The organism is Brasilonema sennae CENA114, from assembly GCF_006968745.1.
In the GTDB taxonomy this organism is placed as follows: domain Bacteria; phylum Cyanobacteriota; class Cyanobacteriia; order Cyanobacteriales; family Nostocaceae; genus Brasilonema; species Brasilonema sennae.
Window position 1 is genome coordinate 1 of the sequence record NZ_CP030119.1, and the last position, 115,343, is coordinate 115,343.

Below are 115,343 nucleotides of genomic sequence, written 5' to 3' on the forward strand. Positions count from 1 at the left end.
AATTTTTATAGCCAAAAACTTTTAAACTGAGGAAAATAATATCATGATTCAAGTTTTAGTCCCTGAAATCCTGTCCGAATTTAAACCAGAATTTAAGCTCAGAGATTACCAAGAGCGTGCGATCGCCCAAATCCATGAGTTCTTCAAATCTAGGCTAATAAGTGTCCTGTTATACGCACCCACAGGTGCTGGGAAAACGGCGATGTCATCTCAAATCATCAGAAGCACTATCATTACCTCAAAAACCTGATTGTCGATATGTACAATAAGGAAGCACCACCACAAGACATAGACCTTTGCTTCCAGAAGAAATCGGGTTATGCCGCGCCAGACGATTGGTATGACTCTGTATTGTTTGACGAAAAACACGGTTGGGAAGTAGATGTGCAAGTTTATTACAGGTACTTGCTTTCATTCCTCCCTAGTAGCGCACCGCAGAATAGAGAATGGATAAATAAGTGTATACAACGTGAATTTAAGACAGCGATCGCCTGGGCAAGAGAAAACCTCACCGCGTCTTACTCCCGAACAAGTTTTACTCCTGACGAAATCAACCAGGTAGTTGACGCAAGAATCAAAGACTTAACCTCTTACCAAACCTGGTGGCGCATCTTAGGGTTTGAAAAAGAACCACTAAGAGCGTGTGTTGTTTAATCGCTATCTACGCGGTGAAGTCACTAAACCGCTTACCGTTGTTAAAGATAGCTACACTGATTACGGCAACAGGTTTTATCAAAAGCGCGACCAGCCGAAGCTTTAACGCTGTTTAGCGGGTTCTAGCATCTAGAAAGCATTTGACCACCCGAATTTCACAATAATTACCTAGAGTTTTTAGTTAAAGCTCATGGCTATGAATACCTTTTTGTGAGAAATTCGTCAAATCTTTATAGAGAGAATATTTCACCTATTTGAAGGGGCAGGTTACAAAGGATTAAGTAGAAAAATCAACTTATATGAAGCGCACCCACCGAGTAGAAATCGCTCTCAACTCAGATGAGAAACAAACTATAGAGACAAAGGCACAACTATGTAATGTCAGTACAGCCCAATACCTCAGAGATTGTGGGTTGAGACGAACCCTAATGGCTAAACCACCTGCTGATGTGATTACCATTCGGATAAGTGCAGGTACTGCTAAAAGCAAACTGATGATGCTTCGACATCTAGCGGGCGAAACAAACAATCAACAGATTCTAGATACCATAGACGATGCGATCGCACTCGTGGATAAGACAATTGCCGCCTCATTCAATATAAACATATCAGAAGAAACTACTACCAATGGATAAAGAACGCCTGTGACTTACACGTAACTTAACGAGACTATAAATGCAATAATAATAACATTTATAACACTGAGAAACAATTGTCATCTAGCAGTAGTCCCAGACATAGTTAAACCATCCCCAAGTCAACTTATACTATTCCCAGTACAAACAAACTAGCTAACTATGTGGAAACTACAACTAGGTCTGAGACTACTCCAGCTATACCTACAACTAGTCGCAGTTGCTCCCAACCACCTCACTCTCAGATACATTTAGTTGAACAAGGTATGTTTACACCCGGTAGTAACGATAGAGTATAGGAACGCTACACACAGAATTAACCAACGATCAGTTGAAATAAAACTAATTGTCGAGATTTCAGCAAATGTGATTACCCTTTGGGCGAGAAGAAGATCATCGCAGAACGACTCCTTCGGGGAAAGTATCGCACTCTTTGTGAGCATTGCACGGTAGCTTTTGTAGAGAATTACAGTTACAAGTGCTACATTATACTAGTTAGATAGAATCGAAGAATATCAATAAGTAATGGCAACGAGATAGTCAAATTGTGCATGAAAATTGCCCTGTCTCCACAACTACGGTTTCTATACGAGTAGACGGGAGACTTCTGACAGGCTAGCGAAATCTGCGCCACTACAAGATTTCAGTTCACAAGATAAAGCAGTAATTATCAGCATATGATACCTGTTATTTACAAGAAGGGTAGCTTCCTCGACACCCTAAAATATGTATTAGAGAAAGATGATGCTGCAATTATCGATACCAATATGATGGGAACTAGCCCTGGAGAGTTAAATTTGCAGTTCCTTGCAAATAGGTATCTCAATAAAGGAGTAACTAGAGCGTGCGCTCATCACATCATTGCAATTGCTCATAGGGAAGGACACCACGAACATCTCTGGGACAGCCAATATGGGTATGTAGTAGGAGAATACTTAAAGGAAATGGGGTACTGCAAGGAAGGAGAAGCACTAAGTCAGTACGTAGCGGTGAGACACTGCGATCGCAATCACGAACACGTCCACATAATAGCTTCACGCATTACCCTGGATGGTAAAACTGTTTCAGATTCACACGACTACTTCAAGGCACAAGAAACAACCAGGAAAATAGCGGCTGCCTTAGGGTTAGAAATAACTCCTACTAGCAATCAAGCCATAGCTAATAAACTAGATAAAGAGTATGGGATTACCGCTGCTGTCAGTTCAAACCGCTCAAAAAGCATCAGACAAGTTAACAGTAAGCACAAAACACCTTCAGCCAAAGAGATAATCAAGCAAGGGATAGCCGCAGCAGTTGAGAACAAACCTGATGTAGGGACTTTTATCCAACGCCTGGGGGAAAGCGGGGTACAAGTCTTACCAAAGCTAAAGGGGAAAGAGTTACTAGGGTTTAGTTATATTCACAATTCTGTGGTAGTTGCTGGGTATCAGATATACAAGCCTTACAGTTGGAAAAATCTCCAGACTGAATTTGGAATGTCATATAACCCAGAGACAGACTATGATACCCTAGTACGGGCACGTACTCAAGGACAAGAACTACTCCTCAAGGGAAAAAATACAAGCAGCACAACCGATAATAGTGACGATAGCAACTCTGACTCTCATAAAAACAAGAGTGCGATCGCGTTTGGCAATAAGGGTAACCAGCAGCCAGATGAAAACGTAGTCATACCAGTATTGCTAAAGGAAGGTAAACGCAAGAAGTGGCTATCAGTCGATAGCAGCAAATATGGCGAGAAAGAGGAAGTACCAGAAGCCGAGTTTACCGAAGTTGAAGAAGACACTAACGTGGTAAGTCAGTCTAATACAGAAGTAAAAGCAGCACCATTAGATACCACATCAACTGAGAAATTCACTCAATTAGAGCTTTTAGATGTAAAAGTACCAAATGTAAAACAAACAAATTCAACTAAACGAGATAGCCCAGAAATAGGTGGAAAAGACGCCACATCTTTCAACTTAGTACAAGCTAACTTACAGACTACTGATACAGCAGAAAATCAACCATCTGAAGAAGATAAACACTGGGCAGAAAGTATCTTACCTGCCGTCGGTAAAATCTGGCGACTAGCAAATCAGACAGGAAAAATAAAGTTAATACCTGGAGGAACCAAACAGGTAGAGGGAAGAAGTTACAGAATTACTATCAAAGATGAGAGATTAAGCATCTCATTTCTTCAAGACAATAGAAAGGTAGCATCATACGATCTAGAAAAAAACACAGTATTAGCTGCCAGCCCAACAGATGAAGATAAACAATACTGGAAGAAAATTACTCAGAAACAGTCAGTATCTATAAACAAAAAAGATGTAGAATTGTAGTTTACACTACCCCTCTTCACTACAAGAAGCTTGATATTCTGCCCAGGCGCAACCTATTTCATTGTACCATTCGTCTAGAATAAGCCATTCATGTAATATACCTGAATTTAGCATAAAAGCTAGTTCTATAAATGAGACATTTTCTAAATATTCCATCGAATACATAAATCAAATTTTTCAGTCATGAAATATCAGGATTATATCACGTTAAATAAAGCATTTGTAACAATTATCAAATTCTAGTTGGATGTAAATTTAATTGATTAAAAATAAAATCGAGTGGGAAAGGTTATCGTAAGTAGGCAGATGGTTATTGAGGCAAAGCATTTCGACACTCGTTTAAATCAGTGGATTCATAACGATAACAATCCAAGCAATGCAGACTCTTTACTAAAAGAGGAGTTAAAAAATAGCCTACTAGAACATTTTTTCCCAGAGGCAGAATTCTCGTTCGGACATATGGACGAGAAAGCTACCCCCGACCAGTTAAAAAACCACCCGGAAGGACACAAGCTACTACTATCTTCAAAAAGCCGACTGTTATATGGACCAGAAGAATATCTGGAAACCATAAGCAAGTTATGCCCTGACAACAAGGATAGAGGTGCATATGGGTCAATATTCCTTGGCTCGTGCAAAAATGCCATCAACGCAGAATTAAATATTCTCATCGTAGATGACAGCACAGGAAAAAATGGCGGAATCATCAACAATGACCAAGCTTATCGCCTCACCGGAGACTGCTACGGACAAATATCCACAGAGTTATACCAACAGTTAACCGGACACCAAAAAGGCGACCAATACCGTGTTATCCAACACCGCTTCGGATGGACAGATAAAGATGGGAATGATGATAAGTTCAGGTTTGGAAAGGGTATTCTACGTCCAGCTAATCTCGACCAAATCCTTAATTATCAAAACCCTAACCAACCAAAAATTGATTTAATCATCCCTCTATCTGCTTTTAAGGGAACAGATAAAGACAACCCGAATGGTCCGACCAAACCCCAAATTAAACCAGGGCTGTACCGCCAAAACATTTGGTTAGGGGAAAAATCTCAATCTGAGTTAGGTAAAACTGCTATATCTCAAATGATTGCTTCCTTTCCCAATGGGTTAAAGGATTTTGCCGAAACAGTAGAACTTGAAGCAGCAAAACTCAAAAAAGCGCTGGATGACCCCCGCAAGATAGCTCAACTTTATTGCGAGAAATACGAAAAACGCAAAACCTTCCTCGAACAGCAAGCCGCTGAACTAGAAGAAGAAGCAGCTGTTGATCAGGAAGTCGCTGAAGAATTTGAAAAACTACAAGAACGAATTGCCACCGATACAAATATTTACAAACTCATTAAAACTGATCTCGAAGGATGGGGACAACTCCTAGAAACTGAAAAAATTCAAAGAGAACTCGCCCGATTTGTCCAAGGCGAATGGCAAGATATTTCGGTTGGGAAAACTCTCACCTTTGAACGGGCAATGGTCATCCCATCCAAAGACCTCCGAGATGGTGAAGTCTGCATTCCTCATTATCAAGATAGCGAACAAGTACTTAACTTCCGCTCCCCCTTCCTCAACTCCAATGGTCTGTGTAGCTCAACCAACAAAATAGTTGATGATATCATTGGACCTGACGGCAAGCCTTTAGCAAGTGTTGTCGCCGTTTCGGATGAAACCTCCGAGCGCATTTACAACCGCCTCAACAGTCAAATCAAATCCATCCTTCCCGAACTCCAAGAAAAAAATATTCAACTAGAGAGTATTGAAAACTACCTTGACCAAAATATTGGGAAGCTGGAAACAACAGATAAAATTGAATTCACTAACAATTTTAATGAGTATATTAAGCAACTAAATAATGAAGGATACCAACTAGAAATCTTACCCCAAGAATCCGAGCAAGAAAGACAAGCCCGCGACTATGATGGCGACTGTATCGGATTCGACCATGCTAGCAAATACCCAAACCTCACAGCTGAAGCTATCTGGCGTAACGTACCTGAAAACGCCTACGAACCAACTGTCAAACTCAAAAAACAATCGTTTTATCGGGAAAATGGCACTCAACCCGAATTTGAGGAAATCGCCATCCACATGAGTGATGGTATCAGTGTTGGTGTAATCAACAATCACCTGACATCAATTGAGGCGCTGGAGTCAGAAATTACTATCCTCAAAACCTTTGGTAGCGAGAAAGACCAAATAGAGTACGTTATTCAGGTAGCCAAACACTACGAAAAGTTATTTGACCAAGAAAATAGCGCACAAGCGCACGGTGACACCAGCCCAGACATCTCCAACAAGTATCGCGGCTATATGGAAGAATTTGTCCAAACGTTACGGCAAGAACCTCTCACCCAAGAAAACGCACTCTTTGCAATGGACATCAATACCCGGATATATCGGGAAATGGTTGCTGAAGCCGCGTTCCAAAACCAAATTGCAGTTGACCTGTTCAAAAGTGCTAAAAAACCAGAAATGGATGTTATCCGCAACAACAGTCGGATTCTTCATCGGGAAGTTAACTACATTCGTGATAAGAAAAAGGATGTTTACTTTGACAGTACTATCGAACCGACAGGTTACTCACCTGTTGAAATTCTCATTAGTAAAACTAACCAATATTTTGAGAAAGCCCAATTAGAATCACGCGAACTAACTCAGTTTTCAAACCTTTTTAAGGGAGTAGAATTTACCTATGAACAACGCTTGCAAGCCACCCTCGCCAAGAGAGAATTTGATAAAGAGTTTAACAACGCCACACGCTATACCCAACGTAAAAAGACAGAAAAGGGATCATCAGCAAGTATTGATATTGGAAATGGTCAAAAACTCGATGTTACAAATCTCCTTAAATATGACCATCCCCTTATCTGGAATGCACATAAAATTACCCTAAAAGTCTCAGAAATTCCACCTGAAAAACGCTCGATAGATAAACCTCATCAGTATCGGGTTTACGCCCAAATTAATGATGAAACTGAAAACGCTAAACCCAAGTTTAAGACACTAGGAACTGTATCCAAGGAACAAGAAAACTCGTTCCAAGAGCTAGGAATTGTTCCCAACAGAGAAATTACATCAACTAAGATATCCTTCCAGCCAGAATTAAGTGAAGGGCAAATTAAGTTGATGTACCAAAAGGCTTACCAAATCGCCGAAGACTTTTATAATTCGATTTCTGATAGCGAAGCGGGACGCGATCGCCATCGCGTCCTAGAACAAAAGCTAGCAATGGCTGCTGCTACTTGGGCAGTATCAACTACTCGTGAAGGTTCTAACTCTAAAAGCCAACAAAACGAGGTTGAACAAGAAGTTGAAAGACAAAAGAAAGTATCAAATTTTGTATTTGCTAGCTTTACTCAAGAAATTATCCAGCAAGTAGATAAACTTCAATTTACTAATTTTACCCTGACGGGACATAAGCATAAAAGTGAAACAATCAAGCAGGTAAATCAAAATAATCCCCAGGAAATTAGATTTAATATTAGCGAGCAGAAAGATAGTAGAGGTAATACTGTAATCAAAGATGTCATTGAAGTAAAGAATCCTGAAACAGGAGAGTATGAAACCTTCGCCAACATCAACGCCACTGATGGTAAACTCCCCATCGGTACAACTGCAACTGGTACTATTGAAAAAGGAGAAGTGTATACAGCCACAGCTAAAATAAATATACCTGGAGGCATAAATTTAGAATTTCAGGTTAAAGAATTACAAAAGTTTCAATGTAAAGACCAAAATTTTAATGGTGAGGAAGTAAATTTAATCATCCTCAAAGATAAACTGGAACGAGAAGATTATGTTATTACCTTTAAAAATGGTTACAAGGAAGAGAAATTAGGTACTCTTTCTAAAGAATCAGTAATAGCAGGAATAGAACAGGGATGGCTGGCAGAAAAACCCGGTCAAGGTGGTCAAAAAGTACAATTAGAAATCACAAGTATTGCTACAGGTGAAAATGCCTTCGCTATTGGAAAGACAGCCAGTGGTAATTTAGTAAGAATAGATATTAACGACAAGCTTAAAAATATAAATTTTCATGGACAAGAAATAACAGCAACAGTTAAAGCTTACGACAAACAGGATGTATATACAGCCAAGATTGGTAATTTATCTCTTGGTATTATCGGTCAACATACGGAAAAAGCATTTGGAAACAGAAGTAGGTACAGTCAAAAGAAAAGTACAGTACAACAATTAGTAGATGCAGGCATAATTAATGAAAGTAAAGTACAAACAACCATTCCTGTTATTCTCACAAGCAACGAAACCACCTGCAAACTAACCATTGACCCTGAATCAGTACAATATCCTGAAACATGGGTTAAGCGCTACCAGTTAGTTGACCAACAAAAAAAGACCAATCCAGTAGAGCAAAAAAATAATCAGTTATTCGATAAAATTACCGAACGTCCTACTATACTATTCCAAAGTGAGGAGGATAAATTAGTAGGATTAGTTGGGTTAGCTGTCGATAGTAAAAAATCTGAGGTGACAAAAGAATTTTTAGAAAGAGTAGGAATAACATACGACCAGGTTGCTAAATCACAAAGCAGATTGGAAGCTAAAAAGGGCATGACAGTATTCATGCTTGATGAAAGTACAATTACTCCCAAAAGAAAAGAACAGTTTCTAGAAAGATTTGGTGGTATCAAAAGTAATGATACTCCGCCACTACCTGCCCCCATTATTCCTGAACAAACTGTATATTTTAGCCATCCTAACCAACAGTATACCTTAGAAGATAACTCGCAAGTCATTAAAGAAAGTATTGGATTAGTAGTACCAGCCCAAGATGCCATTCTTGTCAACAGTTGGTTAGAATATAAAGACACAAATAATAACTACATTATCGAGAAAACTAGCAATGTAGCTATATTCATAATCGAAAAAGACACAGTCAGTAGTGAATTAGAAAAAGGTCTGACTCGTCTATTAGGAGAAGCTATCAATCTTGGTGAAATAGATGGATTTTACCAATATGAACAATTAAGTAATGAGCTTAATCAAAAAGTAGAAAAAGAAGGAAGCCTGTTAGAAATCAACTCTACACCACAGCCAAGCCAATACAAGCAGGCACTTCAATCACTTCCGAATTGTTCTAAAGAAATTAGTAAAGAGGAAATACCTTTACCAATAGTACCAGCAAAACCAGTTCAAGAAGATAGTACAAACGATAAAGAGTTAAATATAATTCCAAAACCAGTTTCACCAATTAGTAAAACTGTTGTCGAAGTTAACCCACCTACAGAAAAGATTGTTCAAGCAGTTGAGTTATCTAAACTAGGCGATTTTGACTCCAGCATTACAACGTTCAATGACCAAGAAGTTGAGTGGGTAGCTTGTATTATCAACGTAGAAATCCCAGACCGAAATAACCAGGACGAATGGCTCAGTTTCACAGAAACCGTCGCCGAAGAAATCACGGTTTTAGAGGCAGCTACCAAGAATTATTTATCTCCAGTTAGCGAGAATATTTTTAATATTCTCGAACTCAAAACTAGAGCAGCCCAACAAAGCAATCAATCCCTCCTTGATGAAGCTAATACTCGTAAGGAAACCGAAATCGCAAAATATGGGCAGGAAATATATAACGAACTCGAAAGCAAAGCACAGCTCGCACTCTTGAGTGAACAAACCCCTGAAGCACTACCCGAAGTGGTAGTATCAATTGGTAGTGTTGCAGCACGGGCAACATCTGAAGGTATAGCCGCTGCGGTCATTACCAAAGATAAACAGCAGATACAACTTACCCAAGTTCTGCCTAAACTCGAAACCACCACCTCTCAAACTTCATACAGTGGGGATATTGAACATGCCGAATACCAAAGCCTAATAAACGGACTTACTGAAGCAGCCAGCGCTGGGTACAAATCTGTCCGCGTTGAAACCAGCAACGGGAAGTTTCTCGAAAACTTTGACCGTCCGCGTGAAAACCTCAAACCACTTCACAAACAAGCAAAAACACTTCTCCAACAGTTCGAGAAGTATGAATTAGGCTGGCAGCATCATCTCACTAACCCCGCGTATAGACTCGCATCTACCACTGCTCACGAGATAAGCACCGCACAATTTATTACTTCAGATACCACACAGCAGCCGCAATTACCCATAAATAATCCATCTAGCCAAAATCAAGGAAATGGAGATGCGCTTGTGAGTACAACTGCTGCGATCCTCCCTCCGAGAACCGAGCCCTTGCGAGGGATAAGCCGGAGGCTTGACGCTACGCATATCGCCTATAGTACTTCTAATGAGAATACTATTATTTCAAATCAACCCTCCATCCAAGAAATTATCACCATTGGAAATCAAACCGCAGCGCGCGCTCAAAATCCCCAAATTCCAGAAGATATCAAGATTGCTGGTAAAGTGCCAATGGTTTACTCGCTCTTACTACATGGTGAACCCCCCAAACTACCAGTCAACACAACCATTGATGCCATGCGCGGACACAGTAGAGTACACACCACCAGGGGTGTGGACTACCAAAAAGCTTATGGCATCAAGGAAGGAGATATTGCGGTAGCCCTTGGTAAAAATGGCAAGCAAGTAGCCTTCCGGGTAGGTAAGCAATACGAAATCACCCCCCAGATGATTCAAAACCCAGCTTATCAACAAGCCTGGGCGAACTGGGAAAAACACTCAGTCAAAGAACTTACCCAAACTCAGGCACAGAAGGGTAGGATATATGGCTTATTTATGGAACCTCTGGGGGATTACGTCAACGGCAAGATTGTTCCATTCGTACCCACCAAACAACCTACAACAACCACAGTTAACATTAGTCCCGACTCCAGCGACGGGTTAGGCGCTGCACTGTCAAACGCCACGATGCTTGCCAAAGAGCAAGGCAAATTACAGAATGATTATCCAGTATCGCTAGGTAACAACCCCACTGCACCAGCAGGACAATACGGCACTGAAACGCATACAGCCAAAGCAGAAGGAGTTCCCTACACGTCAGCCGAGCAAGCTTTCAACCACCAGAAACAAATAAACCCATCTTTCTGTGATGAGTACAAGTTAATGGTAACAGTCCTTCAAGCCAAACTTGAACAACACCCACGCCTTGCTGAAACAATTACCAAACGTGGAGGAACCAAATGGCTGGAGAACTGCACCAACATTACCAATAGTCAAGATAAACAATGGGAAGGTAAGGGTAAAGAATCAGCATCTATCCGAGCGTTATCAGAGGCATATACCAATGTAGTAGAAAAGAATATAGCACCTACCCCAGAAAACACAGCCACAACAAGTGAAGTACCAAGCGATACAGTCACACAACAGAAAACTTCTAAAAGCACCAAAAACCAAGCTTTCCCAATTAATACTAAGCCAGAACAAATTGATATAGGCAAAACCACTAGTACAGAAAATTTACCCACACAACTGCCTCAATTTGCCCCCGGCATCAACCTTAATTCCCGTAGTCCAGATCCACTAGGGGCTGTACTTACCAGTACAACCGTCAAATCCAAGCAGATTGGAACTATAGCCAATGATTACCCCGTTTCATTCCGCAATAATAAGGAAATGCCTGCCGGAACATACGGACTAGAAAGTTACACTGAATCTAAGCCAGCAGCACAACCCTTTCTATCAGCCGAACAAGCTTTCTACGCCTACAAGGAAACAGTGCCCCTAAAAGAACCAAGGGTACAGCTGATGGCTGAAATCCTCCAAGCCCGGTTTGAGCAACACCCCAAATTAGCCGAAGCCATAACCAAAAGGGGAGGAGATCAATGGCTAAAACAGTGCAGTTATCTTGTATCAAGTGGAGAGAAAAATTTTTGGGAAGGAAAGGGATTAGAATCACCTTACATCCGCGCACTCATCCAAGGATATACCAAAGCACTAGAAAATTCAAATTCTCAACAAGCAGAAAATTATACAGCAGAAGCAATACAGCTTACCTCCAACCAAAAATTAGAATCAGAACCACAAGGGAAAAACACAGAGACAAGCTTCACTCCAAAGTTGAACGCAAAGAATATCTCCCCGCCCACTTCTGTTAAAAATCAAACTGAAAGTTCACATTTAAATACAGACGTTCAACAGGCATTATTACAAACATCTACAAATACCCAAACAAAGTCGATAGATAAAACTCTCGATAACATTAAAGAGAGTACTATTCAAAATCTTCAAAATTGGTATCAAGTTGCTCACAAATTAGGTAGAAATGAAAAATATATCGCTCGAATTCAAGAAGTCACTAAAGAATATATAAATGAAAGCAGTTACAGTCTAGAAAATGCATTCCAAGCTATGTCGCGTGACATCAAAGAACTACAGCAAATTGATGAAATGACAACCCTTGTCCAAAGAGTTGTTCAAATCTTTGGTAAAGAAGATGTTAACGGTATAATGAGCGTTAGAACTGAAAATTATAAAAATTATCAAATAGCAACACAAGCACAAGAGAAAACCTATCTTATTAAAGATAAAGATAGTAATATATTACTATATATTCGAGATGGCAAAACCCAAGTCAATAACCTTAACGAACAAATTGTAAATGACTTTAGGTTTATGAATTCACGAATTGAGAATAGACTTGAAAGTGTAAAAATAGAAATTATATAAAGGTAAATCAAATGATAAATATGACAGAAGCAATGCATTATGCCAATATTCAAGAAAAAATGACCCAATTAGGCATAACTGATGAAAGTGTTGCTAAAAAAGCACAAGAAATTGGTTCAGTTACCCCAGAAGAACAAAAAAAAGCCGAAGAAGCACTTTGGCAAGAATCAAAAATTGCTCATGAAGAAAAAATAGCACAAGCACAAGTTAACATTGAAAGTGTAGAACAAAGTGTAGAAGCAATCAATTTTAGAAATTTTAGCTTTCACCAAAATCAAACTATAACCGCCGATTTAGAAAATCAAAGTTTCAATTCGGATCAAAAAGATGATGATAACAATAGTAAGAGTGAATTAGCAGTAGAAAATAGAGAAGTCATCATCGCCAAAAATTCTGATGTACAGCAAGTAATGATTCCTAAATTATTAGAAATCTTAAGTAATGAAGGAAAACAGGGAAATGGATCGGTAGTTTATCAGGGTGAAAAGTACACAGTCAATATCCAAATCGAAGAAAGTTCAAATACCCTCTCCCTTGATAGAAATTCAGATTCAGAAAATCAAGAAGCGCTCTTGGCTTCCAAAAATAATGATGAACCTATTTATAGTATCATAGTCAACAACGTTACCCAAGAAGAATTTGAACGGTTTAAGTTACTCGTTAATCATGAACAACTTTACCGCAATAAGCAGCAAGCTCAACAACAGACTAATACAAAATCTTCTGATAATGAGCTTGAGTAATTAATCAAAGTATTCCTATCAAGATACCGAAAAAGAATCCACAAGTAAGAAAAAGATACTTATTCGGTATCTTGTTTTTAGGAAAAGTAATTCCAGCCATGCCAATACAATAAGCAAGTCGAAAGTAGTCAGCCTCAGCGAACTGACCTACAAAAAGATTGCTAAGAAAAATCAATGATTGAAGACTAAAACCGCAAAAAAAGAGCCACGATATATCAAATAGATTGGAGAAATTCACAATGCTATCGATAATATAATCCAACCAGATTTTCTTTTTTTGAGGCTTTTCCATTTTAAGAAGCGGCATTATCTACAAGTAAGCGTTTCTCCTGAGAATAACATTGAAAATTTGCCTCTAAATTAAAGATTATGACAAATGTTGAACCTTCTCCTACCTGAGAAAACACGCTAACACTGGCTTGGTAACAATCCGCAACATACTTAACTGTACGCAAGCCTAAGCCAGTACGAGCTACATGAGAGCCAGTACCATTGAGAGTAAATGTTCCCTCAGCAGCTAAACTGCCCAATTCCCGTGCTTTACGAAAGCGCTTTGCACTTAGACTATCCGTTTGGGTACAGCTTTTGCTGTTAAGTGCAGAAGTTCCCGTTAAGTAACGTTCCTCAAGGGAATAGTTTGGCAAAGAAAATGAACTACCGCTAAGTCCTATGCACCCACTTATCCCCAAATCATTATTCAACTGCTTCAACTGCGTTGAGGTGATACCCACGCCAGTATCTTGAACCACCAACCGGAGGAAACCACTTACTTGAGTATCAAGCTTGATGGTGACAGAGCCACTAGCAGAAGTATGCTGAAAAGCGTTTACAATCAAGTTGCAAACCATCCGCCATAGGTGACTATAATTTGCGTACAAGCACACATTAGCAACTTCAGACTCAATTACAAGGGAGAAATTTATATTCTGTGCGATCGCACTATTAGAGAACTGAGCATGGATGGAATGCAGCAAGCTAGCAATATTGATATATTCGATGTTTCCTCCTGGCTCTTGATTCAACTCACTCTTCAAATCACTAAGCACACCTAAAGTGGAAGTGATTGTAGAGCACGAGGTCTCTAACACGGAACGCAGCTGCTCAAGGCTATCGCCATACTTACCTACTCTAGTCAAACCCAAAACAAAGTTAACCGCCCTCAAAGGATGATAGACGTCGTGAAATATCATCTCCAAATATTGAGGAAGCCTCCGAAGATAATCACTTCGCTTGTGCAAGCATAAATTCACACGCTTCATTAGCTCAGACGAAGAAAAAGGATACACCAAAAAATCGTCAAAATCCAGAACGCATGAATCATCTGCTGATTGCACCACCTTAATAACTGGTAAACCTTCCAAACGGATACTAATTGGCTTTAAAGTAACGTCCAGTATCAAGTCAATACCTTTGAGATTGTCAGGTATTGCAGACTTAGTAACCACCAAATAATTTGATTCATGCAAGCTATCAACAACACTCGCAACAACCTGATTACGCTTTCTGCCAATTACTAATATCTTACACAGCACAGCAGTTACATACAAATACTACTCCAACTATCAAAGCACCATATCACCAGCCTTTACCACAGAAATATTACCAAAAAAAACAAGCCATTCAACTTAATCAAAAATTTAATCTTAAGCTATTTATTTATATTTTTATAAATATAAATAAACTAATTTTATCGCTATTAATTATGTATAAATATTACCAAATTGAGGCATCAACGTGAAAGTAATGTTAGAAAGATTATCACGGTGTTATCCAAAAACTTTATAACATGAAACTTATCAAAACTGTCATAATAGAAGACCAGAATATATTTAGACTTGGTTTAAAAACTATACTAGAAGAAAGCAACAAAATTAAGGTATGTGGAGAAACAGGATACGGAAAAGAAGCTCTAAGTGTCATTCAAAATACAGAGCCAGACGTGGTCATTGTGGATATTGGACTACCTGACATCAGTGGAGTACAAGTAGTTGAAGAAATCAGAAAAGTCTACTCAAACAGAATTAAAACCATTGTGACAACAGGAAGTTGTGAGAAAAAGATAGTCAAAGAAATATTTAAAAAAGGAGCAACTTCTTTTTACAACAAAAACAATGTCGAAAGTAAAATTATTGAAGCTGTCATAACCACCTACAAAGGTGAATCTTGGATTGATAGCACAATACACACAATTGTAGCACAAGCAATGTGGGAGCCTAACACTAAAGATACTCCCGGAAATATGATAACAAAACGAGAGTGTGAAGTCCTAAAATTACTAGCCAAAGGACTAACCTATGAGGAAATGGCTAACAAACTCTGCCTGGAAATTAGTACTGTACGTTCGCACGCTCACCGAATAATCAGTAAGCTCGATAAACCAGAAAAAGACGAAAAACATAGGCCCACTAGAGGAAAAGCTGTATGTGAAGCTTTAAAACTAGGAATACTCTGCCCAGAAGACTTAACCGAAGAAGTCTACAAAGAAGCGAAAGAATTCGTTCCCGATTACAAGAAGCGCGAATTTTTTGCTGCGTAATCACCTATTTCTTAGTCTTAGCGTTAATTATACAGCCACCTGGGTTCTTACCCTGACGACAGGTTTGAATAATGCCAGCATTATCGGTATAAATCTGTCGGGCATCACGTCCTTCTTTTGATTTAGCCCATTCTAAAAGTTTAGCGTCTTCAGGCTTAAAATTTGTCACAGCAGAAGATTTAGCAGCAGATTGCGATGCTATAGCCATACTAAAAGTCAAAGCCCCTATAGCTGCACCTAACGCCAGGACGCAACCAAAAACAAAACTAATAGTCGCTAAATTAAAGTTATTGACATCAGACAAACCTAACCTAACAAGAATACCTTTCTCACTTTTGAGAGGAGTAGACTTTTGAGTATTCCTTACCAACTCTTCAGCGGCTTTAGCTATTGCAGCCTGCTGCTGAATAATCGCCACTTCAGCCGCATGACTTAATTTGTTATCAACCTTGAGCGTCCAGCCACCTATCACAGTATCAAGCTTGGCAGGTAGCTGCATAATCGCATATTGAGTGGTACCAATCTGTGCCCATAATTTAAACAAAGGGTCCGATGGCTTCATACCCGACTTGGCCATCAACTCTTCTATATACTCTTTCTCTTTCTCTAATTGCTCTTTATTAGAAATATCATCTATGGAAATATTTTTAGTATCGGTCATAAAATTGTCAATGAAAAGGAATCAGAATGTCAGCTAGGAACTCAGAATTACTCCACCCACAAGAACCCCTATCCCCAGAGGGGACCCCGAGTCCCCCAACACCTTGCCATGACTAGGTTTCGTCTTAACGAGCGTGCCAGTCGGGTCTTAAACCCACCTATTCATCCACCCTTCGGGTATGCCTGAGCCTTCGGCACAGCTTCGCTCTCACGGCACGTCTTCGACGTTAGCGTTCAGCGTCTGGTGGAGGAGATACGCAGTCGCGCCCGAGAGCGGGAGACAAGGACTGCGCCGTGCTGTCTCACCAGTCGCACAGGAATCATTCTGACTCCTGGCTCCTGACTTCTGAATTCTTTTTTGATAAACTGGCTTCTTGCTGAGTTAATTCAGTACAGTCTCTTTTCAAGCCTAAATATACTAGAGCAACCTTGTGATCCATAACAGTATCATGAAAATTCTCCATCCAATTAAATACCACCGAGCGATATAATACTTGCATATCTGACTCGGTGGTGATCGCCATCTTGTAAGGTAAATTTGTATCTTCTAAGTCTTGATAAATATAATCTTCAAGCTTAGGCAATATCAGTTCTACTCCCCCTAAGTTATTAATATCTTCCTGGATGTGAGTTCCGTCATAGTACTTAAAAAAATTACTAAAATGTTGATTTTTGACTACTAAATAATCTCCACGATTCCCAAAAATATGATAGAGCGATTGCAAGTATTCTACACAATCTCTGCGGTTGGAAATAGGATGAATAAAAGTAGCACGATAGCCTAAGGAATTCAAATTCTCTAAAAAATATATTTCCTTCTCAAATCGAAAAAAATCCAAGAGATTCTGACCTGGCATATCAGTCAATGCCAAATCAATTTCTGAAAACATCTCCAGTTCGTTTAATAAAAGGTCAGAATCACCTCTATTCAGTCCTAAATGCCTAATATTAAAGCCTAACTTGTCATAGACCGATAGCTTATTAGACAAGTCACCAGGACGGTAACCGTGGTAAAAAGCACGAATATTTAAATCATGCTTCTTATATAATTCCAATAACAATCTAGAAACTGTAGACTTACCAACACGTGAATCACCAATCGTAATGATAAATCGTCTTCTAAACATATAGCTTATGTAGCATCTTGAGCTTTCTCGTCTACGGCATCTTTCTCGCCTTCATCTTCTTTCACAGTATGTGAAAATCCTGACGGCAATTTTTCGCAATTAAAACCCAGCAAGTCATGAGCTGGCTTTAAATATTCTTCAAACTCATCCAACCACGACTTAACTCTTGCCCTGACAGCAATAAGAGAACCAAAATCTTTAGAAGAAGCCTGCCTGAAAGTTAAATCATTTTCATCAATAAAATCATAACAATAATCAATTAAATCAGGCATTAAGACTTCTACTAAACCTTGGTCAAGTAAGGTTTTACGAATAGGAGATGAAGTATAACGACCAAATTTTTCTTGTTCTCCAAAAAATAGGTTTTTAACAACTACATAATCAACTTTGTTGTCACAATAACTATGTAAAGCCTTTAAAATGTTTACAGAGTCACGAAGTCGATTAATAACCGATACCATAGTAACTCTGTAGCCAAGTTCATCTGCCAGCGTCTCAAAGAAAGATAACTCTTTCACAAATAATTCAAAAACTCCGCCCGATTGAGCTGGTAAATCAAGTAAAACTAATGGGAAAGTTTCTGCTTCTAAATCCATTAATAATTGGTCTGCTTTTCCTCTCTCAAAAACATTAATACAACGGACTAAGCCTAGGTTGAATTTTTCATGATGTCGGCGTAATTGATTATTACGCTGGTCAGCATCATAAGCAATACAAAAAAGATTTTTATCAATATAAAGTTGAAGCAAACCTCGTGCAAAAGTACTCTTACCAACACCACCTTTATCACCAGTAACAATTACAAGTCTCTTTGTTTTCTCTTTCTCCTGTTGTTGTTGATTATCTTGATGTTGTTGATTGTCCTGATGTTGTTGATGATTATCAGACATAGGTTTATTCCTTTTAATATTAATACGAGACATATTTAAGAAGCCTTTAAAGAAAATCTTCTCTGAAAGTTAACAATTAATTGAGACAGGCATATTTCAAGCTTTGGCATTGAAATATGCTATCACTTCACAAGACTTCCGTCCTTACACAAACTGTAAGAATTTAGGAGTCAGAATGCTTGTCAAATCAAGAATTGAAACGATAGATATTTTGTGGAAATCATCACCCCAATAGCTGGAAGCTTTGTTTATTCACCGATTCTAGATTCTGAATTCTTACAAAACACTTCCTTCCAACACTCGAATTAAGGAAATGGAAAAATTTCTCGTGTAGTAAAAACCAATTGCTAAATTCGGAATATAAATACTAATCGTCAGCCATAAGTCAAGATAGTTTGCTCAGAAACTACCCTCAGTATCTCAATCCAAACTAGAAAGGAAAACAGATTAATATTTAATTTACTTTCCAACTTTAGTATGAAATGTAAATTAAATAATACTTTATAGATATATAAAATTGTTTTTAAATATCAAATATTAAGTCATTTTTATAAAAAGTGTAATGATAAATAAACTATTAAACTAACTATATTCATTCTTAGCAATTTTCGGAAATGTCTAATAAGGTAACCGTTCAGGGGGGAGTGCCCTTGACGATACCCATTGCCTAATTAGTCGGTGAAACCCAGATATTATATGAATATGAACCCATGTAGATTGAGGCATATTGTTCAAGGCGATCGCTGACCAAGATGAACCCATGCAGATTGAAGAATATAGTCAACACCCCCAGGACTGCTTATCCTCCTTGCGGAAGTTACTTGACTCCCGCTAGATTTTTGCTGCTCGTCACTCATTGATTACCTTTGGAAGTAAAGAAGAAGAATCTTGACCAACGCGTGCGGAGGCAATAGCTTGTGTCATAAACTCCAAAACATTACGACGCTCGTACCTTAGGGTAGTAACCACAGTCATCATTCGCGCAAAAAAAGTACTACCAGCTTGTGTTTGCGTGCCAAAGCTGGTACGTCGCCATATGACAGCAGGACGAATAGCTGGACGAGACTCGACAATAAATAGGGCTTGCTGAAAAAGTCATGAAAAGGCAACAGAAGAATTGACCAAGTAGTCAGACAAGAGCAAATATAAGCTTTTGTTGTCTAAAATGACTCGAAGCATCATTTTCACTAATCAAATCAGTGAAAAAAGACGTGATTTTGAAAGTAGGCATAAAAAGACACAAAAAACCCGTGCAAGCAGGGTAGAAAGATTCATAACTAAAAAAGAAATAGCAATAGAAGTTAAAGAAGTATGAGGAAGTTTAGCCATGACTCTACCAAGGCTAAATCTTCGTTTACCTTGTCCAAACTTACCCTCAATACAATTACGAATCCTTTCGTCTTCTAAAGCTTGTTTCTTTGTTTGTGGACTGACATTTTTGGGTGGTCTTCCCAACGGGGGTCCACTAATTCTAATTCCTCTTTCTTTACACCAAGCTTGATTCTCTCTCGTGCGATAAATTTGATCAACATGAACGGATTCAGGATAATATCCGGTGTAGCTTTTGTAGGCTTCAACTTGTGATTTTAAATCTTTTGATTCGTTAAAATTATCCCAGCTAATATGCTCCAAAAATACATAGCCTTCATAGCAACTGGCTGAAAATTTTGCCCCAAACTCGACATTTTTTCCTGCTTTTCCACGGACAATCGGACGAATATGTGGTTGGCTTAAACTGACGATGCGGTCTTCTATACTCTGTTTTTTATTTTCATATAGCCATAATTGTTGACGATAAATTTCTGCTACTACTAGCAATATCTTATATTGGCTGTTGCTCAAATTTACAAGTGATGCACCCAAATCTATCAACTGCTGAATATGAGCGAAATTTCTTTTCATATATTGCAGTTGTCGTTTGATAGCTTTCCTTCTTTCTTTAATGGTTGGTTTTCTTTTTTTTGCGACTGCTAAATAATTCTTTCTTGCTATCTTCCTATAGGTTCTTGGTTTCTTTATTTTTTTGACTTTCAGGGAGGTATATAAAATATCTATAATTGTTTCTGTTTGCTTTCTGGCTTGATTTAATAATCCGAAATCGGTAGGATAACTTATATCTGCTGGTGCACAACTGGCATCTAATATTAACTTTCCCCGATTTGGAAGCTCCGGCTCACTTTTTGAATCTTCGGTTTCTGACTTTTTTTCTTTGACTACCTCCTCTTTTGTTTCCCTTGCCTGTTTGACTATTTCTTGATTGATTTTATTGACTACGTTTATATCTATTCTTTCTCTAAAGTGAACTAGCATTGAAGCGTCAAATGGTGCTTTCTTACTATAGACTGACATTCCTATAAAGTATTGCAGATAAGGATTCTCCCTTATTTGCTCTACTGTTTCTCGCTTCCCTTATTCCTAATTTTTCTTTGATTATTAATGCTCCCAATGCTATCCTAAATGTTTTAGCTGGTGCCCCTATTTCTTCTGAAAACATCGCTGCGTATTCCGCTTCAAATTCTGACCACGGTATCATTTTCGCCATGATTACCCAGCGGTTATCTGATGCTAGTTGACCCCCAAAGGGTAGTTCAAAGTTTTCTGGGGGTGTTTCTTGTTCTTGCGCTTTGCGATACATTTTCACGCATCCTGGTGCAAGGCTTTTTACCTATCTTACCCTTTTTTCTTGCACCTGCTTCACCTTTTTTCCCCTGACACTCTTTATTCATCTAGGTTTTACATTTATTCAGCAAGCCCTAAATAATTGCATTTACAGGAACACTTTCTTCTTTCAGGTTCTTTACTTGCGCTAAATGCAATTCCTTAGTAAATCCGCTGATTTCCCAGAGTTCTTTCTGGTATTACTCGATTCTCGCTTTCCCATCTCCGTAGTGTAGACGTAGAAACGCCAAGCAGTTTTGCAAACTCCCCTACCTTCCACATCAAAAACTTACTCATACTAAACAAGTATAAGTAAGTTTAACAAAGTTTTTAGCTATTTAATTTAGCTCTTGGCAGCCATCATCTCCATCGTCTCTAACGCTACCTTAGCCACTTGAACAGCAGCCTGAAACGGCAGCATCCGCACCTCTTCTAAAAGCTGCTGAACAGAGCGCGATTGCTGTTGAAGCTCACCATCATTCACACGGTTTACATCTTCATCTGCAACGCTTGATCTCTGTTGTTCTCCTTCTAGATAGACTTGTAGCTGCAACAGGGTCCATCCCTTCAGTTCAGCAATCCTTTCCAGATTATTATCATCAGGCCAAGTGCGCTCTTTCTCCCAATACTGTACAGCCTGATTACTGACACCAAGCAGCTTGGCAAAACTGCGTTGACTTCTTTCACCTCGCAGTTCTTTGAGTAACTCAGCCAACCTTTGTCTTGATGTCTCTCCTACTTGCATCTTCCATACCTCTATCTACTACAAAAATATCACAAATTTTTCCTGAAAACAAATTTTTTACTTGACAAATTGACACTTGACAATAAATAGTAAAATAAAACACGTTAAATAAAACACAGAGTATTAATGAAGTTAGAAGTCAATGTCCACTAGTGAGCAAATTGAAATTCAAGAAGTATCCCTCAATCTTTTAACCCCTCATCCATACTACTTCAGGATTTATGGTGCAAATGAAGATGTATCAGACTTGGTGGAACTTATAGCTGAAAGGAACTGGGTAGAGCCGCTTGTTGTAACTCCAGATTACGTGATTGTTTCAGATCACAGACCTTGGAAGGTGTGTCAAATACTGGGCAAAGATTGTATCCCTGTAGTTTTCAGACAGTTTCCAGACGAGATTGCCCTACTCAAAGCACTACTGCTAGAAAATGCCAGTCGTAAGAAGACCATAGAGCAGAGAATCAAAGAGGGTATGGCTTGGGAATCAATAGAAAAACATAAGGCAAAGCAAAGGCAAGGAAGGCGGACAGACTTGACCAACATTCCGGAAACTTTTCCGGAATGTTCAACAGGAGACTCGCGTGATGCAATCGGTTCACGGATTGGTCTTTCTGGAAGATCCTACTCAAAAGGACGTTCGGTCGTTAAGCGTATCGATTCTTTACTTCAAGAAGGCAACGAGAAGAGGGTCCAGTTTTTGCTGTCAGTTTTGAATAAGAGTATCGATGCTGCCCAGAAGCTACTTCAAATGAGCGTTGCAGAGCAAAATGCGATCGCACAGTTGATAGAGAAAGGCAAAGCTCGCAGCACTACCACAGCCATCCGTATGCTGTGTGAGCAGAGTCAACCAACAGTGCAGGTAAAAACACAGTCCTGTTGGAACTGCCAACATCGATTAGAGTCGATAGACAACCAAAGTATTTACTGCAATAAGTTCGGCATCCTCAACCTGATATACAAATCAGGGGATGAACGTGGTCGAGAGTGCCCAGAGTGGAGAGACAGAACCTCACCACCAGCACCATTGAAAAACCCCACCTGCACGTTCCAAGTCTTACTACCGCTTGAGTGGCAAAACCGACTAGAAGAAACGGCAGCATCAGTCGGCATGGATGCAACTACCTGGATTACTAACCTGATTGGGGCTAGTTTGTATGAAAGCTTGGACTGTCAACAACCCACCACTGATGCTCCGCATACAGTAGGGGCGCTATCAAAGCCCTAGTTGACCCGACGCCTTTTAGGAGCCTAACTTAGGCAAGGTTAAAGAACCTACCAAGAGAAAATACATTTCGGTTTTCAAACTGGTGACATCGTTAAAGCGGTTGTCAGAACTGGCAAGAAGGTAAAGGTACTTACGTTGGTAAAGTGGCAATTCGTTTAGAGCAGGACAAGGTTAATGTCAATAGGGGATAATAAAAAGGATACCAACCCTCAATCTGCATCCTACGAGGTGGAAATTACAGGGTTAAACTTACCGCAGGTGGCTTTTGCCTCCAAGCAGTTCAGGAAACCCAGAAACCTACCTCCAACAAAACCACCGCTATTCACTCACAAGCAGTATGAGATGACCGCAACTAGCGCACCGATTATCAGTGCAACGAGCGCATACCTCAAGCATCCTGACTGGAACGAGTACAGTAATGGTCGCTTTTACTTTCAGAAACCATTCGGAAAAGGGCGCTACATTGAGTTTTACATCCTCAACCAGCAATCGCATCACCCGGAATACATCTGCAACCAAGCTGAACATGAAATTCTCGCTCGATACGGTGTGATGGCAGCACGACTCCATGCGGTGTTTGCAACTTATGCAGCAATGCAGACGGAACCTTGGAAGGAGCCGTTTGTTCTCAAAGGTAGTGAGTTAATTAAGACACTACAAGTTTACAAAACTAAAAAACTGACCAAATCACAAAAACTGAAAGCAATCACTGATTTAGCCTTGGTTGTTGGGACTCTTGGTGCAGTCATCCATTGGTATGAAGGGGAATTAAACCTGTGCGTTAAAGAGCGTAGTCTACTTTGGGTGGTGAGTGTGCAGGAATACGGTCAGCTAAATCTACAGGGTGAGGTGGAATCTCCTTGTGAAGTTGTCATCCGGGTGCAACCAGGTCTTTGGACTTATAACTTCCTTAACCTTAAAGGTGAGCGGGAGAGGAGATCGTTGTATCAGTACGGACTTATACCGAAGCAGATATTCAATATAGATCCACATCGCCAGAAGTTAGCGGCTAGCTTATGCTTGTATATAATTCAGAATAGCCGCGCCCACAAGAGTGGTGTATACACAATCGAGAATTTATTGAGTAAAGTATTACCCGCAGAAGAAATAGAACGGGCAATTGCAGACCGTAGATATGGATGGAAATTGAAAGAATCCGTAGACAACGCTCTACTGGTTTTACGAGATACCCCTGGTTTCAAAATTGAGTTTGATGACAAAACTTATCCTCAATGGCTAAGACCTGTTTGGAATTTGCCAGACGATTTAGCTGAGATACCCACAAAGGAAAGGAACCAGCGCCTTTTAGGGTCAAAGTGGCTCCCTGACCACTACATTGTGAATCACTGGTTTCCAGCATTGGTAATTTTTAAACTGCCAGCCACTATACAAGAACACTTGGACGAATTAGCAACCCATAAAGCTGAGACAGGTCAAAGGATTACTAGGCGTAAAGCCAGAAAATCTGACAAGTTGCTTAATGCTAATCAAGGTGACTCCGACTCTGAGTTCTTACAGAATAAAACTGACCAATCAGTAGCTCTAACTGGGGCTATAGTACAGCAAACAAGGAAAGCCATTCGGATGAGCCAGACAGAACTCGCCCACGCTATGGGTAAAAGTCAAAGTTGGGTGCGTGATATTGAGAACAAGCTGAAAGACCAGGTGATTAAGCCAAAATACGCTCTTAAACTCAAAACTATACTCAGCATATCATAAATATAATGTTGTATTTAATACAAAGCCTGTAGATTGCACTGTGGGCTTTGTTTTTTTGTCGAAACACTAATCCTAGGGGATGGAAAAATTGTGCTTTAGTAGTTTTTGTTTACCAATCGATGCTGACAGTAAAAGCGATTGGGCTACCATAAGTCCACAAGACAGGCTACTTTGTATGCCTGCAGCACGCTGCTTTCAACACGTAGTGTGCGCTTGCGCTTACGAAAAATTATGGAAGGGGCAATAAAGCTAGGGAGTTGATTTTGTAGGAAATGCTCCCAAAACTTTTCAGGCAGTTTTTGTGTCGTCAGCTGAGGCAGAAAATAAGGTTTTTCTTTTGGAGAGCTTAGATTGACCTTCATACTTGCTCAGAGCAAGCCTCAACGTCCAAAAACTGGACTGTTTCCAACGCCTGTTTGATAACTCACTAGATAACAAAAGTTCAGCTGATTTTCTCGCCGTGACATTAACACCCCCTCACCATGACATTGAAGAAGAACTCAGTTGTCAGAACGCAGAACGGGCTAGCGCTCCGCTAACAGAATCACTTTCGTTGGGGATTGGAACCCCAACAGTTATGTCGCCAACGCCAGATCCGTAGGTCGGGAAAACGCGCTTGTGCTCTACTTGGGGAGCCACTGCGTTGGACGGGTTTCCCGGCTTGAAGCAAGTGGCGTGAGACCCCAAGACCGCACTGGCTCCCCTCATTAAGTACTGGCTGCCCTGTAGACGGTGGGGATTTAAACCCCAAGACGAGTCAATGCCAGATACCTACGGAGGGAGACCCTCCTGCAGTACTGGCTCCCCAGTCGTACAGAAGTTCATTCTGAGTTCTGACTCCTGAGTTCTGTTAGCGCAGTGAGGCGCAACCTGTTCTTTTTGTTAACACCCCCTCGCCGTGACATTAACACCCCCTCGCCGTGACATTAACACCCCCTCACCGTGACAAAAGATTTTTAAAATGCTTGATTTTATTAGGGTTACAGCTATTAGTACTTGCCTGATCATTTTTGATCATTTTTGATCGGTTAGTAGTTTTTTAGTAAAAAAAACCAGGGTGGTACTGTAAGGACGCATACAAATTTCGGGTGTGGCAGCATCGAACTCCACACAACAAAAGTCCATGAAACGCCTGTACACTTCCAAACGCCATCCCTGTCCCATCTGCGGTAACAATCACGGCTGCGCCATCCATGCCAATGGCTTAATTGAGTGCTTGCGGAGTTTTAACCAACAGGATGCACCAGCTGGCTATCGTTTCATCAAGCTGCTGCGTAACGATATGGGCGGTTTGTTTGTGAAGGACGATGGCAGTGACTACTCACTAGAATTGGGGCTAAAATTTCGACAGCAACGCTACTCAGTCAATGGTAAAGTCAAAAAGCGGTTAAGTGTAGAGGAACATGATCACCTGTTCCGATTACTGTTACAAAAAACCGTAACAACTCTGAGTACTCAACACTCCTCACATCTCCAACAAAGAAGACAATTAAGTACTGAAGAAATTAACTGGTTAAAAGTATTAGGTTGGCTAAGAACCTGGGAACCAGGTTTGTATGCCCCAATTGGAATAACCGCTGACCTCCCCGGTATATCTCCTGATAGTAAACTATTAGGAATAGAGGGGATAGCTCTAGCAGCCCTCGATCCCGACTTTCAGATCACTGGCTTTCAAATTGCCACTTTACGTACTAACCCCAAATACATCTGGCTAAGTGGTAACAACCAAGGGGGAACCGGACCACAATTACCAAATGGAGAACTACCGCTATTTTGCTGGAAACACCCCGATGCCAAAAAGGTGAAAATAGTAATTCTCTGCGAAGGAGCACTCAAGTCACTATTGACAGCTACTTTCCTATGGCGTTCTGGGCAAACTGATGTCGCTGTCATCGGTACAGCAAGTGCTGCTCACTACGGTGAGAAAACCCTGAAAGATTACCTGAAACGATTACGTCCTAAAGAAATTCGGCTTATGCCCGATGCAGGGACACTACTCAATCCCCATATTGCTAAAGCATCGGAGCAAACCCTACAACGCTGCTGTAAATGGAGATATCGGTTGACTGTGGGTAATTGGGGACAATTAGAAACCAAAGAACACCCGGATATCGACGAATTACTCGCAGCTGGTCGTCAAAATGAAATTAAACTGATTACCACTGCTGCTTACTTTAACCATTGCCATATCCATAACCAAATCAGGAAGCTACTCAAACAGAATTCATTCCATCAAGTAGAGGACAAGGTAATTGAGTTACAGCCCCTGGAACACTCCATAGACAACCTGGATTTCATTCGCCAGTATGCCACAGGTATTGAATACTGTCGCAAAGGTGGATATCAGGTAGTCGTAGTTTGGAACGATACAACCATCACACCAGAAGATTTCTTTGCTCTGTGTTCAGAAGAAGTCCAGAAAGCTCTTGCTGATGTAAACAAAGAGTGGGGAATGCTCTACAAACTTAAGCTTTGGTTCGGGCGGATGGTAGAGCGTTATCGACCGAAAAACGGTTTTGGCAACTCATATTCTGCACAACGAACAGTTAAGAAAAGTTTGGAGAAGGAAGAAAATGCCAGTACAATTGAGTACAAACCAGGAAAATTACCCAGATGGGGTGATTTTGAACATCCACCCAGAATTGTCTTTAAGAAAGGTCAACGGTTACAAGTTTACTCTGAAGCGATCGCTGCTGGATGGAAACATATCTTAGACAAAAGTCCCACTGGAACATTCAAAAGCCATGATGTAGGAATTGCTACTCCAGACGCTTTAGGAGTTGACAAGCTATGGTATTTTACTCTTCATGCTAGAAACGTTACCACAGATACTGTCGAGCACAATTATAAATATTTGGACGTTCGCAATGGCGGGATGGTGTGGGACTCTACACCCAATGGAAAACAATATCTCAGATGGCCCAAAAATAGAGAAATTCCTGACACAACTGGTAACTGCCATCGCAGTTCTGTCTTTACAGCCTTACAGAACAAGAATATCTCAATTTACTCAGGTGTAGATAATCCTGTTTGCACTACTTGCCATTTACTCGAAGCTTGTCGTTCGAGTACGGGTGCTGGGTTTGGATATCGGTTTTTACGACGAGAGACTTTGAAGTCCGACCGTATCCGCGCACATCCTGATAGTGCTCCCGATACTGATAACTTCGACTGGTCAAGTTGTGGTATCATTTGGGATGAAGCAATGCGGACAGTGCAACCTATTAGTGCGATCGCCTCCAGCGTTCAAGACTTAGACCAGGTCATAGCAAAATTAACTGTTTATCATCCAGAAATTAATATAAAGTTACAGTCAGTGTGGATGGTACTACGCCAATGCCTGACAGGGGAAGTTAAACAACCTCACTATGGCTGGAATGATGCTGCAGTTCGGGAGATGCTTGGTGAACCACCAGATAATTTGGATGAAATCATTGCTGTAGCAATGGAGGTTTTAGATCCCGACTTGGAATCACTTTTTAATACAACCAAGGAGTATTCGGTAAACCTCAGTGATTTGCCTGGGACATTACGAAAACGTTTTAACAATAAGAACTTTGAACTAATACAGAAAATTCAACAAGATTTTTCTATGTATTGGTTTATACCCTTTATGCAAGTATGGGATCAACGAATTCCTGGTGCTTTGCGCCTTTCTCAAGGTCAGTTACTGATTTCAACTCGTAATGAAAGATACTCATTAATAGCATCAGGTGCTGCATGGAACATTTATTTAGATGCGACAGCTGATGTTGAGTATTTATCTTGGTGGATGGGTATTTCAGCCGAAGAGATTTTAACAATTGAACAAGAAGTACCAATCAGCAAGAATCTAAAAATCGTTCAAATAACGGGACTAGGACAAGTTTCTAAAAATCGCAGTTCACATTGCCAAAACAGAGTCAATGCACTCCGCCAGGAGTTACTGGTACGTCATCCTAATATAAAATTCATTGATTTTGTGAAGTTCTGTGAAGAAGGTGATGGTGGATGGTTCAGAGATAGTCGAGGCTCAAATGATTTTCAACAGGTGACTGTCTTAGCGAGTTTCGGTATTCCCTACCAAAATATCGGCTCTTTAGAAGCGCTTTATCTTACTTTACGTAAAAACAATTTGACTTCCAAAGAAATTTCTGATTCGCAAGGGTTTCATTGCTTTGTAGATTGGGCAACACAAGCTGAGATTAAGCAGGGTATAGGACGTTTACGAGCGCACAATCGAACGCAAGAACAACTTTACTTCTACTTCTGTGCTGACTATGACCTTAGCTTTCTAGAGCAGGAAGTAGAGTGTGTTAATGCTGCTGATATTACCATTGAAGCTGGTTCATTAGATGAAAAATCTTGGTGGAAAATCAAGCAATCCGTTAAGGAACTTTGGGAGACGGGACAAAAAGTTACTCAATCAACAGTTGAGGCTGTTTCCGGTATTAGCCAGGGTTACATCTCTAAGTTAGCGAGCGAATTTGGTGGGAATTGGAAACAGTGGCTAAAAATATTCCTATCGCTATTAGAGACTGATAATAGCGATAGGAATAATTTGGAATCCCAGTCATGTGCTTTAAGGGAAGAAGCTAATTCAGTTGGATGTGATGTCACACCGTTGTTGACGAATGACAAATCTCATGTTGGTTTGTTGTCCCAGATATGTTCTTGGTATAAAAATTTAGATGAGCAGTACTCGAAATGGATTTTAGAAACGACTAGCTTGAAAGTACAGGTGAGAATTATTACTGCTTTACTTTCGATATTACCATTACCGTGGCATCAAGAGTTTTTCGGGCAGATCACTGGCGTGTGATACGTTGGGTGAGCATGGGACTGGCTGGAATCTGATAGCTTGCTGCCGCGTTGCCATAGCTGATTCGACATCCCTTGGTACGAACTTTAACGCTTAGAGATAACGGCTACTCTTGCTTAAGGAGTGGTCTGGGGTAGTCCGTATTACTACGGTTTGTTACGGTCTATACCGTTTTGGTAACTACCTTGTTCCAAATTTATTGCTCGCTGCGAGCCAATTGACTAATGCACTTCAGTATACGTAGGACATTATATAATTCGTTTCCTCTGTTGCGTACATCAAAAATATCTGAAGTGGCATAGCGAGGCGGATTGCCTTTGACGAGTTTAATGAATATAAAACTGCCACCAGATGTAATCATGCCAAAAACTTCTTCCTGTGATTGGGGAACGGCTAGCATATACGCTAAAATCTGGTCAAGTCCTGCCTCTACAGAATAAGCCACCTGTTTTGACTCAATAACTGTCACGGGGTCTTACACGTAAAAATTCTGCCAGCCTTGGTAAGATTTATCTGGAAGCCCCCACGTTTACGCGTGGTAATAAGGCTGGCAGAATTTTAGGGGACAATGCGTCACCCAGAATTTCTGATTGAGAAGTAAGAAGTCAATTCGTCCTTTAATAATGGAAAGTTTATCAATAGTTTCAATTTCGACAGATTTCTCTAATTTGATGTGAAAAGGAGGCAGATAGAACTTGCCAATGAATAGCAGTGGCGATAAAACAATGGTATTAACCGTGTTTTCTAATAATGGCAGATAATTCCGTAAATTGATGTAACCTGCTTTCACTTGGTCTAATAGCTGCTTTTCTTGCTCTGTCAGTTCTGGTAATTCGTCTTGCCACTCACGAAAAAATTCCTCAGAATCAACTAACTCTAATCCATAAAGTGATATGAGTTTCTCAAGAGTAATATTTTCTGCCTGAAGAGTTTGAACCATAAGTCAATCTAGTTGATCAAGGTTTTTTGCAGATGAATTGAGACAAGATTTCATAATTGGGGAATTATCAACCACCAATTGATTTCGGTAATTATCTATTGGTAAGTACAATTGATTTTAACAAAATTATGACTGATAAGATTGACACTACAAATGCCTAATGGTTTATTTCATATCTCAATCAAGAATTAACTGACAGAATTTTACCCACAATTATCGGGGTTACCAAACTCATGTGCTAATGGACGCAATCTACAAAAATTCAACAATTTGACTAGAATTAACAGACAAAGTTAGCAAGTAGTCAACTAGCCTTTCTTTCTCACCACTATTCACATAAACAGAATAGCCATGAATAGAGGCTTTAGAACAGAAAGTACGTAACTTCCTCAAGCTAAATTGCATTAACTTCTGCTTTTCCTGAATAGTATTTACTGTTGGTATCTCTTGAGAATCAAATAACTCCCTCTCTTGAGTAAATTCATCCATTTGCAGGTTTCTCTCGTCATCTAGTTGAGTATCTTTTTGAAAAGTTAACTGTAGATTTGAATAAAAATCTTCAGTCGGTTCTTGAATGAGTTCTTCCAAAAAAGATTTGGAAGTCCCTACTACTTCACTAGTAGGAGTATGAAAAAGCCAGCAAATAAATGAAAAAATGACTCCAAACAGGTAAAGATTAAACAGTAGAGCATAAGCAAAGTTAACTAGTTCAGTCATGTCAGTTTCTCCAAATAGTTAATTGGGTAGATTCTGTAGAGATTAGCTACCCAGTAGTGGGGCGAAACCGCCCCGTACTGAGTGCCACATCTACAAATTTCCAACTATCTATGAAGAAGGGAAATTATATTAAGTCAACAAGATTTTCAGACACTTGAGGTGGAGATATTGGATGGAAAAGATTAGGAGAAATTCTGGGTGGAGAAATCTCGCGTCTATTACCACGTAAATAGTTAACAAGAGAAACCAAGTCGTAATTATACCGAAGTTCGCGCGGGCAATCACAGTCGTATGGGTCAATTGGTTGACCGTTAAACTTAAAGAAATAGTTAACACCAGTAGAACACTTGTGGACAACTATTCTATTTCTATCCACGCGCACATCGGCACCATACAAATCTTGATTCAATTCCCTAATTTTGTCTAGGTGACTGTAATCCTCATGAACTATTTCTCGGTATTTAAAGTGATTGACATACCGGCGCAGATGAGCATCTGAACATAATTCAGATAATTGATCTGACCAAGAGAACCTAAATCCATCAAAATCAAACTGAAATCTACGACCAGAATAACTATCTTTGACAACAATATAGTCATCCATTTTAAAAACTTCGACATCAGCCAAACCTTCATTAAGGCTAGCAATAATATCTGGGTTTTCATACTCACGCAGCACTATCCCGTCTAAGAGTTTTTTATCAGGACAATCTGTTCCTTCCCACCCAAAAGGATGCATTCCACAGACTACTCTGTTAGCACCATGAAGGTAAGAACAACCCTTGCAGGAATCCAAACAAGCATTTCTAAATTGTCCGCTAGATTTTGCCCAGTAAAAACTATTATGAAGCCGAAAATATTCCTCCAACGCTTCTTTTGGTAAAAATTGACGTGAATGGAAATACTTTCCTACCAGGTTTTCTCTTTCTGGATAGCTAGCTTCAAAAAGGACAGTCAGTTTTTGAATTTGATAGTCATCAAGTTTAACAGAAACAATTTCTTCTTTGAAGTCAGACTTTGTACCGCAATGCGAACTCAAACGACAAAGATGTAATCCGTGTAAGGTAGGATGACCTTTGATTTGAGTTACATAATAGGTGTAAGTGACATTTCGCCGCCAAGTATATTCAACTCCTTCTGAATTAGTTTTCTCATCTTCTTCTTCACAATAGTCCAAACCAAATAATTCATTTTCTTCCTCCTCTTCTTCCTCTGAATCATCTTCATCAAGTGATTCATCAGAATTATAGAAATTAATTGCAATTATCCGGTTTGAAGACCTATTTTTTTTCTCCTCTTCCAACTCTTTATTGGTTGTACTCAATACCAAACTACCAACAGCAACAGCAGAAACAGTACCAACTAAACCAAATAAACCAGTTGCAGTTGCAAGAGCAGTTATATCCTTGTAAGCAGGCTTATTTTCTACCCCCACCCCGGCATCCGCCAAGAATGTCAACCCAACTGAAGCCGGTAAAACCAATCCTACTGAAGCAAGCATTGCTAGTAGAGAAGCCACTCCTAAACAAGAATTTATTTCTTGTAATCGATGTACAACCTGTGTCTTGAATTTGTCTTTCATAATTTCCCCTTTTGCGATTTTAACCGTTAGCTGCTAATGGCAACCCCGGCATTGGGGATTAGGGCATAGACTACTCTAAAAAGACTTACTACTCTACTGCTTTCAGCATTAATGGCACTCAGCATATTGAAACCACTCACCTGATGTTCGAGTTCAGCCGTCTTTATAAAGCCTTACCCAGGAACAGTAGCAGGCATCGAACCTGCTTAAAACCCGTATGTTTACTGTCCAAAAGTCCAAGTATTATTTTCGTTTAATTCCAATTCTTCAAAGCATTTAGTAAAACTTGGGAAATGGAAATATCTTAGCGGCATCCGAGAGATTAATAATAAAGAGAAATTGTCTAGTTCAGCTAACTGTTGTAATTTGAATAAGTCATAACTTAAAGTTTCACTAACAGAGTGCAGTCTATCAAAGTTATCTATCACTAGTAACTTCTGAAACCCATCAGATAGTTGACTTACAATATTTTGCCAATCCTGCTGATAGTACAAACCTAGACTAATAGGAATAACGTCAAATAAGTTATCCACGCTAAAAGGATATTCAAGGTTAAGATAAACGGACTCTAGGTTAATGTCTTTGAGCAAGCAGTTTCTAACAGTAAAAGTCTTACCAATACCCTGCTTACCCCACAGGTGAATATTCTTGCCTGCATTTATCTTCTCAATCAACAAACTGTAATCTTGAAAACGTAACATGACTGTTATCGGAAAATTAACTGTATATCTTAACTAAAGTGACATTAAATATGTAACTGATTGACTGTGTTTTTCTAAGCTATTTCTGGAAAATTGATTAGAAACAATAAAATTATCTAATAAAAAATCAGGTGATTGTGATAATCGCAGTAGCACACCGTCATCACCATTACTGCGATGATAGTAATGAACGACAGGTGATTTGATAACTGTCAAGTTATCGTTACGAATTGCTCGTCCTGCCACTAAACCATCCATAATAAATTTGGCAGCAGCAGCAACATTATCACTATCTCGTCCAAAGTTTTTCAGATACCAATGAAATTCAACCCATACAGCACTATCCAAACAAAATCCACAATTCTGAACGAATTTACCGATTAAGTTTGTCCAATACTTCTTAAGTTCAGCACTTGCTTGCCAACCAGAACGTGCTTGATTAATGATTTCGTTCATACTAGGTGGTAAAGGCATTGTTAATTCATATATCATCTCCCTCACCTCCTTGCAAACTATTTAAAAACCCCTCAACAACGTTTCTAAATTTTTTATACGATCTACCATCATGACGCGATAAATTAAAAACAGCTTTTACAATCTCATCAAGTTGATAACCCTTTTGATGCAAATTCAAAATAGAGTTTCTAGCTGAATCATCAAGCTGTACATTAAAACTAAAACTACCTTCAAAATCAGTCTTGAATTGCTTAGTTTTAGTAACAGCAGTGGCTTTAGATTTACCTCTGTCATGACTACTACCCTCACCAGACAAACTAGCGACAAATTCATCGAAATCTAGTCCAGACTCCCATGCAGTATAGGAGTCATCTTGGTTTTTGGCATCTATTAGCAACTGCTTGAAGTATTCAGGATCTTCATCATCAGCAACATACAACGCCTGGAGTCGCACCACCTCAGTCGTTTTGTACAAGAAATCCCCATATCCCAGCAAGTAAACTGCACGCTTGTCTTTATCGTCCCCAAGGATAATACAACTATCTTCAGGACGAGTTGTAACAAAGGCGGTCTTGGCAGGAAAGTTTGAGCGAATCAAAGGGTCAATGACGTTCTTGTCAGGACGCTGTGTGTACAATAGGACATGAATACCTGCACCACCAGCTTTTGCAAGCAACTTCATCAGCGCACCCTCAATGCGATCGCAGTAATTATCATCCGAAAGCAAATCAAAACACTCGTCAATCAAACACACAATTCGCGGCATGATAATACCAGATGCAAACCGCAAGTTGTACTGCGCGATTGTTTCAATACTGCTGTGGCGTTCAAACTCCTGGTAGCGCAATTCCATCTCCTCAACCAGGTAATCAAGCAAGTTAGCAGTAGATTCTGCATCACGCGCAACTGGGGCAACAAGATGAGGTAGCCCATCAAATTTACCAAACGTCACACGTTTAACATCCGAAAGCGCTAACTGAACAAGCGAAGGGGGATACCGTCGCACTAAATATAGGATTGCTGCTTTCTCAAACTGTGACTTTCCACCCCGAGTTCGCCCACCGCCCAGAATATGGGTGACGTTATCGCTATACAGGGGAATTTCAACATAGGTACCATCAACATCAACACCACCGGGGATGGATACCGAATGAATATCAGGTTCGCCGTCAAAGGTAATATAGTCACGGAAATAAGCAAACTGTCTGTCTAACCTGGGTATATCAAATACCACCCCTCCGGGCACAACACTCACCATTGGCGCAACTTTCAAGTCCAATTCTTCACCAAGCTGTTGTACTAAGTCATTGCCAATGTCTTCTACTTTCTTGTAAGAAACACCCCGTCCCAGTTTTACTTTAATGCGGTTGAATGTTGGACCAGTTTTGGCATCAACATACTTAGCATTGATACTAAAATCTTCCAGGGTATCAACTAATAATTTTCCTGCTTGTTCCATTGTGGAAATCTGTGAATGGATAATTTCATGAGTAGAAGTCTTACTCTCTAAAGATTTCGGTTCGTTAATTGTTGAGCCATCTCCTGTAAGTTGTAAATTTATTGATTGACCTGTAACACGTGCAACAAGCACTGCAGTTCGGTAACAATACTTCTTGATAAAATAATCTCTAGTTTTATTAGCTAAATCTGTAAAAATATGAATTGGTTTATGACTTAAAAAAAGCTTGTAGAGGTTCTCTTGAACCACTTCATAGCCAATCTGTTTTAGATAAATATTTTTGAGAGAGTCAATATATTGAAATAAATCTTCAACAGAAGAAGAATCTGCTATTTGAACAGCCTTTTGGTGTATGTTACTTTGCTCCCACTGTGATGGAACACGATTGACATGGATATATTCAAGTGCATACCGGACAAACTCATACTGGTTTAAAGTACAGTATTCTGCACATATTGATAAAATTTCTTCATCACTGGTACCTATCATCACTGATGAGTATATTACCTGAAATAAAAACTCTAAATCAAATTCAATAACCGAACGGGATAGTTTCGTTTTAAAATCCATCTGCTGTAGAACAGTTTCAGCATAATCAACCATTGATGAAGATAAAGCTTCGCGTACATGCACTATAATCTCTTCATTGCTCAAACCATCTTGTTTTGCTTGGACAATTGCAGTTAATACTTTTTGTTTTTGAGAATCAATATTACTATGATTGGGATTAGGTAGCACTAACATTTGAATTGACAATGATTACGAAAAATTATGTACCAAACTAAAAAATAAAGATAAATCAAAAGCTGAACGCTATCTTATAGTCAGTCATCTAATACCAATTCTCTGTAAACTTGCACTAAATATTTACCTCTTCTACTCTTGGCGTTCTTGGCACGCCAGGTGCTTCAAGTCGGCGGAGCCGCCCAACGCACTGGCTCGTCTTGTTGCTAATCGTTTAATAAATATTAAGTGCATCTATGGCTACGCCACGCAAGCTATCATGGAGAATTGGTATAAGAATAAAATTATCGATAATCTTTGACGAAATCCAACTACTTAATGTCAAACATAAGTCGGAGAAAGTTTTACCTATTTCCGAGTTTCAGAAATTACTAATATTTTTTGATAGTAGCTACGTAATTCTTCTAAATTTCGTGGATTCTGATTATATGAATTGCAAATAAAACTTGCCCATACCCTACCAACTTTACATGCAGCAGTATCAAACCTTCCTGCTTCAATATCACTTAAGGCATTATTACGGCGAATATATTCAATCGCCATTTTATCTTGAGAAGCTGGACTAAAATCCTTCAAGTTTAACTTTGGCTGCAAGTCATACCAACTTTTATCTAACATTTGATAAGCACCAGCTGCAGTAGAACAAACCTCCTTGTTATTAATAGGAGCGCATTGTTTCTTTAACGGATGTGTCGAAAAATCATCAAAAGTTCCCTTAAATACTAACTTACGATAACTCTCAGGTTCACTCGTTCCCGTTTCTGCCCAGCGAATTGTTGCTAAAAAAGCGCTCAAGCGTGGTGAATAAGAACTTGTATTAACTCTTGGCTCTAAATTATTTAACGATACTGAAGAAACACCAGCGCTTTGAGAACTAGAAAAATAAATACTCAAAGTAATTAAAGAAGCAGCTGACAAATGAACAGGCTGAAAACGCGATATCAATTGATGGCGAGGATTCCAAATTAACCCAACTAAACCACCAACAACAAACCCAAATTTCCAACTATCGAGTACCCTACCAAAACTAGACATCTGACAGATAGTATCTGCACTCCTTGATGCCAACCTACAGGGCAATGAAGCGACTCCATAAGAAACAGTCACACAGCCAACTACACCAATTGAACCTGAAATCAAAATGCGTCCGAGCATACAAAAATTACCGATTTATCAGATACTCGTGTAAATAAGGACGGGGGTTCTGCGCTACGCCATAAGAACGAACTTCAAAATGCAAATGCGGTCCTGTCGAAAAACCCGTACTACCTACCGTCGCAATCATCTGCCCACGTATAACTTGTTGTCCTTCTTGCACGTACAATTCGTTGGCATGACCGTAGAGAGTAGAAATATTTCCCTGATGTTGGATAATAACTGCATTTCCATAACCATTCCTTTTGTCACCTGCGCTTACCACCTGGCCTGAATCAGCTGCATAAATGGGCGTACCCATTGATGCACCAAAATCAATCCCGCTATGAAACTTGCGTTCGCCCGTAATGGGGTGTGTTCGCCAACCAAACTCACTAGTTACGGGAGTACCAGTCGCAGTTGGAAAAACAAACCGACCAGAAGAAAAAGTCTTGTTATCATCAGAAGATTGAGTTTGGTGTTGTAATGCACTCTGGAGAGATTTAACTAACTGCTGGGATTCAACCCACCCAGAAACCTGGGGAATCACCATAGCTGCAACTAAAACCGAAGTTGCGATCGCATAATTCCAAGTGTTATTTATCGAAAGCTTAGTTTTTGCCTTACTAGCTTGAAAGTCAACAACCAGACGCATTACAAATCATTTACATCCAAAATTGTTGTTGCAAAAATATAATTGGAGTTCTGGCGGTAGCGACGGTCAGATTTAACGATTGATAGAAATTGGCGATGACCGTCTTGCGACATTGACTTCTTCTGGATTTTGTGATGTTTGATAGCCTTTACGCTGCATCGCTTGATATACTCGTGATGCCAAATTACTAGTAGGTTGTGGATTAACCAAAGTTTGAATAGATTGCACAACAGACTGCGATTCAATAAACGTAGATATCGGCTGTACAACGACACAAACAACCAGCAAACTCGTTACAATGGCATATTTCCAAGCAGGTGATTTATCATCAACTGATGAGGTTTCAGATGCAGCGTCAACAGGTAATTTTACTGTTTGAGTATCATCCTCCCTCTGTGAGTCAAACTCAATAACAAACCGCATTTACCCACCCCAACGAGTTTCTTTCTTCCTAAAAGTATTCGTTTGATTGGAAAGTTTATCTTGCCAGCAACCAACATTCTTGGCGTTCAAAACTGCCTCAAAATCATTACCAGCTTTCGGACAAGCAGTTGGAGTTGAAGTTGGGATAGAAGTGGAATTAGCAGCAGGTAAAGTTATATAATTAACTGGTATTTTGACTTGATGAAATAAACCTGCTGCCCTGTGCAAATCGTAGAATTTCAAATACCCTGGTTGCAAAATATCTGCAATCCACACCAACAAAGTCATCCAAAAGATAATTCGCACCCACATACTATTCCAGTTGCTTAACAACCGGAAGTGCAAATTGTGGAACTTCCTTGGGCACGACTTCTATCTTCTTGCCTGAAGCATATCCTGGACCTGTGTAATTTCCATTTAAAAGAAAATTAATGACCATTACAAACAACCAAAACCCAACTGCACCCACCCCTATAGGTGATTTTATACAATCTCCAAGAAAGTAGGCTGGATACCAAACAAACCTCCAAGGATTCTGTGGGTGTAGTCGATGCGCCTTCCATGTCTCCACATAAGGAATCTCAATTTGAGGAATTTTCGGTTTATAAGTAGTAGGTGCAGTAATATACCTCACTTCTACTGGTTGAGTATCGTAAGTCATCATCGGAGAAACATTCCCTTGTTGCTGATTTATGACTCCTCCTTGTTGCTGTACCTGCTGCAGCATGTTTTGCAAGCGATTTACAGGTACAATTTCACCGCCTGAGGAAAAATCCGCATCAAAATTACGGCGTTGATTTCTACTCATAGAAAACCTCGAATTAACTAACTAGTCAAATGATTATTATTTGCTTGGGAGTTATTATCTGACCAAAAATCTTCATCTTGAAGTTGGGCGTAAAACTCTTGTGGAGAAAGCATCCCAGCCTGGTTGTTGACTTGATATCCACTCATTTGAACATCAGGCGAATGCTCTAACTTAGAAATAGTAGAACGCGGAGAAAATTGAACTACATTCTTACCCAAAAACTCGTTAGGGTATCCCAAGGAAGCAGCAGGAGGTGACAGCAAAGGAGAATAAGGTTGAACATCAGTAGCTTTAACATCAGCATCAGAGAGTTGATTGCTCGAATCGTTTAAGTTATCAGAAGCTTCTACGGTGTCTACAGCATTGTTATAGTCAGAAATTCCCCAGCCTAAGAAACAAGCAAACCCAGCTAAGAATATAACTGCACTCATCCAATGCACACCTGAGTTAGGGGATGGCATCATCTCAACAGTCGTGCGAGATGAACCCTCAAGGGTAGTACGAATAGGGGTACGTTTGACTGCCGCTATAACATTGAGCGAACATAAGGCTATACAAACTATTGCAGCAGCAAACTTGGCGTACATGACATCACTCCCCTGATTTGTTAACAGGCTGTTTATTAAGAACTGCCTTATGCTGGTTTTTCTTCGTCTGCTGAAGATATATCTGCCTTTGCTCCTCCCGCTGCTTTATCCTTGAGCGGATATCTGCCACTTGCGCCATCTGCTCTACTGGATCTAAATATCCCCGCGCCCGTAATAACTGCGCCTGTGCCAAGGAATAAGGCTCTTGAGCATTTCTAATTTGAATGAACATCTGATTTAAGTCAACTGATGGTTGCGATTCTAAATTCTGGGCATAATCAATCGCCTCAAGCTTGCCCAAAATCAAAACAGCAGCCGCACCAGTTGGTATTTTCTCTTCAACTTTCATACCATCAGTTCTGCGGTATCCCCAGTAAAAAGTATTATTTCCAGAAGCTGCTTCTAGTAAAAGATCCAAGGAGTTGAATTTAACTATCTCCAGCGCTGGCATATAATGCAAGCGATAAAATCCTGAGTTTTCGTCAGCCTGCATCCTGGATATCTCACCCCGCAGTTGCTGTCCCCACAACGCCGCCGCTAACTGTCGCCATCCTGTCAGCGTAGGAGTACCCTCGACTGAGGAATAGCTGGAAAGATGATCTATATTGTAGTCAGTACGCGAAAGCTTCTCCAAATAAACCTCCCGAATCTGAAAAACTTGCGCCTTTGCCTGTTGCACCTGAGATACAGAATTTCTGGGAATTTGCTGCTTCCACCCTACTATTAGAGCAACCGAACCAATTACAGATAGCGCCCCAACGGTTGAACAAACAGTCCATAAAGTGACATTTACCTTTGTCCGCTTTCTTGTTTGCTTGGTATCTCGCACAGGGGTAGGAGTAAACATAACTAGCCCTATGTATTATTAACAACTAGATGCAAAGGCGGACGTTTATTCAACTGACGGGCAAATGCTATCCCCGCACCACCAACAACTATTCCAGTAAGCAGTAACAATGGGTTCAACGCAAGAGTTGCTCCTACTCCCATCAACTGCCCTACCATACCAGATACCCCAAGGTTCATTAACAATCCACCTGTAGCGTTCATCAAAAAATCAAATGCCGCTTGCATAATTACTCCCTAGATATCCAAATTACTATTAGTGCTAAAACAAACCCAATTAATTCGCCTAAACCGACACCAACCAAAATTGGAACAATACTTGAAATCTCCTGTCTTTCTTGAGTTGGAGGGACTGCCACCCATGTTCCAACTACTGTACCAGTTACCAAACTCAAACAGTTTATACCAAGTGCTAAAGTGGATGTTTTACGAGCATTGAGCAAACTCTCATCACGCAGTTGGTAAGAAACTGCAAGCATCTGGGACACTACTTCTTCGGAGATGGCTCGGTTTTCGGCTGCGAGGACTTCAAGCGTCTGGGCTGTTGTGTCGATGTACCTACTAGTAGGGGATGAGTCTGTTCCCCCCAGTTGATTTTGCCGAAAAAATCGTTATCAATTCGAGTTTGAATTCGCTCCTGTGCTTGCTCATAACCAGTAATACCCTTGTTTGAGCTACTATAGCGGTTCAAGGTTGAGACCAACACACTCTGGTAAAATTTGACCAGAGTATATTAATCAGATTTTTATGAAGGCTTACGACCAAGATCTGCGTCAAAAAATTGTTGATGCCTTTCGGAATCGAGAAGGCTCGCAAGCGAAAGCTGGCAAAGCGCTTTCATGTAAGTCTCAGTTTTATACAAACCTTACTAGGTCGCTATTTAGACGTAGGAAGTATAGAACCATTACCACATAAAAGTGGTAACCCACCCAAAATAAAAGAAGAACATTATCCAATTTTACAAAAATTGATAGAAGAGAATAACGATGCAACCTTAGAAGAATTATGCGTAAAAATGGAATTACAAACTCAGATAAAAATTAGTCGCTCAGGAATGAGTAAAACGTTACAAAAGCTCAAATTGACCCGAAAAAAAAACTTTACACGCAGCGGAGCAAGACACGGACAGAGTTAAAAAATTGAGGCAAGAGTTTTGGGAAAATATCCGTACATTTGACCTGAACAATTTAGTTTTTGTTGATGAGTCTGGAGTAAAGCTCGCCGGGGGAAGCTTCCCCCGGCAGACTTTACGTAAATATAGCTATGACCAGACTTTATGCTAGGGCACTGAGAGGAAAAAGAGCCCACGCTTGGAGTCCAGACAAACGTGGTAAAAATGTAACTATCATTGGGGCAATCGCTTTACGTGGGATTGTTGGTGCAATGAGTTTTAAGGGTGGAAATGATAAAAATGCATTTGAAACTTATATTAATCAAGTTTTAGTTCCTAATCTTTGGCAAGGAGCGTGTGTAGTGATGGATAATTTTAGCTCTCACAAAGTTGCAGGAATTCAAGAAGCAATTGAGGCTGTTGGCGCACACTTAGTTTATTTATCGCCATATTCACCTGACTTTTCTCCAATCGAAAATTGTTGGTCTAAAATTAAAGAATTTTTACGTTCACAAGCTGCCCGTACTTATCCAGATTTAGATCAAGCGATTACAGCAGCATTTGAAGAAGTTAGTTCAAATGATATTGTTGGTTGGTTTAAACATTGCGGTTATTGTATTGCATCCAACTGAGAACCGCTATATCTACATCAGTACCGCCGTGAAAAATGAGTTCTTCAAGAGCGAGAGTGGAAGATTCTAGCACTACCTTGTGACGCAAGTTTCCTAGCTGAATACCCTTGTCAACATCAAGGGTAAGCATTCCGACAAAACTATCAGGAGCAGCTTGTTCGGGGTCAATACCAAACCTTTGTTTGATATACTCACGCTTATCAAAACGATGTTCTCCACTTTCAGGATTCTTTTGATCGCGCATCTCCAATAAATGACGAGCAGCCTCTTCAAGGGACATATTTTCAGAAGTCGCAGCAGTCTTTAACTGAAGCAATTGTTGTTCCACTTGCTCGCCAACTGTGTCGCCTTGAATTTCTAGATTCAAAATTTGACAAACAGTCCGCACCACATCATGCGACACCTGCAACTGTTGTGCTAGTTGGTTTATATGCTTCATTACGTTCAATCCTCTTAATGACTGCTTGAACAATTAAGTTGTTTTTTTCTTCATTAGATATATGCTTTGTCAAAAAGTCATAAAGGCTTACGTCATTGACTTTTTGCAAATAAGCATCTAAGCCACCAGCAGGAATCACCTGTTGTAAGTATTCTTTACACGTCAACCGTCGAATCTTGATAGCAACGTAGAAAATATCAGCAATTTCAACTGCTGCTGCATCAAAATATCCGCCTCGCTTACGAGGCTTAACTATCCCTGCGTAAGGATACCACCGTTGTAAAGCAGCAATCGAAATCCCGTATCTTTCGGCAAGTGTTTTTTGGGTGTAGAGAACGTTTTCACATAGCATCAAACTCAATTCCAACTGAAAGGTAACATCAATTTCAAGACAATTAAACTAAGTTCTTGCTAAAGAAAGTGTGAATCCAATAATGATTCACAAGTCCTATCACTTTAGTACAAGTTTCATTCAACTAAAACACAATGCAAATTCAGCCAATCTCCTACTCAACTTCACATTTGTTAGGTTACATACTGCCTATGGAGAATGCAAGCACATTTGTATATGTAACTTGAAGAAAAGAGAAGTATGATTGATAAGGTAAGAAAGTACTCAAACAGAAACATAGAGCGAAAAGTCAATTTTTTTGTGAATAATGAATGATTTTATGGTAGTTTTTGTGTCAGAATACAATCCTTGACTTTTCTTGATTTTTTCAGTCAAAATAACTATAATTATGACCAAATCAAATGAAGCTTGAGAAAACAGTAGCAGACTTTTTTGCAGGGATTGGCCTCGTTACAATGGGGCTAATTAAGCAAGGATGGCAAGTAAAATATGCTCTTGACTACAGCGACGAGAAACGCCAAATGTACCAGAATGCTTTTGGAGTCGGACACTATCACTGTAAAGATATCAGAGAAATAAGTGGAACTGAAGTGCCTAAAGTAACCTTAGCTCATGCCTCTTTTCCATGTACTAACATCTCTGTTGCAGGTTCTAGAAGTGGGTTGCACTCTGGAGAATCATCTACATTCTGGGACTTTGTCCGATTCCTACATGAAATGGGGGAACTGAGGGAAATAGGTAAACCTCCTTTAATTCTTATTGAAAATGTGGAAGGTTTCCTAACTTCTGGGCGTGGAGAAGATTTAATCGTTGCGTTAAAAGCTTTAAATAATCTTGGTTATGCAGTTGATATTTTCATCATCGACGCTGCCCATTTTGTTCCGCAAAGCAGGGTACGTTTATTTATTATAGGTAATCTGTTTAGTTTCTCACAAACTTATGATGAGATTGAACGGATTATGAGTCAGCAAAAAGGTGCAAGACCTCAAAAAGTTAAAGATTTTATTGCTTCTAATCCAACAATCAAATGGAGCCTTCGCAATCTACCAGACTTACCCCAAAGAACAACCAACCTAGCTGATATTGTTGATGAAAGTGAGGAATGGTGGGTAAAAGAACGAACAGAGTATTTGTTCAATCAGATGTTTGAACGTCATAAATCCCAAATTCGTTTAATGATGCAAAATGAATATTGGTCATACGGAACCGTCTTTCGACGCATGAGAATGCGTTCTGGGATTAAACAATCAACCGCAGAACTAAGAACCGATGGAATTGCTGGATGTTTACGAACTCCGAAGGGAGGAAGTGCTCGTCAGATTATTGTAAGGGCAGGTTTTGGACGTTTTGATGCTAGGTTAATTAATGCTTGTGAAAGTGCCCGTCTCATGGGGGCATCGGAGTATTTGATTCCTCAAAATATTTCACTCAATAATATACTTTTTGGCTTTGGTGATGCTGTTTGTGTTCCAGTCATCGAATGGATTGCTGCGAATTATCTTAATCCATTATTTAATGAATTAAATAGCATGATAAAAGCTTCGCAAAGAGCTGCTTAATTGGTCATAGGAAATGTAAGCATACCATCCTTAATACTCATAACGACTCGACCATGTACTTTCACTGTACTGTTGCTGATATTTTTGCGGTATCGACGTAAGAATTCTTGAGTGCCATAGCGTTCTTCCAAACCAGGTAACCAACTTCGGAAAATTTCTGATAGGAAATCTCCTCCAAGTTGGCGAACTGTAACGTTTCTGTAGTCTCGACTGTAGGACACAAATAAATGGTCTACAGTCATATCCTTCAAAAGCTTACCGCGACCTGTTCTCAGATGATACTGGTACTCAAAGGCGTTACCATCAATACTAGATTTTACCTCGTAATTACTAAGGTCGGCTCCATAGCTACCAGTACCTGTATCTCCAGTAAGTATTGCACCAAACAACTCCCAAAGTTGTGGCGAAATGCTTCCTGGTATTCGTATGTTGTATTCTCTGAGTAGGCTAATCAGTTCTTCGTTGTAAATGAATTTTCTGTAGAAATCATATGCTTGTTGTATCCTCAGTTGGGTCATAGCCAAAAGTCAAGTATGACAAAAGCAGTTGTGCATAAGTGGGCTGTACCCGCTTACTTGGCTGCTTCCTTTTCAATACCCTATGACGTTTGGTATCAAAACTGCAATTATTTCTGTTGGAAGTGATCGCTGTCAGACGCTAAATTGTGTTGGTGAAATTCGCGCAATTCTAACTTCATCTGTTTAAATCTATGACTTATGCTGAAATTTTTTCAACAGAAACTTGATGCATAATTTGCTCTTTTAACGAATCTGCTGCAACTGCTGCAATTGTTTCCCAATCTTCTTGTTTCAACAACACCCCAAGCAGCTCGCGCAGTATTTCTCGGCTAGAGATAAACTCTTGGCTATAAAGTTCATCTGTTCCCAAAACAACAAGTATGTGTTCTCTGACTTCTGGTGTAGGTAGCCTTAATCGTTGAAGTAGTCTCTCTCTTGCAGTTTTTACCGCAATTTTCGTAGCTGTTCCTAAATTCCAATTATTCAGCAATAGCCGCACTTCTCGATTAAGAGAAATACGTAACGTTGTTAAACGTCCCAAAAGTTCGAGGTTCAGCATTAGGTCGCCAAACCCAGAACCCCAATCCAATCCAGCACCAATGTTACCACCTACTTTATCCTCAGCAACGACCGCTTTTCGCAACCATTCTTCATCAAACAATAAATCCATCGGATTTACTGCGTTTTCTTGACTAAAGGTGCTTTGATTGTAATTAGGTTCTTGCTGACTCATTCACTTACCGTTACATAAATCTTGCTCAAGTTTAGTCAATGCTAATCAAAGCTATTCAACCATGTCCTGCACTAACTCTTGCTCAAAAGTAATTTCCTCCGAAGTCTTGTTAATGATGACCACCTCATTTATGGTGCAAGGGCGATCGCCTGACCAATACGTTTGAGAAAGCGTTTCAGTGCGGGTTAATTTGATACTTGAGTAACTCTATTTATTTATGCTGATTCTCCAATCTTACTCAGGTATACTACTCGATATATAGCTTTAGTTGTTTTGCCAGAATCACCAGACGAGTGGTCAGTACTAGTTTTTTCCATTGATTGCTCAATATCATCTACTGACGTTGGACAATCACCATTGCCATCAAAAGTATAGTCCAGTAAGTCGCCAGGAGTAATAATTCGGTTTTCTCCCCTAGCATGATAAGCCTTTGTTAGGCCATTACATAAGTTATTGAGGACTCTGCCGCTAATCTGTTCAATCTCATCAGCATTTTTGAGCTTTGAAATGGAGGTTGGATGAATACCTGAAAGCTCAGCAAGTTCCTTATTCGTAATTTTCTTCTCTGCCATCAGCATCCTTAACCGCCAACGAATCATGTTTTGAGAGTATGTCCTTGTTTTACTTACTCTCATAGTTTCCTCCACGAATGCATTTATAGCTAGCTTGCTTTTAAAGCTATATTTTACACTCCTTAATAGCTTCCTCGAGTATTTAATTGCTTACTATTATATTATATAGCGAGCTTGCTATATAATTGACAGTAAACAAAGGCGCTCATCACCCGTAAGGTCTTTATGAAAAACTGCGAAATCCTACAAAGTCTACCTAAAGAAGGTTTAAAACCCAGGCAATTTCTACGCCACTGCTTCGGTATAGCCTCACTCAGCCCCCCGGAACTTCTCGAAGAAGAAACAGATTCTCAATACCGCAGAAAATGTATCAGCGTATTATGTGCAGTTTTTGACGTACAAAGACCAACAGTTCGCAAGTGGGGAAGTGACCTCAATTTTGATGGGATACCCAACTACTGCAAATTTGCACTTGCTTACATTCACGCTGCCGAAATTGTGCCAAAAGAGCTAAAGAGTATCCTGCAAGGAGAATACAGCGCACCACTCGTAGATGCTCAAACGTTTCTAGAAAAAATACTCCTCTACGGATTAACCGAACAGCAAGTACTGCAAACTGTTTCCCATGCTAACTTTCGCGCTACTTGTGTCAAAACCCTCACGCAAGTATTACATATCGGCACTAAGTCAGTTCAAGACTGGGGTCAAGATATGTCGTTTCGTAAAATGCCCACAATTCACAAACACACCTTGGGTTATGCCCTGGCTGCTATCTCTAAATCATCAAAAGCTTGGGACAAACAAGCAGCTTGAATTATTCGCGTTGACTCAAATTGGTGAGGCGATCGCCATTCCGCCAAGAACTTGCGATCGCCTTCCTCAATAAAACCCAAAAATGGGAACTAAATAATATGATGCCACAACAAGCAATAATCGCAGATGATTATCAAGCTTTCGCCCAACAAGAATTGGAAAGATACATTGAAGCCCAAGCCGAAGAGATCGCCCCGGAAGTAAATTTCTCTTTCCAAGCGCTACCAATTGCCACTGAGACCATCCTACGTCACGCTAGATCTCTGGCTGTTGAGAAACAAAAGCGGTCGCGCACAGAGTACAAAAAGCTGTTATCTGAGCATGGTTGGCTCTTAGAAGACAAGAAATACCTCAAGGTGGCTGCTGCATTTGGTTCTTTCTCGCCCCAAGATTTAGCACAAATCGAGCCAGATACTATCTTTCTGCTAGCAAAGAACAGCAAGAAGTACCAGCCTGTTATTGACCAATTGCAGGACTTGAGCTTACGTACTCAGCAGGTGGTTAGAGAACTCATAAAGCAGCAGCGCAAACCGAGAGAGCCAAAGTCTGAGAAACCGAGTATTTGGCGACGAACGAAAAATGGTGGACGCTACTGTCAAATTCCGCCCATTCACGAGCAAGATGAGCGCACTGGCGTCACCTTACAGCAGATGATGGATTGTGAGGGATTGACGGCACAGCAAATCGTGGCAGAAGCGATTTCACTGAGGCAGGCATACAAAACTGGACAGCTGGTATTGGTTGATGATGCATCCTTTTTGGAATATCAACTCCAAAGTCCAACTTGTGAGATGAACAGCAACCAAATAGATGAGGTAGGAACGGACAACATTGAACTAAGTGAAAACACGAATTGTGCTGTTGTAGAGCAATTTGTTTCAAAACCCACCAATTCAGATAATTTTGGACAAGTCCAAGTACAGGAGCATCCAACAGCAGAAAATACTGAAGTACCGCTGTTGAATGATGTACCAACAGAACAGTACGACCAAGATCAGTGGCACTCTTTAGCTACAAGATTACAACTCCTACTAGCACTTCCTATTCCTTACAACAGAAAAGATGCACGCACAGCAGATGATTTAGTTGCTGTTGTTACTGGCAGATTGAGTAAAGAGCATTATGCTTGGTTTGACAATCTTCCCAAGTTGCTAGCACAAGCTGCATCAATAAACCCAGAAGAATTGGAGTGGGTTGATAGCGTACTACGTGCCAAAGCATTAGCGGTGATAGGATTTGAAGTAAATTCGATTGTGGAGGTTATTAGCGCTCGCCATAACTACCAGCTCTGTACTGGCACGGTAGTAAATTTATCTGGTCCTGCTAACACTCCAATTGAAGTAAGGTTAGGCGGGAAAAGAAAGTACTTCCACCACAGTGAGTTGAGGTTGATTTCCAGCACAGGTGATAGTAGCCCAAGATCAGACAATTTAGAACTTAACCCAACTCCAACTGAAGAACTAGCACTCAAGGTGCGAGTGGGAGATAAAGTTAACTGGGCTAATTGTCCTGCCCACCTTATTAACTGGCAGCCATTTTTGATTACTAGCATTGAGGATGACCAAGCAATGCTAGATATTTATACGCATCCAGTGCCACTGGCTCAATTGCAGCTTTGCTCAACTCAAAACTGAAATTTTGATGGCTCTTTGAGTGCAGTTCATAAATCTTTGACGATGGACTTTACTATTCATTAAAAACTTGCAATTACGCGTTGCTCCAAACGCGAGTACGTGTCCCATAAGCGCAAAGTGCCCCCACTAGGCGTACACGCAGCGTGTCTGCAGAACTTACGGGACGATCCGCGAGTGCGTGTCCTCTGCCTCCTGCACAGGAGCTACGAATTGCACGCAGGTGTCCGTAAAGACATAATATCCGCCCTTTTAGTCAGAGCATAGAAAAATAAATTGTGCTCGCACCCCTAACTTTCAGTCAATCACTATACTGAATGATAATTAGTCAAATTACTACTGCTTTTATTACGGTTTTTACTACTAATACAATTGTTCTGATTGGATCAAAAAACTATTAAAATACAAACTATGAGAATACAATGTCATCGGGTGCTACAGTCTGACATTGTCTGAGTTAATTTCGGCTGAATTCAAAGAAATTTAGTTGCAAAAGCAGCTTAATGTATTCTCTGAAGACGAGTATGCTGCATTTTTGAATATTTTACATCGAGAAGCTGTGTATATGTAATACCAGCAAGTTTTTCTGTCAAACAAATTTTATTTTCAATCAGGGTGAACTCTTGCAAAAAATTTACCATTGCGCCGCGTTACAAATACCCTAATTCTGTAAAGGTAAAATTATAGATGTTTCCACTCATCACACACTTTGAAGAACTGCTTAAGAACATCCAACCACCTCAAGAACGACTTGAAGCAGCACGGGATTTGCCACCATTAGTTCGTGATTACATCGCTGAAAGCAAAGAATTTCCTACGGTTTCACCCGATAGTCGTCTGGCAGGTTCCTACGCCCAACAAATGGCAGTGGGTGATGTTAAAGACGTAGATACCCTGATTCGCATCCCTGGCAATCCAAAAGCAAATGAACCAAAAGCAAAGCAATTAATTCAAGACATGAAAAAGCTGCTTGATAGCTTACCAGAAGCTTTGGGCTATGAAGGGTATGCAGAAGCGGAAATAGAGGTCGAACGGGCACGCCGATCCGTCCATGTCTACTTCAAAGACAAAGATTTTCACTTAGACTTTGTTCCTTGCATTGCACCGGATGGATTTGAGAATGTGTTGTATGTCCCTGATCGAGGGTTTAACAAGTGGATAGCATCTCACCCAATTGGATACATTAAACTACTTAACGATTTACAGAAGCAGTACGACAATAAAGTTAAGCCTCTAGGAAAGTTGCTAAAGCATTTCCGTGACTATCAGATGAAAACCCGCAAGCCTAAGAGCTACTGGCTTGGTGCCCTCCTAGTTTATCACATTCAAGAAGGCAATTTGGACATGACACAACCATTGGCAGTCCCGTTTTACACCCTTTTGAATGAAATCTACTGTCAGTACGATCACTTGCTGTCTACTAGCAGTGATGCAACCCCAAATATCCTCGACCCCATGCTAGATCACAACATTTCCTGGAACTGGAGCCGCACCTATTTTGAAACCTTCATGAGACGGATTAACGAGGGACGGAATTGGGCAGCCAAAGCCCTAGAGACTGATGATCGAGAGAAGGCGATTGAATACTGGCAAAAAATTTTCGGAGAAGAATATTTTCCATCAGACGTAGAAACAACTGTTTCCCGATTAGCTACAAAAGGTTTACCTGGCAAATCTTACGTCAGCTCTACAGGTTTGATTGTGTCAAGTCAGCCTGCTTCCGGGATCTACACCTCCACTATTGCAACTAAGTTTCATGGGACTGAGCAAAGCTGAATTTCTTCTACTGAAACCTGCCATCAACCTAGGACTACAGAACCTGCACATACTGCGCCGATTTCCTGGGTTTGTTTACAAGCGAGAGCTTGGGGTAGCTATATGGCGAGGTACGCTTCAACCTCGCCAGTTATCGCCAAAATATCGGGTAGCAGTGCGCTATAAGTTAAGCTCTCATCCAACTGTTAATGTTATATCGCCTGCCCTAGTCTCAAGAACTCCCCATCTTTGGAATGATGGAAGTTTATGTCTCTACTACCCTAAAGAAAAACCGTGGCAAGCAGACATGCTCATTGCACAAACCATTATTCCTTGGACTGCACTATGGCTCTACTATTATGAATTGTGGTTAGATACCGGGAGATGGCTTGGTCCATCGTCACATGCTTCAGACCCAAAACTGCTGAACGGGAGCGCTAATTCCGTCTCTTGATAGTTCTATCCTAAGGTCATCTATCGAATAATAGTAAACCACATGACAGACAGCGATCGTTTGACTCCCTCACTCTTAGAACCACAGTCTCGCGGTGGTGATATTGCTGAAGGGGGCTTTTCATTCCAGGAACAAGTTACTTTAGCCCGCATACCAGTTTGGCTTTCTCAAGAAAGTTTCACAGCTATGCTTCGGGAAGGTATTGGTGATGTAGAGGCAAAGTTCTTTGTGCCTGGTCGTGGGTTTACTAAGGAACTTCTTGAAGTTAAAGATCACGTCCTTCAACCATCTAAGTTCTGGAGTGAAATTCGCCGATTTCAACAGATAGATACTGGAAGTTCAAATATTTCTCGGTGGTTTATTCTTGTTGCAACAGGAATTTCCAAAGATTTAGAACCTTTGGTGAATGGATTACGTCGCGTTCGTAGTCCTCAAGATTTTTATGAAGAAAACTCCACCATTCAAGAAAATTCGTTCCAAGATTATGTTCAGATTATCAAAAGAATCGGGGGTACAGATAAGGATGCTATTTTTATTTTTAATAAGGTAATTATTGAAGTCGATTGGAACACTGCAAAACCTCACGGGGAGGCTATTTTTAAGCAGTCTTTTGTGGATCATTTGCCAGAATATGAATATTTATCTCTCAAAACCTTAGATAATATTTATAATCATATTGGTATATTTATCCGACAACGTAAAAATCAGAACATTACTCGGAAAGACTTAGAGACAAAACTAAGAGATAAAATTCCTTATCATCAACAGCAACCTTTTCGCCCCATCCTTATTTATACAGCTATTGCTCCCGAAGATAATCCAAAATATCCAGGAATACGTTTTGATTGGACTCCTTTTTCTGGTGGTGAAACTCGTGTGCTCACCCTACCCCAACAGTGGAATCAGCTACTAATTGAACTACAAAATACTCGAAGCTGGATTGAAAACTATAGAAATACTAAGCGAATTAGGCTTGCTGGCAACCGCCGTTTGGTAGCATGTCTTGTAATCGGCTCTGTCTTCTCAGCTGTTCGGGGTTACGTCATTGAAATGGAATACCGTGAACAGATATGGGCAACAGATGCTCATTCCACTCACGAAACTCCTCCTTATCCCTTAAATTATCAAATTGTAGGGGAAACAGGAACTTGTTTGGTTGTTAGTGTAGGTATTTGTCGAGATATTATTCCTGAAGTGGAAAGTAACCTAGAGAAGCATGGATTAGCAAGTATGCCACAGCTTCATATTAGGGGAGAACTACCTATAACTTCTCCACAACAAGCCAACATTGCTGTTGGAAACATTAAAAAATTGATTGTTAAAAACTTAGTACGTACTGGCGGCAAGAAAATTCACCTATTTGTTGCTGGACCTGCTCATCTTGCGCTCTTTCTGGGGCATCGCTTGGATGCTACAGCACCAGTCACTTGCTACGCATGGGTATGTAGTGGTCAATACTCTAAAACATTCCAACTCTTTTCAGAAATCTCTAAGTAGGTTTGCTGAACAGAACTACCAATGTTGAACAATCAAGTATTCAATTATCTTTATTTGATGAGCTTTGGGTCGCCGAAATTTCATCTGATGATTCTCCAGGAAAACGGTTAGTTGCTTGTCGAAATCCGATACTGGCTGCAGATAGAGCTAAAACCAGAGAAGAATTATTACAAGCAACGGAAAAAGAATTATCCAAAATTGTTGCTAGCACCACCCGTCAAAAACGCCGTTTAAACTGAACTTATCCCAGTGCAAATGTACTAACAAAGTCTTAAAGCCTTACTAGGTAAGCAATTTTGGTGTCAGTAGAAGTGTACCCATGTAAGCGCTGGAACTATTGGTACAACTGGGGTAAACTAAAATTGGGGGTTAGCGCTTCAAGCTCGCGACGCCACGCCCCTTCATTGGTGACAGGTTAAGGTCATGATACATTTGTTAATATACTTATTGAATGAAAATTATGCCAAAAACCGTGGTAGAAAACATCGTTTTTGGTCAGCGCGATGCGGAAGCCGCCTGCACTCTATAGCCTAATCTTTGTACTCATCATTCACCTGTGTGCCAAAGCTAGGTACAAAGCTTAGCTGGATACCTTAATTTTCACTCACTTTTCAGCATAATTTCTAATTGATAAAAGCAATGTTATCTTAACCTGTCACGAATGACGCCCCTTTGACAATATTGCAATCTAGAAAAAATACTTATTTTTAATCAAAACATTCTTCATTTTTAACCTAAGTTTGAAAGATTTAGAGAGAAAGGTGCGGAAAGCTGATCTCAAGTTTTTGTGCCAGTAATTTTTATTTCTCAGTATTAGGAGACCGTAGTACTCGTGGCAAAGAACGTTATCATCATGATCGGTGACGGCGTGGGCTGGGAAATGGCTCGTGCTGCTGCTATCTACAAACAGATACAAGAGGGGAAAGCGGGCACAACCCTAAGTGATTTCTACACTACAGGGGAGGGTACGGGACTAAGCTACCAAAATTTGACTGGCTACACCCTAGCTACGACCTACGGCACAACTATTGCCGATAGTAACGGAGTTTTTAGTACCGGTAACTCCGCCTTGGATAACTCTGATCCAGCAACAGGAGGTAGTCTGGTTCGTTCTGGTTTCAGCTTTAACCCTGCCTTTAATCCAAGTTCCACAGCAACTGGCCAAGCAAAAGTCAGCGACTATAGATTATCCTCTGACGAGATTGATAAAAGAGCGTTAGTGTGACAATCATGGGTATGATTGCAGTTAATGACGCTCCCGCAACAGATATTTTGGCGTAATCCTAAAATGGAACACGTTTATTTTTGGTAGTTTAAAACTACATCATTATTTTGCTATTTTGTCAATCGCTTTTGTTTATAATTTTAATAATTAAAAGAAATTGCTTTTATATATAAAAGTTTTTAGACTGAAATCAACTACCTAATAAAAGGTTGTTTTGGCTTTACTAATAAAACTTACAGAATTAGTGTTACATTATATACTAATTTTCTAGATGAACAGGATACGCACTCAGACAACTACAGGTGACCGATTTAGCCAAGAAAAACGGGCAAGCTTATCAAACTCCACTTCGGATCGAGGAGCTTCCACAGATCAGCCAGGAAGCCGTGGGAGTCGATCCCTGAGACAGCCAGCTTTAGTAATAGAACAGATATCTGTGGGTGCCTCAGAATCAACTAATGAAGGCTGGCTGTCTCCCAGTCCCGATCCCAAACCCGTTTTTAAAGAAGGAATTGGTGAGCAACTGGTTTCTCAGAAAAAACAAAAAAGAGACAAAACTAGTCCGAATTGCATGGAACTTGTTATCAAACACATACGCTCTCAGCCATATACTAGTGCTTTATTAGTCAAAGACATAAATTTATATGGTTCATCTGCCGTCAACAGATGCTTGAAAAAGCTAAAAGAGGCAGGATTTATAGGCGCTGTGTGGGATCACAGGAAAATTTGCTTTGTTTATTACAACATTAAGCTTTGACAGCAAGGCAACAGAGAATCTTAACGCATAAAACTCCGAAAATTTGGTTGAAACTACCTTAAATTAAGAGGTTTGATAATACCCCTAATCCTCAATAGTTTTGGTTCTAAATAACCGCATTCCGTTTGCAGTAACAAGTAGGGAAGTTCCCGTATCCGCTAAAACGGCGATCGCTAACCCGACAAACCCAAATGTCCCCAACAGCAGAAACAATCCCTTTGTTACCAGAGAAAAGACCACATTCTGTTGAATGACAGATACAGTACGGCGGCTTAGTTCCACTGCATAAGCAAGTCGTCTCAAGTCACTTCCAACCAGCACCACATCTGCTGTCTCTAGGGCAATATCAATTCCACCAACAGCAAAGCTAATATCCGCAGCCGCCAAGGCTGGGGCATCGTTAATACCATCTCCAACCATACCTGTCACCCCGACTTGGCGCAGCTGTTGAATCGCTTGGAGTTTATCTTGAGGTAACAGTTGAGCTTGATATTCTGTAATGCCAACTTGTTGGGCAATTTTCTGGGCAACAGCAGTGCGATCGCCCGTTAGCATCACCAACCGCTTTAGCCCAAAGCGCTTAAGCTGTCGCACTGCTTCGGTTGCTTCTAACCGCAGTCCATCCGAGAGGGCGATCGCTCCCAATAATCCTTGAGTCGTTCCTACCAGTACTGGGGTTTGACTGAGATTTTCAATTTCAGCCAATAGAGATTCAGCTTCACTAGACAAGCGAATACCAGAGTCTGTGAATAACCGTCGATTGCCAACAAAGTATAAAACCTCACCAAAGCTTGCCTGAATCCCTTTACCGGGTAAGGCTGTGAAGTTAACAGGTGTTTCTAACTCTATTCCTTCTAAGCGAGCGTTTGCTACAATTGCCTTTGCTAGTGGATGTTCTGAGAGTTGCTCAAGCGAAGCTGCAATTTGTAACACCACATTTGTACTTACCTTCCCAAGGTCATAAACCTCCTGTACAACGGGTAAACCTTGTGTAAGAGTGCCAGTTTTATCAAAGGCAAGAGTAGTCAGATGTCCGGCTGTTTCCAGTGCATTACCTCCTTTGAATAATACTCCCTGCCGACTTGCAGCACCAATGGCGCTGACAATCGAAACAGGAGTAGAAATCACCAAGGCACAGGGACAGGCAATTACGAGCATCACCAGCGCTCGATAAAGCCAAACATGAAAAGGTTGAGCAAATGCCAAAGGTGGAATGACAGCAATGGCGATCGCTATCAAAATCACAATCGGAGTGTAAACCTCTGCAAACCGATCCACCCACTGCTGCGTGGGAGCGCGACTTCCTTGGGCTTCTTCTACCAAATGAATAATTTTAGCAACGGTCGTATCATTAGATGTATGAGTGACTTTAACTTCTAAAAAGCCTGACTGATTTAACGTTCCAGCATAAACCGTATCGCCTCTTTCTTTATCTTCTGGAATTGACTCTCCTGTAATCGGGGATTGGTCAATAGCGCTTGTACCAGAAACGACGATACCATCCAACGCCACGCGCTGTCCTGGTCGAATCGTCAAAATATCCCCCACTTGAACACTTTCAACAGGAACTGTAACTTCTTTACTCCCCCGCTTGACGGTAGCAGTCGGCGGAGTCAAATCCATAAGAGCACTGATAGCATTGCGCGTGCGACCAAAGGTAAAAACTTGCAACGTTGTGCCTAAAGAGAACAAGAACAGGACGAGCGCCCCTTCAAACCAGTCCCCTAAAATCACTGCCCCAATAACTGAAATCGTCATCAGCAGATTCATATCGGCACGGCGTAAGCGCAACTCAAACAAACCAGCCCGTGCAATGGGATAGCCAGCAACTACTATACCAACACCATAAAAACCCCGTGCTATCCAGATGGAAAGCGCTAAATGTTGAGTAAGTAAACCCAGAACTAACCCCACTCCTGCTAAAATGACGCTTTGTCCCCGGCGGTTCGCAATCCAGAATTTCCAGCCTGCTGAGTTGTGTTTTTGAGTCGGTTTGGTGACTGGATGATTGTGGTTGTGGTCATGATTGTGGTCGTGGCAATCGTCTTGAGTGTGATGGTAGGAACTTGCCTCAAGACTCTCCTCAACCGTATATCCCAGACCTTTAATCCGGTCATAGATTGCGGTTTCACTTACCAGTTGCGGGTCGTAGGATAGTTGCAATCGTTCAGTTGCAAAGTTAACCGATACATCCCTTACCCCTGCCATTTGCTGTAAGCCGACCTCAATCGTCTTAGCACAACTGCCGCAATCCATTCCATTTACTTTCACTTGTAGCTTTTTAACTGAAGCCACTTCAACGTGTTCGTGGTCATCATGCTTGTGGTCGTGGTCGTGGTCACTCTCACAGCAGTGGCTGTGATTATGCGGCTTTGCTTCACCACTCAGTTTAACCGTATAACCCAAAGCAGTTATGCGATTTCTAATTTCAGTTTCGCTCAAGAGCTTAGTGTCATAGGAAACTTTGACTTTTGCAGTTGCAAAGCTAACAGTTGCTTCTGTTACACCGCGTAATGAAAGCAAACTGGCTTCAATTGTCTTAGCACAGCTTCCACAGTCCATACCATCAACTTGTAAAAGCTGAGTTTTCAGAGAAGGAGTTTGAGTCATGGCAGCTAAGAACGAAAGGACTACAAAGTTAACTGCCAATATTCTAATACAACAATTGAGTAACTATTCAATTGTACAACAATTATATTTTAGATACTATTGAAATTGAGAACCATTTTCTACTTAGGACACTATGAATAAGCGTAAGACAAAGCAAGACTTGGATAATCTCACGAGTTCTAATGCACCAAAGTGTGATACTCATGTCGTACACCTAGATTATGTACGCTCAACAAAGGTGCAAGTCCTGCCAACAGACAAGGCACAGCAGATGGCAGAAGTCTTTGGGATACTCGCAGATACAAACCGCCTACGCCTTCTTTCAGCTTTAGCTTCCCAGGAGTTGTGTGTTTGTGATTTAGCCGCATTGACGAAAATGACCGAATCAGCCGTTTGTCATCAACTGCGATTGTTGAAAGCGATGCGTTTAGTTAGCCATCGCCGAGAAGGTCGGAACGTCTATTATAGTTTGACTGACAGTTACATTATCAACCTCTGTCAGTCAATGGCAGAACATTTGGATGAGTCAAAAGATTAGATTGTGACTTGAAGTTTTGAATCTTTATATTTGTAGAACTGCTAACTCAAAAACTTATGTCAGAGACAACTGTAGATAAGTTTTGTGAAGCAGTAATTGATTGATGGTTTCATAAAAAAAGCCTTGACATTGATAATTATTTAACTGATTTGAAACTGCTTCCACAATATGAATGAATAAATAAGTTTTGTTAAGGAGCCAAAATTTCATCTTAATTTCATAGTGACCTGTCATTCTAGTTAAGTAAAGGTTCGTGCAAAGGATGAATCTGGAATCTAATTGAATAATTGATTCATTGGACAGACAAGATGAAGAAAACACTGATTTCTGCTGCGGCATTTGCTCTGGCTAGCGCAGCTTTAATTTCTGCTGGCTATGCAACTGCTAAAACAGATAATAACAGGGTTTCTAATGTTAATGATGTAAATTTTTCTCCTAATAGCTGGCAGATTGTTAAACATACTTTTCAAGTACACATTCCTCAAAATAACAATGCTCTTTCCCAGCTAATTATTGATACTCCATCTTCTGTGGCTGTTAGTAATGATATTGATGTGTTGAATGATAAGGGTCAGAGAATTAACATTAATATTTCTGTCATTGGTAGAAGAATCTTAATAGATTTTCCGGAAAAAGTTATTTCTAACACCAAGCTCGTAATTGAATTTAATAAAGTCAGACAACCAACTGTTGGTTCTGCTTCTGTTTACAGCTTTTGGGCTAAAGCTGTGGGTAACGACACAGAGATTCCCATAGGCACAGCTGAGTTTTCCACATTTTAATCTATAAATTATCACGACAGGTATTGAATGAAGAAAATAATGATGTGCGCTGTTGTATTGGCTCTGGCTACTACAGCCTTAATTCCTGTTAACTATGCAAATGCTAGCGCAGATGATAGTCAAGATCCTCACATTGATGGAAACGCGCAATTTCCTCCTACGCGCTGGCATGTTGTTAGACATACTTTCCGGGTACATATTCCCAAAAATAGTAAGGAGATTTCTCAGCTAAGTATTCAGGTTCCAACCAATATAACTTTGAGCAATGATGTTGATGACATTAATGTAGAAGATAAAAATGGTCGGAAAATTAACACTAATGTTTCTGTGAATGACAAAACTATACTATTAGCTTTTACCGAACCAGTTACTCCTGACACTCAGCTAGAAATTGACCTCAAGAATGTCAAACGACGAACAGGAGGAAATAGTTATTTTTACCGCCTCTTCGCTAAATTTGCTGGCGCTAGTACAGAAGTTCCTATAGGAGGAGCCAGTTTTCGCATTGGTTATTAACTCTATATACTAGCCAATCATAAAAAATTTTTATAGTCAAGCTAGAGTTTAATTGCATATTTGTTGAAGTCAAGCCAGAAATTTCACCGTAATTTCATCTTCATATGACAAGCTAGTACAAAAGCAGTCTTGTTAGTGTGGAACATTTGCTGTGTTTACCCAATAGCAAGCAATTTTAACAAAACCCAAATGCCAGGTTCAAGCCGTTACTCTAGTTCCTTAGCACTCAAGGACATTTCTAATAATGCACAGCCTTGAACGTTCCCAAAAATCTACGACGCTCTGTTGTATTTCTGGAGGATTCCTGAGCCTGCTCCTACTAATTGCTCCCACAGTTGTTTTAGCCCACGGTGGAGACGGAGACGAATTTCAAGGAGGAAGTGAAACCAGTCAAAGTGGTGGATCTGTTGAAGTAGATGCCTTAACGGCTAAACAGCTAGGAATCAAAGTCGAGCCAGTAAAACGTCAGCGGCTATCTGTTGGTATTAAAACCACTGGACAGATTGAAACTTTACCCAGTCAAAAAGCGGAAGTAACTACCCCAATTTCTAAAGCGAAAGTCGTTGAGTTGTTGGTAGAACCTGGTGCAGTCGTGAAAAAAGGTCAACCCGTTGCTGTTGTAACTAGTCCTGACTTGGTGGAACTGCGGGTGAACTCCCAGGAAAAACTTGCCGAAGGTCAAGCTGACTTGCAGCAAGCACAAGCTGACTTACGGCTCGCTCAACAAAACTACGAAAAATATCAGCAAATAGCCGCAGATGAAATAGCCTCTGCACAGAGTAAGGTGACCTTTGCTCAAGAAAAGTATGACAAAGATAAGGTAGTAGCTGATGCAGGCGCTCTCCCCCGTCGCAATGCTTTAGAATCCCAAACCCAGCTAGCAGAAGCCAAAGCGGAACTGACCAAAACTGCGAGCCGCCGGGACGTAATTGATGCTGAAAATAAACTTAAACGTGCTCAAGCCTCTGTTGAAGTAGCAAAAAGACGTATTCAACTCAGTAATACTAATTATGAAACTCGGTTACAACAACTGGGAAACAGTGGTAATACCAAGGGACTAGTAACTGTGAGTGCTCCAATTTCCGGTCGGGTTGCTGACAGAGAAGTAACTCTTGGTCAATCCTTTGAGGATGCAGGTGGCAAGCTGATGACGATTGTCAATGACAGTCGAGTTTATGCTATTGCAAATATCTATGAAAAAGACTTGGGAAAGGTAAAGACAGGTCAACGAGTAAGCTTAAAGGTAGCTTCTGTGCCTAATCGCACATTTACTGGACGAGTTGCCGTGGTTGGGTCAGTGGTAGAAGGCGAAACGCGGGTTGTTCCTGTGAAAGCCGAAGTAGATAACCCCAGTGGAGTTCTCAAGCCGGGGATGTTTGCCGAACTCGAAGTTTTAACAGACCAAACATCAGCAGCTACCTTAGCAATTCCCAAATCTGCTGTGGTAGAGGCAAATAATAAAACAATAGTTTACGTACAAAATGGTAATGCTTTTAAGTCAACTGAAGTGACGCTAGGTCAAACCTCTGGGGATTTGGTAGAAGTCACTCAAGGTTTATCTCAGGGAAATTCAATTGTCACCCAACGTGCGCCGCAACTTTATGCACAGTCTTTGCGGGGTGGAAGTAAATCTAAAGAAGAGGAAGAAGAGCATTCGCATAAGGAAGAAGGTAATTCGCATTCACAAGAGACTAAGGCTGAAGCTCACAACTTCGGGCTACCTTTGTGGTTAATTGGAGCATTGGGAGGAACGGCAATTGCGACTGGTGCTTTCATAATAGGTAGTTCCTGGTCTAGTCGTCGTACTCGTTCCCGGATGGTAGAGATGGGTAACATTGAGTACGACGCAACTCCTTATGAAACAGAGATTCATATCGATAACCACAAGCAGCCAACCTTATCTACTTCCGCTAAACAGGATGAGGAGCGTGAAAACCCTCACCAGCCTCACTAATGGGCAATGACTATGACGAGTGCTGTTACCAAGTGGATAGTTGTTGAGGAAGGCAAAAGGAGGAGAAGTAAGTTTTGAAGATTATTGATTTTATTTTATCCTCTAAATCCCTTGTGACTCTACCTATTTAAAAATCAATATATGCTTAATTCCATAGTTAAATGGTCTATTACCCAACGTTGGCTGGTGGTTCTCGCCTCAATTTTAATTAGCTTGTGGGGCTTTCGCGTCCTAACTCAAATGCCTTTGGATGTGTTTCCCAGCTTTTCTCCGCCGCAAGTCGAAATTATGACTGAAGCCCCAGGACTTGCACCAGAAGAAGTGGAGTCGTTGGTGACTCGTCCCATAGAAAGTGCAATAAACGGAACTCCCGGACTTGAAGCGTTACGCTCCTCTTCAGCTGTAGGTCTTTCTGCTGTGAGAGCCACCTTCAGTTGGGATACGGACATTTATCGCGCCCGTCAATTGGTGACGGAACGGTTGCAACAAGCACGCAGCCTGCTACCGCAAGGGGTAGAAGATTCAGAAATTCTTCCCGTTAGTTCTGCTTTAGGATGGACTGTCAAATACGCCTTCACCTCCGAAACCACTCCGTTAATGGATGTATGGCGCATTGTCAACTGGCAGGTAAAAAACCGCCTGCTGGCTGTCCGTGGTGTCAGTAATATTGTCATATTTGGTGGGGATGAGCGTCAGTATCAAGTGCTGGTTAATCCAGCGAAGCTAAGAGCGTTTAATGTTACTCTTGATGATGTTACCAAAGCCGCAGCTGCCGCCAACGCCAATGCGCCAGGAGGATTTTTAATAACTCCTGACCAAGAGACTTTGGTTCGAGGAGTAGGGCGGATTCAATCTATTGAGCAGCTAAAAAAATCAGTTATTAAAGCCAAAAATGGCACGCCAGTGCTTCTAGAGCAAGTGGCTGATGTACAAATTGGTGCAGCACTCAAACGCGGTGATGGCAGTGCGGCGGGTAAAAAAGCAGTGATTTTGACCATCAACAAACAACCAACTGCGGATACACCATCAGTCACAAAAGCTGCTGAGGCAGCAATGGAGGAAATTAAAGCTGGTCTGCCAAAAGATGTCAAAATTACAACTACCTTTCGCCAAGAAGATTTTATTGAAGCGTCTATTAAGAATGTTGAAGAAGCCTTGCGCGATGGCACTATCATCGTTTCCGTCATCTTGATTCTGTTTTTGATGAATTGGCGCACGGTAGTTATTAGTTTAAGCGCCCTACCCGTGTCCTTGTTGCTAGGGATGATGATTCTCAACTGGACAGGACAAGGCATTAACACCATGACTTTGGGCGGACTAGTGGTAGCCATTGGTTCGGTGGTGGATGATGCAATTGTTGATATGGAAAACGTCTACCGCCGCTTACGGGAAAACCAACTCGCTGGAAATCCTGTCCCACCGTTGCAAGTTGTTTTCAATGGTTCAGTGGAAGTGCGTGTTAGCGTTCTCTTTGCCACAATTATTATTGCCGTCGTCTTCGCACCGATTTTCGCCCTCTCTGGTGTGGAAGGTCGAATTTTTACACCAATGGGTTTAGCGTATCTGCTGTCAATTGCTGCTTCCACCTTGGTAGCGCTGACGTTAACCCCAGCAATGTGCGCCCTACTGTTGGTGAATACAAGGTTACCCAGTACAGAAACTTGGGTAGAAAGACAAGCTCATCGGCTTTACCGTCCAGCTTTGAAATTTTCTATGCGTCGCCCCAAGATTGTTTTGGCAACAGCGATGGCTGGGATTGTCGCTTCAATAGTAATTCTACTTGGTTTAGGACAAGTTTTTTTACCAGAGTTTCAAGACCGCGCCCTGGTGATTGCTACTATTCTTATGCCTGGTCAATCTCTAGATGCAACCAATCAAGTGGGGTTAGCGATAGAAGAAACTCTCAAAAAAGATCCTCGGATTGAGGCTGTTCAATTCCGCTCTGGACGCGCTCAAGGCGATACTGAAGTGGCTGGTGTCAACTCTGGAGAACTGGATGTGCAATTGAGTGAAGAGGGGGCAAAAGATAGGGACAAGACTATTGAAATGATTCGCTCGGAATTTGAGAAAATTCCCGGCGTAGTACCTAATATTGGTGGTTTTATTTCTCACCGCATGGATGAAGTACTGTCCGGGGTAAGAAGTGCTATAGCTGTGAAAATCTTTGGTCTCGACTTGGAACAACTCCGTACCCTTGGCAAACAAGTGCAATCAGCTATGGGTAAAGTTCAAGGTCTAGCAGACTTGCAATTAGAACCACAAGTACCAATGAAACAGGTGCAAATTCAGTTTGACCGGGATGCTGCTGCTCGATATGGTCTGACCATCGGGGAACTATCAGAAACGATTGAAACGGCTCTCAATGGAAAAGCCGTTTCTCAAGTCTTAGACCAGCAACAAACCTTCAACATGATTGTTTGGTTGCAAGAAAGCTACCGTAACAATATAGAAATCATCCGTGATTTATTAGTTGATATACCCAACGCTCAGAAAATTCCCTTAGCTCAAGTCGCAAAAATTGACTACGGTACTGGTCCCAATACCATCAACCGCGAAAATGTCTCTCGGTATATTGTTGTATCTAGTAATGTGGCTGGGCGAGATTTGGGTTCTGTAATTAAGGATATTCGGGACAAGGTTAAGCAAGAGGTGCAACTTCCCCCTGGATATTTTATTGAATACGGTGGTCAATTTGAAGCGCAAGAGGGAGCCACGAAAACTTTAATTTGGGCTGGGGGATTAGCGTTTGTTGCTATTGCAGTTTTGCTTTACTTTGCCGTCAAGTCAATTCCTGCAACCATCATGATTTTGGTGAATCTACCCTTAGCATTAATCGGTGGTGTAATTTCTGTTGCCTTGACTGGCGGTATTATCTCCGTTGCTTCGATGGTAGGATTTATTACTCTCTTTGGCGTTGCAGCACGTAACGGACTATTGTTGGTTGAGAACTACAATGCTAGGTTGGCAGAGGGACAACCTTTACGAGAAGTTTTAATGGAAGGGTCGATGGAACGCTTAGTTGCAATTTTGATGACAGCGCTAGCATCTGCTCTTGGTATGGTGCCATTGGTCATTGGTAGTGGAGCTGGAAAAGAAATCCTTCAGCCACTAGCTATTGTGGTGTTAGGTGGTTTGTTTACCTCAACTGCTTTAACTTTGCTTGTGCTTCCGGCTTGCTACATGCTGTTTCGTAAGTTTCTGGTTCCGAAAAAGACTGCACCAACACAAAATATTGAAGTTACCCAAGGTTCCACTGTATGAGGTTTTTTAAAATCATATCTTACAGAGCTGATGATCTCATATCCTTTACCGCCTCCTTATTTCTCAGTGTAAGTGAGGAATTTCTTTGCATAACAGATTTATTAAGTGAAATAACTATGACAGCATGGAAACAACTGACTATCTATGTTAGCGAGTCTGATAGTTGGCAACATCAACCCCTTCACCAAGCTCTATTAGGAATAGCTCGCAAACAGAGAATAATAGGAATGACGGTGATGCCGGCAATTTCCGGATATGGCAAGCATGGTATTTTTCGCACTATGAACGAGCTCGATCCATCTACTGAGTCTTGTGTGCTACCACTTGTTATGACAGTTATTGATAGTGAAATTGCGATTGCTGAATTTTTTTCCTTAGTCAAAGATATGCTTAAAGATAAGTTTGTCACCTGTCAGAGCATAGAAGTTTTCTCACCATTGGTAACGCTTCAAGGGCAGTAATCATGGCTCATAATCACAGTCATAGTAACGGACACGACCACGGTGGCAGTAATTACAACCGTGCTTTCATTATCAGTGTCGCGCTCAACACGGGGTTTGTCATCATTGAGGCATTTTATGGTATTATTGCCAACTCCTTGGCACTGCTTGCTGATGCAGGTCACAATCTCAGTGATGTTTTGGGTTTGCTACTCGCTTGGGGAGCAAGCATTCTCGCTCGTCGCAAACCGACAGCACGCCGCACCTACGGATTGCGTCGCTCTTCAATTTTAGCTGCGCTTTTAAACGCCGCCTTTCTCCTAGTTATTTCCGGCGGTATTGGCTGGGAAGCAATCCTACGATTTCGTGAACCCGCTCCAGTAGCAGGGGGAACGGTAATTACAGTAGCAGCTATAGGAATCGCTATTAACACGATAAGTGCTTTGATGTTCCTATCAGGGCGTAAGAGTGACTTGAACATTAGAGGCGCATTCCTACATCTAGTTGCAGATGCTGCAGTATCAGTAGGGGTTGTTCTGGCTGGCATTGCAATTATTGCCACTGGCTGGCTGTGGTTCGATCCTGCTGTGAGTTTAATTGTCACTGTAGTAATTGTAGCTGGCACCTGGCAACTGTTCCAAGAATCTCTCAACTTGGTGACAGATGCTGTACCAGCAGGTATTGAACCGCTTGCAGTTCGCACGTACTTAGCTGAACTTCCTGGTGTGAGTAGTGTTCATGACTTGCATATTTGGGCAATGAGTACCACCGAAACAGCACTCACGGCTCACTTGGTTATACCTGCAGGACATCCCGGTGATGCTTTTTTCACACGGGTAAATCGAGAACTTCACGACAATTTTGGCATTGAACACGCCACAATCCAAATAGAAACTGGAGACCCAAATTATCCATGTTCTCTTGCTCAAGAAAATGAAAATGTTGTTTAAAGGTGAGAAAATACTCTCAATTTTTATTGATCAATTTCTGAAAATTAACTAGTTGATTAAGTTTTTAATAAAAACGACAAAATAATTACAACCGTCTTCTCAGTGAATGTTGTTTTGTCGGTTGATTTTTCATCTTAATTTCATTCTGATTCCATAGAATAAAGGTTAGAGACTTAATTCTTGACTTTTATAGCTCTCTAGCACTTTCTAGTTGTGTCACTAATTTCTAGAATTGTGCTTTTGAATATCTATGACAAATTAAGATGAAATCAAGATTACCAAGTAAAAAAAACAGCATAATTCCCCGATCTATCTTGCGCACCATAGATAAATTTAAGCAGACGTTAGATCCAAATGCCGAGTCTAAAGTTATTGAAGAGTTTCGCGCTTCTCGTTATCAAACTATTTCCTCCATCCGTTTTTTGTTAATTCTGATTGTAGTTCCCCTTTTAGTCAATCAGCTTTCTAGAAATTTTGTAATCAGTCCGCTAGTTAAAAATTTTTGGAATCAAGAAAAGGTGGAGATTTTTTTAAACGCTTCTCAACAAGAAAAAGCCTTGGCTGAACTGAAAAGATTTGAGCAAGTCCTTAACTTTGAAGCTCGAATTGGTAAAATCCCAAAACTCTCTGCCGAGGTTGTACAGAACAAGCTCAAGGAAAAAGCCAATACTATAGCAGAAGAATATAAAGCTGAAAGTATTAATGCAGTGACAAATATCTTTGCCGATATACTGACAGCCATTACATTTATTGTTTTAATTTTCAAAGGACAAAAACAACTATCTATTCTCAAGTCTTTTGCTGGCGATACAACTTATAGTTTAAGTGACTCTGCCAAAGCTTTTTTAATTATTCTATCTACTGATATATTTGTTGGTTATCACTCTCCTTATGGTTGGGAAATCATTTTAGAAAGTACTTTAAAGCATTACGGATTTCCAGAAAACAAAAGTTTTATTTCTCTGTTTATTGCTACTGTCCCAGTAATAATGGATACTATTTTTAAGTATTGGATTTTTCGTTATCTTAACCGCAGTTTTCCTTCAGCCGTTGCTACCTACCGCAACATGAATGAATAATTTTTATGTCCGAAATTTTGACACAACAAATACTACAACTATGTCAACATCCAACACCCAAACAAAGACTTCAAATGCTCAATTCACAACAGATATAGTTCAGAGTTATCTGCAAGAAATTGGTCGTGTACCATTGTTAACCTATAAGGAAGAGATTTTTTATGGCAAGCAGGTGCAACAGATGATGGCGTTGCAAAAGAAAAGAGAAGCCCTGAAGAAACAACTGAACTATGAACCAACCCAAAAAGAGCTAGCTGAGTACGTTCAACTCACTGAAGCCCAATTGAAGGGAATTTTTCAGCGTGGCACATGGGCAAAGCAAAAAATGATAGAAGCGAATCTACGCTTAGTGGTTTCCATTGCCAAACGATATCAGGAGCGAAATTTAGAGTTTATGGATCTGATTCAGGAGGGAACGCTAGGTTTGCAGCGCGGTGTAGAGAAGTTTGACCCCACACGCGGCTACAAGTTCTCGACTTATGCCTACTGGTGGATTCGTCAGGCAATTACACGGGCAATTTCTCAGCAAGGACGAACTATTCGACTTCCAATTCATATTGGCGAAAAGTTGAACAAACTTAAGAAAGTGCAAACAGAACTATCTCAGAAATTGGGGCGCAGTCCCAGTGCGGGTGAAATTGCACAACAGATGGAATTAAACCCTGCCCAAATCCACGAACTTCTGATGATGAGTCGTCAACCTGTCTCGCTAGACAAACAAGTGGGCGATAACGAGGACACCGAATTGCAAAACTTTTTAACAGAAGCTCAAGGAGCGTCATCTGAAACCTACATAATTCAAGATTTCCTGTGTCAAGATATCCATACCTCACTGACAGAACTAACTCCCCAGCAGCAACAAATCCTAACTCTACGCTATGGCTTGGAGGACGGTTATGAACTCACACAGGTGCAGGTGGCTAAACAGCTCAATCTTAGCTGGCGAAGAGTTCGTTATGTAGAGCAACAAGCACTTAGTTACCTCCGTTATCGCCAAGCAAATCTACGGGAGTATATTGTCAGTTAGCTGTATCAGTAAATAATTTGCTTAACGGTTATTCTCTCTAAAAATTTAATCCAAAAAAATAGTTAACTCGCCACTTGAAAAATTTTTGATAATTTGTCAAAAAAAGATACTTAATTACCCACACTACATCGAAAGTCTAGGCTTTGAGATGGGTAATTAACTTGCTTATTTAGGTTATTGAAAAAACCGTATATAGCAACCCTTGCTCTTATGCAACAACTGAATGTAAACAAAATAGTTTTCCTCAGATTTAGTTATGAGAAAGTTTGAAGGTATTAAATACAAACGCTCTTTGAGCAAAGATATAGTCGCGTCTTTCGTTGTGTTTCTCGTTGCTCTTCCACTGTCGATGGGGATTGCGATCGCCTCAGGAGTTCCTCCGGCTCGTGGTTTGGTAACAGGAATAATTGGTGGAATAGTTGTCGGGGCTATTTCTGGTTCAGCATTGCAAGTCAGTGGACCTGCAGCTGGGCTAGCGGTTATTGTTGCGGAACTAGTTCAGAATAATGGTATCGAAATGCTCGGTTCCGTTATACTCCTGGCAGGTTTGATACAGTTGCTGGCGGGAGTATTTAAGTTTGGTAAAATATTCCGCGCCATATCTCCAGCAGTTATTTATGGAATGCTTGCAGGTATTGGCGTGTTAATTTTCGCTTCCCAATTCCATGTGATGCTTAAAGAAAAGCCACGTGCTACTGGAATTGAAAATCTAATTTCGATTCCCATATCCCTTTACCATACTTTTTTTGACTATGACAATATTAGCCATTTGATGGCTGCTGCTATTGGTGTTACTACCTTAATCGTGCTTCTGCTGTGGGATAAATTCAAGCCGCGAAGCTTGAAGCTGATACCTGGAGCATTGATTGCTGTGGTAATAGCCAGCACTCTAGCCAACTTGTTCCATCTACCAATTCCTTATGTTGATGTACCTGCAAATCTAACCGAAGTCATTCAAGTCCCAACGCCTGCCAACTTGATTCGCCTGATGAATCCACCGCTACTGATATCAGCTACGGCAATTGCCTTCATTGCCAGTGCGGAAAGCTTACTCTCAGCAGCAGCAGTGGATCGGCTGCACCAAGGCTCAAAAACAGATTTTGACCGCGAATTAGCTGCACAAGGTTTTGGTAACATGGTTTGCGGGGCGCTAGGAGTCTTACCAATGACAGGAGTGATTGTCCGTAGCTCTGTGAACGTCAAAGCAGGGGCTAAAACAAGACTGTCAGCAATACTTCATGGTGTATGGATACTTGTCTTGGTAGTTGCCGCACCTGGTTTACTAAAGATGATTCCCATGTCCAGCCTCGCTGCAATTCTGGTTGTTACAGGCTACAAGTTGGTGGAAGTAGAGAACATCCGCAAGCTCAAACAGTACGGGCGTGTGCCTGTAGTCATTTTCTTTGCAACCTTTGTTGGAATTGTAGCTGCCGATCTGCTTACGGGTGTGCTGATTGGCATTGTGCTGACCACAATAGCGCTAATTTACAAAATATCCTACCTAAATATATACTTTGAGAGGGATGAAAAAAATTGCAAAATTGATATCCACATAGAAGGAACTGCAACATTTATTCGGCTGCCAAAGATGGCTTCTGTTCTAGAGCAAATGCCAGCAGATACCGAGTTGTATGTTCACCTTGAGAATTTGGCTTATATTGACCACTCTTGCCTTGACTGGTTATCAATGTGGGCGGAGCAACAACAACAGAGAGGAAGTACAGTGATTATGCACTGGGATAGACTGGAGAAGCGCTTCCGCAGACCTTTCCAAAGCTAGTAGTCCGCCATTTTTGCAAAAATCTGCTTCAACAGTATAAAATTTCATCCGAATTTCATTCCAGTTTGTCAAACTATTAAACGATAGTGTCATTCCAGTTACTTCTGGAACTATGCTAACTCTTGAAATGAACAACGTAAGAAACAGCAGCAACGACTGCTGATGATAAGTTATACAAAATTTCTGCTCTTATCGTTGGCATTAATACAGACCTATGTATTAGTGTGACTACGCTTAGAGTTTATTGATGAACAAACTTTAAAGGTATATCTGCTCGTTATGAAAGTTCTGCTAGTTGAAGATGAGCCAGATCTAGGCGCATCGATTCAACGAAAATTGAGCAAAGAAAAATATATTGTTGACTGGATTTTAGACGGCACTGAAGCTTGGATTTGCCTGGAAAACCAATGGACGCAATATACACTGGCAATCTTTGATTGGTTGCTGCCAGGAATATCGGGTTTAGAACTCTGCAAGCGATTACGGCTTCGTGGTAACCCCTTGCCTGTACTGATGCTTACAGCTAAAGACAGTATGGCAGATAAGGTGGCTGGACTGGATGCAGGGGCTGATGATTATTTGGTCAAACCATTTGGGATGGCAGAACTGCTGGCGCGGCTGCGAGCATTGCAAAGGCGATCGCCCCAGTTTCAACCTCAGCAACTTCAAGTTGGTAGCCTTATTTTAGATTATGGTAGTGGTACGGCTTGTTATCAACAGCCCAATGGTGATAGTCAGGTCATTTCTTTAACAAAGAAAGAATTTCATCTGCTGGAATACTTCATGAAACGTCCTAACCAGATTCTTAGCCGCGAACAAATTTTGAGCCATCTTTATACGTTGAATGCGGAACGTGTTAGTAATGTGGTGGCAGCTCAAATCCGACTGTTGCGACGTAAATTGTCAGAACGTGGTTGTGATGGTTTTATCGAAACTATCCCCAGTATGGGCTATCGTTTCAATTCCAGCGATGCAAATTAGACTGTTTCGTCAGACTCGCACCTGGCTCGCTCTGTGGTATGCAGTCGTTATGGGTCTGATTTTGACTCTATGCGGTTTCGTCGTTTATGAGGTAATTGTTGATGCTTATTTAGTTTCCATCAAACGGGAACTAGAGTCTGTGACAGGCACACTGCATAATGTCATTGAACCGAATTTGAAACAACCCGGTCGCATAGAGCCGATCTTTCAGCAAGTTTTACTCAATACTTGTGTAATTGAGTCCGGTTGTCCTACCCAAACAATCTTTGGGCACAAACAACGCACCCTTGCTGAAGATGACATTATTAGTACTATCCACAGAGATAAGCAATATTACATACGTTTTATCGATAGTTCGGGACGGTTAATTGCTGTGGTTGGTTTCCTGCCTGACAAATTACCACCAACTGTGCAAACAAAAGTGTGGCAAACAGTCAAAGACCCGCAAGGCAATCGTTATAATCAAAAGTCTCTGCCGTTGCATACTCAAGATAATCAGGTTTGGGGCTATATACAGGTGGGGCGCTCTCTTAAAGAGCTTGATAATCGTCTCGCTGCTTTAAAACTGGTCTTGGCGTTGGGATTGCCCATTACAGTACTCCTCGTTGGTGGTTCTAGTTGGTGGCTGGCGGGGTTGGCGATGCGACGAATTGACAGATCATACAAACAAATGCAACAGTTTACGTCTGATGCTTCCCATGAATTGCGTACTCCTCTAACAGCAATTAATGCAACAGTAGAAACTGTACTTGATACGGAGCATTTGTCTCTTGCAGAAGCGCGAGATACCCTGGCATCTATTCAACGTCAGAATTACCGACTCGCTGAACTGGTTGGTGATTTACTGCTACTGTCTCGATTGGATCAGCAAGAGCTGACAACACAATGGGAACCTTGCTGTCTCAACATTTTGATTAATGACCTTATAGAAGAGTTTTCCGCGTTAGCAAGTGCAGCTTCTTTACAATTAACATCTTCAGTTCTATGCCATCAACCGTTGTATGTGATGGGGGATGAAGACCAACTTTTACGTCTGCTTTCTAATTTAATTGCTAATGCTATTAAATACACCAGAGCCGGTGGTTATGTCACTGTCATTCTCAAACGCAACAACGGTCATGCTGTAATTGAAGTTCAAGACACAGGCATTGGCATTGCACTTGGTGAGCAAAAGCGGATTTTTAATCGCTTTTATCGGGTGAATAGCGATCGCTCACGTACCACTGGTGGATCAGGATTAGGACTGGCGATCGCGACTGCTATTGTTCAAGCACATGGAGGTAGCCTTCATGTGCAAAGCGAAGTTGGTAAAGGTAGCACCTTCATCGTTCAATTGCCTTTAACAGTTACCCCGTTATTAAACTCAAACCGATGAAAGTCTGCTTCTAAGATACCCTTGCTTGTGGTTTGAGCTTCGACTGTATCAGCAATCCAATCACCATACCAATGCCCACAAAAGCAGTAAAGTAGAATAAACCAAGCAACCGGACAGACATTGGTGGTGCAATCCCCTCTACTTCAACTGACTGTGCCACTTTCACTGGTGTAAACTGACGCGATAATCCGCTTAGAGGAGTTAGTTCCACCTCAACTTTATGGGGTGAACCATTGTCAAAAGATAGTTTGAGAGAGGTATTGGTGCCAAAATTCTTTTTTTAGACTCTAAGTACAAATATGATAATAAATATACTCAATCAATCTAACTAGGCTCGTAGCATAATGTATGCGCCTAGAGGTTGATCTTTCTTTCAGATTTTCTGAGATTATGAGAAAAATATGAAAGACTTCAACCGAGAAACTCATGACGCAAGAAAAACACAGACCCAGTCTTAGCGAGGTTCACCGCAGTATCAAAATTCCTTCAAGCAACAGCTTTTGGCGCAAAATGCTTGCCTATGGAGGACCAGGGTATTTGGTGTCAGTTGGCTATATGGACCCAGGTAACTGGGCGACTGACATCGCTGGGGGGTCTAAATTTGGTTACACTTTGTTGACAGTCATCTTGTTGTCGAACCTCATGGCGATATTACTGCAATCGCTGTGCGTGCGTTTAGGTGTTGCGACAGGGCGAGATTTGGCGCAGGCTTGTCGGGACTATTTCAGTCCACGAATCAGCTTTTGTTTATGGGTTCTGTGTGAGATTGCTATTGCTGCGTGTGACTTAGCGGAACTACTTGGAAGTGCCATCGCACTGCAACTTTTGTTTGGTATTCCCTTAGTTTGGGGAGTCTGTATCACTGCCCTAGATGTACTTGTATTGTTATTTCTGCAAGGAAAAGGCTTTCGTTATGTAGAAGCTTTGGTAATTATGCTGATAGCAACTGTAGGCATCTGTTTCACAGCAGAAACTATTTTTTCTCGACCTGATTTTGGGGGAATACTGTTTGGATATCTACCCAAGCGAGAGATTTTACAGAACCCAGAAATGCTCTATATTGCAATCGGTATTTTAGGGGCAACAGTCATGCCTCATAACTTATATTTACACTCCTCAATTGTACAAACACGCGATTGGCAACCAACAACTGAAAAACGGTGGGAAGCGATTAAATTTGGTACGATTGATTCAACAGTAGCTTTATCGTTAGCACTGTTTATTAATTCAGCAATTTTAATTGTTTCTGCAGCCACGTTTCATGATTCTGGAAATCAGAATGTGGCAGAAATTCAAGAAGCTTACAAACTGCTTTCCCCATTGTTAGGAGTGAGTGCAGCTAGTGCTATATTTGGTATTGCTTTACTTGCTTCTGGACAAAGTTCAACGCTGACTGCTACTTTGGCTGGGCAGATTGTCATGGAAGGATTTTTGCAATTTCGTCTTCCTTCCTGGTTACGCCGTTTAGTAACCCGTTTACTTGCTATTATTCCAGCGTTGATGACAATTATTATATTCGGAGAAAATAGTACAAGCAGCTTAATAGTTCTTAGTCAAGTTATTCTCAGTTTACAGTTAGCGTTTGCAGTGATTCCATTGGTGATGTTTACGAGCAACCACCGCTTCATGGGTGAGTTTGTGAATCCGCTATGGCTCAAATTTTTAGCCTGGGGAGTTGCAATTGTCATCGTCTGCTTAAATACTTGGTTACTATTACAAAGTCTTTTGGGTTGGTTGCATCTTGTCCCTTAATTTGTTTGACTCGTATACAATAATCGTAATCGGGAATACTTCTGTGCAAATCTACCTCGTATTTCTAGCACAGAGAAAGTCAAGCCATGAACTACATTCATAAAACAATCGCAATCCTGGGAATAACGAGTGTAGTAGGTGGATTGCCTGCTGCTATCTCTGCACAAGTACCACAAAGTCGCACCCAGCAAACGAATTTTCAGGGATACTATAGCCAAGGAGTGCAAAAGTTAAATCAAGGCAACTTCAACGGAGCTATTGAGGATTTCAACTCTGTAGTACAGTTGAATCCTAGATATTATGAAGGTTATTGCCTGCGGGGGCTAGCAGAATTTCATTTAGGAAACTTGAAAGCAGCGCTGAGCGATTTTAACTCGACGTTGCGGCTAAATCCCAACCATGCGGATGCTTACAGAGGTCGGGGAACTGCTTATGCTCAACTGGGAGATTTCCAAAAAGCGATCGCCGACTTCACTCAGACAATAAAAATTGATCCAACTTCACCAGATGGCTACTACAATCTGGGACTTGCCAATTTTAAACAGGGAAATCATAAGCAAGCTGTTGTAAATTTTAACTCTGCCCTCAATAGAAATCCCAATCTAGCTGATGCTTATGGTAACCGGGGACTTGCTCAGTATGCTTTGGGAGACAACAAGAGCGCTGTTGCTGATTTAAAGCAGGCTGCAAGCTTGTTTCAACAACAAGGAAATACTCAAGGGTATCAGCAAACACAAGCCTTCCTTCAGCAGATTCAGCAGTAAGCAATGCAAAATTCAACATTGTCAAACCTGTTTTGAACAGGCTTATTGATAGGGTGGGCAAGCTTTGCTCACCCTTATTTTTAACACAAATCAGTGCAGACGGAAACAAAGTTGTGATGCGTATTGTCAAACTAGATTATTTCAGGAAAAAAATCACTTGACCTTCTGACAGTCAATGGAATAACCTGAACGCTCAAGCACGTTCTTCAAGGAAACCTATGAACAGAAAACTTATACTGAATTTGCTTTCTAGTTCCTCCATTTTTGTATCACTGATGTCTACGCTGGGAGTCATCAATCCCGCCCACGCTGCTATGACTCAGCGATTAACGCATACCAGCGATGGTCGTACCTGCATAACACATCCCCACGCTAGTTTCAAAACTCCTGTATGCATTAAAGATTCTGAAAGAAATCCGAATGCCCCGCCCGTACGTTCAACAACTCTTACTACAAACAAATCAGATCAGAACGTCGCCATGCTGAACTTTACTGAAGAGGAAAGTAATACTGCGATGCGGTTATTTACCTGCGACTGCCCGTATTGTATAAATTCTTTGCGTCAGCTGCGCGGTACTGGGAATTTGGTGTATTAGAGCGCTTGTTGCTACTTCCATCTAAGTAGCAACGGGTACATTAGCGAAGGGTTGATAAGGTTAATGCTACCGTCAAACAAGCCCTCGACAACTACCCCATCGAAAAGCCTCTGAAGTCCTGCTATAAGATGGCTTCAGAAGCTTAGACTTCTAAAAAACACATTTTTAAACCCCTATATATCAAGCAGGGCTGTTTCATCCGCTAAGGAACAAGATTTGTCAATATGATTGGCGATAAAAATTCTAAGTAAGGGTGACGAGAAAATAGCTTTTTAGCTACTCAAATTAGGAATAAAAAGTCTTGAGTACCGAGTGCTCAGTGCTGAGTTGAAAGACCACTCACAAGGGCTAGAGTATAGCCCTGTCAAGGTGACTGTAAGTAGGTGAAACCCTCATTTTTGCGTTGAATTATTTTTGCGTTTGCAATCCTCTAGTCTCTCGTTATGTCTTTTATTGTCAGTAATTCAAAATTATTGACAATGAAGAGGGGAAATGAAAAGACGCCATAAATTTCATTTGGACTGTTGTTTACGATTTTGGTTGCCATTTTTAGTTCTAGGGGAGGGTTTTGATCTCACCTTGACAGGGCTAGGGCTAGAGTATTAACCCTTAAGGGGAGAAGAGGTTAATTGACCTTGAATTTACGTAAACGACGATACAGCCCTTTAAATCCGTAAATAGAACGAACGCCATTAAACACCGTGACATCGAAGGGCAATTGAATAGTAAAAGTACTACTTTTACCTAATTCAGTTTGCACATTCAAGCTGCCGTGGTGTGCCTGAACAATAGCCTGCGCGATCGCCAACCCTAATCCAGAACCACCAGTGCTACGTGAGCGATCGCCACTCACCCGATAGAAACGGTCAAAAATCCGAGACAGTTCATGTTGTGGAATGCCAATGCCTGTATCTTGAACCTGAATCACAGCATAATGCTCATTGCGGTCTAAAATAACTGTGACCTCTCCTCCTTGAGGTGTATATTGAATTGCATTGATAATTAAGTTAGAAATCAAACGATAAAGCTGCTCAGGATTGCCTACAATATTCAAAGGTTGATGCACCTTTATAAAGGATGTCAGCTTCACCTCGACTGAAGTAGCCATCGCTGCAAACTCTTCTACTAAATCGTCAACAACATCATTAAGGCAACAAAGCTCGCGTCGCATCGGCATAGGTTGTCGATCCAAGCGAGCTAAAAGCAGCAAATCTGTCACTAAAGTCGTGAGTCGCTGATTCTGACGCTGTATAGTTTGCAGAATATCCCGCGTTTCTGTTTCATCCAGTTGCGGCATTAAAAGCGTTGACTCCACCGTCGCCTGTGTTGCAGCTAAAGGTGTTCGTAACTCGTGTGCTGCATCTGCTGTAAATTGTTGAATTTGTCTGTAGGATTGGTAAATCGGTTGCATCGCTAATCCTGCTAACCACCAACTAGCAAGACCAACTAGACCCATTGCCACTGGCAATCCCAATGCTAAAATCAATTTCACACCATCTAAATAACTATTGAAGTCTTCCAGACTTCGCCCCACTTGCATATACCCCCAATCACGATTATCTTCGGTGTGTAGCCTAAAGGATATTTGGTGGAAAAACTTGCCTTTGCTGTCTTTAACAGTTTGCCAAAGTTCCTTCTTAAAAACTGGGGATAGTTCTTGTGGATGAAAACCAGCGATAGCAGTCAAGCGTCCGGAATTATCGAAAAAGCGAACATAATAATAACCTTGGTTAATAGCGGTGAGAGTATGGCGTTTGAAAGATTGCTCTTGAATACACCTGTCTCCAACTGTGCAGATATTTGGTAGTAGCTGCTTTAAAACTGGTTCCAAGTGTCCAGGTTGCTGTAGTTTTAGTTCAACACTGTCATGCAGGGTTCCTGCAACTGATTCTATTTCTCGATCTAAGGTTATCCGATGAGCATGGGACACCGCTTGGTAAACGCCAAATCCGCACAAACCTAAGATAAGAGCCATGACGAGTGCATACCACGAAGCCAGACGAATACGAGTCAGCTTAAACAGTTTATTTTGGTTCATTGGTAAGTTTCAAACGATATCCCATGCCATGCAAAGTTTCAATGGGGTTTTCACAGCCACTCGACGCTAGCTTACGACGCAGCAAACGCATTTGAGCTGCCACTACATTGCTAGCAGGTTCTGCACTCACCTCCCAAAGCTGATTGCGAATCTGTTCTGTGGTAACAATTTGGTTCGGGTGCTTCATAAAATACTCTAGGAGCTGGAATTCTTTATTAGTTAGGGGAATGACTTGTTTTTCCCTCGTAGCATTCTGAAACACAACCGCACTATTACCATAATCTAGAGTTAGATTGCCAACTATCAGTTCTGGGGATTGAAAATGAGGAGAACGACGTTGCAGAGCACGTAACCGCGCTAGTAATTCTGCCATGCTAAATGGCTTCACCAAGTAGTCATCAGCTCCTGCATCTAGCCCAGCCACTTTATCTGCCATACTGTCTTTAGCTGTAAGTATCAGCACGGGCAGAGGATTTTTGTTGCTACGTAACCTTTTGCACAACTCCAATCCTGACATTCCTGGCAACATCCAATCGAAAATAGCTAGCGTATATTGTGTCCATCTATTTTCTAGATATGCCCATGCCTCAGTACCATCCATAACCCAGTCAACCAAGTACTTTTCTTGGTGTAAAGTTCGCTTGATAGCGGTACCCAAATCTGGTTCATCCTCGACTAACAGTACTCTCATAAAGTTAACCTATTACTTGTCAACTGGTATTTCTAAAACACTTTTGCAGTATGCTCATCCCACTGTTAGCAAACTTCATTTGTCAAATCCAAATTTTGTATAATTCACTACTTATAATAATTGAATGAACTAAAACCAGTGATGACTGTGAGAAAAACTCAATAAACCTTCTTGCCCAAACACTGTATGGGTTTAGTGAGAGGAGTTATAAAATTAACTTTTTGCAAGGAGTCTATTGAGTCAATATTTATATTGACAGATAAGTATGAAATTAGGATGAAATGCCAGCTTCTGAAAAGACGCATGGAATTTTTATCCTAAACTTGCGAGGATTGTTCATCATCTGACTATCTCTGTTCAATCGAAAAACTTGGTTTTTGAGACCTTTACTTTTGTTTACAAACAGCCTCTCAAGGTTTTAACAGTAAGAAAAACTCAATAGACCTAATTGCTATCAATCGGTAGGTGTAAGTGAGACACAGTTAGTAAAATCATGGAAACTAACTACTTGCAAAAGGTCTACTGAATTACTTTTTGTGAGTTACTTTTTATTATGATATGTAAGTATGAAATTAAGATGAAATCTTGAGCAATATAATATTTTTTATCTGTACTTAAAACAAGACCCTAGACAAATGCTAGGGTCTTGCATTCGCTCATTTACTATTAAATAAAATTTGACTTGAAGACAGTTATAGGTGTACCAAAGCCTGCTTGCTGCAAGCTTTAGTTTCTCGACTTGACAAGAGCCAATTGCTAATAGTTATAAATCAGTTAATAGTGAACAGTCAGCAAAGATGTATGGAGGCATTTAGACCCGCCATCAATGCGTTCCACGCTCTTAATGGAGGAACCGTTACCCAAGTGATGAAACTGATAACTGTTAATTATTAGCTATTAGCAGTTTTAGAAAGTAAACGTGGTACGCAGTGTACCTACGTAAACAGTGTCGTTCCTGTCATTATGTTCTGGATTGAAGATAACCAACACACCAGGCGTGACAGCAATGTTTTCAGTCAATTGCAGTCTGTACAGCGCCTCTAGATGGTAGGATGTGTCCCTGTCTTGACGACGAATACCGTTTGTTTGGACGAATTCGTTGCCAGTTGCTTTAGGTGGTTGACCAAAGATAAAACCAAGCACATTACCTTGTCTGCCAAAGTCTTTGAAAGCAACGTTAGCAGCCCAATACTCAAAGTATGCATTAGCACCATTTGCCGTACCGCCTTTAGCTTCTGCCTCACTGTAACCATACCAACCACCAAGCGTAACCTTGGGACCTAGTCTCAAGGTAGCTTCTACGCCATAGTGGTCAGCAGTCAGAGCAGCGCCACCGAAGGGATTATTAGCATACTGACTCCCTGTAGAGTTAAAGAGGTTAATGCTATTGTTAGCAACATTTCCTATATTTTGATAGGTGCGAGCATAGGTTAAACCGATATTGAATGCCTGATTAGGCTGGAAGGATATCTGACCAAGGGCTGCATATCCACCATTTAAAAAACCTGATCCATCATTAGGATTGTTAGCTCTGTCGGCTAGATAAGCCGCTGACACGGTGATAGGTCCTTTGGGATTGAAGGATAATGTTGCACCTGCACCACCCTCACCTACGCGGTAAATGGGGCTGAAACGACCGTAGCGAGAGATACTACCCCTACCAGAGCTGTTGAACTCAGGGGTAAAGGTGTTGAGATTTTCATATAATAGACCACCAAATGCATCAACCTGAACGCGTACGGCGTCGCCTAGATTAAATGCATAGTTTAGTTTGTCAATCAGAACGTCGTTGCTGTCATTTCCATCAAAACTCAGACGGGTCATATTTGTACCCGTTACGCCTGTACCATAAGGAGTGACATTCCGAGCCTGCAAACGGATTTGCAACCGGTCTGAGCCAAAGAAGCTGGAGAGCAAGTTCAGACGAACCCGGTCAGCGAAAATGGTATTAGAATTCAAGTCCTGAGCTGTTGCCGGGTTTACACCAGAGGGAACAGCCCGATTATCGCTACCAAAAATGTCAGATAGATTGAAAATCGCTTCACCAACCAGTTTTGTCGTGGTAGAGAATTGATTTGCTTCTAATTCAGCAGTACGAGCTTCTAAGGCATCAACACGACCGCGTAGAGTAGCCAATTCAGCAGAGAATTCTTCTTGTAAACGCTGCAAGGTAGCTAAGTCTTCTTTCCTGACTAAGTCAGCGGTAGCTGTTGCAATCAGTTCATTCACTCGATCCAAACAGGCGTTCAAACCAGCCGCAAACTCATAACGGGTCAAAGCGCGGTTACCACGATAGGTACCATTGGGATAACCTGCAATACAACCGTAGCGCTCTACCAGAGACTGTAATGCTTGAAATGCCCAATCTGTTGGCTGTACGTCGGAAAACTGAGAAACAGATGTTACTTGACCAATGTTGTCAGATTGTGCTGTCAACTGAGAGACGGAAGTCACCTGTTCGTTGACAGAAGAAGCCATAGCGCTATTCGCAGTGAAGAATGTGGCTGCCAGAACAACCGGACTTAGCTTCAGAACGTTCCGGAATTGTGTTGTCATAATTTTTTCTCTCTCACACCTAAATTCGGCTTAGATATGATTTGTTGTTTTTTCACATCTAAGTAAGTATTTCCAGAGTTCACTCCTATAAATTAGGTTCTCAGATCAAGATGAAATTAGGATGAAATTCTGAATTTTTGAATCAAATAAATCAGTAAGTAAGAGATGCATTTTCTAAACAATTTGTCAACTTTAATCCAAAGAAAAGTGTTAGCATACTAAGATGAAATTAGGATGAAATTCCAAATGTTTGAATCAAACAAATCAGTAAGTAAGAGATGTATTTTGTAAACGATTTGTCAACTGATATCAAATCATAAATTTTAGCATACTAATATGAAATTAAGATGAAAATTTATTTGACTCAAGAAGATTTCTAAAAATCATTGACGGTTCTACACATAAAGTTTGTCTGCGTCCAAGAGAATGCCAATTAAGGCTATACAAACAAAATCCGCATTGTCAGTAATGATTTTTAAATAAATATCCAATCAAAAGCCAGAAATTTCATCCAAATTTCATTTTTGATTTGCAGTATAGAAAACAGCAGGTTTATTCATAGCTGAATGTAGACAAAAAATAGGCTTGCTTTAGAGTACGGAAAGCCAAAACAAATCATGGAATTTGTTGAGGTTCACCATTGTTCAAGATGCCATACATAAGAAATGGCTTTTTTATGATCAAGAACCCTGGACAGCCATTTTCTTGTTGACCTGTACTTCAATCAATTCCTGAAACTTTTCGTTCGAGAGTGAAGATATGATTTATGAATCAGTAGCCAGTTGTGTTGGTCAAACACCGCTCGTTCGTTTACGTCGATTATTTCCCCAAGCAGATCTCGATATTATCGCCAAACTAGAGTTTTTGAATCCTGGTGGTAGTGTTAAAGACCGTCCAGCTAGATTCATTGTTGAAAAGGGATTGCAAGACGGTACTATCAATTCTCGAACCCACCTAGTTGAGAGTACCTCTGGTAATTTGGGTATCGCCTTAGCAATGATGGCGCGAGTTTACAAGCTTTCATTCACCTGTGTGGTTGACCCTAAAATCTCACCAACTAATTTGCAAATACTCCAGCAATTGGGCGCTAATGTCGATATGGTGACAAAGCCCGATGATCAAGGGGGCTACCTGAAGACACGGATTCAGCGTGTGCAGGAATTAGTTAAGACTATTCCTCATAGCTTGTGGATTAATCAATATGCTAACCAGCTAAACTGGCAAGCGCATTACAACGGTATTGGTGGTGAAATTATTGCCAATTTAGATGGTGGTCTTGACTGTGTGGTGATTGCAGTTAGCACTACAGGAACAATATTAGGAGTAGCTCGTCGCCTGCGCGAAAAATTTCCCAATATCCGAGTAATTGCTGTTGATGCTGTCGGGTCGGTAATCTTTGGTGCTCCTGCAGGTAAGCGCGAGCTACCTGGTATCGGCTCCAGTCGTGTTCCCGAGTTGTTAAACAAGACTGAGATTGATGAGATTGTCTATGTCGATGATTGGGAATCTATGCAAGGTTGCCGTGACCTAGTAACTCATGAAGGCATTTTTGCAGGTGGTTCGTCTGGGTCTGTTGTTGCTGCTATCAAAAAGCTTCTCCCCACTTTCCCTAAACCTTATCGTGTGTTGACAGTGTTTCCAGATCGAGGGGAGCGCTATCTTGATTTGGTCTATAACGATGACTGGGTAACGCGACTCCAGAGGCTAACAGCAGTAGTTTAATAATAGGACTTACGCACTCGTGACGAAAAATAAGGCTTTGCGATTGCTTCCCTTCGGTCGCAATGACAGAATTGCGTTATTTTTGCGTAAGTCCTGAATAAGTAAAATCCCCAGACTCAGGGAGCGCATCTACCCTCTGATAGCTCGTCATTACCGAATTTTACCTTTTTATGACTAGCCATCTTCTGCACCTTTTGTTTACTCGCTTCATTTTCTGGCATGGCGATGCTTCATGGAGGTTAGATGTTTTATGCTGGCAAATTTTTCTGACTTATTTTTAATGAATTTTAAGGGAGAACTGGCAGCTCTGGGAGTGGCGTTTTTGTGGGCACTGACTTCAGTTATCTACAGTCGCTTAGGAAAGAAAATTTTCCCGCTGGCGATGAACTTGAGCAAAGGTGCGATCGCAATTGCGATGGCTTTCCTCACCATCCTTTTGAGTGGTGAGCAACTGCTGCCAGCAATTGACTCAATCCGCTTCATACTCCTACTTCTCAGCGGTGCTGTTGGAATTGGCATTGGCGATACTGCTTATTTTGCGGCATTGAACAATTTAGGGGCAAGACGGACGCTGCTATTGAAGACATTAGGTCCACCGATGGCTGCAATTGTATCGACTATTTTTTTGCACGAACAACTGTCATATGTTGCTTGGGTTGGTATTTTGTTAATTATTTTAGGTGTGGCTTGGGTAATTAGCGAACGAGTTAAAAATGCTACTACCAATGACAAGCTGATTGTTGGTGTCAGCTTTGCTCTGTTATCAGCATTCACAGACGCAATGGGTGCAGTTTTATCCCGTGCAGCGCTGGCAGAAACAACTATTAATTCCCTGTGGAGTGCGATGGTACGGCTAGTGGGTGGGGTATTAATACTGCTGTTGTGGCTGCCGATGAAGCGAGAACCAGTCCGCGCCTCTCTAAAAGAATTGCGGTCTGGGCGGATACTGGGCATCGTTATACTGTGTGCTTTTCTGAGTACTTACTTGGGCTTTTGGCTGCAACAAATCTCTCTTAAATTCAGTCCTGCAGCCATTGCTAAGTCCCTCAATGCTACGAGTCCTCTGTTTGTCCTGCCGTTTGCTTTCTTTATTGGAGAGAAAATCAGTCTGCGGGCAATTCTGGGCGTGTTGGTGGCGATCGCTGGGATGGGGCTGTTGTTTATCTACCGCTGATTGCGGATAACGAGTATTTTCATAGCCAAAATCCTTAGAAAATTATTGACCTCCCACGGCTTTAGCGTAGCGTGGGATTCTTGAATCATAGGAGAGGAGTTCTACTGAACTTACTTTCCTACGCGCATCTTGATCGTTTACCCAACGACTGCACACCCTCTATTGAGGACGACTTGAGCGGCTTTTGATGTTTTGAATTATAGCTCTTAAGTGGGAGATGAAAAGCCTCCATTCTTGCTAACTGAAGCTCTAAGTTACGTTGAGCAACGTGGCGAGCAGTTGGAAGAGTTAAAGGAGGACTTAGGGATTATTAGCAACAGACTAATGTCCTACCAGTAAGAAAGATTTTGTAATCAAAGCAGATAATTAGCGAAGAATATTTTTTAATAGTCTAAAAAATGTTTTATTTAGCTTTTCCTAAAAAAATGAAACCCTCTTAGTTTATCAATAGTAATAGCTATGCATAAAGAAATGAAATCAAAATGAAATTTTGGATGAATGTAGTGAGAAATACATAGATAACAGTTCTATCTATAGATAGACGCGCTTTTTTCTACATAAACCCTAAAGTATCATCAGTTGTCATTGTTATATTATTGACGCTGGCAATCCCAAATTCTATGGTCAAGAAAAGTTTGTTGCTCTACTAGTTAAATGTTTTTGTTTGTGGTGTTTTGATTGAAAGCTCAATGCAACAATCAAGCAATAGTATTAATTGAGGAGTACATGACTACAACTGTAACAAGCAGTACACTTGCTGCTGTTTTTGGTATAACTTTGAGGGTCTGCTCTTACAGCAGTACACCGACAACTTTAGATCCGGTTTCTCTCCTCAAATTCGCGCTTAGTACTGGATTTACTTGTATTTGGTGCTTTCGGTATAAGTTTAATGCTAAAGCATAACCCACTTAAGCAGGAATTAACTAGCGCTCTTAGCAGCAGGTCTAGTTAATTCTAAGCTCGGCTTTGCTATGCTCAAGCACTGCTTAACCTAAAGTATTGGTTAAGCACTTCAATAACGCCAGAAGTTTTTTACCATCTTGGTCTGCTTAATGAGCCTAGTTAGATTGGATACCTTTGCCCTGTAGGCAATATGACATTCCCTAACTAGGCAGCTATTTCATGTGCAAGTTTTGCTGTTTTATTTACTTTTATAGGATGAAAAAGGCATCCTTGATAGCTTAACAAACAAGTTATCTAAACCAATAGGACAGATGTTCCGTAACAACAAAAGCTTACTACCACGTTTAAGCGCTAGCATCGGCTTACAAATGCTTCTAGCCCTGACACCCGCTTTAAGTGCTTTTACAGTTGCGATTGAGCCTATACTGGCAAGCCAACCTGCTCCGAGAAATAGGCTCACACAAGTTGAAATCCGTCTTCTACGGGATCTGATTGACGGTCACAACTTTGCAATTGAGATGTCGAAGATATGTTTGCAAAGAGCTACACTCAAAGAATTAAAATCGGTTTGTCAGCAGGTTATCACTAATCAGCAGGAAGAGATTCAAACAATGCAGTCGTGGCTTAGTGACTGGTATGGCATTACATACTCACCGACATCAAACAAGTTTAGTCAGAATGTGATAAATCAGCTAGCAGGGCTGAGTGGAGATGATTTCAACATCACATTCATGAAGACTTTAACCTCACACCACTGGGGTGCCATCATATTTGCTGGGGAAATTACTGACCGTGCTTACCATGTAGAATTTGTCAATCTAGCTGCCAATGTTGTCACTGCGCAAGTAAACGAAATCAATCAATTACGAGGCTGGCTCAAAAATATCTATAACATAGAGTATGTAGGGGCAGCTGCAGCAGGTTCAGCTGCAGATACTCCTGATTCTGAACGCAGTCTTCTTAATCCTGAGAATTATCCAAAGTAATTGAGTAGGTGGTGCAGTAGTAGTAAGTGAAAGCGCTTGTCACCTCCACTACTTATAAGAGTAAGAAATCGTCCTTACCTGGTTTAACCAAGTTTAGGCAAGTATTTTAGAGCAGAAAGACTGTAGATTAGTGAACGCCTGTACTGCATTGTTGTATAGCTTGGAGTCTTTCTGTAGTACCTCCACCAGTAGGTCTTGCTGGGGGAATTGCACAGCCTCTTGTGTTTGACTTATTCATGTTTTGGGATTTTTCTGTAGTAGGCTGACCAGTAGATTCAGTTGTAGGAGTGGATTGTTGGAGTCTGTTATTGCATTGCTGCAAGACTTGAAGTCGTGCAGCAGTAGCTCCGCCTGTAGGTCTTGCTGGGGGAATAGATTCACAAGCTTTTACAGTTGACTCACTTACGCTTCCATAGGCGGTAGAACCCGAAGATGTGTGAAGCAAAGCTATCCCTAAAGGAATTGCTAGGATAGATGTAGCGCGGATAATAAGTGTCTTCATAACCAAAATCCTCATAACATACAGTCACTCTGCCTAAATAGGGTAGGTCTGAATTCGAGCTACACCAAGTGAAATTTCTCCTTGAGATCCAGCATTCTTAGCGTAGACTCGGTATATCCAAGGTAGGCTATATCCTGCTTCGCTATTTCCTATAGTATTAACTCCATTCATCAAAATTGATAGCTTTGTCTCAGGCTCTACTGGTTGTGAGAAAGCTACCGTAGCTTTTCTGTTGTTAATAGAAACCGTCGCTGGTATTTTTTGACCTGATTGATTTTTCACCTCAATTCCTCTATTAATTTTTACCCCCTCTGGTAAATCAATTACTAGTTCTGCTAGAGGTTTTCCTACATAAACTTCAAATTCATGGGTAGCATCTACAGCAGTAGTATCACTAGGATAAGCAGTGCTATTGCCAAGATAGGAACCACTAGTATCGCCAGGTTTATCATTTGCCCAAACAGCAGGAACTGAAGATGTAATTGCTAAGGTCAATGCAGCTATGTAAATCATTTTTTTCATTTTAGTTATCCTTATGAGGTCACTTGATTAACTCTCTATTTATTAGTTTGACCGTGACTTATGAAACCAAAATGAAATTTTAGTGTTTGTTTTGAAAATAAATCTTGGGATTAATATATGCGAAATTGAGCTATACCTATGGGAATATCTTCGTCACTGCCAACAAATTTAGCCGAGAAGCGATAGATAACACTATTACCAAGAGTTGATCGTTTCACGTTTTTTAGGTCAATATCTAGCTTAGTATTGGGAGCAACTGATTCAAGAAAAGCCAATGAAACAGTTTTGCTATTGACAGAAATATTAGTGTTAATTTTCTGACCATTCTCATTCACAATATCGATATTCTTAATGTCAGCACTGATAGTTACATTGTTTGGAACGTTAATAATTAGCTGAGTGATAGCTTTACTGTTTTGGGGAATATGTAACCGGAAAGTGTATCTGATAAGCTGCCATCGCGCATAAGGAGGAAATTGCACATTTCCATCTATATGAGGCACTCTTCCATTATTCATCTTCGCAGTTGCATAATTAGCAGGAATTAAAACTGCAGCAGCTAGAGTCAATACTGCACCCGCATATATCAGTGATTTCTTCATTTTTCAATTTCTATGAATCAATTATGTCAGATGAATTTTAAGTTCATTCCAAAGAAATGAACTTGTTATTAACAAATGCATCACAATTTGGTCAAGCCAGACTTAACTATTTCCCTGCATTTACCTGTTAATCGGGGAAAGTTAGACAGCTTACTCGCCTTTAGCAGGTTCAACCTGCTGATGATGTTTTTGTCAAAGAGGTATGCTCCCTCTACTTACTAGGATGACAGGTCATGATGAAATCAAGATGAAATTCCAGCACTTATCGTCAAAGTTTATAGATTAATTAGAATGTGCAAATTGAGCGACACCTATGGGAATCTCTACGTCACTACCAACGACTTTAACCGAAAGATAGTAAACAGAGGTAGAACCAAGAGTTGGTTGTTGTACTTTGTTAAGATTTACTTGCAATTTAGTAGTGCTAGAAGTAACTGGTTTAGGAAAATCTATAATGATTCTTCTATTATTTACAGAAATATTAATTTTAATTTTTTGACCCTTATCATCCAATATATCAATATCATTACTTACAGCTACTGTGGATGGTGCGTCAATAATTAACTCGGAAAGGGCTTTACCATTTTTGGGAACGTGTATCTGAAAAGTTTGTTTAACAAGCTGCCAACCAGCAGGAGGTAATTGCATGTAATTTTCAAGATTAGCAACCTTATTATTATCTGTTTTGGCATTTGCATAGCCAGTAAAAATTGAAGCTGCGGTAGCAACACTACATACAGCAGTAGAAATCAGTGTTCTTTTCATTTGGCTGTTAAATTAGCAAACTATGTCACTTAGATTCAAATTTCTTTTTAGTGCATGAACCTTACAAAACCAGTGTAATAGGTCACTATGAAATTAAGATGAAATAACCAGCTTGGTAAAATAAATTTAAGGTGGATTTGCCATTCAACTAGAAATATTTTGTATTTTTGTTAGTAAAGTAGCCTGTCTTGATTTTGTACTATTTATTACCTTTATTCCTGGGTTATTACTAGCTGTTACTATCTGATTTGACTCGGTTTCTACATCAGGCACTTCAGAACCAGAAGCTAGGTTTTTGAGATTTTGGGCTAGGTTTCATTCTCATTTATCCTAAAAAATCAGGCTTATAGTAGTAGCATTCTGATAGAACTATAAGCCCAGAAATTGTGTGGAATAAAGCCAAGGAATTACTTTATAAATATTATTGTAAAAAATCAAGATGAAATTAAGATGAAATAAATTACTTTACTGTTATACGCGATAAGAAAACAGGCTTACAGTATAACTATAAGCCCGTCAGGATTGTGAAACATGAGGAGCATGTTTTTAATATTTATTATAGATAATGTAAATGAAATTAAGATGAAATCTCACGGTTAATCTCCTCATCAAATTAGATTGATTCTGAGAATAGCTGATTATCTCCTTTCACTCATTCTTAATATAAAACCAGACTTTCAGTCATACCAGAGTGGCATAACTAAAAAGCCTCTAATGACTATCAAAGCATAAATTGAGACGGCGAAACTTAGTATATGACCATGATGAAATCAAGATGAAATTTGAGATAACTATTGCACGTCTACCCAAAAATCAGCAGTGATGATTTTGCCATTACGATTAAACTGACCCCACATTTTATATTTTCCTGCTTGAGGAAAACTGGTGATAAAATGAATTTCTCCTGCTGGAGTGTTTTTCAATGCATGAGCATGAATGTAGTCTGCTTCTGTCAATGGTGATGACTGCTTGAGGATGACTAAATGTCCTCTTTCTCCTAAATAAGGTTTCAAATCTTTCAGTGGTTGGTTGTTAGCAGCGTCTTGTAAGTTGAAAATTAGATGAACTTCTTGTCCAGCTTTGATTGTAGGTTGAGATAATTTGAGATTAGCCTTAGTATCACCAAGAGTCTTTGTAGTAGCTAAATCAATTTTTGGTGCAGCTGGACTTTTTCCTGGAACTTGTGCTTTTAAGACCGAAACTTGTTCTGCTTTTCCTGCTACTTTGTAATCACTGAAAAGTGTGTAATTACCAGAATGGAGAAAATCAGCTTGGACTTCAAAGCGTCCATTTCCTTTGTATGTGGGATGGATGTGATTGAAAGACTGAAAATCATCACTCACGACGATTAAATGCATCAATTTTTCTTGGAAAGTATCGAAATTAGCAATTGGTCTTCCTTCTTTGTCTTTGACATCAATTGCTAAAGGTACAGGTTTTTTAGGAGTGATTTTGTCGGGGAGGGTGAGTTTCGCGGTAGCGTTCGCAGGTTCTAATTTGGAATTACTATCATGAGAATCACCCATATTATGACCTGTGTGCGGATTTTCCTCAGTCCTTGGAGTTTTGGAATCACCCATATTGTGACCTGTGTGCGGATTCGTATCTGCAACAGTACTAGCATTAGAGGTTGGTGTTTCGCCAGATTTTACTTGTGAGGCGCAAGCTTGAGTGATAAAAAGGGTTGAAGTGATAGCGAGTGCAGTGAAAAACCGCTTCATTTTTTCTCCAGGTGTGATTGCAAAATAGGGATACTTCCTTAGTGAACTTGATCTTTATCATCAGTCTGTCAGAAGAAAATGAAATTAGGATGAAATCCTACTCTGCAATGATGATAGTTATAAATACTTAGATGATCGCCTTTAATGAGCAATGACAACAGATGAGAGCGATTGCGCGGAGCAAGAGACGCACCTTGGCATATCGCTTACCTAACTAATTGAAAACAGTTTCTTATTGTGGGTTAACATACACTTCTAAAATTTGATTTACTAGGTAGGGCAGACGAGACGCCCACCCCACAATAAATTTAGTTTTTAGAGAATGCAAATTGAAGGTCTTTTAGCTTATTTACCTCCAGTTTCAGCTATTTCAACTCAGAATCTGACCTACACCAGCAGCTTGAAGTTGCTCTCGATTCGGTTTACCAGTCAGAACCAGTTTTCCATTAATGGCGATCGCTGGCACTGCATTCACTCCATACTGCTGGGCTTTCTCCTGCTCTTGTCGCAGTTCATAGACCGATACTTCACAATTAGGGCAAGTCAATTCTTGCACCAATTGAACTGTCTCATCGCAAAGAGGACAGTCAGCCGTAAAAATTTCTATTTGACGTTTCGTCATGATGTCCACCGAGAATTTTCCTTACTCATCCATTCTGAAGCCTCTAGTGAACTAGAGAGTCAACCCTTTTCTATTTTCTGAATTTGTTCTTTGACTTAACACCTAATTCTAATTAAGGTGACAGTGCTGTTTGGAAGTATTGCAATGAAATGTTAAATGAAATTCTTGCGCATATCTACTTGACTCTACAGCTGACTTGAGGGTTTAACATGACTCTAATTTATTTAACTGTTCTAAAACTTGTTACCGCCTGTGAGGAGTAGCAAATAGCATGAAATCTTTCAAGTGGCTTTTAATCGTTCTAGGAAGCACGGGAGTAATTTCTTTAGGAGCCTGTAGCAATGGACAGCAGGTAGATAATTCGGGTAGTAATCCTGCTGTCTCTTCCTCAAAAACCATGACAGGCAGTCAGGTGATTGAACCTGCTACTCAGACGGGAGAAGCTCGCATGACTCTAAACACGGAAGCTACACCTCTCAAAACCGGAAAAAGTACTTTAATGCTCAACGTTACAGATGCCAAGAATGGTAAGCCTTTAGCTGCCAAAAATATAGCAGTCGAAATGGTCATGTCTGAGCAAGAAATGAAGGCAATGGGGATGGAAGGAGTAGGAACTGCAAAAACACAAGTCAAGCCGGCATCTTCACCCGGTATGTTTGAAATTCAAACCAGCCTACCTTACGGGGGCAACTGGCAACTGAAGGTAAACCTTAAAGACATTCAGCCTACTGCCAGCGCTGTCTTTAATGTAGCCGTTAAGTAGTTGGGCTAAAGTTTCTAAAAGTCCATACTTGTAGAAACTATCTAGTACAGCGTGGCAGAAATAACTAGACAGTTAGGAATAGTTTAAAACTCTGATTTTGTAGGTATTTTTCTCCTGACTTGGTGAGTTCTGACTCCTTGCACTAGGTATAAGTTTTTGACTCTTTCATCGCCTTACACCTGGCTTTAAACTTATCGTTGTGGTTAACACGTATGACAATTTGTTAGCAATACAAGATTTTGTCAGAAAAATTTACAAAAATTCTGACTTTAGGGGTTGACTCTACAGTTAACTATAGACTTTAAGGTTGGAGCAATACATAGTAGAAATAAAGAACTATAGTTGCTGTGGTGGAACAAGTTTGTTGTGAAGCATCATCCCCGAAAAAACTGCTGAAAATTGGTGAGCTAGCAAAGCAAACCGATGTGGCAGTAGGAACAATTCGGTATTATGAAAGCTTAGGATTGCTAACACCAGTTGAAAGAAGTGAAAATGGCTACCGCTATTACGATGGCGAAGCAATCAAGCGGTTGCAATTCATCAAAAAAGCCCAATCTTTACAGTTTTCCCTCTCGGAAATTCAACAAGTGGTTGGTGTCCGCTCCCACGGCGATCCTGCTTGCCCACTCGTGAGGGGCTTACTGAAACAGAAAATAGCTGATCTTGAGAAGCAGATTTATCGCATGAAGGTGCTGAAGGAGGAGTTAGAAGCATATCAAGAGCGCTGGGCAAGCCGACCTTTAGACGACCCGTGTAGCAAAGAGCTTTGTAGCATGATTGAGGAAGTCGCTTGCCAGGATGTACCTGTCCACAACTTACGAGGAGGGTAAATGTCCGGAACTACTGACGAACATCAAAACTCTCGCATCAAACCAGAGAACGAGCAAACTCCTCTTGCTCCCCTCTCCCCCCTTGAGGAAGGAACACCGGATCAGGTCAGTAATAATGACAATGCCACCTTAATTGAGATTAAGCCTGTCAAAAAGTTGATTTTATCCGTCAAAACGGTCATGACACTTGCAGTCCTCGCGGCACTAATTGGTGGCATCTCAATAGTAACAAAGCAGTTCAAACCCTCTTCTTCTATGGCTGGGATGGAAGATATGAAAGGGATGTCAATGGAAGACATGATGCGAGTGGACGGTTCCTCTAATCCCACCCCGGTAAAGGTCGAGTCCATCAAGTCTGGTTTAATGGAGGCGAGTGTTCGTTACACAGGGACAGTGCGTCCTTACCTGGAAGTGACTGTATATCCACGAGTGGGTGGGCAGTTGACTGAATACTCTGCCTACCCAGGAAGTAAAGTAAAAGCAGGACAAGTGCTGGCTCGGCTAACTGCGACGGAACTTTCTGATGAGGTAGAGGAAGCAACAACGGAAATGGAGGCAGCCAAAGCTGAGGAGCGTGCAACCAGAGAAGAACTGGATGAGCAACGTCAAGAAATACAGCGGATGGCAGCCGAATCTACTTATTTAGATACAAGAGTACAGCGAACTGAGCAGGTTTTATTAAATTCAGGTGCGATCGCCCGCAACGACTTTGATAAACAAAAAAGTGAAGCGACAGCAGCCAAAGCATCTCTGGGTGGTGCAAAAGTTAAATTGGAACGGATGCAAGCACAGATAGCTAAAGCCCAAGCGCAGGTAGCTCAGGCTAAAGTAAAAATTCAGCGTCTTAAGGTTATAGAAAGTTACAAAATAATTACATCACCGATTACAGGTATTGTGCAGGAGCGCATGGCAGACCCTGGTGTAGTGGTACAACCTGGTATGGGGATTCTTAAAATCGGAGATTATCGCAAAGTTCGCCTCCAGGCAAATGTTGCCCAGCAAAATTTAGCAGGTGTAGAAATCGGTTCTCCTGTTGTGGCTCGTGTGATTGGCAACTCCACTAAAACCATCAAAGCAAAGGTGACAAGCATTTTCCCAAAAGCTGGGGAAGAAACTCGCACAGTTACAGTCGAGTCAGTTGTCGATAACCCTGGCGGACAGATTTTGGCAGGACAGGCAGTTCAGATGCAAATTATTACAGCTCGTAAACCAAATGCTCTTTCGGTTCCTCAAGCAGCATTGGTTGAATCTGAAGGTAAGCAAGCTGTATGGGTTTTAGCAGGTAAATCAGCTAAACGCAAATTTATCACCACAGGGTTAACCACCGGCGATCGCGTAGAGGCAACTAGCGGTTTGCAACCCGGCGATTTGGTTATTACTTCGGGACAGGAAAGACTAATTGAAAATGCATCAGTGGCAGCTATTGATGATTCTGGTCAACCAGTTGCCTCCTTAAGTAGCGCTGTACAAGGCAACACCCAAATTAAGTTAGTCAGCCCGCAAGGCAAAGCAGTATCTGGTGATAATCAACTGATTCTGGAAGTTCAAGACTCTAAAACCAAGAAGCCTGTACAAGTTGAAGGTTTAGAAGTTAGCGTCACCATGCCAATGAAAAATTCCTCTCCCATGTCTACTGATGTGGAAGTAAAACCTGATACTCAATTAGGTCGTTTTAAAGTCAATACCTATTTGGGTATGAGTGGAAAGTGGGAAGTAACTGCCAAAGTCAAAGACTCCTCACGAATTGGCAGTGGTTCTTTCACATTGGATAATCGCCCATAGGAGCTTTCCAAATGAAAATTGGCTCAATTGTGCGCTGGTCGATCCGGAACCCAGTGATTTTGTTAGCGTTGTATGTTGGCATTCTTGCCCTAGCTGTCTTGGCGCTATTTCAGCTACCAGTGCGGATGATGCCCTACCTTCAAAGTCCTCTAGTCGCTATTGTAACAATGGCTTCTGGTTCATCTCCCCAAGAAGTAGAGACTTACATCAGCAAGCCAATCGAACAGCGGATGACGGTGCTAGACGGTGTGCGCTTTGTCCGCTCTAGTTCCCAGCAAGATATGTCCCTAGTGACAGTGCAGTTTGCTTGGGGTCAAGATATGCAGCGATCGCTTGCGGCAGTGCAAAGTGTCATGAAATCGGCAGAAGGAGATATACCTCTTGATGGTTTCAATACACGCTCTTACTGGGTTCTGTCCATCGACCCCCTTAATCGTCCTGTTTTAACCTTGGCTTTGCGAGGGGAAGGATGGGACTCAGTACGTCTACGTGATTTTGCAGATAATACTCTGGTTGATCGGCTCAAACAAGTACCTGATGTTCAGGCTGTATCTATTTTTGGCGGATACCGACGGCAGCTACAAATAATTGTAGACCGAGAAAAGTTAGCAGCATACGGTCTTTCAATTTTACAGGTGCGGGATGCAATCGACCGTAACAATATTTCCAAGGGTGCTGGAGTATTAACCAAAGGCGATCACGAAATCCTAGTACGTAGTGACGAACGCGCTTTGGGCGCTCAGACAGTCTTGGATTATCCTATTTTCAATCAAGGCGATCGCATTGTTTATGTCCGAGATGTAGCTACCGTCAAAGATACTTATGAAGAACGGCGTAGTGGCTATCGCTACAATGGTTCAGCAGCGCTGGGAATTAATATTATCCAAAAGCCGGATGCTAGTTCTCCCCAGGTGATTGAGCGCGTGCGAGCCGAACTCAAGCGCATCCAGACTCAGTATTCTGGCATTGAGTTTAAAGAAGCCTACGATAATTCCCATTTGGTAGAGATCATCAAAGAAGGCACAATTGCAGAGTTGCTCATCAGCGTAGCTTTAGCTGGGCTAGTGATTTTGATTTTTTTGGAGGATTTTCGGGCAACCGCAATGGTACTAATTTCCATTCCCACCTCGTTGGCAATGTCAATTTTGCCGTTTGTGCCGATGGGAATGTCCTTGAACTCTTCGACCTTGATTGGGGTGCTGTTGGCTATTGGACGGCTAGTAGATGACTCGATTGTAGTGATTGAAGCAGTCGAGCGCAAGCTTAAACAGGGTAGAAAGCCTTTCCACGCAGCGATTGAAGGGACACAAGAAGTATTTTTGGCGATCACCGCAGCTACTGCAGTGATGGTTGCGGCATTAGCTCCGATGACTTTTGCAGGCGGACTAACAGGAATAATGTTTGTCGGTATTGTCTGGCCAATTATCTATGCCCTATTAGCTTCCCTGATTGTGTCGCTGACTTTGACACCCCTGATGGCAGCCTACTTCTTAAAACTTCACAACGAGCATGAAGAACACAAACCAATCTTACTAAAACGGCTCCTTACTCCATTTCGTAAAGGTTTTGGGTGGTTGGAAAGAAGCTATGCATCTCTACTGGATTTAGCATTAAAAAATCGGGGGATGGTTTTAGCTGTCGCAATTGCTTTCATCTACTTGGGCTACAGTTTGTACCCTTTTGTGGGTCAAGAAATGATGCCTTTGGCGGACTCTGGTCAATTTATGGCGACTGTGGAAGCTGAACCAGGAACATCCTTCGCTAAAACAGATGTCATCGCCCAGAAATTTGAGCAGATTTTATCCCAGCAGCGAGAAGTCGAGAAAATTTCTTCAGAAGTGGGGTTTGAACTCACTAGCAACAGTACTTATTTTAGTGGTTATAGTATGGGTGGGGTAAACAGCGCCTCAATGATTGTGACTCTCAAAGACCGAGGCGAAAGAACCCGCGATATCTGGCAGGTTATCGATGCGGTAGAAGCGATCGCTCGTCGTACCATTCCTGGTATCCGACGTATTGCTATGCAACCAATGGGGGTAGATGTGATGGCTACTTCCGCCGCGCCTGTGCAGTTGGCAGTTTATGGAGAGGACTTAGATATTTTACACCGCCTCGCTGACCAGGTTTTACATATTGCTGAGAAAACCTCTGGGTTGAAAATGGCTCACACAAGCTCAACAATGAGTCAACCTGAATATCAACTAAAAGTTGATCGTCGTCGCGCGATGGAATTGGGACTTAGTGTTGCAGAAGTAACTGAACAAGCTCGCTACGCTTTGCAGGGGGGATATACTCAGCAGTACTACAATCTACCTAACCGCAGGCTGAACTCCATTCTGGTGCGTTACGACCAGAAAGACCGGGGGAATGCTCAAGACTTAGCCGCCACTTACCTGACAACAAAAGACGGAAAACAAGTACCTCTTGATTCAGTTGTCACCCTTGAGCGTCGTAACGGAGCAAGCCTGATTGAACATGTCAATGGTCACCGCGTAGTCTACATCAATGGATTTTACCGTAAACACAGTCCTGCCTCTATGGATTTATCAATGTCAGTGGCAATGCAGGCTGGCGCTGAACTTAATTTTCCTCCAGGATACGGCTTAGACTCAATGGGTGATATGACTGACATGATGATTGAGTTTGCTAGGTTGCTTAGAGGGCTTGTACTTTCCCTAGTACTGATTTATCTCATCTTGGTAGTTCAGTTTGGCTCGTTTATCCAGCCCCTCAACATGATGCTATCAATTCCTTTAGAACTGGCGGGGGTGTTTGGTGCTTTATTGCTAGCTGGGCAGACATTTTCGACAGTTTCTATTTTAGGGATTATCATTCTGTCAGGAATTGATGTGGCTGGAGCAATCTTACTAATAGATTTAATTTTAACAAAACGCAGGCAGAAAATTCCCAGAGATATCGCTATTCGTGAAGCTGGTCCTATTAGGCTTAAACCGATTTTGATGACTGTAATTATCACTTTAGTAGTGATTATCCGACTTGCGTTTTTCCCTGATACTGGAATGGATGCATACTCGCCAATCGCTACAGTGATTCTGGGAGGATTAAGCATTTCTACTCTGCTCACTCTCATTGTCATTCCTGTTATGCACTCGGTAGTAGACGATGGAACTCAATTATTTGCCCGTGTATGGAAGAAACCGCGACGTTTTCAATCGAGATAATTTATGCTTTAGGGAAATTAATGGAATTAGAAAGAATTGAGTAGTTACAAAGAAGTTTTACGAATTCCTTGACTCTTTAGTTAGCTAGAGGCTTTAGCATTGAATTGGGATTCTAAGGAATTAATCAATTATCGATGCTCTTAGAAAGCGCGGGTATCAGTTTGTGACTGTACCTGAATTGTTAGAAATGCAACAGCAATAACCACAATTGACGACGCCAGCACAATTTCATAAGCTAAACAAAGGCGCATAAATTCAGAATAAAGAAAGTTTCAGGCTCCTGACTCCAAAATTTCGGAATTCTGTTAAATAAGCACTTTTTAATGCCGATTAGCTTATCCATCCTCTGTCTCGTATACCTCGTGGTAAACCTCTGCTTTACCAGAGAGGGTCAAATCAAGAACTTGCTTAGATAAGTTGGTAGATTCTATATTAAACTTGGGTGCGTATACATAAATACTGGTAACTGCTAACCCATCCAATTCTGGATGGTTACTTATCAACTCCTTGATATCCTTTAGTAGTTCGCTAGAGGCAACCCACGGGAGATTAGAGTCCTTAGCTAGGATTTCGTACTCCAGTTTCTTCTGACTCTTACCCTCCTCAATTTTGCTTTCTAGGAGAGTAAGTGATTTTATTTCTAGTGTGGTCATATCTGTTTCTCTTCAACTAGGGTAATAGGGCTGACAAGACGACAAGACTTAATTCAACCGCTAAGTTTCACTATCTATATTCAGCTTCTTATAAAGAAATGAAAATAGCATGAAATCCTTATAACCCAAATAAAAAAATAGTAATGTACACAAAAATGAATCAATGCCCTCAGATCATTGAAGGTGGTAATTTTTTCCTTAAAACTGGCTTGAGTCTACTATCTGTACATAACTCACTGAAAGCCAGTCAGAGATCAGAATTGGCTATTTTCGGAGATTTCTATTTTTTAGCCTTCAGCTTCAAAACCTAAAGACGATGCTAGTAGACTTGGGCATAAATACGCCTACCCTTTAAGCGGTTAATGGCTTGCCCTTGTAAGTCCATTTAAACGGCTTCGCCATTGTGCGATTGAAGTAGTTGATAAACTCTAAAATCCGGGCTTTGAGATCCGTTTGAGAATGAAAACTGGCTCGTCTGAGCAGTTTGCGGACGAGAATGCTGAACCAGAGTTCAATCTGATTCAGCCAGGAGGAGTGCTTGGGTGTATAGTGGAAGACAATGCGATGAGTGGGGTCACACAAAAATGCGGTACGGGTTGACATTGACTGCAAAATGCCACTTTTCCCCTTGATGCCTAAGTCAATGTCCAATCCTTCTAATTGCACCACTAAGCGCACCAGGGATTCCGATTGGTGGGTATTAAGACAGTCGCAAATGAGGTGCCATTTCGAGGCATCGGGGTCAGTTTCAATTACGCTACGGATATGAAGGGCATAATCTGCTTCAGTACGAGTGTCCCCTACCAGTGGACAAATTACCTGACCACTGACGACATCAAAGCTAGCAATCAATGACTGGGTGCCGTGCCGGATATACTCAAATTCCCGTCGTTGAACTTTCCCAGGTCACAGGGGTAGGTCATGTGCTTTGCGCTCGTTCGCCTGAATTCCAGTCATTTCATCGGTACAAATCGTGCGTTCTCCTTGTTGTGACGCCTCCAACGCACTCAGATATACTTGAGCAATCTCTCTCACCTTGCGATCAAAGTCCTGATCCGGGGGGGGTTAACCAGTATTGACTCTGGTGTGGTTTGAGGTCGGCTTCTTGGAGTAGTCTTCCTACATGGCGTCGGGATATACTCTCGACAATACCAAGTTTTACCATCTCCGAAGCTAATTCTTGGGCTGTCCAATGACTGATGGGTCGGTCATAGTCCTCTGGCTTGTCACATGCGATCGCAAACAGTTGAATCACTTGCTCCATATCAAACTTGCCAGGCGCGCCACTGCGCTCAGCATCTTGCAAGCGTTCACCAATCGGCATCGCGCGCTCTGCCAACATCAACCAACGGTTACGCCAGTGACGTGCCATATCCCGACTAACGTCCAGTTCTCTGGCAACTTGTCGGTGGTTATGTCCGGAGTCTGCCAGCAAAATAATTCTGGCTCTGGTGGCAATTTGCTGCGGAGTACTGTGGCGATTGACTAACTGTTGTAGTTCTTGGCGTTCCTCTTCACTTAACTGTAAAACGGAAGGAATGTGTCTAGGCAAGGAATACAACCTCCATTTAGTTCAACTATAACAATGGTAGGCGTATTTATGCCCAAGTCTACTAGACCGATTTCTGTTTGGGATAGCGAGTATGGCTGCGCCCCGTTCGTGTTGAAGACGGCTGACATCAAAGCAGATATTCTTGTCCGGTTGCGTTCCAACCTGTGTTTGTGGGGCGCACCACCAGCATATTCTGGTCGAGGGCGACCCAGGAAGCATGGTGAGAAATTCAAACTCAATGAATCTTCTACATGGGGTGAAGTCACTCAAAGTATACAAGTCAACCATTCCCAGCTGGGACGAGTCCAGGTTAATCTATGGTCAAATTTACACTTTCGTAAAACTGCTACACGCCCTATGTCCCTCATCAGAGTTGAGCGTGTGGATGAACTGGGCAATTTACGGATATCAAAACCTTTATGGTTGGCTTGGTTGGGAGAACAAATGCCACCATTAGAAGAAGTTTGGCAACTCTACTTGCGTCGCTTTACTGTTGACCACTGGTATCGGTTTCTGAAGCAACGTCTACACTGGATGCTACCTAAGCTGAGTACCCCTAAGCAATGTGTTAGCGTAGCGTGCCCGAAGGGCATACGTTGGAGTGACCTGATGCCAATGATGACTTGGGAATTGTGGCTGGCGCGTGATATCGTGGCGGATAATCCTTTGCCTTGGCAAAAGTCATTAGACAACTTGACCCCTGGAAGGGTTGCCCAGGCTATGGGGAGCATTTTTGCGGTGATTGGTACTCCTGCCTGTTCCCCTCAACCTCGTGGAAAGTCTCCAGGCTGGAAGACCGGGCTACCACGCCAACGTAGAATTCGCTATCCTATAGTCAAAAAAACTACAACTAAGCCCCGCAAAGAACAACCAGAATCTGCTTAAAATTGTCGATTTTCATACCTGAAGCCTGTTTCTTTTTCACTCAGCGTAGCTGGGTCGTTTCTTGTTGTCTAGTCTAAACTCCAGTCAGTGTGGGAAGTGAGCAAATTAACAATATTATGTCCTGCCCTCAAGTTCCGTGGTCTGGGAAATTATCTGTTTTAGCTGCGGATAGTACTTATAGTCAACGTTCATTTTTAGTAGAACAAGCCCAGCACAAAAATTTAGTGCTCATTGCCAGAACCCGTAGCCATCGTGTCTTCTATCAGTCTCCTTCTATACAAGAAACCCCAAAAAAACGTGGTTGCCCAAAAAAGTACGGTGAACGTTTTAGTCTTGCAGATTCTTCCACTTGGCATGAACCGGTCAGCCAAATTGGTGGCAGTTAAGTAGCTTTATTTTAGTTGGTGTTATAATTACGATTATTTTTGAAGCTCTAGTTACTGGAGTGCTTAACAGATGGGAATATGCTAATATCATGCTGACGCTTCCATTCTTCGGTACTGGCTTGCTTCCATTGCTTCAGTGGATACTGATACCACCCATAATTATCTGGTTCGTTCAACGGCAACTTTCTAATGTCAGGTAAATTTTTGAATTTATTACTTAATCTCTAATCGAATAGGAGTAAAGAACTTAAAAAATCAGCTTGTATTAAGCTACCTTCGATATCTTCGATATTACAGTATAGTCTTCACCAAATTTACAAATTGCCTCACAATGCTGACGTAAGTCAGAAAATAGAATGTATTTAATTGAAATGTTTTGCTGTTGAATACAGGGTCTTTTGAGTTGCATAATTACTTCTTTCTCTCGTTTATTTGGAACAACTAAAAATAGTGTCTTTAAATTATTAGGGAAAGAAATTGCCAAGTCTGTCAGTCTTAAAATTCCTGAGTAAATAGAAGTACTCTTCTCAACCTCAAAACCACTAATAATTTGATTAGTACTTTTTTCTAACCATAGAACATCAATTAAATTGATTGTGTTCAAAGTATCTTTATCTATTTCCATTGCCGGAAGACAAGGAAGACAAAAGAAAGAGAACTTATTTTCTGCAAAAGATTTTGAGCGGTCGTTTGCTGCTGCTATCACAGCATATCCTAACGATTGACCTATTTTCAGGAGATGATATTGCATCTCAGTATGTAAATCTTCTTCTTCTCTTTCAAACGAAACTTCTGTATGACGTTTCGCCATTAGTTTTTCTACTTTGCTTCTCTGCGTTTCATCAATAACTTGTTTATGATTAATAATTAGCTTATTTGAGCCAATCTCAAATAGAAGCCCAGCGAAAGCACCCAGGTCACTGGAAAGAATATTTTTATATTGCTGATTTACTTGGATAATAATTTCTCGCATCCGCAAGTAACTATCCCAAGAACCTAATTTTTGCTTCTCGCTAAAGAGATAGTTAAAACCGTTGACTATACCAGTGTTGAAGGGAGGGATAATCGTTGGGTGTAAGAAATAAATTATACTAGCAACTGCTGGACCTAAACCCTTGATATTTTTACTAGAAAGTTTGATAATTTCCTTGATAATCTGGTCTTCTTTAGAAAATATTAAGCAACTTTCGAGAAATTGACCAAATGCTATTTTATTTGCTTCATTCTCGTAAATATCTGGAATTCTTAATTTTGGCTTCCAATAAAAGGGATGAGCAGCTCCTTCAAAAACTTGTTTTTGTTCGGTAATGCAGGTTAGGACAAACTCTAAAGAAGAACCTTTAAAATCATTGCCAAAATTAGCGTTTTTGATATCATGAACAACCTGTATAACTCCTCGTCTGATAGAGCGGAAAGCTTTCAGACGTTCTTCATTATTAATAAACCAGGTGTTATAAACCGATTCTAGATCGCTCTTGTAATTTTGAATAATACTTTGAAGGTCAATTGTCATCTGTAATAACATCCTTTGACAAGGGTACCAAATACTCTAAAATGTTACTTTTAATTCAGAGTAGGCTAAAATCAGTTTGGGATAATTTATGAGGGACGAGAGAACACAACCTTCTGTTTCTATCCACCAGAGAGAATCTTTGGATAAGTAAGTCGGCACGATAAAACCAATATATATTGAGTTTTGTAACAACTGTGAAATGACACATTTTTAGGCTATTTGCTGATTTTACATTTTGTTATGTAGGTTGATTTTTTAACGCCGACTTACTTAGTGTTCACCATTGTTATAACTCTACTGCTTTAAACATGGCTTCTGTTCTGGGAGTTGACTCTCTGGCTTAAGCATCCAAAGTAACATTAGAAAAAAATCCCAAATTATCAAATCTAAGCCAGCGGTACTCGGCGTAGAGTCATAGCATTAATTGATACGATAACAGTGGAAAGGCTCATAAACAAAGCTCCTACTGCCGGAGAAAGGAGAAAACCCAGGGGATAGGCAACTCCCGCAGCTAAAGGAATAGCTATAACGTTATACCCAGTAGCCCACAACAGGTTCTGTATCATTTTGGAGTACGTAGCCTTTCCTAATTTGAGCGCCCGCGCCACATCCACGGGATCATCCTCGATAAGTACCAAGTCAGCTGATTCAATGGCGACATTTGTTCCCGCACCAATGGCGATTCCCAAATCGGCTTCCAGCAGTGCTGGTGCATCATTGATGCCATCACCAACAAAGGCGGCAGGTGCTTTAGTTTTGAGCGATCGCACCAACTGCGCCTTCTCACTTGGCAAAATGCGAGCGTGATAACGGTCAAGGTGCAAATCTGCTGCAACAGTCTGAGCAACAGCTTCAGCATCCCCAGTAATCATCACTACTTGAATACCCTGCTGTTGTAGCTGACGGACTGCTTCACGGGCACTTTCTCGCACTCGGTCTGCTAGTGCAAATAAAGCGAGAACCCTTGTTTCGTCCATCAAAGCAATCACGCTCTCGCCCTTAGCTTCCGACTCCTCAAGACCACTTTGCACAGATAAAGGAAACTCAATGCCTAACTCTCCAATCCACTCCGGACGACCAACGCAATATGACTTTCCGCCCACTTTACCTTCCACTCCTTTACCAGCAATCGCCTTGAAGTCGGTTGCAGAAGAGAGCTGGACGTGTTCACGTTCAGCTTCTTCCACTATTGCTTGAGCTAATGGATGTTCGGAAAGACTTTCAAGGGCAGCAGCAATTGCCAAAGCCTCCTTTTTACTCAAACCTTCAACATAAACAGCTTGTACTCCGAACCGCCCCTCAGTTAAAGTACCTGTCTTGTCGAAAGCAATGGTTTTGATGTCTCTTGCCCGCTCAAAGGCTTCACGGTTGCGAACCAAGATTCCGTTTTTCGCTGACATTGCTGTAGCATTGACAATAACCAAAGGAATTGCCAGACCTAGAGCATGAGGACAGGCAATGACTAACACAGTAACTGCACGGTTGATGGCAAAAGTCAAGTCTTGCAGAGATAGCCAAATTACAAAAGTTAATGTTCCAACACCAATTGCAATCAAAGTCAGCCAGTAAGCAACCTGGTCAGCTAAGACTTGGTAACGGCTTCTAGAACTTTGGGCTTCTTGCACCAAACGCATAATTTGGCTAAGGGTTGTCTTCTCTCCCGTGCGCGTGACTTGAACCTTCAGTGCTCCTTCCCCATTAACCGCCCCAGCAACTACCTCGTCACCTTCTTGTTTGGACACTGGACGAGATTCCCCTGTGAGAAATGCTTCGTTGACGCTTGATGCTCCCTCAATCACTACTCCATCTATGGGGATTTGTTCACCAGGACGAATCAGGATGATTTCTTCCGCCTGAAGTTCGCTTACGGATACATTCTCCAGGCGCTCATCTACCAATCGATGAGCTACTGAAGGAACGAGTTGCGCTAGATGCTCAAGTGCTTGACTTGCTCCCTGCACTGAAGCCATTTCAATCCAGTGTCCCAACAACATTACATCTATTAAGGTTGCTAGTTCCCAGTAAAACGGCATCCCTGGTAAACCCAGCGTCACAGCCAAACTGTAGACGAAGGCTACAGTAATTGCCAACGCGACTAGAGTCATCATACCAATGCGGGAGCGCAGCTCGCGCCACGCTCCTTGGACGAACACCCAGCCACCATAGAAATAAAGCACTATAGACAGAATAGGACTGACCCAACTTGATCCAGGAAACTGAATTGCTTGGTAGTTGAACCACTCCTGAAAATGAGGGTCAAAGTAGAGGATGGGAAGAGTCAGCAGGAGGCTCACGAAAAAGCGTTGCTTGAACATCTCTGGGCTGTGCCCAGCATGTTTGTCATGCCCTTGATGTTCTCCGTGGCTTGAGGAGGTATGATGCTCGTGATCTTGGTGACTGCTATGCTGGTGTTCCATTGTCAAAAACCTCCTTCAAGCTAAGAAAACACCCTATTCTAAGAACAGCTAGAAAACTGTAGATTTGCTTTTATTCTACAAAGACATCAGGAGCATTAGACATAAGTCCCAGCAGCTTTACTGAGCCTAAAAATCTACTGCTTAAAGCTAAACCGACCGTCTACCTTTTTACCGCCAATATCCGCAGTAACTTTCACCTGATACTGACCAGCTGCGTTTCCAGGAAGTACAGCTGTATAGTGTTTGCCGCTGGCGTCATAAGAGAGAGGAATTGACTTTTGCTTCCCATCAGGTGACTGAACTTGAGCAGTCACTTTCGCATTGGGAATTGCTTCGTGATTGTCTCCTTTTTGCAAATAGAAATCTAAGTGAGTTCCATTAGCTTCCTTTTCAGGGACAAACTCCAAATGATAGGCTCCATTTTCGACAACTTGAGCATTTTTCCCATGTGAATCGCCATGATTTGATGACTGGTCTTTGGCTAAAATTAAAGTTGAGCCAGATAGACTTTTACTAATCTGGGCTGCTTGATTGCTGTTACTAAGACCTCCCAACAAAACTAGTCCTGTACTTGCTAAAATAAGAAAACCTAATTTCAGTGATTTCATTCGTTTTATCCTCATTTAGAATCATTACAAATTGAGCAAAAATCGGTAGGGTTACCCCGTTTTATGAAGTTTTTACACTTCTTATTATGCCTTGCTTCCTAAGAATATTTATGATTTTCTTCAATATATCAAATCCATAAATATTCTTATACAATTGACTCTTTTTTTGACCCTTGAGTTCCTTCAATATTTTGTATGTTTGTAGAAATTTTAGGAACTAAAAATCTACCAAATTGAGAATACAAAGCTGGCAAAACTAACAGTGTTAAAGCAGTGGAAGTAAACAATCCTCCTAACACTACTACCGCTAAAGGTTGTAAAATTTCTTTGCCTGCGCCAGAGCCAATTACTAAGGGAACCATACCAAGTGCTGATGCAAGAGCTGTTAATAGAATTGCCACTAAGCGTTCCATCGAACCCTCAACAATTACTTCTTTGAGCGGTATTCCTTCAGCTAGGCGATTGTTGTAGTTATCCACTAACAGTAAACCGTTGCGGGTGGCAACACCAAATAGGGTAATAAAACCAACCATCGAAGCGACAGATATTATCCCACTACTTATAGCAACAGAAATTACACCACCGATTAACGCTAGTGGCAAATTAATCATAATCATCAGCGTAGCAGGAATTGACTTGACAGCAAAGTAAATCAGCACGGCGATCGCAGCAAAAGCAGCTGCCCCCGAAATCAGGAGGGTTTGGGTTGCCTGCTCTTGTGCTTGAAACTGACCGCCATACTGGATGTAGTACCCCCCAGGTAGTTGTACTTGCTTGACGCGATCGCGCACATCTTTAATCACAGACCCCAAATCCCGTCCGGAAACATTGGCTGAGACTATAATCAGGCGGGAAACGTTTTCACGGTTAATGGTACTTGGTCCTGTGCCATAATCAACTTTGGCAACCTGGGAAAGGGGAATTTTCTGCCCGTTGGGTGTGTCCACCAATAAATTGCCAATCACATCCAAATTGTTACGGTAGCGCTCTTGCAACCACACGACAAGATTGAACGTTTGTTGTTTCTCTAACACTTGGGAAACAGCTTTACCGTTCAGCCCAGTCTCTATCGTTTCTGCCAGTTCCCCGACAGTTAATCCATAACGAGCAGCTGCATCGCGATCAAACTGAATTTGGATCTGCTTGACCGGAACTTGGGGTTCGAGTTGCAAATCCACAATGCCGGGAACACCACTCATAGCCGACTGTACCTGCTTGCCAATAGTGCGGAGTTGTTCGAGTTCGGGACCGTAGATTTTGACGGCGATGGCACTCCTAACTCCTGAGAGAATTTCATCCATGCGGTGTGAAATAAATCCACCAATATTCGTGGCGACACCAGGAAGTTTTTCAAACTCTTTGCGAAGTACTTCAATTGTTTTCTCCCGGTTTTTTGCTCCTTCTGAGCTAATTTGCACATCCAATTCCCCAAAGTTCACCCCTGCTACATCTGGATCTCCTTGGGCAAACCCAGAGCGAAACGCAATGGCATCGAAGCGCTTATCATTTTTGAGGGCATCCATAGTTGCTAAAGCTGCTTGGTCAGTTGCATTTAGAGATTCACCAGGTAAAAGAATTATTGCATTCACCAAGGAGCGGTCTTGGAATTCTGGCAGGAAGACTTTGCCTAACCCCGGCAGGATAATCATAGAAGCTACAAAGCCCGCGAGCGCAACCCCTAAAATCACCTTGGGACGACGAATTGAAAACTTCAACGCCGGACGATAAAATTGATGTACTTTACGCTCTAGCCAAGTTTCTGTACTGGGCAAGCGGCGATTTGCCAGTAGTAAGGCGCACAACGCTGGAGTCAGTGTCAATGCAACTAAGGTGGAGGCGAGAATCGATAGCAGATAAGCCATCCCCATTGGTGTGAAAATACGACCTTCTACTCCAGACAGGGCAAAAATAGGTGCAAAGACCACCGCAATAATCACTGTAGAAAATAAAACACTGACTCGCACCTCCACTGAACCATCAAACACCACTTGCAAGGGACTTTTAGGGTTGCCTGCTATTTGGTTTTCCCTCAATCGGCGGTAAACGTTTTCCATATCCACAATGGCATCATCCACCACAGAACCAATGGCAACGACCAGTCCTCCCAAAGTCATGGTGTTAATGCCCTGTCCAGTAAAGTTTAGAATAATCATCCCCAACAGTAACGATAAAGGTAGCGCACTGAGGCTAATAATGACCGTGCGCCAGTTCATCAAAAAGATAACAAGGATGACTGAAACGATAATCGTGCCATCGCGCAGGGCTTCTTCAACATTTTTGACGGAAGCTTCGATAAATAAATTTTGGTCAAACGTCTTAGTAAACTTGACATCCTTTGGTAGCCCTGGCTTAATCTCCTCCATTGCTGCTTCCACAGCTTTCACAACGGTGGGAGTATCTGCCGCAGGCTGCTTGCTAACAGTTAAAATCACCGCTCGCTTGCCCTGAAATAGCCCATCCCCACGCCGCAGTGCTGGACCAATTTTGACCTCTGCTACCTGTTCTAATAATACGGGTGTGCCTTTAGTTGCTTTTATCACCGAACGCTTCAGCTTGTCAATCGACTCGATACGCCCGATTCCTCGAATCAACGTTTCCTGGTCGGGAGTAATTAAAAACCCTCCTGGCACGTTAACGTTAGCATTCTGCACTGCTTTAGTAACTTCTAGCAGGGAAACATTGTACGCTTTCAGCTTGTCTGGATCAACCAAAACTTGATACTGACGCTCATCTCCACCGTAGATAAATACATTACTAACTCCTTGCACTGCCAGTAAGCGGTTTCTCACGTCCCAATTGACAATGCGCCACACTTCCATCATGTCAGTGCTTTCAGCAGAAAAGGCGTATTTGACAGCCCATCCCAAGGGCGAGTTAACAGGGAGAATTTCTGGCTGATCTACCCCCTGTGGCAGTTTTGCCCCTTGTAATCGCTCTGTCACCAGTTGACGGGCACGGTAAATGTCAGTGTCCCAGCTAAAGACGGCTTTAATAGCAGAAATCCCCACGGCAGAAGCAGAGCGTAAAGATTCTAGTCCGGGTGTACCATTAATAGCACTCTCAATTGGGCGAGTGACCAAAGACTCAATTTCTTCTGGTGCCAAACCAGAAGCTTCTGTCTGAATTTCCACCTGTGGTGGTGCAAAGGCAGGAAATACGTCTAAAGGCATTTGCGTTATGACGCGAAATCCCCACAGGCTAATTAATATAGAAGCGATAACGATTAGCCACCGTTGGGCAATCGACCACTTGACGATGGAATTGAGCATTTTTTAGACCCCTGGCTGGGATATCTGCTTTCCAATGCTACTCAGCCTGTTGGGATGAGTAGCAATGTTAAAGGTTCGGCACTGTACTTACTTTCTCAAATCAAGATGAAATCAGGATGAAATTTACTTTTTTGGTTAGCTCAGATCTTGCACCAAGAAAAATTGATGTTATTTTCACACTCAGTAATTTTTACAAATCAATTTTCCAAAACGGCTCCAACTGCCTTACCATTAGCTACAACTGGCATAGTTCTCTTTGGCAGCAAAATCCTACCAAATTTAGCATACAACGCAGGTAAAACGACTAGCGTTAACGCTGTAGAAGTAAACAACCCACCCAATACGACTATTGAAAGTGGCTGCAGAATTTCCTTTCCAGGACCACTTTCAACGACTAGGGGTGCTAATCCTAAAGCTGAAGTAAAAGCTGTCATCAAAATAGCGTTAAGACGTTCCATTGAACCTTTCATCAGAACTTCTTTAAAAGCCATCCCTTCAGCATATTTGGTGTTGTAATTATCCACCAGTAACAAACCATTACGGGTGGCGACTCCAAATAGAGTGACAAAACCAACCAAAGAAGCGATGGAAATAACGCTTCCAGTCAAAGCTACCGAAAATATTCCTCCGACTAATGCCAAAGGCAAATTAATCATAATCATGGCGGTAGAAGGAATGGATTTGACTGAAAGGTACATGATTACTGTAATGACGACAAAGGCTATGGCACTAAAAATTAAGATATTTTGAGTAGCTCGTTCTTGCGCCTCGAATTGACCAGCATACTGGATATAGTAGCCAGAGGGTATCTGTACTTGTTGCTTAACTTTGGTTTGAATTTCATTCACGATAGAGCGCAAATCTCTGCCGCTTGCATTAGCAGAAACCACAATCAAACGGGAAACATTTTCTCTGTTGATAGTGTTGGGACCAGTACCATTGTCAATTGCGGCAACTTGTGCTAGGGGAATTTTATTACCACCAGGAGTATCAACTAATAAATTGTTAATGGTATCCAGGTTTTGCCGTGCATCTGGTTTTAACCACACAACTAAATCGAAAGTTTGTTGATTTTCCAACACTTGAGACACTACTCGTCCATTGAGCGCAGTTTCAATAATTTCGGAAAGTTTTCCAACTGTCAAACCATATCGAGAAGCTGCTCCTCGATTGAACTTAATTTGTATCTGTTCTACTGGTACTTGAGGTTCAAGTTGCAAATCTACAATACCATTAACGGTTTTCATCACCTCATCTACCTGACTCCCAATAGTGCGGAGTTGTTCTAATTCTGAACCGAAAATTTTGACTGCGATCGCACTCCTGACTCCAGACAACACCTCATCCATCCGGTGAGAGATAAAACCACCAATATTCGGTGCTACCCCTGGTAACTTAGCAAATTCCTCTCGCAGCTTCTCAATAGTCGCCTCCCTGTCTTTCATTCCTGAGTCGCTTAACTCAATATCCAAGTGTCCCAAATTCACCCCTGCTGCATCCGCATCACCAGGCGCACGTCCAGAACGTAACTGCACGTAAGGAAATCTGGAGTCTCCCTTAAGTGCATCTTGGATAGCGTAGCCTGCACTGTTAGTCGCTTCCAGAGAAACACCCGGATATAGCAACACGGTATTTACCAAAGTTTGTTCCTGAAACTCTGGTAAAAATACTCTTCCAAAGGAGGGAAAAATCACAGTTGCTGCTACTAAACTGGCAGCAGCTACGGCGATAATAATTCCAGAACGGCGTATAGAAAATGTTAACAGGGGATGATAGAGCTTTTTAAAAAATCTCGCAACCCAAGGTTCGGTTTCTGGCAAGTTACCGTAAGGCAAAAGAATTGCACATAAAGCTGGAGTCACCGTCAATGCTGTCACGCTAGAAGCGAGAACTGCTGCTAGATATCCCAACCCCATTGGAATAAAAATGCTACCTTCTACGCCACTCAAAGCAAAAATTGGAGAGAAGACAACTATTGTAATTATCGTAGCTCCAAATACTGAATCGCGCACCTCCTGACAGCCGTCAAATACAACATCTAGAACAGGACGCGGGTTAGGAGAGTATTTATTTTCTCGCAGGTTACGAAAGACATTTTCAGCATCGACAATCGCATCATCAACTGCTGAACCAATTGCTACTGCTAACCCTCCCAAAGTCATCGTATTTAAACCTTGTCCCAACCAATTCAGTGCCAGTACTCCTATTAGTAAAGACAAGGGAAGAGCAGTTAAACAAATAGCCAAGTTGCGCCAATTCATCAAAAACGGAATGAGAATAATCGCAACAATAATGCTGCCTTCAACTAAAGCTTCTCTAACATTTTCAATAGAAGAATCGATATAGTTTTCTTGACGAAATGTTGGGTGTACCTGAACGTCTTTAGGTAAGCCTGCTTTAATCTCTTCCATCGCCCTTTCTATGGCGCGGGTAACAGTGGGAGTATCAGCTTGCGGCTGTTTATTAATCATGACAATAATTGCCTTTTGACCGTTAAAGGTGCCATCGCCCCGTTTAATAGCTGCACCAATTTGCACATTAGTGACATCGGATAACTTAATAGGCGTACCATTGCGCGAGGTAATGACTGATTGCTGTAATTCTTCGATAGATTCAATCCGCCCAATACCCCGAATTAACTTTTCTCGGTCAGGGGTGATAAAATAGCCACCAGGAGCATTGACATTGGCAGCAGAAGCTGCTTCTACTATGTTTTGTAAAGTAATATTAAATGCTTTTAATTTCTCTGGATCAACCAATACTTGATATTGACGACTATCACCACCGTATGCTACTACCTGGCTAACGCCGGGGACAGCCAAAAGGCGGTTTGTCACTTGCCAATCAACAATACGCCGCACTTCCATTAAAGGAGTGCTTTGAGAAGTAAAGGCATACTGTAGTACAGTGCCAATGGGGGAACTGGTAGGGGAAATTTGTGGCGTTTCTACCCCGGATGGAAGCTTACTTTGAGCTTGTTGCAATCGCTCTGTTACTAGCTGGCGAGCTTGATAGATATCGGTTCCCCAGTTAAAAATGACTTTGACAACAGAAATGCCCGCCGCACTCGAAGAGCGTACCGCAGTGATGCCCGGAGTCCCGTTAATTGCACTTTCAATTGGTAAAGTTACCAGGGATTCCAATTCTTCGGGAGCAAGTCCCGGTGCTTCAGTTTGAATTTCGACTTGGGGGGGCGCAAAGCTGGGGAAGACATCCAGAGGCATTTGGATAATTGTCCTAAATATCCAAAACATCAGGATAATTGCACTTAAAACGACTAGCCAACGGCGAGCGATCGCCCATTTAATGATGGAATTGAGCATTTTTTAGACCCCTGGCTGGGATATTTGCTTTCCAATGCTGCTCAACCAGTTGGGATGAGAGCGATGTTAATGGTTAAGCACTACTCATAATTTCTCAGAAGAAGATGAAATTGGGATGAAATCTAGTTTGACGAAGATTTTTTTAAGTCTAGTTTGCAAAACAATATAAAAACTTGCATGGGACTTTGTAAAAAACTAAGCTCAAATTAGCTCCAAACTTAGATGTGATAAAGGTTTTACATCGATTCATCACTTTTCCTTGATTGAACTGAACTTGAGACATTTTTAGCTCATCGACGTATTTCCCTTATTGGGACTTAGACAAAAAACACCCATAAACAAACCTCAAATCTATATACAGAAAGACTTTGACATCATTTCGCCTAGTTTTTTGATATATTTGGGTTTCAACCATTTTTGAGCATTTGGTGTATTTCCCTTACCCTGTATGGGTTTGAGGCTTGTTTATCCCTCAAAAATGTTTAAGTTCCGTTATCTGCCAAGGATTTCAGGTACTTTTCCAGTCCGAATTTTCTAAAGTCCCAATAACTAGACTTCTTGCAAAAGTCAAAAAATCGTGAATGTCATTCTGTAAGCGCAAGCGCACACTACGTGTTCGCCGTAAACAAATCACCTCAAAATCTCACTTGCGACGATTGAAGTTTGACATAAATGGTCGCTCAAAAATTAAATAAAACCAATAAGCAATGAGTAAGGATACTGCTATACCCATCAAGTAAGATGTTGTCGCAAACATGAAGGGCGTCATATTTAGACTATAAAGAAAGTAACGTAGCATTGTGATGACTGGTCCGTGGGTGAGATACAGACTATAAGAAAATGCACCCAGTGTAATTACCCAAGGATGCTCAAATATCCCCAAAACATGAGGTAACTTTTTGCCCGAAATCACAAACTGAGTGCAGTAAATAAATAGGCAAGCTGCTGAAGCACCAAAAAAACTCTGACCAATCCATATCGGTAGTCCCAGTCTTTTCCACTCAGTTATAAAAGCAACAATAGTTAAAGTTATTGCCATAATACCCCACGGTAAGGATTTTTTCAAAGCAATTAACTGGAGTTTTTGAGAAAATCCAATTTCTGCTGCAGCCATTCCCAAGGTAAATAAGCCAATGAACCAAGAACTGGTTGCCATTGAAAAATCATGCAGAATATAAAATGGTAATATTCCTAAACTAAAGCCAGCAATAACGACTGATAACAACCCGAAACGCCGCCATATGGGTAGTAGTAAAAGTGGAAATAAAAAATATAACTGCCACTCTGTTGCTACACTCCACATTGGTGGGTTAATAGTCATGGATGTACTACGGGCAAAATTGTGAACAAGGAATAGGTGAGATAACACATCAATCAATGAAAAGTCAGGAGAAAATGGGCCTTTTCCTGCAACTTCATCCCATTGAAAAGTAGTAAATTTCTCTAGCAAGAATATTGCAAATGCGAGTAAGAGACATGCCAACAGAGTCGCGTAGTAAGGTGGTAAGATTCGACGCCAACGCCTTTTAAAATACTCAAGTAAACCACCAGAAACAAAACCACTTTGTGAACGTGTAACTGGCAACATTAAAACATAGCCAGAAAGGACAATAAAAACAACAACACTGAATGCACCATATCTCAGTGTATTTTGAAAAAGTAACCAAAATGTAGGTAACTTTTCTCCTAGAGATGGTTCAATATGTACGGCTACCACATACAAAGCTGCAATTCCTCGTAAGCCATCCAGGTAATGAAGATGCAACTTTTGACGAGGCGGTTTTTCAGTTAACGGATTCATTCTCTTACTGTTCTAGTACAGGTAAACGAATTTGCTAAACCATTTCCACTTTTGTTAAAAGCTACAGAACAATCATGGTTTTTGAATTTCGCAAAGCGGTACTAGCTACTTTAGATGTGAAAAGTAAAAAACTCGGAAAGATAGTTAATATCTGAACTAATTTCTGTACTCAGTATGTTTTCAAAACAGCAAGCAGGCGTACTTGAAAAGAACTACCAACGCCAACTTGACTTTTGACAGTGATTTCTCCGCTGTGAGTGTGGGCGATCGCCGCAGCAATGGCTAATCCCAAGCCCAAACCTCCTTCTCTGTGGCTTCTGGCTTTATCTGCCCTCCAAAAGCGATTGAAAACTAGTGGAATATCTTCTGAGGCAATACCAATACCAGTATCATTGACAGAAACAAAAACAAAGCGATCTCGTCTCACTACCCCGACACTCACAGTTCCTCCAGTTGGTGTATACTGCAAAGCATTTTCTAGGAGATTAGAAAATAATCGCTTCAACTCAACAGGGTTCCCCTTAACAAACACCTCTTCGGGTATTTCTGACTTGAGGATGATTCCTTTAACATCTGCTTGTGGCTGCAGTAAATCTATCAAATCTTCTAAAAGTTCATCTAGGGGAATTGATACCCACTTAAAAGTTAGCGTTTGTGTGGTGTCAGTTCTTGCTAACAGGAGTAAATCTTCTACTAAACGAGTCATTTGGTTAGTCGCGCTTGCGATCGCTTTCAACTTCTTTTCATCATTGGGATGAATTCGTTCTGGGTGATTCATCATCACCTCAACAGAGGTTTTTACAACTGTAAGGGGACTTCGCAACTCATGGGAAGCATCCGCAGTGAACTGTTTTAATTGTTGAAAACTTTGTTCAACAGGCTTTAAGGATTGTCTTGTCAACCACCAACTGCCAATCCCAGTTAAAATAACAGCAATGAGTCCTCCACAACTGAACCCCCACATAAGCCTATCGAGTTCTTCTTGCAAATTTTCAGTAGATTCATTTACCCGTACATATCCTTGTAGTTGTTTTTTTTCTGGAATAAAACTAGCGGAGTAGACAGGGATAATAATGCTGCGGATTTTTTCCTTTTGAGAAGTTTTTATATTTGGATTAAATGGAATTTGAGGAATATAACGACCTGCATTACCCAATAACCGACCATTGGCATCAAACCATTCCACACTTTGATAATTATTGTGTAAATCTTGCCAAGGTATATCTAAGTCATCATCATAATCTAAATTCCGAGGAGTTCTACGCGAAATCGCTTTTGCATCAGCCTTAATTGTTAGTAAACTATGAGCAGCCGCATCTGCTAATGTAATCATCTGGCGGTCTAGTTTTTGATAGAGTTTGTAGGCAATAAACTCATAAACGGCTACAGTGGATACTCCCAAAATAACCACCATAACGGTTATATATGAAAATAAAAGCCGCCAGCGTAAAGTCTGAAACATAAACTTAAGCAGATTGCTTGAGGCGATAACCTAAGCCGTAGATTGTCTCGATAAAATCAGCAGATGCTCCAGCTAATTTCAATTTTTGGCGTAAACTTCTAATGTGAACTTTAACTGTTTCTTCTCCTGGTATTTCCTCAAAAGACCAAAGATGTTCAAGAATTTCACTACGACTAAACACTCGATGAGTATGACGCATAAATAACTCTAAAATTCGATATTCTTTTGGAGAAAGATGTATCGGCTTTCCCTGATATGTCACCTCAATTTTACTAGGATCTAAACACAAATTTTTCCATTCCAGAACAGGAGGTAAAATAGCAATTCCACGCCGCAGCAAAGCGCGAATTCGAGCCATTAACTCTTGTAAATCAAAGGGTTTGATCACATAATCATCTGCACCTACATCTAGCCCCGTCACTTTATCGGTGCTGGTGTCTTTAGCTGTCAGCATTAAAATTGGCATAGAATAACCTCTTCTACGCAACTGCTGACAAAAGCTGATACCATCTAACTGAGGTAACATTATATCTAATACAATTAAGTCATAGAAAAAGATTTCAACAAACTCCCACCCTACTTGACCATCTGACGCAATATCAACCACATAATGTTGGTCAGTTAATGCTTCTGCTAGTGCTAGGGCAATACGCTCATCATCTTCCACCAAGAGAATTTTCACAGTTGTCTTTCTGTTGTTTCACTAGCTAAAAACAATGTGGTTCTATATTAACAGTGTTACGGGAACGAACATATGCGCTATTTCATCCCAGCACAACCGATCAATCAAGTTTAGCTTTTTCAATCAAGAGACTGTCCCTGCCTTAATCTCTGTAGTTTCAGCATCGTGATACATATCATCAACCACAAAAATCCAATACTGTAACCTGCAATTATATCTGTCGGCCAATGTACTCCTAAATACAGCCGACTGATACCAATTGCCACAATTAAAATAACTGCCAAAGTGTAGATTATCTGTGAAAATTTAGGATAATGAGTAGCTAGTATATAACCAATAAAACCGTACAGTACCATAGAACCTAGTGCATGACCGCTAGGAAAACTGAAAGACTTTTCAGAAATCAAAAGTGTCCAAAGTTGCGGACGGGGTTTTGAGAAAAATAACTTTAAACCTGTATTTAAAATTAATCCTCCTAAACAGGTAAGTACAAAAATATATGTTTCGACTCGGTAATGTCGCCACCAAAGTGTTCCTAAAGTCAATGCTGCGACTACTACTACTGTCGTTGGACTACCAAGACTCGTTATAGCCAGCATTAAATTATCTAG

General features: G+C 41.1%; 92 protein-coding genes and 8 pseudogenes (1 of these 100 running past the window's edge). 46 read left to right on the plus strand and 54 right to left on the minus strand.

Annotated elements, in window-relative coordinates; genetic code table 11:
* Positions 1–43: 43 nt before the first annotated feature.
* From DP114_RS32405 to DP114_RS32435, 6 genes are all read left to right on the plus strand, one after another.
* Positions 44–250 (plus strand): DEAD/DEAH box helicase family protein, encoded by a 207-nt coding sequence (locus tag DP114_RS32405; protein WP_169266213.1) that lies wholly within the window; start codon positions 44–46, stop codon positions 248–250.
* An 8-nt stretch (positions 251–258) separates the two neighbouring features.
* Positions 259–654 carry a hypothetical protein gene (locus tag DP114_RS32410; RefSeq protein ID WP_169266212.1) on the plus strand — a complete coding sequence of 132 codons (396 nt, stop codon included), beginning with the start codon at positions 259–261 and terminating at the stop codon, positions 652–654.
* A 299-nt stretch (positions 655–953) separates the two neighbouring features.
* On the plus strand, positions 954–1,289 hold the full coding sequence (locus DP114_RS32415) for a plasmid mobilization protein (RefSeq protein ID WP_169266211.1): 336 nt from the start codon (positions 954–956) through the stop codon (positions 1,287–1,289).
* A 677-nt stretch (positions 1,290–1,966) separates the two neighbouring features.
* Complete coding sequence (locus tag DP114_RS35530; RefSeq protein WP_246163627.1) at positions 1,967–3,616, plus strand: relaxase/mobilization nuclease domain-containing protein; 1,650 nt, start codon at positions 1,967–1,969, stop codon at positions 3,614–3,616.
* Between the two features lie 306 nt (positions 3,617–3,922).
* Positions 3,923–12,211, plus strand: coding sequence for a reverse transcriptase-like protein (locus DP114_RS32430; RefSeq protein WP_246163637.1), 8,289 nt, complete (start codon positions 3,923–3,925; stop codon positions 12,209–12,211).
* Between the two features lie 20 nt (positions 12,212–12,231).
* Positions 12,232–12,954, plus strand: coding sequence for a hypothetical protein (locus tag DP114_RS32435; protein WP_246163629.1), 723 nt, complete (start codon positions 12,232–12,234; stop codon positions 12,952–12,954).
* A gap of 293 nt (positions 12,955–13,247) precedes the next feature.
* Here DP114_RS32435 and DP114_RS32440 read toward each other — a convergent pair whose 3' ends face one another.
* Entirely contained in the window at positions 13,248–14,501 is a 1,254-nt protein-coding gene (locus tag DP114_RS32440; protein WP_211178533.1) for a sensor histidine kinase, read from the minus strand.
* A gap of 239 nt (positions 14,502–14,740) precedes the next feature.
* Between DP114_RS32440 and DP114_RS32445 the strand changes: the two genes are divergently transcribed.
* Positions 14,741–15,490, plus strand: a complete 750-nt coding sequence (locus DP114_RS32445; protein WP_169266208.1) for a response regulator transcription factor — start codon at positions 14,741–14,743, stop codon at positions 15,488–15,490.
* Positions 15,491–15,494: 4 nt separating this feature from the next.
* Here DP114_RS32445 and DP114_RS32450 read toward each other — a convergent pair whose 3' ends face one another.
* The 7 genes and pseudogenes from DP114_RS32450 to DP114_RS32475 form a co-directional block, all read right to left on the minus strand.
* Positions 15,495–16,151 (minus strand): DUF6753 family protein, encoded by a 657-nt coding sequence (locus DP114_RS32450; RefSeq protein WP_169266207.1) that lies wholly within the window; start codon positions 16,149–16,151, stop codon positions 15,495–15,497.
* Between the two features lie 319 nt (positions 16,152–16,470).
* Positions 16,471–17,277 carry a hypothetical protein gene (locus DP114_RS32455; RefSeq protein WP_169266206.1) on the minus strand — a complete coding sequence of 269 codons (807 nt, stop codon included), beginning with the start codon at positions 17,275–17,277 and terminating at the stop codon, positions 16,471–16,473.
* Between the two features lie 5 nt (positions 17,278–17,282).
* The gene (locus tag DP114_RS32460) at positions 17,283–18,167 is read right to left on the minus strand and encodes a P-loop NTPase family protein (RefSeq protein WP_246163631.1); all 885 of its coding nucleotides are present in this window, start codon (positions 18,165–18,167) and stop codon (positions 17,283–17,285) included.
* A 731-nt stretch (positions 18,168–18,898) separates the two neighbouring features.
* Positions 18,899–19,024: a hypothetical protein gene (locus tag DP114_RS35920; RefSeq protein WP_256379425.1), complete on the minus strand. Its 126-nt coding sequence runs from the start codon at positions 19,022–19,024 to the stop codon at positions 18,899–18,901.
* 334 nt (positions 19,025–19,358) lie between these two features.
* Positions 19,359–20,802 (minus strand): IS5 family transposase gene (locus DP114_RS32465; protein ID WP_169266205.1). Its coding sequence is split into 2 segments (ribosomal slippage): positions 19,359–20,570 and positions 20,572–20,802, totalling 1,443 coding nucleotides; the frame shifts between segments, so codons are not numbered across the junction.
* A 188-nt stretch (positions 20,803–20,990) separates the two neighbouring features.
* Positions 20,991–21,122, minus strand: a pseudogene (locus tag DP114_RS32470) (MerR family transcriptional regulator); the annotation flags it as partial.
* Between the two features lie 46 nt (positions 21,123–21,168).
* Positions 21,169–21,570 (minus strand): helix-turn-helix transcriptional regulator, encoded by a 402-nt coding sequence (locus DP114_RS32475; protein WP_169266203.1) that lies wholly within the window; start codon positions 21,568–21,570, stop codon positions 21,169–21,171.
* Between the two features lie 142 nt (positions 21,571–21,712).
* On the opposite strand from DP114_RS32475, the gene DP114_RS32480 reads away from it, so the two are divergent.
* The 4 genes from DP114_RS32480 (at position 21,713) to DP114_RS32495 (ending at position 29,315) form a co-directional block, all read left to right on the plus strand.
* Entirely contained in the window at positions 21,713–22,795 is a 1,083-nt protein-coding gene (locus DP114_RS32480) for a ParB/RepB/Spo0J family partition protein (RefSeq protein WP_169266202.1), read from the plus strand.
* A 174-nt stretch (positions 22,796–22,969) separates the two neighbouring features.
* On the plus strand, positions 22,970–24,514 hold the full coding sequence (locus DP114_RS32485) for a helix-turn-helix domain-containing protein (protein WP_169266201.1): 1,545 nt from the start codon (positions 22,970–22,972) through the stop codon (positions 24,512–24,514).
* Between the two features lie 460 nt (positions 24,515–24,974).
* A complete protein-coding gene (locus DP114_RS32490; protein WP_169266200.1) occupies positions 24,975–25,115 on the plus strand; it encodes a hypothetical protein in 141 nt (46 codons plus the stop codon).
* Between the two features lie 522 nt (positions 25,116–25,637).
* The gene (locus DP114_RS32495) at positions 25,638–29,315 is read left to right on the plus strand and encodes a beta-propeller domain-containing protein (protein WP_169266199.1); all 3,678 of its coding nucleotides are present in this window, start codon (positions 25,638–25,640) and stop codon (positions 29,313–29,315) included.
* Between the two features lie 196 nt (positions 29,316–29,511).
* Here DP114_RS32495 and DP114_RS36470 read toward each other — a convergent pair.
* From DP114_RS36470 to DP114_RS32580, 16 genes and pseudogenes are all read right to left on the minus strand, one after another.
* Positions 29,512–30,255: pseudogene (locus DP114_RS36470) on the minus strand (restriction endonuclease subunit R).
* A gap of 252 nt (positions 30,256–30,507) precedes the next feature.
* Positions 30,508–30,972, minus strand: a complete 465-nt coding sequence (locus tag DP114_RS32510) for a hypothetical protein (protein ID WP_169267288.1) — start codon at positions 30,970–30,972, stop codon at positions 30,508–30,510.
* Between the two features lie 124 nt (positions 30,973–31,096).
* On the minus strand, positions 31,097–32,554 hold the full coding sequence (locus DP114_RS32515) for a hypothetical protein (RefSeq protein WP_169267289.1): 1,458 nt from the start codon (positions 32,552–32,554) through the stop codon (positions 31,097–31,099).
* A 221-nt stretch (positions 32,555–32,775) separates the two neighbouring features.
* Positions 32,776–33,255 carry an AAA family ATPase gene (locus DP114_RS32520; protein ID WP_169267290.1) on the minus strand — a complete coding sequence of 160 codons (480 nt, stop codon included), beginning with the start codon at positions 33,253–33,255 and terminating at the stop codon, positions 32,776–32,778.
* 33 nt (positions 33,256–33,288) lie between these two features.
* Entirely contained in the window at positions 33,289–33,729 is a 441-nt protein-coding gene (locus DP114_RS32525) for a hypothetical protein (RefSeq protein ID WP_246163633.1), read from the minus strand.
* A 7-nt stretch (positions 33,730–33,736) separates the two neighbouring features.
* Positions 33,737–35,914 carry a DNA translocase FtsK gene (locus DP114_RS32530; protein WP_169267292.1) on the minus strand — a complete coding sequence of 726 codons (2,178 nt, stop codon included), beginning with the start codon at positions 35,912–35,914 and terminating at the stop codon, positions 33,737–33,739.
* A 348-nt stretch (positions 35,915–36,262) separates the two neighbouring features.
* The gene (locus DP114_RS32535) at positions 36,263–37,069 is read right to left on the minus strand and encodes a glycoside hydrolase family 24 protein (protein WP_169267293.1); all 807 of its coding nucleotides are present in this window, start codon (positions 37,067–37,069) and stop codon (positions 36,263–36,265) included.
* Between the two features lie 7 nt (positions 37,070–37,076).
* Positions 37,077–37,703 (minus strand): M23 family metallopeptidase, encoded by a 627-nt coding sequence (locus tag DP114_RS32540; protein ID WP_169267294.1) that lies wholly within the window; start codon positions 37,701–37,703, stop codon positions 37,077–37,079.
* Positions 37,704–37,775: 72 nt separating this feature from the next.
* Complete coding sequence (locus DP114_RS32545; RefSeq protein WP_211178638.1) at positions 37,776–38,126, minus strand: hypothetical protein; 351 nt, start codon at positions 38,124–38,126, stop codon at positions 37,776–37,778.
* Positions 38,127–38,432: a hypothetical protein gene (locus DP114_RS32550; RefSeq protein ID WP_370460826.1), complete on the minus strand. Its 306-nt coding sequence runs from the start codon at positions 38,430–38,432 to the stop codon at positions 38,127–38,129.
* A 7-nt stretch (positions 38,433–38,439) separates the two neighbouring features.
* On the minus strand, positions 38,440–38,934 hold the full coding sequence (locus DP114_RS32555; RefSeq protein ID WP_169267296.1) for a hypothetical protein: 495 nt from the start codon (positions 38,932–38,934) through the stop codon (positions 38,440–38,442).
* A gap of 17 nt (positions 38,935–38,951) precedes the next feature.
* Positions 38,952–39,521, minus strand: coding sequence for a hypothetical protein (locus DP114_RS32560; protein WP_169267297.1), 570 nt, complete (start codon positions 39,519–39,521; stop codon positions 38,952–38,954).
* A gap of 4 nt (positions 39,522–39,525) precedes the next feature.
* Positions 39,526–40,368, minus strand: a complete 843-nt coding sequence (locus DP114_RS32565) for a phage terminase large subunit family protein (RefSeq protein WP_169267298.1) — start codon at positions 40,366–40,368, stop codon at positions 39,526–39,528.
* A gap of 8 nt (positions 40,369–40,376) precedes the next feature.
* A complete protein-coding gene (locus DP114_RS32570; RefSeq protein ID WP_169267299.1) occupies positions 40,377–40,595 on the minus strand; it encodes a hypothetical protein in 219 nt (72 codons plus the stop codon).
* A gap of 2 nt (positions 40,596–40,597) precedes the next feature.
* Positions 40,598–40,846: a hypothetical protein gene (locus DP114_RS32575; RefSeq protein WP_169267300.1), complete on the minus strand. Its 249-nt coding sequence runs from the start codon at positions 40,844–40,846 to the stop codon at positions 40,598–40,600.
* A gap of 8 nt (positions 40,847–40,854) precedes the next feature.
* Entirely contained in the window at positions 40,855–41,073 is a 219-nt protein-coding gene (locus DP114_RS32580) for a hypothetical protein (RefSeq protein WP_169267287.1), read from the minus strand.
* A 75-nt stretch (positions 41,074–41,148) separates the two neighbouring features.
* On the opposite strand from DP114_RS32580, the gene DP114_RS35535 reads away from it, so the two are divergent.
* The gene (locus DP114_RS35535) at positions 41,149–41,502 is read left to right on the plus strand and encodes a helix-turn-helix domain-containing protein (protein ID WP_322790703.1); all 354 of its coding nucleotides are present in this window, start codon (positions 41,149–41,151) and stop codon (positions 41,500–41,502) included.
* 128 nt (positions 41,503–41,630) lie between these two features.
* Positions 41,631–42,110 (plus strand): IS630 family transposase, encoded by a 480-nt coding sequence (locus tag DP114_RS35540; protein ID WP_246163634.1) that lies wholly within the window; start codon positions 41,631–41,633, stop codon positions 42,108–42,110.
* Between the two features lie 13 nt (positions 42,111–42,123).
* On the opposite strand, the pseudogene DP114_RS32590 reads toward DP114_RS35540, so the two are convergent.
* Positions 42,124–42,480: pseudogene (locus DP114_RS32590) on the minus strand (hypothetical protein); the annotation flags it as partial.
* A 22-nt stretch (positions 42,481–42,502) separates the two neighbouring features.
* A complete protein-coding gene (locus DP114_RS32595) occupies positions 42,503–42,901 on the minus strand; it encodes a hypothetical protein (RefSeq protein WP_169267301.1) in 399 nt (132 codons plus the stop codon).
* 401 nt (positions 42,902–43,302) lie between these two features.
* Here DP114_RS32595 and DP114_RS32600 point away from each other — a divergent pair, with 401 nt between their 5' ends.
* A complete protein-coding gene (locus tag DP114_RS32600; protein ID WP_169267302.1) occupies positions 43,303–44,460 on the plus strand; it encodes a DNA cytosine methyltransferase in 1,158 nt (385 codons plus the stop codon).
* On the opposite strand, the gene DP114_RS32605 is transcribed toward DP114_RS32600, so the two are convergent.
* The 4 genes and pseudogenes from DP114_RS32605 to DP114_RS32615 all read right to left on the minus strand — a co-directional run bounded on the left by DP114_RS32605 (position 44,457) and on the right by DP114_RS32615 (position 46,346).
* The gene (locus DP114_RS32605; protein WP_171978371.1) at positions 44,457–44,978 is read right to left on the minus strand and encodes a hypothetical protein; all 522 of its coding nucleotides are present in this window, start codon (positions 44,976–44,978) and stop codon (positions 44,457–44,459) included. The two genes, DP114_RS32600 and DP114_RS32605, sit on opposite strands and share 4 nt — an antisense overlap.
* A gap of 196 nt (positions 44,979–45,174) precedes the next feature.
* A complete protein-coding gene (locus DP114_RS32610; RefSeq protein ID WP_169267304.1) occupies positions 45,175–45,711 on the minus strand; it encodes a hypothetical protein in 537 nt (178 codons plus the stop codon).
* A gap of 54 nt (positions 45,712–45,765) precedes the next feature.
* A pseudogene (locus DP114_RS36520) lies at positions 45,766–45,837 on the minus strand (IS607 family transposase); the annotation flags it as partial.
* Between the two features lie 89 nt (positions 45,838–45,926).
* Positions 45,927–46,346 (minus strand): helix-turn-helix domain-containing protein, encoded by a 420-nt coding sequence (locus DP114_RS32615; RefSeq protein WP_211178639.1) that lies wholly within the window; start codon positions 46,344–46,346, stop codon positions 45,927–45,929.
* 162 nt (positions 46,347–46,508) lie between these two features.
* On the opposite strand from DP114_RS32615, the gene DP114_RS32620 reads away from it, so the two are divergent.
* From DP114_RS32620 to DP114_RS32655, 8 genes and pseudogenes are all read left to right on the plus strand, one after another.
* Positions 46,509–47,096: a hypothetical protein gene (locus DP114_RS32620; protein WP_169267305.1), complete on the plus strand. Its 588-nt coding sequence runs from the start codon at positions 46,509–46,511 to the stop codon at positions 47,094–47,096.
* A 98-nt stretch (positions 47,097–47,194) separates the two neighbouring features.
* Positions 47,195–47,845 (plus strand): annotated as a pseudogene (locus tag DP114_RS32625) (hypothetical protein); the annotation flags it as partial.
* 1,569 nt (positions 47,846–49,414) lie between these two features.
* Positions 49,415–50,503, plus strand: coding sequence for a nucleotidyltransferase domain-containing protein (locus DP114_RS32630; RefSeq protein ID WP_169267306.1), 1,089 nt, complete (start codon positions 49,415–49,417; stop codon positions 50,501–50,503).
* A complete protein-coding gene (locus DP114_RS32635) occupies positions 50,484–50,936 on the plus strand; it encodes a type II CBASS E2 protein (protein ID WP_169267307.1) in 453 nt (150 codons plus the stop codon). Before DP114_RS32630 ends, DP114_RS32635 begins: the two co-directional genes overlap by 20 nt.
* Before the next feature lie 42 nt (positions 50,937–50,978).
* Entirely contained in the window at positions 50,979–52,433 is a 1,455-nt protein-coding gene (cap4, locus tag DP114_RS32640; protein WP_169267308.1) for a CD-NTase-associated endodeoxyribonuclease Cap4, read from the plus strand.
* 23 nt (positions 52,434–52,456) lie between these two features.
* Positions 52,457–52,666 (plus strand): annotated as a pseudogene (locus DP114_RS32645) (IS1634 family transposase); the annotation flags it as partial.
* A gap of 620 nt (positions 52,667–53,286) precedes the next feature.
* Positions 53,287–53,610: pseudogene (locus tag DP114_RS32650) on the plus strand (alkaline phosphatase); the annotation flags it as partial.
* Between the two features lie 319 nt (positions 53,611–53,929).
* The gene (locus DP114_RS32655) at positions 53,930–54,415 is read left to right on the plus strand and encodes a hypothetical protein (protein ID WP_169267309.1); all 486 of its coding nucleotides are present in this window, start codon (positions 53,930–53,932) and stop codon (positions 54,413–54,415) included.
* 84 nt (positions 54,416–54,499) lie between these two features.
* Here the strand turns inward: DP114_RS32655 and DP114_RS32660 are convergent, their stop codons facing one another.
* Entirely contained in the window at positions 54,500–57,025 is a 2,526-nt protein-coding gene (locus tag DP114_RS32660; protein WP_171978372.1) for a heavy metal translocating P-type ATPase, read from the minus strand.
* A gap of 133 nt (positions 57,026–57,158) precedes the next feature.
* Between DP114_RS32660 and DP114_RS32665 the strand changes: the two genes are divergently transcribed.
* The 12 genes from DP114_RS32665 to rppB (DP114_RS32720) all read left to right on the plus strand — a co-directional run bounded on the left by DP114_RS32665 (position 57,159) and on the right by rppB (DP114_RS32720) (position 71,708).
* Entirely contained in the window at positions 57,159–57,563 is a 405-nt protein-coding gene (locus DP114_RS32665; RefSeq protein WP_169267705.1) for an ArsR/SmtB family transcription factor, read from the plus strand.
* 308 nt (positions 57,564–57,871) lie between these two features.
* Positions 57,872–58,345, plus strand: coding sequence for a DUF2808 domain-containing protein (locus DP114_RS32670; RefSeq protein ID WP_169267706.1), 474 nt, complete (start codon positions 57,872–57,874; stop codon positions 58,343–58,345).
* A gap of 27 nt (positions 58,346–58,372) precedes the next feature.
* Entirely contained in the window at positions 58,373–58,861 is a 489-nt protein-coding gene (locus tag DP114_RS32675; RefSeq protein ID WP_171978373.1) for a DUF2808 domain-containing protein, read from the plus strand.
* Positions 58,862–59,105: 244 nt separating this feature from the next.
* Positions 59,106–60,815, plus strand: coding sequence for an efflux RND transporter periplasmic adaptor subunit (locus tag DP114_RS32680; protein WP_171978374.1), 1,710 nt, complete (start codon positions 59,106–59,108; stop codon positions 60,813–60,815).
* 141 nt (positions 60,816–60,956) lie between these two features.
* Positions 60,957–64,076 (plus strand): efflux RND transporter permease subunit, encoded by a 3,120-nt coding sequence (locus tag DP114_RS32685; RefSeq protein ID WP_169263244.1) that lies wholly within the window; start codon positions 60,957–60,959, stop codon positions 64,074–64,076.
* Positions 64,077–64,192: 116 nt separating this feature from the next.
* Complete coding sequence (locus DP114_RS32690; protein WP_169263245.1) at positions 64,193–64,537, plus strand: DUF190 domain-containing protein; 345 nt, start codon at positions 64,193–64,195, stop codon at positions 64,535–64,537.
* A gap of 2 nt (positions 64,538–64,539) precedes the next feature.
* Positions 64,540–65,466, plus strand: coding sequence for a cation diffusion facilitator family transporter (locus tag DP114_RS32695; protein ID WP_169263246.1), 927 nt, complete (start codon positions 64,540–64,542; stop codon positions 65,464–65,466).
* 263 nt (positions 65,467–65,729) lie between these two features.
* Complete coding sequence (locus DP114_RS32700) at positions 65,730–66,545, plus strand: CemA family protein (RefSeq protein WP_169263247.1); 816 nt, start codon at positions 65,730–65,732, stop codon at positions 66,543–66,545.
* A gap of 40 nt (positions 66,546–66,585) precedes the next feature.
* Entirely contained in the window at positions 66,586–67,572 is a 987-nt protein-coding gene (locus DP114_RS32705) for an RNA polymerase sigma factor, RpoD/SigA family (RefSeq protein ID WP_169263248.1), read from the plus strand.
* Between the two features lie 256 nt (positions 67,573–67,828).
* Positions 67,829–69,352: a SulP family inorganic anion transporter gene (locus DP114_RS32710; RefSeq protein WP_169263249.1), complete on the plus strand. Its 1,524-nt coding sequence runs from the start codon at positions 67,829–67,831 to the stop codon at positions 69,350–69,352.
* 279 nt (positions 69,353–69,631) lie between these two features.
* Positions 69,632–70,333, plus strand: a complete 702-nt coding sequence (gene rppA, locus DP114_RS32715; protein ID WP_171978375.1) for a two-component system response regulator RppA — start codon at positions 69,632–69,634, stop codon at positions 70,331–70,333.
* Complete coding sequence (rppB, locus tag DP114_RS32720; RefSeq protein ID WP_169263251.1) at positions 70,323–71,708, plus strand: two-component system sensor histidine kinase RppB; 1,386 nt, start codon at positions 70,323–70,325, stop codon at positions 71,706–71,708. The genes rppA (DP114_RS32715) and rppB (DP114_RS32720) overlap by 11 nt, the downstream gene beginning before the upstream one ends.
* Positions 71,709–71,718: 10 nt before the next feature.
* Here rppB (DP114_RS32720) and DP114_RS32725 read toward each other — a convergent pair whose 3' ends face one another.
* Positions 71,719–71,919: a hypothetical protein gene (locus DP114_RS32725; RefSeq protein WP_318284558.1), complete on the minus strand. Its 201-nt coding sequence runs from the start codon at positions 71,917–71,919 to the stop codon at positions 71,719–71,721.
* Between the two features lie 215 nt (positions 71,920–72,134).
* On the opposite strand from DP114_RS32725, the gene DP114_RS32730 reads away from it, so the two are divergent.
* The 3 genes from DP114_RS32730 (at position 72,135) to DP114_RS32740 (ending at position 74,820) form a co-directional block, all read left to right on the plus strand.
* Entirely contained in the window at positions 72,135–73,460 is a 1,326-nt protein-coding gene (locus DP114_RS32730; RefSeq protein ID WP_169263252.1) for an Nramp family divalent metal transporter, read from the plus strand.
* A gap of 86 nt (positions 73,461–73,546) precedes the next feature.
* Positions 73,547–74,224 carry a tetratricopeptide repeat protein gene (locus DP114_RS32735; protein WP_169263253.1) on the plus strand — a complete coding sequence of 226 codons (678 nt, stop codon included), beginning with the start codon at positions 73,547–73,549 and terminating at the stop codon, positions 74,222–74,224.
* Between the two features lie 218 nt (positions 74,225–74,442).
* Entirely contained in the window at positions 74,443–74,820 is a 378-nt protein-coding gene (locus DP114_RS32740; protein ID WP_169263254.1) for a hypothetical protein, read from the plus strand.
* Between the two features lie 625 nt (positions 74,821–75,445).
* Here DP114_RS32740 and rppB (DP114_RS32745) read toward each other — a convergent pair.
* From rppB (DP114_RS32745) to DP114_RS32755, 3 genes are all read right to left on the minus strand, one after another.
* The gene (gene rppB, locus DP114_RS32745; protein WP_169263255.1) at positions 75,446–76,858 is read right to left on the minus strand and encodes a two-component system sensor histidine kinase RppB; all 1,413 of its coding nucleotides are present in this window, start codon (positions 76,856–76,858) and stop codon (positions 75,446–75,448) included.
* Positions 76,845–77,549: a two-component system response regulator RppA gene (gene rppA / locus DP114_RS32750; protein WP_169263256.1), complete on the minus strand. Its 705-nt coding sequence runs from the start codon at positions 77,547–77,549 to the stop codon at positions 76,845–76,847. The genes rppB (DP114_RS32745) and rppA (DP114_RS32750) overlap by 14 nt, the downstream gene beginning before the upstream one ends.
* A 906-nt stretch (positions 77,550–78,455) precedes the next feature.
* Complete coding sequence (locus DP114_RS32755; protein WP_169263257.1) at positions 78,456–80,105, minus strand: iron uptake porin; 1,650 nt, start codon at positions 80,103–80,105, stop codon at positions 78,456–78,458.
* 759 nt (positions 80,106–80,864) lie between these two features.
* On the opposite strand from DP114_RS32755, the gene sbnA reads away from it, so the two are divergent.
* The 3 genes from sbnA to DP114_RS32770 all read left to right on the plus strand — a co-directional run bounded on the left by sbnA (position 80,865) and on the right by DP114_RS32770 (position 84,890).
* Positions 80,865–81,827 (plus strand): 2,3-diaminopropionate biosynthesis protein SbnA, encoded by a 963-nt coding sequence (gene sbnA, locus DP114_RS32760; RefSeq protein WP_169263258.1) that lies wholly within the window; start codon positions 80,865–80,867, stop codon positions 81,825–81,827.
* A gap of 250 nt (positions 81,828–82,077) precedes the next feature.
* Positions 82,078–83,001: a DMT family transporter gene (locus tag DP114_RS32765; RefSeq protein ID WP_246163635.1), complete on the plus strand. Its 924-nt coding sequence runs from the start codon at positions 82,078–82,080 to the stop codon at positions 82,999–83,001.
* A gap of 1,214 nt (positions 83,002–84,215) precedes the next feature.
* A complete protein-coding gene (locus DP114_RS32770) occupies positions 84,216–84,890 on the plus strand; it encodes a DUF305 domain-containing protein (protein ID WP_171978376.1) in 675 nt (224 codons plus the stop codon).
* Between the two features lie 127 nt (positions 84,891–85,017).
* On the opposite strand, the gene DP114_RS32775 is transcribed toward DP114_RS32770, so the two are convergent.
* From DP114_RS32775 to DP114_RS32800, 6 genes are all read right to left on the minus strand, one after another.
* On the minus strand, positions 85,018–85,392 hold the full coding sequence (locus DP114_RS32775; RefSeq protein WP_169263259.1) for a hypothetical protein: 375 nt from the start codon (positions 85,390–85,392) through the stop codon (positions 85,018–85,020).
* Between the two features lie 33 nt (positions 85,393–85,425).
* Positions 85,426–85,914, minus strand: coding sequence for a hypothetical protein (locus DP114_RS32780; protein WP_169263260.1), 489 nt, complete (start codon positions 85,912–85,914; stop codon positions 85,426–85,428).
* Between the two features lie 110 nt (positions 85,915–86,024).
* Entirely contained in the window at positions 86,025–86,516 is a 492-nt protein-coding gene (locus DP114_RS32785) for a DUF2808 domain-containing protein (RefSeq protein WP_169263261.1), read from the minus strand.
* Positions 86,517–86,798: 282 nt separating this feature from the next.
* Positions 86,799–87,281, minus strand: coding sequence for a DUF2808 domain-containing protein (locus DP114_RS32790; protein WP_169263262.1), 483 nt, complete (start codon positions 87,279–87,281; stop codon positions 86,799–86,801).
* A gap of 791 nt (positions 87,282–88,072) precedes the next feature.
* Positions 88,073–89,002 carry a hypothetical protein gene (locus DP114_RS32795; RefSeq protein WP_169263263.1) on the minus strand — a complete coding sequence of 310 codons (930 nt, stop codon included), beginning with the start codon at positions 89,000–89,002 and terminating at the stop codon, positions 88,073–88,075.
* A gap of 370 nt (positions 89,003–89,372) precedes the next feature.
* Positions 89,373–89,624, minus strand: coding sequence for a thioredoxin family protein (locus DP114_RS32800; RefSeq protein WP_169263264.1), 252 nt, complete (start codon positions 89,622–89,624; stop codon positions 89,373–89,375).
* Positions 89,625–89,895: 271 nt separating this feature from the next.
* On the opposite strand from DP114_RS32800, the gene DP114_RS32805 reads away from it, so the two are divergent.
* The 4 genes from DP114_RS32805 (at position 89,896) to DP114_RS32820 (ending at position 96,181) form a co-directional block, all read left to right on the plus strand.
* Positions 89,896–90,387 (plus strand): FixH family protein, encoded by a 492-nt coding sequence (locus tag DP114_RS32805; protein WP_169263265.1) that lies wholly within the window; start codon positions 89,896–89,898, stop codon positions 90,385–90,387.
* Between the two features lie 338 nt (positions 90,388–90,725).
* Positions 90,726–91,217, plus strand: coding sequence for a heavy metal-responsive transcriptional regulator (locus tag DP114_RS32810; RefSeq protein WP_169263294.1), 492 nt, complete (start codon positions 90,726–90,728; stop codon positions 91,215–91,217).
* Positions 91,218–92,999 carry an efflux RND transporter periplasmic adaptor subunit gene (locus DP114_RS32815; RefSeq protein ID WP_169263266.1) on the plus strand — a complete coding sequence of 594 codons (1,782 nt, stop codon included), beginning with the start codon at positions 91,218–91,220 and terminating at the stop codon, positions 92,997–92,999.
* A gap of 11 nt (positions 93,000–93,010) precedes the next feature.
* The gene (locus tag DP114_RS32820; protein WP_169263267.1) at positions 93,011–96,181 is read left to right on the plus strand and encodes an efflux RND transporter permease subunit; all 3,171 of its coding nucleotides are present in this window, start codon (positions 93,011–93,013) and stop codon (positions 96,179–96,181) included.
* Positions 96,182–96,516: 335 nt separating this feature from the next.
* On the opposite strand, the gene DP114_RS32825 is transcribed toward DP114_RS32820, so the two are convergent.
* The 4 genes from DP114_RS32825 to DP114_RS32835 all read right to left on the minus strand — a co-directional run bounded on the left by DP114_RS32825 (position 96,517) and on the right by DP114_RS32835 (position 98,386).
* The gene (locus tag DP114_RS32825; protein ID WP_169263268.1) at positions 96,517–96,834 is read right to left on the minus strand and encodes a hypothetical protein; all 318 of its coding nucleotides are present in this window, start codon (positions 96,832–96,834) and stop codon (positions 96,517–96,519) included.
* A 351-nt stretch (positions 96,835–97,185) separates the two neighbouring features.
* Entirely contained in the window at positions 97,186–97,686 is a 501-nt protein-coding gene (locus tag DP114_RS32830; protein WP_248277129.1) for a transposase, read from the minus strand.
* 54 nt (positions 97,687–97,740) lie between these two features.
* The gene (locus tag DP114_RS36155; protein WP_282453041.1) at positions 97,741–97,869 is read right to left on the minus strand and encodes a hypothetical protein; all 129 of its coding nucleotides are present in this window, start codon (positions 97,867–97,869) and stop codon (positions 97,741–97,743) included.
* Positions 97,870–97,876: 7 nt separating this feature from the next.
* Complete coding sequence (locus DP114_RS32835; RefSeq protein ID WP_169263269.1) at positions 97,877–98,386, minus strand: helix-turn-helix domain-containing protein; 510 nt, start codon at positions 98,384–98,386, stop codon at positions 97,877–97,879.
* A 63-nt stretch (positions 98,387–98,449) separates the two neighbouring features.
* Here DP114_RS32835 and DP114_RS32840 point away from each other — a divergent pair.
* Positions 98,450–99,271: pseudogene (locus DP114_RS32840) on the plus strand (transposase); the annotation flags it as partial.
* Between the two features lie 116 nt (positions 99,272–99,387).
* Entirely contained in the window at positions 99,388–99,657 is a 270-nt protein-coding gene (locus DP114_RS32845) for a transposase (RefSeq protein WP_169263271.1), read from the plus strand.
* Between the two features lie 265 nt (positions 99,658–99,922).
* Here the strand turns inward: DP114_RS32845 and DP114_RS32850 are convergent, their stop codons facing one another.
* The 9 genes from DP114_RS32850 to DP114_RS32890 form a co-directional block, all read right to left on the minus strand.
* The gene (locus DP114_RS32850; RefSeq protein ID WP_169263272.1) at positions 99,923–101,170 is read right to left on the minus strand and encodes a hypothetical protein; all 1,248 of its coding nucleotides are present in this window, start codon (positions 101,168–101,170) and stop codon (positions 99,923–99,925) included.
* A gap of 386 nt (positions 101,171–101,556) precedes the next feature.
* Positions 101,557–103,587, minus strand: a complete 2,031-nt coding sequence (locus tag DP114_RS32855; protein WP_169263273.1) for a heavy metal translocating P-type ATPase — start codon at positions 103,585–103,587, stop codon at positions 101,557–101,559.
* A gap of 134 nt (positions 103,588–103,721) precedes the next feature.
* Complete coding sequence (locus DP114_RS32860) at positions 103,722–104,195, minus strand: copper resistance CopC family protein (protein ID WP_169263274.1); 474 nt, start codon at positions 104,193–104,195, stop codon at positions 103,722–103,724.
* Positions 104,196–104,341: 146 nt separating this feature from the next.
* Positions 104,342–107,464: an efflux RND transporter permease subunit gene (locus DP114_RS32865; protein ID WP_169263275.1), complete on the minus strand. Its 3,123-nt coding sequence runs from the start codon at positions 107,462–107,464 to the stop codon at positions 104,342–104,344.
* A 197-nt stretch (positions 107,465–107,661) separates the two neighbouring features.
* Positions 107,662–110,787 carry an efflux RND transporter permease subunit gene (locus tag DP114_RS32870; RefSeq protein WP_169263276.1) on the minus strand — a complete coding sequence of 1,042 codons (3,126 nt, stop codon included), beginning with the start codon at positions 110,785–110,787 and terminating at the stop codon, positions 107,662–107,664.
* Positions 110,788–111,430: 643 nt separating this feature from the next.
* Positions 111,431–112,588: an acyltransferase family protein gene (locus DP114_RS32875; RefSeq protein WP_171978377.1), complete on the minus strand. Its 1,158-nt coding sequence runs from the start codon at positions 112,586–112,588 to the stop codon at positions 111,431–111,433.
* A gap of 169 nt (positions 112,589–112,757) precedes the next feature.
* Entirely contained in the window at positions 112,758–114,050 is a 1,293-nt protein-coding gene (locus tag DP114_RS32880; RefSeq protein WP_171978378.1) for a sensor histidine kinase, read from the minus strand.
* A 4-nt stretch (positions 114,051–114,054) separates the two neighbouring features.
* Positions 114,055–114,732 carry a response regulator transcription factor gene (locus tag DP114_RS32885; RefSeq protein ID WP_171978379.1) on the minus strand — a complete coding sequence of 226 codons (678 nt, stop codon included), beginning with the start codon at positions 114,730–114,732 and terminating at the stop codon, positions 114,055–114,057.
* A gap of 119 nt (positions 114,733–114,851) precedes the next feature.
* Positions 114,852–115,343: the 3' portion of a phosphatase PAP2 family protein gene (locus DP114_RS32890; protein ID WP_171978380.1), read on the minus strand. 207 nt of this gene lie beyond the right edge of the window; only the last 492 of its 699 coding nucleotides appear in the window; the start codon falls outside the window, past its right edge; its stop codon occupies positions 114,852–114,854.

What these genes read in the sequence shown, in the direction of transcription:
- DP114_RS32405 (WP_169266213.1), top strand. Translation starts at nt 44, where the DNA reads ATGATTCAAGTTTTAGTCCCTGAAATCCTGTCCGAATTTAAACCAGAA.
- DP114_RS32410 (WP_169266212.1), top strand. Translation starts at nt 259, where the DNA reads ATGTACAATAAGGAAGCACCACCACAAGACATAGACCTTTGCTTCCAG.
- DP114_RS32415 (WP_169266211.1), top strand. Translation starts at nt 954, where the DNA reads ATGAAGCGCACCCACCGAGTAGAAATCGCTCTCAACTCAGATGAGAAA.
- DP114_RS35530 (WP_246163627.1), top strand. Translation starts at nt 1,967, where the DNA reads ATGATACCTGTTATTTACAAGAAGGGTAGCTTCCTCGACACCCTAAAA.
- DP114_RS32430 (WP_246163637.1), top strand. Translation starts at nt 3,923, where the DNA reads ATGGTTATTGAGGCAAAGCATTTCGACACTCGTTTAAATCAGTGGATT.
- DP114_RS32435 (WP_246163629.1), top strand. Translation starts at nt 12,232, where the DNA reads ATGACAGAAGCAATGCATTATGCCAATATTCAAGAAAAAATGACCCAA.
- DP114_RS32445 (WP_169266208.1), top strand. Translation starts at nt 14,741, where the DNA reads ATGAAACTTATCAAAACTGTCATAATAGAAGACCAGAATATATTTAGA.
- DP114_RS32450 (WP_169266207.1), bottom strand. Translation starts at nt 16,151, where the DNA reads ATGACCGATACTAAAAATATTTCCATAGATGATATTTCTAATAAAGAG.
- DP114_RS32455 (WP_169266206.1), bottom strand. Translation starts at nt 17,277, where the DNA reads ATGTTTAGAAGACGATTTATCATTACGATTGGTGATTCACGTGTTGGT.
- DP114_RS32460 (WP_246163631.1), bottom strand. Translation starts at nt 18,167, where the DNA reads ATGTCTGATAATCATCAACAACATCAGGACAATCAACAACATCAAGAT.
- DP114_RS35920 (WP_256379425.1), bottom strand. Translation starts at nt 19,024, where the DNA reads ATGAGTGACGAGCAGCAAAAATCTAGCGGGAGTCAAGTAACTTCCGCA.
- DP114_RS32475 (WP_169266203.1), bottom strand. Translation starts at nt 21,570, where the DNA reads ATGCAAGTAGGAGAGACATCAAGACAAAGGTTGGCTGAGTTACTCAAA.
- DP114_RS32480 (WP_169266202.1), top strand. Translation starts at nt 21,713, where the DNA reads ATGTCCACTAGTGAGCAAATTGAAATTCAAGAAGTATCCCTCAATCTT.
- DP114_RS32485 (WP_169266201.1), top strand. Translation starts at nt 22,970, where the DNA reads ATGTCAATAGGGGATAATAAAAAGGATACCAACCCTCAATCTGCATCC.
- DP114_RS32495 (WP_169266199.1), top strand. Translation starts at nt 25,638, where the DNA reads ATGAAACGCCTGTACACTTCCAAACGCCATCCCTGTCCCATCTGCGGT.
- DP114_RS32510 (WP_169267288.1), bottom strand. Translation starts at nt 30,972, where the DNA reads ATGACTGAACTAGTTAACTTTGCTTATGCTCTACTGTTTAATCTTTAC.
- DP114_RS32515 (WP_169267289.1), bottom strand. Translation starts at nt 32,554, where the DNA reads ATGAAAGACAAATTCAAGACACAGGTTGTACATCGATTACAAGAAATA.
- DP114_RS32520 (WP_169267290.1), bottom strand. Translation starts at nt 33,255, where the DNA reads ATGTTACGTTTTCAAGATTACAGTTTGTTGATTGAGAAGATAAATGCA.
- DP114_RS32525 (WP_246163633.1), bottom strand. Translation starts at nt 33,729, where the DNA reads ATGCCTTTACCACCTAGTATGAACGAAATCATTAATCAAGCACGTTCT.
- DP114_RS32530 (WP_169267292.1), bottom strand. Translation starts at nt 35,914, where the DNA reads ATGTTAGTGCTACCTAATCCCAATCATAGTAATATTGATTCTCAAAAA.
- DP114_RS32535 (WP_169267293.1), bottom strand. Translation starts at nt 37,069, where the DNA reads ATGCTCGGACGCATTTTGATTTCAGGTTCAATTGGTGTAGTTGGCTGT.
- DP114_RS32540 (WP_169267294.1), bottom strand. Translation starts at nt 37,703, where the DNA reads ATGCGTCTGGTTGTTGACTTTCAAGCTAGTAAGGCAAAAACTAAGCTT.
- DP114_RS32545 (WP_211178638.1), bottom strand. Translation starts at nt 38,126, where the DNA reads ATGCGGTTTGTTATTGAGTTTGACTCACAGAGGGAGGATGATACTCAA.
- DP114_RS32555 (WP_169267296.1), bottom strand. Translation starts at nt 38,934, where the DNA reads ATGAGTAGAAATCAACGCCGTAATTTTGATGCGGATTTTTCCTCAGGC.
- DP114_RS32560 (WP_169267297.1), bottom strand. Translation starts at nt 39,521, where the DNA reads ATGTACGCCAAGTTTGCTGCTGCAATAGTTTGTATAGCCTTATGTTCG.
- DP114_RS32565 (WP_169267298.1), bottom strand. Translation starts at nt 40,368, where the DNA reads ATGTTTACTCCTACCCCTGTGCGAGATACCAAGCAAACAAGAAAGCGG.
- DP114_RS32570 (WP_169267299.1), bottom strand. Translation starts at nt 40,595, where the DNA reads ATGCAAGCGGCATTTGATTTTTTGATGAACGCTACAGGTGGATTGTTA.
- DP114_RS32575 (WP_169267300.1), bottom strand. Translation starts at nt 40,846, where the DNA reads ATGCTTGCAGTTTCTTACCAACTGCGTGATGAGAGTTTGCTCAATGCT.
- DP114_RS35540 (WP_246163634.1), top strand. Translation starts at nt 41,631, where the DNA reads ATGACCAGACTTTATGCTAGGGCACTGAGAGGAAAAAGAGCCCACGCT.
- DP114_RS32595 (WP_169267301.1), bottom strand. Translation starts at nt 42,901, where the DNA reads ATGCTATGTGAAAACGTTCTCTACACCCAAAAAACACTTGCCGAAAGA.
- DP114_RS32600 (WP_169267302.1), top strand. Translation starts at nt 43,303, where the DNA reads ATGAAGCTTGAGAAAACAGTAGCAGACTTTTTTGCAGGGATTGGCCTC.
- DP114_RS32605 (WP_171978371.1), bottom strand. Translation starts at nt 44,978, where the DNA reads ATGACCCAACTGAGGATACAACAAGCATATGATTTCTACAGAAAATTC.
- DP114_RS32610 (WP_169267304.1), bottom strand. Translation starts at nt 45,711, where the DNA reads ATGAGTCAGCAAGAACCTAATTACAATCAAAGCACCTTTAGTCAAGAA.
- DP114_RS32615 (WP_211178639.1), bottom strand. Translation starts at nt 46,346, where the DNA reads ATGAGAGTAAGTAAAACAAGGACATACTCTCAAAACATGATTCGTTGG.
- DP114_RS32620 (WP_169267305.1), top strand. Translation starts at nt 46,509, where the DNA reads ATGAAAAACTGCGAAATCCTACAAAGTCTACCTAAAGAAGGTTTAAAA.
- DP114_RS32630 (WP_169267306.1), top strand. Translation starts at nt 49,415, where the DNA reads ATGTTTCCACTCATCACACACTTTGAAGAACTGCTTAAGAACATCCAA.
- DP114_RS32635 (WP_169267307.1), top strand. Translation starts at nt 50,484, where the DNA reads ATGGGACTGAGCAAAGCTGAATTTCTTCTACTGAAACCTGCCATCAAC.
- cap4 (WP_169267308.1), top strand. Translation starts at nt 50,979, where the DNA reads ATGACAGACAGCGATCGTTTGACTCCCTCACTCTTAGAACCACAGTCT.
- DP114_RS32655 (WP_169267309.1), top strand. Translation starts at nt 53,930, where the DNA reads ATGAACAGGATACGCACTCAGACAACTACAGGTGACCGATTTAGCCAA.
- DP114_RS32660 (WP_171978372.1), bottom strand. Translation starts at nt 57,025, where the DNA reads ATGACTCAAACTCCTTCTCTGAAAACTCAGCTTTTACAAGTTGATGGT.
- DP114_RS32665 (WP_169267705.1), top strand. Translation starts at nt 57,159, where the DNA reads ATGAATAAGCGTAAGACAAAGCAAGACTTGGATAATCTCACGAGTTCT.
- DP114_RS32670 (WP_169267706.1), top strand. Translation starts at nt 57,872, where the DNA reads ATGAAGAAAACACTGATTTCTGCTGCGGCATTTGCTCTGGCTAGCGCA.
- DP114_RS32675 (WP_171978373.1), top strand. Translation starts at nt 58,373, where the DNA reads ATGAAGAAAATAATGATGTGCGCTGTTGTATTGGCTCTGGCTACTACA.
- DP114_RS32680 (WP_171978374.1), top strand. Translation starts at nt 59,106, where the DNA reads ATGCACAGCCTTGAACGTTCCCAAAAATCTACGACGCTCTGTTGTATT.
- DP114_RS32685 (WP_169263244.1), top strand. Translation starts at nt 60,957, where the DNA reads ATGCTTAATTCCATAGTTAAATGGTCTATTACCCAACGTTGGCTGGTG.
- DP114_RS32690 (WP_169263245.1), top strand. Translation starts at nt 64,193, where the DNA reads ATGACAGCATGGAAACAACTGACTATCTATGTTAGCGAGTCTGATAGT.
- DP114_RS32695 (WP_169263246.1), top strand. Translation starts at nt 64,540, where the DNA reads ATGGCTCATAATCACAGTCATAGTAACGGACACGACCACGGTGGCAGT.
- DP114_RS32700 (WP_169263247.1), top strand. Translation starts at nt 65,730, where the DNA reads ATGAAATCAAGATTACCAAGTAAAAAAAACAGCATAATTCCCCGATCT.
- DP114_RS32705 (WP_169263248.1), top strand. Translation starts at nt 66,586, where the DNA reads ATGTCAACATCCAACACCCAAACAAAGACTTCAAATGCTCAATTCACA.
- DP114_RS32710 (WP_169263249.1), top strand. Translation starts at nt 67,829, where the DNA reads ATGAGAAAGTTTGAAGGTATTAAATACAAACGCTCTTTGAGCAAAGAT.
- rppA (WP_171978375.1), top strand. Translation starts at nt 69,632, where the DNA reads ATGAAAGTTCTGCTAGTTGAAGATGAGCCAGATCTAGGCGCATCGATT.
- rppB (WP_169263251.1), top strand. Translation starts at nt 70,323, where the DNA reads ATGCAAATTAGACTGTTTCGTCAGACTCGCACCTGGCTCGCTCTGTGG.
- DP114_RS32730 (WP_169263252.1), top strand. Translation starts at nt 72,135, where the DNA reads ATGACGCAAGAAAAACACAGACCCAGTCTTAGCGAGGTTCACCGCAGT.
- DP114_RS32735 (WP_169263253.1), top strand. Translation starts at nt 73,547, where the DNA reads ATGAACTACATTCATAAAACAATCGCAATCCTGGGAATAACGAGTGTA.
- DP114_RS32740 (WP_169263254.1), top strand. Translation starts at nt 74,443, where the DNA reads ATGAACAGAAAACTTATACTGAATTTGCTTTCTAGTTCCTCCATTTTT.
- rppB (WP_169263255.1), bottom strand. Translation starts at nt 76,858, where the DNA reads ATGAACCAAAATAAACTGTTTAAGCTGACTCGTATTCGTCTGGCTTCG.
- rppA (WP_169263256.1), bottom strand. Translation starts at nt 77,549, where the DNA reads ATGAGAGTACTGTTAGTCGAGGATGAACCAGATTTGGGTACCGCTATC.
- DP114_RS32755 (WP_169263257.1), bottom strand. Translation starts at nt 80,105, where the DNA reads ATGACAACACAATTCCGGAACGTTCTGAAGCTAAGTCCGGTTGTTCTG.
- sbnA (WP_169263258.1), top strand. Translation starts at nt 80,865, where the DNA reads ATGATTTATGAATCAGTAGCCAGTTGTGTTGGTCAAACACCGCTCGTT.
- DP114_RS32765 (WP_246163635.1), top strand. Translation starts at nt 82,078, where the DNA reads ATGCTGGCAAATTTTTCTGACTTATTTTTAATGAATTTTAAGGGAGAA.
- DP114_RS32770 (WP_171978376.1), top strand. Translation starts at nt 84,216, where the DNA reads ATGTTCCGTAACAACAAAAGCTTACTACCACGTTTAAGCGCTAGCATC.
- DP114_RS32775 (WP_169263259.1), bottom strand. Translation starts at nt 85,392, where the DNA reads ATGAAGACACTTATTATCCGCGCTACATCTATCCTAGCAATTCCTTTA.
- DP114_RS32780 (WP_169263260.1), bottom strand. Translation starts at nt 85,914, where the DNA reads ATGAAAAAAATGATTTACATAGCTGCATTGACCTTAGCAATTACATCT.
- DP114_RS32785 (WP_169263261.1), bottom strand. Translation starts at nt 86,516, where the DNA reads ATGAAGAAATCACTGATATATGCGGGTGCAGTATTGACTCTAGCTGCT.
- DP114_RS32790 (WP_169263262.1), bottom strand. Translation starts at nt 87,281, where the DNA reads ATGAAAAGAACACTGATTTCTACTGCTGTATGTAGTGTTGCTACCGCA.
- DP114_RS32795 (WP_169263263.1), bottom strand. Translation starts at nt 89,002, where the DNA reads ATGAAGCGGTTTTTCACTGCACTCGCTATCACTTCAACCCTTTTTATC.
- DP114_RS32800 (WP_169263264.1), bottom strand. Translation starts at nt 89,624, where the DNA reads ATGACGAAACGTCAAATAGAAATTTTTACGGCTGACTGTCCTCTTTGC.
- DP114_RS32805 (WP_169263265.1), top strand. Translation starts at nt 89,896, where the DNA reads ATGAAATCTTTCAAGTGGCTTTTAATCGTTCTAGGAAGCACGGGAGTA.
- DP114_RS32815 (WP_169263266.1), top strand. Translation starts at nt 91,218, where the DNA reads ATGTCCGGAACTACTGACGAACATCAAAACTCTCGCATCAAACCAGAG.
- DP114_RS32820 (WP_169263267.1), top strand. Translation starts at nt 93,011, where the DNA reads ATGAAAATTGGCTCAATTGTGCGCTGGTCGATCCGGAACCCAGTGATT.
- DP114_RS32825 (WP_169263268.1), bottom strand. Translation starts at nt 96,834, where the DNA reads ATGACCACACTAGAAATAAAATCACTTACTCTCCTAGAAAGCAAAATT.
- DP114_RS32845 (WP_169263271.1), top strand. Translation starts at nt 99,388, where the DNA reads ATGTCCTGCCCTCAAGTTCCGTGGTCTGGGAAATTATCTGTTTTAGCT.
- DP114_RS32850 (WP_169263272.1), bottom strand. Translation starts at nt 101,170, where the DNA reads ATGACAATTGACCTTCAAAGTATTATTCAAAATTACAAGAGCGATCTA.
- DP114_RS32855 (WP_169263273.1), bottom strand. Translation starts at nt 103,587, where the DNA reads ATGGAACACCAGCATAGCAGTCACCAAGATCACGAGCATCATACCTCC.
- DP114_RS32860 (WP_169263274.1), bottom strand. Translation starts at nt 104,195, where the DNA reads ATGAAATCACTGAAATTAGGTTTTCTTATTTTAGCAAGTACAGGACTA.
- DP114_RS32865 (WP_169263275.1), bottom strand. Translation starts at nt 107,464, where the DNA reads ATGCTCAATTCCATCGTCAAGTGGTCGATTGCCCAACGGTGGCTAATC.
- DP114_RS32870 (WP_169263276.1), bottom strand. Translation starts at nt 110,787, where the DNA reads ATGCTCAATTCCATCATTAAATGGGCGATCGCTCGCCGTTGGCTAGTC.
- DP114_RS32875 (WP_171978377.1), bottom strand. Translation starts at nt 112,588, where the DNA reads ATGAATCCGTTAACTGAAAAACCGCCTCGTCAAAAGTTGCATCTTCAT.
- DP114_RS32880 (WP_171978378.1), bottom strand. Translation starts at nt 114,050, where the DNA reads ATGTTTCAGACTTTACGCTGGCGGCTTTTATTTTCATATATAACCGTT.